The 115,343-nt window shown below is 46.6% G+C and carries 95 protein-coding genes, 8 tRNA genes, 6 rRNA genes, 1 pseudogene and 1 riboswitch; of the genes and pseudogenes, 35 read left to right on the top strand and 75 right to left on the bottom strand.

Annotated elements, in window-relative coordinates; genetic code table 11:
• Window positions 1-169 precede the first annotated feature (169 nt).
• Window positions 170-2,596 (top strand): glycerol-3-phosphate 1-O-acyltransferase PlsB, encoded by a 2,427-nt coding sequence (gene plsB, locus OO778_RS00550; RefSeq protein ID WP_047010238.1) that lies wholly within the window; start codon window positions 170-172, stop codon window positions 2,594-2,596.
• A 67-nt stretch (window positions 2,597-2,663) separates the two neighbouring features.
• On the opposite strand, the gene ubiA is transcribed toward plsB, so the two are convergent.
• Complete coding sequence (gene ubiA / locus OO778_RS00545) at window positions 2,664-3,518, bottom strand: 4-hydroxybenzoate octaprenyltransferase (protein ID WP_005393780.1); 855 nt, start codon at window positions 3,516-3,518, stop codon at window positions 2,664-2,666.
• Window positions 3,519-4,058 (bottom strand): chorismate lyase, encoded by a 540-nt coding sequence (locus tag OO778_RS00540; protein WP_005393781.1) that lies wholly within the window; start codon window positions 4,056-4,058, stop codon window positions 3,519-3,521. It abuts the gene before it with no gap.
• A gap of 161 nt (window positions 4,059-4,219) precedes the next feature.
• Between OO778_RS00540 and OO778_RS00535 the strand changes: the two genes are divergently transcribed.
• Entirely contained in the window at window positions 4,220-4,630 is a 411-nt protein-coding gene (locus OO778_RS00535) for a flagellar basal body-associated protein FliL (protein ID WP_046874381.1), read from the top strand.
• A 58-nt stretch (window positions 4,631-4,688) separates the two neighbouring features.
• Here OO778_RS00535 and glpG read toward each other — a convergent pair whose 3' ends face one another.
• From glpG to ftsY, 6 genes are all read right to left on the bottom strand, one after another.
• Window positions 4,689-5,531 (bottom strand): rhomboid family intramembrane serine protease GlpG, encoded by an 843-nt coding sequence (glpG, locus tag OO778_RS00530; protein ID WP_258615203.1) that lies wholly within the window; start codon window positions 5,529-5,531, stop codon window positions 4,689-4,691.
• Window positions 5,531-5,851 (bottom strand): thiosulfate sulfurtransferase GlpE, encoded by a 321-nt coding sequence (gene glpE / locus OO778_RS00525; RefSeq protein ID WP_005378691.1) that lies wholly within the window; start codon window positions 5,849-5,851, stop codon window positions 5,531-5,533. Before glpE ends, glpG begins: the two co-directional genes overlap by 1 nt.
• A 493-nt stretch (window positions 5,852-6,344) precedes the next feature.
• The gene (gene rpoH / locus OO778_RS00520; protein WP_005378693.1) at window positions 6,345-7,202 is read right to left on the bottom strand and encodes an RNA polymerase sigma factor RpoH; all 858 of its coding nucleotides are present in this window, start codon (window positions 7,200-7,202) and stop codon (window positions 6,345-6,347) included.
• Between the two features lie 177 nt (window positions 7,203-7,379).
• The gene (gene ftsX, locus OO778_RS00515) at window positions 7,380-8,348 is read right to left on the bottom strand and encodes a permease-like cell division protein FtsX (protein WP_005393793.1); all 969 of its coding nucleotides are present in this window, start codon (window positions 8,346-8,348) and stop codon (window positions 7,380-7,382) included.
• Window positions 8,338-9,012 (bottom strand): cell division ATP-binding protein FtsE, encoded by a 675-nt coding sequence (gene ftsE / locus OO778_RS00510; protein ID WP_005393800.1) that lies wholly within the window; start codon window positions 9,010-9,012, stop codon window positions 8,338-8,340. Before ftsE ends, ftsX begins: the two co-directional genes overlap by 11 nt.
• A gap of 22 nt (window positions 9,013-9,034) precedes the next feature.
• Window positions 9,035-10,249, bottom strand: a complete 1,215-nt coding sequence (gene ftsY, locus OO778_RS00505) for a signal recognition particle-docking protein FtsY (RefSeq protein ID WP_264910481.1) — start codon at window positions 10,247-10,249, stop codon at window positions 9,035-9,037.
• Between the two features lie 230 nt (window positions 10,250-10,479).
• Here ftsY and rsmD point away from each other — a divergent pair, with 230 nt between their 5' ends.
• Together rsmD and OO778_RS00495 are read left to right on the top strand one after the other, a co-directional pair.
• Window positions 10,480-11,079 (top strand): 16S rRNA (guanine(966)-N(2))-methyltransferase RsmD, encoded by a 600-nt coding sequence (rsmD, locus tag OO778_RS00500; RefSeq protein WP_104969938.1) that lies wholly within the window; start codon window positions 10,480-10,482, stop codon window positions 11,077-11,079.
• 25 nt (window positions 11,080-11,104) lie between these two features.
• A complete protein-coding gene (locus tag OO778_RS00495) occupies window positions 11,105-11,371 on the top strand; it encodes a DUF1145 domain-containing protein (RefSeq protein WP_005393805.1) in 267 nt (88 codons plus the stop codon).
• Window positions 11,372-11,428: 57 nt separating this feature from the next.
• Here OO778_RS00495 and OO778_RS00490 read toward each other — a convergent pair whose 3' ends face one another.
• The 4 genes from OO778_RS00490 to OO778_RS00475 all read right to left on the bottom strand — a co-directional run bounded on the left by OO778_RS00490 (window position 11,429) and on the right by OO778_RS00475 (window position 14,483).
• Window positions 11,429-12,013 carry a YhgN family NAAT transporter gene (locus OO778_RS00490; RefSeq protein ID WP_005393807.1) on the bottom strand — a complete coding sequence of 195 codons (585 nt, stop codon included), beginning with the start codon at window positions 12,011-12,013 and terminating at the stop codon, window positions 11,429-11,431.
• 107 nt (window positions 12,014-12,120) lie between these two features.
• Entirely contained in the window at window positions 12,121-12,342 is a 222-nt protein-coding gene (locus OO778_RS00485) for a YecH family metal-binding protein (protein ID WP_005393809.1), read from the bottom strand.
• A 69-nt stretch (window positions 12,343-12,411) separates the two neighbouring features.
• Window positions 12,412-13,032, bottom strand: coding sequence for a lysoplasmalogenase (locus OO778_RS00480; RefSeq protein ID WP_005393811.1), 621 nt, complete (start codon window positions 13,030-13,032; stop codon window positions 12,412-12,414).
• Window positions 13,033-14,114: 1,082 nt separating this feature from the next.
• Complete coding sequence (locus tag OO778_RS00475; protein WP_005393815.1) at window positions 14,115-14,483, bottom strand: hypothetical protein; 369 nt, start codon at window positions 14,481-14,483, stop codon at window positions 14,115-14,117.
• Between the two features lie 328 nt (window positions 14,484-14,811).
• Between OO778_RS00475 and OO778_RS00470 the strand changes: the two genes are divergently transcribed.
• Window positions 14,812-15,141 carry a DUF2500 domain-containing protein gene (locus OO778_RS00470; protein ID WP_005393817.1) on the top strand — a complete coding sequence of 110 codons (330 nt, stop codon included), beginning with the start codon at window positions 14,812-14,814 and terminating at the stop codon, window positions 15,139-15,141.
• Here the strand turns inward: OO778_RS00470 and OO778_RS00465 are convergent.
• The 7 genes from OO778_RS00465 to rhtB all read right to left on the bottom strand — a co-directional run bounded on the left by OO778_RS00465 (window position 15,138) and on the right by rhtB (window position 21,824).
• Entirely contained in the window at window positions 15,138-16,151 is a 1,014-nt protein-coding gene (locus tag OO778_RS00465; RefSeq protein ID WP_203343726.1) for an acyltransferase family protein, read from the bottom strand. The genes OO778_RS00470 and OO778_RS00465 overlap by 4 nt on opposite strands.
• A gap of 275 nt (window positions 16,152-16,426) precedes the next feature.
• Window positions 16,427-17,644 (bottom strand): organoarsenical effux MFS transporter ArsJ, encoded by a 1,218-nt coding sequence (arsJ, locus tag OO778_RS00460; protein WP_264910480.1) that lies wholly within the window; start codon window positions 17,642-17,644, stop codon window positions 16,427-16,429.
• A gap of 256 nt (window positions 17,645-17,900) precedes the next feature.
• Window positions 17,901-18,395: a cyclin-dependent kinase inhibitor 3 family protein gene (locus OO778_RS00455; protein ID WP_264910479.1), complete on the bottom strand. Its 495-nt coding sequence runs from the start codon at window positions 18,393-18,395 to the stop codon at window positions 17,901-17,903.
• Window positions 18,396-18,407: 12 nt separating this feature from the next.
• Window positions 18,408-19,409, bottom strand: coding sequence for an ArsJ-associated glyceraldehyde-3-phosphate dehydrogenase (locus OO778_RS00450; protein WP_005393824.1), 1,002 nt, complete (start codon window positions 19,407-19,409; stop codon window positions 18,408-18,410).
• 42 nt (window positions 19,410-19,451) lie between these two features.
• The gene (locus OO778_RS00445; protein WP_005393826.1) at window positions 19,452-19,787 is read right to left on the bottom strand and encodes a metalloregulator ArsR/SmtB family transcription factor; all 336 of its coding nucleotides are present in this window, start codon (window positions 19,785-19,787) and stop codon (window positions 19,452-19,454) included.
• A 171-nt stretch (window positions 19,788-19,958) separates the two neighbouring features.
• Window positions 19,959-21,182 (bottom strand): EAL and HDOD domain-containing protein, encoded by a 1,224-nt coding sequence (locus OO778_RS00440; protein WP_005393827.1) that lies wholly within the window; start codon window positions 21,180-21,182, stop codon window positions 19,959-19,961.
• 24 nt (window positions 21,183-21,206) lie between these two features.
• A complete protein-coding gene (rhtB, locus tag OO778_RS00435; protein ID WP_264910478.1) occupies window positions 21,207-21,824 on the bottom strand; it encodes a homoserine/homoserine lactone efflux protein in 618 nt (205 codons plus the stop codon).
• 65 nt (window positions 21,825-21,889) lie between these two features.
• Between rhtB and OO778_RS00430 the strand changes: the two genes are divergently transcribed.
• Both OO778_RS00430 and OO778_RS00425 read left to right on the top strand, forming a co-directional pair.
• Window positions 21,890-22,897: an alpha/beta fold hydrolase gene (locus OO778_RS00430; RefSeq protein WP_139059602.1), complete on the top strand. Its 1,008-nt coding sequence runs from the start codon at window positions 21,890-21,892 to the stop codon at window positions 22,895-22,897.
• A gap of 236 nt (window positions 22,898-23,133) precedes the next feature.
• Window positions 23,134-23,958: a Cof-type HAD-IIB family hydrolase gene (locus OO778_RS00425; protein ID WP_005393831.1), complete on the top strand. Its 825-nt coding sequence runs from the start codon at window positions 23,134-23,136 to the stop codon at window positions 23,956-23,958.
• A 53-nt stretch (window positions 23,959-24,011) separates the two neighbouring features.
• Here the strand turns inward: OO778_RS00425 and OO778_RS00420 are convergent, their stop codons facing one another.
• A complete protein-coding gene (locus tag OO778_RS00420; RefSeq protein WP_264910477.1) occupies window positions 24,012-24,482 on the bottom strand; it encodes an EVE domain-containing protein in 471 nt (156 codons plus the stop codon).
• Between the two features lie 47 nt (window positions 24,483-24,529).
• Between OO778_RS00420 and OO778_RS00415 the strand changes: the two genes are divergently transcribed.
• Both OO778_RS00415 and OO778_RS00410 read left to right on the top strand, forming a co-directional pair.
• Window positions 24,530-26,080, top strand: coding sequence for a hypothetical protein (locus OO778_RS00415; RefSeq protein WP_264910476.1), 1,551 nt, complete (start codon window positions 24,530-24,532; stop codon window positions 26,078-26,080).
• Window positions 26,080-26,685: a tRNA-uridine aminocarboxypropyltransferase gene (locus OO778_RS00410; protein ID WP_256950159.1), complete on the top strand. Its 606-nt coding sequence runs from the start codon at window positions 26,080-26,082 to the stop codon at window positions 26,683-26,685. The genes OO778_RS00415 and OO778_RS00410 overlap by 1 nt, the downstream gene beginning before the upstream one ends.
• Before the next feature lie 84 nt (window positions 26,686-26,769).
• On the opposite strand, the gene OO778_RS00405 is transcribed toward OO778_RS00410, so the two are convergent.
• From OO778_RS00405 to OO778_RS00375, 7 genes and pseudogenes are all read right to left on the bottom strand, one after another.
• Complete coding sequence (locus OO778_RS00405) at window positions 26,770-29,256, bottom strand: EAL domain-containing protein (protein ID WP_264910475.1); 2,487 nt, start codon at window positions 29,254-29,256, stop codon at window positions 26,770-26,772.
• A gap of 138 nt (window positions 29,257-29,394) precedes the next feature.
• Window positions 29,395-30,111: a 5-amino-6-(5-phospho-D-ribitylamino)uracil phosphatase YigB gene (yigB, locus tag OO778_RS00400; RefSeq protein WP_104971062.1), complete on the bottom strand. Its 717-nt coding sequence runs from the start codon at window positions 30,109-30,111 to the stop codon at window positions 29,395-29,397.
• A gap of 8 nt (window positions 30,112-30,119) precedes the next feature.
• Window positions 30,120-31,052 carry a tyrosine recombinase XerC gene (gene xerC, locus OO778_RS00395; RefSeq protein ID WP_012841287.1) on the bottom strand — a complete coding sequence of 311 codons (933 nt, stop codon included), beginning with the start codon at window positions 31,050-31,052 and terminating at the stop codon, window positions 30,120-30,122.
• A complete protein-coding gene (locus OO778_RS00390) occupies window positions 31,018-31,749 on the bottom strand; it encodes a DUF484 family protein (protein WP_006743009.1) in 732 nt (243 codons plus the stop codon). Before OO778_RS00390 ends, xerC begins: the two co-directional genes overlap by 35 nt.
• Complete coding sequence (gene dapF, locus OO778_RS00385) at window positions 31,743-32,573, bottom strand: diaminopimelate epimerase (RefSeq protein ID WP_264910474.1); 831 nt, start codon at window positions 32,571-32,573, stop codon at window positions 31,743-31,745. The genes OO778_RS00390 and dapF overlap by 7 nt, the downstream gene beginning before the upstream one ends.
• A gap of 10 nt (window positions 32,574-32,583) precedes the next feature.
• Complete coding sequence (gene lysA / locus OO778_RS00380; protein WP_006743007.1) at window positions 32,584-33,837, bottom strand: diaminopimelate decarboxylase; 1,254 nt, start codon at window positions 33,835-33,837, stop codon at window positions 32,584-32,586.
• 61 nt (window positions 33,838-33,898) lie between these two features.
• Window positions 33,899-34,110, bottom strand: a pseudogene (locus OO778_RS00375) (lipoprotein).
• On the opposite strand from OO778_RS00375, the gene cyaY reads away from it, so the two are divergent.
• On the top strand, window positions 34,090-34,404 hold the full coding sequence (gene cyaY, locus OO778_RS00370; RefSeq protein ID WP_012841286.1) for an iron donor protein CyaY: 315 nt from the start codon (window positions 34,090-34,092) through the stop codon (window positions 34,402-34,404). The pseudogene OO778_RS00375 and the gene cyaY sit on opposite strands and share 21 nt — an antisense overlap.
• A gap of 69 nt (window positions 34,405-34,473) precedes the next feature.
• Here cyaY and OO778_RS00365 read toward each other — a convergent pair whose 3' ends face one another.
• A complete protein-coding gene (locus OO778_RS00365; protein WP_006743006.1) occupies window positions 34,474-37,002 on the bottom strand; it encodes a class I adenylate cyclase in 2,529 nt (842 codons plus the stop codon).
• 346 nt (window positions 37,003-37,348) lie between these two features.
• Here OO778_RS00365 and hemC point away from each other — a divergent pair, with 346 nt between their 5' ends.
• The 4 genes from hemC to OO778_RS00345 are packed head-to-tail and all read left to right on the top strand — an operon-like array spanning window position 37,349 to window position 41,428.
• Window positions 37,349-38,287 (top strand): hydroxymethylbilane synthase, encoded by a 939-nt coding sequence (gene hemC / locus OO778_RS00360; protein WP_005393847.1) that lies wholly within the window; start codon window positions 37,349-37,351, stop codon window positions 38,285-38,287.
• A gap of 2 nt (window positions 38,288-38,289) precedes the next feature.
• Complete coding sequence (locus tag OO778_RS00355; protein ID WP_104969952.1) at window positions 38,290-39,018, top strand: uroporphyrinogen-III synthase; 729 nt, start codon at window positions 38,290-38,292, stop codon at window positions 39,016-39,018.
• 17 nt (window positions 39,019-39,035) lie between these two features.
• Entirely contained in the window at window positions 39,036-40,247 is a 1,212-nt protein-coding gene (locus tag OO778_RS00350) for a uroporphyrinogen-III C-methyltransferase (RefSeq protein WP_104969953.1), read from the top strand.
• A complete protein-coding gene (locus OO778_RS00345; RefSeq protein WP_114324073.1) occupies window positions 40,247-41,428 on the top strand; it encodes a heme biosynthesis HemY N-terminal domain-containing protein in 1,182 nt (393 codons plus the stop codon). Before OO778_RS00350 ends, OO778_RS00345 begins: the two co-directional genes overlap by 1 nt.
• A gap of 703 nt (window positions 41,429-42,131) precedes the next feature.
• On the opposite strand, the gene OO778_RS00340 is transcribed toward OO778_RS00345, so the two are convergent.
• The 12 genes from OO778_RS00340 to trxA all read right to left on the bottom strand — a co-directional run bounded on the left by OO778_RS00340 (window position 42,132) and on the right by trxA (window position 53,779).
• Window positions 42,132-42,222, bottom strand: a tRNA-Ser gene (locus tag OO778_RS00340).
• A gap of 70 nt (window positions 42,223-42,292) precedes the next feature.
• Window positions 42,293-42,409: ribosomal RNA gene (gene rrf, locus OO778_RS00335) — 5S ribosomal RNA — on the bottom strand.
• Window positions 42,410-42,502: 93 nt separating this feature from the next.
• Window positions 42,503-45,392, bottom strand: a 23S ribosomal RNA gene (locus OO778_RS00330).
• 263 nt (window positions 45,393-45,655) lie between these two features.
• Window positions 45,656-45,731, bottom strand: a tRNA-Ala gene (locus OO778_RS00325).
• A gap of 45 nt (window positions 45,732-45,776) precedes the next feature.
• Window positions 45,777-45,853 (bottom strand) — tRNA-Ile (locus OO778_RS00320).
• 66 nt (window positions 45,854-45,919) lie between these two features.
• Window positions 45,920-47,472: ribosomal RNA gene (locus tag OO778_RS00315) — 16S ribosomal RNA — on the bottom strand.
• The 16S, 23S and 5S rRNA genes sit together here with 3 tRNA genes alongside, the layout of an rRNA operon.
• Before the next feature lie 486 nt (window positions 47,473-47,958).
• Window positions 47,959-48,672: an NAD(P)H-flavin reductase gene (fre, locus tag OO778_RS00310; RefSeq protein ID WP_005398442.1), complete on the bottom strand. Its 714-nt coding sequence runs from the start codon at window positions 48,670-48,672 to the stop codon at window positions 47,959-47,961.
• Window positions 48,673-48,686: 14 nt separating this feature from the next.
• Window positions 48,687-48,956, bottom strand: a complete 270-nt coding sequence (locus OO778_RS00305) for a 2Fe-2S iron-sulfur cluster-binding protein (RefSeq protein ID WP_012841284.1) — start codon at window positions 48,954-48,956, stop codon at window positions 48,687-48,689.
• On the bottom strand, window positions 48,953-50,806 hold the full coding sequence (gene ubiD / locus OO778_RS00300) for a 4-hydroxy-3-polyprenylbenzoate decarboxylase (protein WP_258614047.1): 1,854 nt from the start codon (window positions 50,804-50,806) through the stop codon (window positions 48,953-48,955). The genes OO778_RS00305 and ubiD overlap by 4 nt, the downstream gene beginning before the upstream one ends.
• Window positions 50,807-50,898: 92 nt before the next feature.
• Entirely contained in the window at window positions 50,899-51,891 is a 993-nt protein-coding gene (locus tag OO778_RS00295) for a hypothetical protein (protein WP_005398448.1), read from the bottom strand.
• Between the two features lie 105 nt (window positions 51,892-51,996).
• Window positions 51,997-53,256, bottom strand: a complete 1,260-nt coding sequence (gene rho / locus OO778_RS00290) for a transcription termination factor Rho (protein ID WP_005378757.1) — start codon at window positions 53,254-53,256, stop codon at window positions 51,997-51,999.
• Window positions 53,257-53,452: 196 nt separating this feature from the next.
• On the bottom strand, window positions 53,453-53,779 hold the full coding sequence (gene trxA / locus OO778_RS00285; RefSeq protein ID WP_004745500.1) for a thioredoxin TrxA: 327 nt from the start codon (window positions 53,777-53,779) through the stop codon (window positions 53,453-53,455).
• A 111-nt stretch (window positions 53,780-53,890) separates the two neighbouring features.
• On the opposite strand from trxA, the gene rhlB reads away from it, so the two are divergent.
• Complete coding sequence (gene rhlB / locus OO778_RS00280; protein WP_005397003.1) at window positions 53,891-55,210, top strand: ATP-dependent RNA helicase RhlB; 1,320 nt, start codon at window positions 53,891-53,893, stop codon at window positions 55,208-55,210.
• Between the two features lie 19 nt (window positions 55,211-55,229).
• Window positions 55,230-56,723: a guanosine-5'-triphosphate,3'-diphosphate diphosphatase gene (gene gppA / locus OO778_RS00275; protein ID WP_074190852.1), complete on the top strand. Its 1,494-nt coding sequence runs from the start codon at window positions 55,230-55,232 to the stop codon at window positions 56,721-56,723.
• Between the two features lie 180 nt (window positions 56,724-56,903).
• On the opposite strand, the gene OO778_RS00270 is transcribed toward gppA, so the two are convergent.
• The 3 genes from OO778_RS00270 to recQ form a co-directional block, all read right to left on the bottom strand.
• Window positions 56,904-57,572 (bottom strand): 7-cyano-7-deazaguanine/7-aminomethyl-7-deazaguanine transporter, encoded by a 669-nt coding sequence (locus tag OO778_RS00270; protein WP_005397008.1) that lies wholly within the window; start codon window positions 57,570-57,572, stop codon window positions 56,904-56,906.
• Between the two features lie 282 nt (window positions 57,573-57,854).
• Entirely contained in the window at window positions 57,855-58,160 is a 306-nt protein-coding gene (locus OO778_RS00265; protein WP_005397009.1) for a DUF3630 family protein, read from the bottom strand.
• 9 nt (window positions 58,161-58,169) lie between these two features.
• Window positions 58,170-60,005, bottom strand: coding sequence for an ATP-dependent DNA helicase RecQ (gene recQ, locus OO778_RS00260; protein WP_074190851.1), 1,836 nt, complete (start codon window positions 60,003-60,005; stop codon window positions 58,170-58,172).
• Window positions 60,006-60,179: 174 nt separating this feature from the next.
• On the opposite strand from recQ, the gene rarD reads away from it, so the two are divergent.
• From rarD to ggt, 4 genes are all read left to right on the top strand, one after another.
• Window positions 60,180-61,097: an EamA family transporter RarD gene (gene rarD / locus OO778_RS00255; protein WP_006743075.1), complete on the top strand. Its 918-nt coding sequence runs from the start codon at window positions 60,180-60,182 to the stop codon at window positions 61,095-61,097.
• 74 nt (window positions 61,098-61,171) lie between these two features.
• Window positions 61,172-61,969, top strand: a complete 798-nt coding sequence (locus OO778_RS00250; protein WP_031780599.1) for an AraC family transcriptional regulator — start codon at window positions 61,172-61,174, stop codon at window positions 61,967-61,969.
• Window positions 61,970-62,070: 101 nt separating this feature from the next.
• Window positions 62,071-62,742 (top strand): LysE family translocator, encoded by a 672-nt coding sequence (locus OO778_RS00245; RefSeq protein WP_264910459.1) that lies wholly within the window; start codon window positions 62,071-62,073, stop codon window positions 62,740-62,742.
• A 98-nt stretch (window positions 62,743-62,840) separates the two neighbouring features.
• The gene (ggt, locus tag OO778_RS00240; RefSeq protein WP_264910457.1) at window positions 62,841-64,607 is read left to right on the top strand and encodes a gamma-glutamyltransferase; all 1,767 of its coding nucleotides are present in this window, start codon (window positions 62,841-62,843) and stop codon (window positions 64,605-64,607) included.
• A gap of 759 nt (window positions 64,608-65,366) precedes the next feature.
• On the opposite strand, the gene uvrD is transcribed toward ggt, so the two are convergent.
• Entirely contained in the window at window positions 65,367-67,541 is a 2,175-nt protein-coding gene (gene uvrD / locus OO778_RS00235; RefSeq protein ID WP_264910455.1) for a DNA helicase II, read from the bottom strand.
• A gap of 280 nt (window positions 67,542-67,821) precedes the next feature.
• Here uvrD and OO778_RS00230 point away from each other — a divergent pair, with 280 nt between their 5' ends.
• The 4 genes from OO778_RS00230 (at window position 67,822) to OO778_RS00215 (ending at window position 70,255) form a co-directional block, all read left to right on the top strand.
• Window positions 67,822-68,082 (top strand): DUF2282 domain-containing protein, encoded by a 261-nt coding sequence (locus tag OO778_RS00230; RefSeq protein ID WP_031780600.1) that lies wholly within the window; start codon window positions 67,822-67,824, stop codon window positions 68,080-68,082.
• Between the two features lie 82 nt (window positions 68,083-68,164).
• The gene (locus tag OO778_RS00225) at window positions 68,165-69,034 is read left to right on the top strand and encodes a DUF692 domain-containing protein (protein ID WP_264910453.1); all 870 of its coding nucleotides are present in this window, start codon (window positions 68,165-68,167) and stop codon (window positions 69,032-69,034) included.
• A complete protein-coding gene (locus OO778_RS00220) occupies window positions 69,031-69,789 on the top strand; it encodes a DNA-binding domain-containing protein (protein WP_074190846.1) in 759 nt (252 codons plus the stop codon). Before OO778_RS00225 ends, OO778_RS00220 begins: the two co-directional genes overlap by 4 nt.
• 10 nt (window positions 69,790-69,799) lie before the next feature.
• Complete coding sequence (locus OO778_RS00215; protein ID WP_012841278.1) at window positions 69,800-70,255, top strand: DoxX family protein; 456 nt, start codon at window positions 69,800-69,802, stop codon at window positions 70,253-70,255.
• A 27-nt stretch (window positions 70,256-70,282) separates the two neighbouring features.
• On the opposite strand, the gene OO778_RS00210 is transcribed toward OO778_RS00215, so the two are convergent.
• Both OO778_RS00210 and OO778_RS00205 read right to left on the bottom strand, forming a co-directional pair.
• Entirely contained in the window at window positions 70,283-70,567 is a 285-nt protein-coding gene (locus tag OO778_RS00210) for a hypothetical protein (RefSeq protein ID WP_005397034.1), read from the bottom strand.
• Window positions 70,568-70,658: 91 nt separating this feature from the next.
• On the bottom strand, window positions 70,659-71,852 hold the full coding sequence (locus OO778_RS00205; protein WP_207545975.1) for a multidrug effflux MFS transporter: 1,194 nt from the start codon (window positions 71,850-71,852) through the stop codon (window positions 70,659-70,661).
• Window positions 71,853-71,959: 107 nt separating this feature from the next.
• On the opposite strand from OO778_RS00205, the gene OO778_RS00200 reads away from it, so the two are divergent.
• Window positions 71,960-72,901, top strand: coding sequence for a LysR family transcriptional regulator (locus tag OO778_RS00200; RefSeq protein ID WP_074190845.1), 942 nt, complete (start codon window positions 71,960-71,962; stop codon window positions 72,899-72,901).
• Between the two features lie 202 nt (window positions 72,902-73,103).
• Window positions 73,104-74,894, top strand: a complete 1,791-nt coding sequence (locus OO778_RS00195) for an aminopeptidase P family protein (protein ID WP_074190844.1) — start codon at window positions 73,104-73,106, stop codon at window positions 74,892-74,894.
• Between the two features lie 113 nt (window positions 74,895-75,007).
• Here OO778_RS00195 and thiH read toward each other — a convergent pair whose 3' ends face one another.
• The 19 genes from thiH to OO778_RS00100 all read right to left on the bottom strand — a co-directional run bounded on the left by thiH (window position 75,008) and on the right by OO778_RS00100 (window position 92,499).
• On the bottom strand, window positions 75,008-76,120 hold the full coding sequence (gene thiH / locus OO778_RS00190; protein ID WP_258614039.1) for a 2-iminoacetate synthase ThiH: 1,113 nt from the start codon (window positions 76,118-76,120) through the stop codon (window positions 75,008-75,010).
• A gap of 34 nt (window positions 76,121-76,154) precedes the next feature.
• The gene (locus OO778_RS00185) at window positions 76,155-76,922 is read right to left on the bottom strand and encodes a thiazole synthase (protein WP_258614038.1); all 768 of its coding nucleotides are present in this window, start codon (window positions 76,920-76,922) and stop codon (window positions 76,155-76,157) included.
• A gap of 5 nt (window positions 76,923-76,927) precedes the next feature.
• A complete protein-coding gene (gene thiS / locus OO778_RS00180; protein ID WP_258614037.1) occupies window positions 76,928-77,182 on the bottom strand; it encodes a sulfur carrier protein ThiS in 255 nt (84 codons plus the stop codon).
• Between the two features lie 38 nt (window positions 77,183-77,220).
• Window positions 77,221-77,994 (bottom strand): HesA/MoeB/ThiF family protein, encoded by a 774-nt coding sequence (locus OO778_RS00175; protein ID WP_258614036.1) that lies wholly within the window; start codon window positions 77,992-77,994, stop codon window positions 77,221-77,223.
• Entirely contained in the window at window positions 77,981-79,396 is a 1,416-nt protein-coding gene (locus tag OO778_RS00170) for a thiamine phosphate synthase (protein WP_258614035.1), read from the bottom strand. The genes OO778_RS00175 and OO778_RS00170 overlap by 14 nt, the downstream gene beginning before the upstream one ends.
• Window positions 79,396-81,336: a phosphomethylpyrimidine synthase ThiC gene (gene thiC, locus OO778_RS00165; protein ID WP_258614033.1), complete on the bottom strand. Its 1,941-nt coding sequence runs from the start codon at window positions 81,334-81,336 to the stop codon at window positions 79,396-79,398. Before thiC ends, OO778_RS00170 begins: the two co-directional genes overlap by 1 nt.
• A gap of 164 nt (window positions 81,337-81,500) precedes the next feature.
• A riboswitch (TPP riboswitch) is annotated at window positions 81,501-81,599 on the bottom strand.
• Window positions 81,600-81,659: 60 nt separating this feature from the next.
• Window positions 81,660-82,043 carry a fluoride efflux transporter CrcB gene (crcB, locus tag OO778_RS00160; RefSeq protein ID WP_012841275.1) on the bottom strand — a complete coding sequence of 128 codons (384 nt, stop codon included), beginning with the start codon at window positions 82,041-82,043 and terminating at the stop codon, window positions 81,660-81,662.
• 123 nt (window positions 82,044-82,166) lie between these two features.
• Window positions 82,167-83,546, bottom strand: a complete 1,380-nt coding sequence (locus OO778_RS00155; RefSeq protein WP_074190837.1) for a multicopper oxidase family protein — start codon at window positions 83,544-83,546, stop codon at window positions 82,167-82,169.
• 248 nt (window positions 83,547-83,794) lie between these two features.
• A tRNA-Trp gene (locus OO778_RS00150) sits at window positions 83,795-83,871 on the bottom strand.
• A 61-nt stretch (window positions 83,872-83,932) separates the two neighbouring features.
• A tRNA-Asp gene (locus OO778_RS00145) sits at window positions 83,933-84,009 on the bottom strand.
• 46 nt (window positions 84,010-84,055) lie between these two features.
• Window positions 84,056-84,172, bottom strand: a 5S ribosomal RNA gene (gene rrf / locus OO778_RS00140).
• Between the two features lie 94 nt (window positions 84,173-84,266).
• Window positions 84,267-87,156, bottom strand: a 23S ribosomal RNA gene (locus tag OO778_RS00135).
• Between the two features lie 323 nt (window positions 87,157-87,479).
• Window positions 87,480-87,555 (bottom strand) — tRNA-Val (locus OO778_RS00130).
• A 28-nt stretch (window positions 87,556-87,583) separates the two neighbouring features.
• Window positions 87,584-87,659 (bottom strand) — tRNA-Lys (locus OO778_RS00125).
• Between the two features lie 2 nt (window positions 87,660-87,661).
• Window positions 87,662-87,737: transfer RNA gene (locus OO778_RS00120), tRNA-Glu, on the bottom strand.
• Window positions 87,738-87,827: 90 nt separating this feature from the next.
• Window positions 87,828-89,380, bottom strand: a 16S ribosomal RNA gene (locus OO778_RS00115).
• A 454-nt stretch (window positions 89,381-89,834) separates the two neighbouring features.
• On the bottom strand, window positions 89,835-90,362 hold the full coding sequence (gene hemG / locus OO778_RS00110) for a menaquinone-dependent protoporphyrinogen IX dehydrogenase (RefSeq protein WP_104974672.1): 528 nt from the start codon (window positions 90,360-90,362) through the stop codon (window positions 89,835-89,837).
• Between the two features lie 9 nt (window positions 90,363-90,371).
• The gene (locus tag OO778_RS00105; RefSeq protein WP_006743175.1) at window positions 90,372-91,829 is read right to left on the bottom strand and encodes a TrkH family potassium uptake protein; all 1,458 of its coding nucleotides are present in this window, start codon (window positions 91,827-91,829) and stop codon (window positions 90,372-90,374) included.
• Window positions 91,830-91,875: 46 nt separating this feature from the next.
• Window positions 91,876-92,499, bottom strand: a complete 624-nt coding sequence (locus OO778_RS00100) for a YigZ family protein (RefSeq protein WP_005378891.1) — start codon at window positions 92,497-92,499, stop codon at window positions 91,876-91,878.
• Window positions 92,500-92,760: 261 nt separating this feature from the next.
• Between OO778_RS00100 and fadB the strand changes: the two genes are divergently transcribed.
• The 3 genes from fadB (at window position 92,761) to OO778_RS00085 (ending at window position 97,384) form a co-directional block, all read left to right on the top strand.
• Entirely contained in the window at window positions 92,761-94,932 is a 2,172-nt protein-coding gene (fadB, locus tag OO778_RS00095; protein ID WP_074190072.1) for a fatty acid oxidation complex subunit alpha FadB, read from the top strand.
• 14 nt (window positions 94,933-94,946) lie between these two features.
• Complete coding sequence (fadA, locus tag OO778_RS00090) at window positions 94,947-96,122, top strand: acetyl-CoA C-acyltransferase FadA (protein WP_074190071.1); 1,176 nt, start codon at window positions 94,947-94,949, stop codon at window positions 96,120-96,122.
• A 281-nt stretch (window positions 96,123-96,403) separates the two neighbouring features.
• A complete protein-coding gene (locus OO778_RS00085) occupies window positions 96,404-97,384 on the top strand; it encodes an MDR family oxidoreductase (RefSeq protein WP_047010269.1) in 981 nt (326 codons plus the stop codon).
• A gap of 51 nt (window positions 97,385-97,435) precedes the next feature.
• On the opposite strand, the gene OO778_RS00080 is transcribed toward OO778_RS00085, so the two are convergent.
• Together OO778_RS00080 and OO778_RS00075 are read right to left on the bottom strand one after the other, a co-directional pair.
• Entirely contained in the window at window positions 97,436-98,380 is a 945-nt protein-coding gene (locus OO778_RS00080; RefSeq protein ID WP_005378881.1) for a LysR substrate-binding domain-containing protein, read from the bottom strand.
• 166 nt (window positions 98,381-98,546) lie between these two features.
• Complete coding sequence (locus tag OO778_RS00075; protein WP_264910441.1) at window positions 98,547-98,729, bottom strand: hypothetical protein; 183 nt, start codon at window positions 98,727-98,729, stop codon at window positions 98,547-98,549.
• A gap of 133 nt (window positions 98,730-98,862) precedes the next feature.
• On the opposite strand from OO778_RS00075, the gene tusA reads away from it, so the two are divergent.
• Window positions 98,863-99,111: a sulfurtransferase TusA gene (tusA, locus tag OO778_RS00070; RefSeq protein WP_104969977.1), complete on the top strand. Its 249-nt coding sequence runs from the start codon at window positions 98,863-98,865 to the stop codon at window positions 99,109-99,111.
• 42 nt (window positions 99,112-99,153) lie between these two features.
• Here the strand turns inward: tusA and OO778_RS00065 are convergent, their stop codons facing one another.
• Together OO778_RS00065 and OO778_RS00060 are read right to left on the bottom strand one after the other, a co-directional pair.
• Window positions 99,154-99,414 (bottom strand): hypothetical protein, encoded by a 261-nt coding sequence (locus OO778_RS00065; protein WP_031780377.1) that lies wholly within the window; start codon window positions 99,412-99,414, stop codon window positions 99,154-99,156.
• A 206-nt stretch (window positions 99,415-99,620) separates the two neighbouring features.
• Complete coding sequence (locus OO778_RS00060) at window positions 99,621-100,175, bottom strand: TMEM165/GDT1 family protein (RefSeq protein ID WP_005394122.1); 555 nt, start codon at window positions 100,173-100,175, stop codon at window positions 99,621-99,623.
• A 162-nt stretch (window positions 100,176-100,337) separates the two neighbouring features.
• On the opposite strand from OO778_RS00060, the gene OO778_RS00055 reads away from it, so the two are divergent.
• The 5 genes from OO778_RS00055 (at window position 100,338) to OO778_RS00035 (ending at window position 107,434) form a co-directional block, all read left to right on the top strand.
• Window positions 100,338-100,481 carry a hypothetical protein gene (locus OO778_RS00055; protein ID WP_012841258.1) on the top strand — a complete coding sequence of 48 codons (144 nt, stop codon included), beginning with the start codon at window positions 100,338-100,340 and terminating at the stop codon, window positions 100,479-100,481.
• 178 nt (window positions 100,482-100,659) lie between these two features.
• Window positions 100,660-101,577 carry a glycine--tRNA ligase subunit alpha gene (gene glyQ / locus OO778_RS00050; RefSeq protein ID WP_048625586.1) on the top strand — a complete coding sequence of 306 codons (918 nt, stop codon included), beginning with the start codon at window positions 100,660-100,662 and terminating at the stop codon, window positions 101,575-101,577.
• Between the two features lie 12 nt (window positions 101,578-101,589).
• Window positions 101,590-103,656, top strand: coding sequence for a glycine--tRNA ligase subunit beta (glyS, locus tag OO778_RS00045; protein WP_182034706.1), 2,067 nt, complete (start codon window positions 101,590-101,592; stop codon window positions 103,654-103,656).
• Between the two features lie 218 nt (window positions 103,657-103,874).
• Entirely contained in the window at window positions 103,875-105,959 is a 2,085-nt protein-coding gene (locus tag OO778_RS00040) for an alpha-amylase (protein WP_264910437.1), read from the top strand.
• 221 nt (window positions 105,960-106,180) lie between these two features.
• The gene (locus OO778_RS00035; protein ID WP_182034702.1) at window positions 106,181-107,434 is read left to right on the top strand and encodes a valine--pyruvate transaminase; all 1,254 of its coding nucleotides are present in this window, start codon (window positions 106,181-106,183) and stop codon (window positions 107,432-107,434) included.
• A gap of 84 nt (window positions 107,435-107,518) precedes the next feature.
• Here the strand turns inward: OO778_RS00035 and OO778_RS00030 are convergent, their stop codons facing one another.
• From OO778_RS00030 to dnaA, 6 genes are all read right to left on the bottom strand, one after another.
• Entirely contained in the window at window positions 107,519-107,956 is a 438-nt protein-coding gene (locus OO778_RS00030) for an Hsp20 family protein (protein ID WP_005394114.1), read from the bottom strand.
• Window positions 107,957-108,488: 532 nt separating this feature from the next.
• Window positions 108,489-108,905 carry a GreA/GreB family elongation factor gene (locus OO778_RS00025; RefSeq protein WP_012841260.1) on the bottom strand — a complete coding sequence of 139 codons (417 nt, stop codon included), beginning with the start codon at window positions 108,903-108,905 and terminating at the stop codon, window positions 108,489-108,491.
• 347 nt (window positions 108,906-109,252) lie between these two features.
• Entirely contained in the window at window positions 109,253-111,670 is a 2,418-nt protein-coding gene (gene gyrB / locus OO778_RS00020; protein ID WP_074190063.1) for a DNA topoisomerase (ATP-hydrolyzing) subunit B, read from the bottom strand.
• A gap of 13 nt (window positions 111,671-111,683) precedes the next feature.
• Window positions 111,684-112,763, bottom strand: coding sequence for a DNA replication/repair protein RecF (recF, locus tag OO778_RS00015; protein WP_005394107.1), 1,080 nt, complete (start codon window positions 112,761-112,763; stop codon window positions 111,684-111,686).
• A gap of 9 nt (window positions 112,764-112,772) precedes the next feature.
• Window positions 112,773-113,873: a DNA polymerase III subunit beta gene (dnaN, locus tag OO778_RS00010; RefSeq protein ID WP_005394106.1), complete on the bottom strand. Its 1,101-nt coding sequence runs from the start codon at window positions 113,871-113,873 to the stop codon at window positions 112,773-112,775.
• Window positions 113,874-113,936: 63 nt separating this feature from the next.
• Window positions 113,937-115,343 carry a chromosomal replication initiator protein DnaA gene (gene dnaA / locus OO778_RS00005; protein ID WP_005378835.1) on the bottom strand — a complete coding sequence of 469 codons (1,407 nt, stop codon included), beginning with the start codon at window positions 115,341-115,343 and terminating at the stop codon, window positions 113,937-113,939.

Genomic DNA, 115,343 nt, shown 5'->3' with positions numbered 1-115,343 from the left:
AATAAAATTAAAAGGTTTGACCAGTTTCTGGTATCCTTGCTGCGCTTAAATTTTATCGCCTAGGCTTATTTCTTTTGCCGTACTCATTTCTTTTTCTATAGAAGACATGCAAAGCGGACACTGAAATAAGGTTAGGCCTGTTTGAATACCTATTGAGGCTGTGAACTTTATGTCTTCTGGACAATCATTTTCACGTTCATTACTAAAACTACCTTTATCGGTACTGGTAAAGGGCACCACAATCCCGTCGAACCCGATTGAAGATCTGAATATCGACCTCGCTAAGCCGATTGTATATGCCCTACCGTTCCGCTCGAACGTGGATTTGCTGACACTGCAAAAACAAGCCATGAGCCTTGGTCTACCCGACCCGCTCAGCCCGCTGGAAATCAATGGCAAAACGCTGAACCGTTTCGTCTTTATCGCTGCGCGTCCAACTGTGATGAACAACGATAATGATGTCCCAACCGATTCTGTCTCTCTGTTCACTGACTTACTGGAACTACATAAACTGGACAGTGAGTTGGATGTTCAAATGATCCCTGCAACCGTGCTTTGGGGTCGTAAGCCAGGTAAAGAAGAGAACCAAAAGCCTTACCTTCAACCGATGAATGGTCCGCAAAAAGCCAAAGCGGTAATGGCGGCAGGACGCGACTGCTTGGTTCGCTTTAGTCCCGTGGTATCTCTGCGTTATATGGCAGACTCTCACGGTACCGACAGCGCAATTGCGCACAAATTGGCTCGCGTGGCGCGTATCCACTTCTCTCGCCAAAAACTTGCTGCTTCAGGACCAAACCTGCCACAACGCCAAGTGTTGTTTGCTCGTTTACTAAAATCTCCAGCTATTGAACTGGCGATCGCTGACGAAGCCAAGAGCAAAAACATCTCGATTGATAAGGCACGTAAAGAAGCACATGACATCATGGATGAAATCGCCGCCGACTTCTCATATGGTCTAGTGAAAAACGGCGACCGCATCCTGAGTTGGCTATGGACAAAGCTATACCAAGGGTTGCACATCAATAACGCCTCGACTGTGCGTCGTTTAGCGCAAGACGGCCACGAAATTGTGTACGTTCCGTGTCACCGTAGTCACATGGACTACCTACTGTTGTCTTACGTTCTATACCATGAAGGCATGGTGCCTCCGCACATTGCGGCAGGCATTAACCTGAACTTCTTCCCGGCCGGTCCTCTTTTCCGTCGCGGTGGGGCGTTCTTTATTCGTCGTAGCTTTAAAGGTAACAAACTGTACTCAACCATTTTCCGCGAGTATCTAGCTGAGCTGTTTGCCAAAGGCTATTCAGTCGAGTACTTCAGTGAGGGTGGTCGTTCACGTACAGGTCGCTTACTGCAAGCGAAAACGGGCATGCTGGCTATGACCATCCAAGCAATGCTACGTGGTCTAAACCGCCCAGTAACACTAGTGCCGGTCTACATCGGTTACGAGCACGTAATGGAAGTAGGCACTTACGCGAAAGAGCTGCGTGGCAAACGCAAAGAGAAAGAAAACGCAGGGCTTGTACTGCGTACTCTGCGTAAACTGCGTAACTTTGGTTTGGGCTATGTGAACTTCGGTGAGCCAATTCAGCTCAACCAATACTTGAACGAGCATGCTCCTGAGTGGACGAAAGACATCGACAGCATGGGTGGTAACAAACCACAATGGATGAATCCTGTGGTCAATGACCTTGCTAATAAGATGATGACGCACATCAACGATGCGGCGGCAGCAAACGCGTTGACCTTGTGTGCAACCGCACTGCTTGCTTCTCGTCAACGTGCACTTTCTCGTGACTCGCTGATCAACCAGATTGAGTGTTACTTAAAGCTACTCAAAAACAACCCGTACTCAAGCACCTCCACTATCCCTACCGAAAGTGCTGAGGAGTTGGTCGATCATGCAATTTCGCTTGATAAGTTCGTGATTGAAACCGATAGCATGGGTGACATCATTTCGCTGGATCGTAGCCAATCGATCCTGATGACCTACTACCGCAACAACATCATCCACTTGTTTGCTCTGCCATCATTAATTGCTCAGATGATCATTCGTCAGCGCAACCTTTCGGTAGAAAAGATTCAAGCGAATGTCGCGCAAATCTACCCATTCTTGAAGAAAGAGTTGTTCTTAAGCTATCAAGAAGACGAGTTGGATGAATTGGTCGTTAAAACACTGCATGAGTTTGCCGATCAGAAAATGATTAGCCTCGATGGTGATAAGCTGGAGATCAATCAGTCGAACAACCAGCCTTTGGTTCTGCTAGGTCGTACAATCACGGAAACACTGCAACGCTACTCTATCGCGATGAACTTGCTTGTTGCTTACCCAGAGCTCGGTAAATCGGACCTAGAACAGAAGAGCCAAGATATTGCTCAACGTTTAGGACGCTTACACGGTATTAATGCGCCAGAATTCTTCGATAAAGGTGTGTTTACCGCTATGTTCAATACGCTCAAACAGCAAAAATACCTCGATAACGATGGTAACTGTGACACGAAGAAAACGCAGCAATTTGCACGATTACTATTCACTCTGCTTTATCCAGAAGTGAAACTGACTATCGAAGAGAGTATTCATCAACTTCAGTCGTAACCGTTTTACCTTCTTCCAAAATAAGAAAAAAGGCATCCAATCGGATGCCTTTTTGCTATTTCTTCGCTTACCAAAATGCGACCAATAACCCTATCGCTATCACCATGCCAACATAGTTGTTGTTGAGGAAAGCCTTAAAGCACAACTCCCGCTCACGGTGACGAATTAAGTGCTGCTGATAAACAAACAACGACGCTGCAATCAAAAGGGTCCAGTAGTAACTTTGTCCCAATTGGTAGAACTGCCCTAACCAAACCAACATCGCGAGCGTAATCAGTTGCAATACCCCAATGATGAGTTTGTCATGACGACCAAACAAAATTGCCGTCGATTTAATACCAATCTTTAAATCATCATCGCGATCGACCATCGCATACTGAGTATCATACGCAATGGTCCATAAAGCGTTAATCAGAAACACAAACCAAACTATCAGTGGTAGCTCCCCGGTTTGTGCAGCCCACGCCATTGGAATTGCCCAGCTAAAAGCTAAGCCTAAAAAGAGTTGTGGAATATGAGTATAACGCTTCATAAATGGATAAATGAACGCCAACACGATGCCAGCGAAGGATAGCTGAATCGTCAACGGGTTCATGGTCAACACTAACAAGAATGAGCTGATACCCAAAACCAAAAATAATCCAATCGCTTCTTTTGCTGTCACTTTCCCTGATGGCAGTGGGCGTTGTTTGGTACGTTTTACATGGCCGTCGACTTTGCGGTCAGCAAAATCATTAATCACACACCCCGCGCTACGCATTAGGAATACACCCAATACAAACACGATAAATACATCCCAACTCGGCATCCCTTGGGCTGAGATAATCAGCGCCCAAATCGTTGGCCACATCAGTAACAGTGAACCAATCGGGCGATCCATGCGCATCAGTTGCCAATATGCTTTGGCTTTTTCTGCGGACATTTACACTGTCTCCTTAGCGTAAACTGGTGAATTAGATAAGAATAACTCGGCGACCAGCATCGGTTTGTGATTCATCCACAACCTTGAGCGTCGCGCTAACAAACGTCCTTCTGGTACGGCTACCCATCCCATTTGCAAAGAGTCTCGCTCAACGTTGTCTGCGCTGAACACTGTTAGTCCTAATGGGATATCCCCTTGTTGAGCCAAATCATACTGCTGATCAACTAAGGTTGAGCGAGGAATTAATGTCCGTCCGATAACCCAGTTATCATTGTCACCACACAAAATTACCTCTCGCAGTAAGCAATCTTGTTCGGACAATAACTGACTTTCGTCCTGTTTTAACGTCGCCGCAGTGACGATCTGATTTTGTAGCAATTCTACCGTTAATGCTTGGCAGTGTTGCTTTAAACGACGTGACAAAGACCCTTGCTCTTCAAGCCAGTGCTTGGCAAATTCATTTGGAAATTCGAATTCTTCGGGGTTTTGCCACTCTACTTCCAATAAAGAAGCAAGATAGAGTGATGTTGGCTGATTCATACTAGTATTCAATTGGAGGCTTTATGCGTACAATAAAGCAACAACTTACCGTCCATAGTAATGTATGTAACCGTAAGTTCCGTTATTTGTTATAGACGGCCCATTGTATCAAGACTGAAGCGATTCGAATATCGCGATCCAGAGAAAGAAAAGTTAGAAATATGTACAAACGTTATATAGCCCAAATTATTTTTGCGTTAACCATACTGTTCGCCGCACCAAGTTGGGCTGAAACGGAAGAAGCTGGACCTAAGTTGGCATACTTTACCCTTGAGCCTGATCTCACTACTAACTTTTACACCAAAGGCAAAAAGTTAGGTTATGTGCAAGTGCGCATCGACATCATGGTAATGAGCCAACAAGATTTATCGATTGTTGAGCATCACCAACCTTTGATTCGCGATGCAGTAATTGAATTACTGGGTAAGCAAACAGAAGATACTATTAAGTCCCTTTCTGGCCGAGAAGATCTGCGCAAAACCTTAGTGACGACCCTCAACGAAACACTTTTGCCCGAAACAGGTAAAACCATCATTGCGGATTTGTTGTTTACAAAATACCTTTACCAATAAACCCAAATCGTTTTGAACATAAAAAAGACCGCTCTTGAGCGGTCTTTTCATTTCAGCTTTAGGCTTGCGGTTGGTATTTCATCTTGCCTGAATCAAACAGCGCAATCGCCATCCCCGACAGTAAACCCACTAAGTGAGCGGTGTTTGCAATCGCCATGAACGGCTGCACAAAACCAAGAACTAACCATACCAACATAAAAACGATGATTGGCTTGGGTAGCGTAAGGCCTAAATGTGGCAAGCGGTAACCCAATATCCACAAATAGCCAAGCAGTGCATAGACCACGCCAGACAAGCCACCGAAGTTTGCCCCTTCAACATAGAATTGGCCAGCCCCAGAAAGCGCTGCTGATACTACAAAGAGTTGCAATAGCTTACCGGAACCGAGACGACGTTCGATGTCGCCCCCCAACTGCCACCACCATAATAAGTTGAACACGATGTGAGTCACTGAAAAGTGCAGTAACGCATGGCTTAGCCATCGCCACACTTGCCATTGTTGCCCCTCAAAAGCCGGGAAGTGCAACAACTTAAACAAGCCATTGCCAAAGCCAAACATTTGTAACAAGTAGATGATGGTACACACCGTCATGACCAGCAAAGTCATTGGGCCTGCTTTTGCTTTGACCATGCTCATGATACTCGGGCTAGAATAATGAAAGGTGCTCTTGCGAGTATCGGCAACGTCCCACGAGGCGGCGCTGTATTTTGAATCAGATGGGTTAGCGAGGAACTGCTTAAGTTCCGCTTCCGCTTCTATTTCATGCTGGCTATCAGTCAGCCACAGCGCAAATTGCCCGTCTCCTTCTGGCATCATTTCGATGTCAATTTGGCGAGAGGCCATATAATCAATAAAGGCTTGCGCCATACGTGGATTATTTAACGTTACCAATCTCTTCATTAACTTCTCACTATCGGTAGTTCTGCTCGGTGCCAGGCTTCAAAGCCACCATCCACACTGTACACCTGTTCAAAGCCTTGGTTAACTAAATATTGTGCGGCACCTTGGCTACTAATGCCGTGGTAACACATCACCAGAATGGGTTGTTCGAACTCCACTTCATCCATAAACGCAACGATCGTATCGTTGGTTAAGTGATACGCGGACTCCGCATGCGCAACGGCAAACGATTGAGGGTCACGGATATCTACAAGCTTCGCATCACCCTGCTCGAGCAGCGCTTGCGCACCTTGTACATCGATATGCTTAAACTGATCCATTTACTTTCTCATTGTCTTATTAATATACCCAAGCAACCTCGAACCTAACGTACTAATCAGCACCCGAGGTACAGCATAAAATCTATATTTGAAGCCGCTTGGGTATACTGCCGCTATTGTAACCTATCCAACGGCAAACTTAGACACATGGATAATCAGGCTTTTAAAAAGTGTACACATTCCAACCATTTGTGGATAAAGCTGTGAATTGCGTTGATAAAGTATATTCGGATCTTTTGATCCACAATATGTAGTGATGATCCTGATCTAACTGTGTGTATATCTATAACTATCCCCAGATGGAAAAGTGCTTGAATCCCTTATTTTGTCCGGGTTTCGAACAGTTGATAAATAATTACTTCACAGAGTTATACACAGGTAGCACATAAAATCCGGATCGCAAACGCTATCGATTTTCGATCGACAATAAAAAAGCCGAGATCACATGATCTCGGCTTTCTATGAAAATCTTACTTTCAATTAGCAGTGGAAATTAAAATTCACCCACGGCCAATTTTAGTTTCTTCATTGCGTTTTTTTCTAGCTGGCGAATACGCTCGGCAGAAACACCGAACTCATCAGCTAAGTCTTGCAATGTTGCTTTCTCATCATCTAACCAACGAGAACGCACGATGCGCTGACTACGCTCATCCAAACTCGCTAATGCATGACCCAAGCGGTTGTTGGTGTGCATTTCCCAGTTTGCAGCTTCGATGTTGTCAGCCACATCAGACGATTTGTCTTCTAGGTACAGCATCGGCGCTGTGTAAGCGTTTGAGCTGTCGTCTTCATCAGTTGGCATATCAAAGGTTGAATCCACCGCCGCTAAGCGTGATTCCATCTCGCGAACTTCAGAAGGCTCAACACCTAACTCACGCGCAACGGTTTCGACTTCACCGTTGTTAAACCAACCCAAGCGCTTTTTCGACTTACGCAAATTGAAGAACAACTTACGTTGCGCTTTAGTGGTCGCAATTTTCACGATACGCCAGTTACGTAGCACGTATTCGTGGATCTCTGCTTTGATCCAGTGGACAGCAAAAGACACCAAGCGAACCCCTACTTCTGGGTTAAAACGCTTAACGGCTTTCATTAGACCGATGTTACCCTCTTGCACAAGGTCCGCCATTGGCAAACCGTAGCCAGAGTAACCACGAGCAACGTGAACAACGAATCGTAGGTGCGAAAGAATTAGACCTTTTGCAGCCTCAATCTCACCTTTGTAGTGTAATCGTTCTGCCAGCTCACGCTCTTCGTCTGCAGTCAGCATTGGGTAGCTGTTTACTGAGCGAATATAGCTATCAAGGCTATCTTGCGTGACTAGAGCCATCGGATACGCTTCTTTTGTCATTCAATTCCTCATCAATCTCTGATCTGGAGCATTACATTGCAAATTTAGCTTCGATATCTTGAACTCAAAATGAACAAGTTTCAAGAAGGGGGAGCAATTATCCATAAACATTCGGTCTAAACAAGGGATCCAGATTAGCTAGTGCTAATAAAATCCAAGTAGTAAGACCTTCATCACTTAAACTGGTTCAATTTCTTTTAAATGTCGTTGCGCAGAAAAGCGCGCCGCAATGCATCCCAAAAGACTACCAATGATGATTAATAACAAAGATTCATCCCAGCTTAGACCAATCAGGCGAAACTGGCTGTCGTACAATGCAGCAAGATCTTCCACCGCACTATTCATAACAATGGTCACTAAAGCCGTTACCAACCACGCGATGGTGGCACCTAATACGCCAAACCACATCCCCGTGTACAAATAAGGGCGCAGAATAAAACTGTCCGTCGCACCGATCAGTTTCATGGTTTGAATCTCTTCTTTATTCGCCAGCACATTAAATCGCAACGTGTTGCCAACGATTAAAAATACCGCACCGAGCATCAACACTGTCAGAGTAATGACAATAATACTCGCGAGAGTTTTGATCGCATCAAGACGCGCCAGCCAGTCTTCGTCAAGTCTCACATCGGTCACGTCTTGTTGCTCTCGAACGTCTTTGGCTAATGACTGAATATCACTTTTTAGCTCCGAGGCTGGCGTAATCACCAACACACCGGGTAGCGCATAGCCACTTAAAAGGCTGATAGCCTGATCGAATCCTGCATATTGGCTCAAATCAGACAGACCTTGCTGTGGAGAAATATATTCTACTTCTTTTACCAAAGGCCAAGTTTCAATTTGATCTTTGAGAACCATCACACGTGCATCCGGCATGCCTTCTACTAAGTAAGCACTAACTTGCGAGGGAGATGCCACATCTTCCGCGGCACCCGCGACGTTTTTGCCCAGTAGATACAAACAAGCTGGCATAGCAAGTGCCATTGAAATCACGGCTAGGGTCAGGATATTACCTAAAGGTCGTTGCCATAAGGCGCTAAAAGAGGATTTTGCTTGTTTTGCGTGGACAGAGAAAAAACCATCGGTATTTGCACGCTTGGCACTGCGGCCTTTCCCCTTCTTTTGGGAGTGCTTGTTACCTGCCATAGTCTTCTACCTCACTTAGGAAGCCTTGGTTCAATTCAAAATGACGATACTGTGGGCGAGTGTTTACTAACCCCACATCGTGCGTGGCAAGTAAGATTGTCACGCCCGCACGGTTAAACTCTTCGAATAGACGCAACACACGGTTGGATAATTCTGGGTCAAGGTTACCTGTCGGCTCATCAGCCACCAGCAACGTTGGTCGATTGACCACAGCACGGGCAATACCGACGCGTTGTTGCTCACCACCAGAGAGTTGACTAGGTAGACAACGAGCTTTATCGAGTAAGCCTGTTTTATCTAACGCCGCAGAAACGCGGCGTTTGATTTCGTTTTCAGAAATCGATTCGATGCGCATTGGCAGAGCGACATTGTCGTATACACTGCGATCCATCAATAGACGATGATCTTGAAAAACAATCCCAATATTGCGGCGCAAAAAAGGGATGTCTTTGCTTGGAATACGCGTGATGTCGTGGCCATTAAAATGGATTTTCCCATCAGTTGGTCGCTCTATCGCGCAGATCAATTTCAGCAAGGTACTTTTACCAGCCCCGGAATGCCCGCCTAAAAACGCCATTTCACCGCGCCTCAGGTGAAAATCGACTTTTTGCAGTGCTTGTCGACCACCTCGGTAAGCTTTGCTTACTTGCTGAAATTTGATCACCGTTGATTTCCTCTAACTCTTTTTATTCTTCACGACTAAACAGTGCGTCAATAAACTCTTGAGTTTCAAATGGACGCAAGTCTTCGATACCTTCACCCACACCAATGTAACGAATTGGAATACCGAACTGATCAGCAATAGCGAAAATTACGCCGCCTTTCGCTGTACCATCCAGCTTAGTCAAGGTAATCCCGGTTAGAGGGGCAACATCACTGAAAAGTTTCGCTTGGCTAATGGCATTTTGCCCTGTACCTGCGTCTAGCGTTAGCATGATCTCGTGTGGTGCTGAGTCATCAATTTTCTTCATCACACGTACAATCTTACGCAGCTCTTCCATTAGGTTCGCTTTGTTCTGTAGACGGCCCGCTGTATCAGCAATCACAACATCCACACCACGTGCTTTTGCCGCTTCAATCGCATCATAGATAACAGAAGCACTGTCTGCGCCAGTATGCTGGGCAATCACAGGAACGTTGTTACGCTCACCCCATACTTGTAGCTGCTCAACCGCTGCGGCACGGAAAGTATCGCCCGCTGCAAGCATCACTTTTTTACCTTGAGTTTGGAACTGCTTGGCAAGCTTACCGATAGTCGTGGTTTTACCCACGCCATTTACACCCACCATTAAGATAACGTAAGGCGTTTTGTTGCTATCGATTTCTAGTGGCTGCTCGACTTTAGAAAGAATCTCAGCCATTTCCTCTTTCAACAAGCCATAAAGGGCTTCACCGTCTTTTAGATCGCCACGTTTGGCTTTTTCTGTCAGGTTGTTGATAATTTTTGTTGTGGTATTCATGCCCACATCAGCAATAAGCAGTTGCTCTTCTAGCTCTTCAAATAAGTCTTCATCGATTTTCTTACCGCTGAACAGACCGAAGAAGCCAGCGCCGATGTTTGCTTTTGTGCGGCTTAGGCTGCGTTTGAGGCGAGCAAAAAAGCTCTCTGTTGGCTTTTCTTGTTCTTGAACGCGAGGTGCAGCAGGCTCTTCTGCTTCTGCTTCTGCTTCTGCTTCTGCTTCTGCTTCTGCTTCTGCTGGGGCAGCCTCCGCTTTTTTCGATTCTTCTTCAAGTTCTGGCGTTGCTTCCGCTTGCTCAGCAGCCGCGTCGGTTTGCTGCTCTTCAGAAGGCGCTTCCACTGCTTCTTCTTTTACTGTTTCTTCAGTTTTTGGTTTTGGGCTTTGTTCTTCGTCACCAAAACCTAGCCACGAAAGTAATCCGCGCTTCTTTTTTTCCGTCATCTGGGGCTATCCTAGATTGTTCTTTTATCTATTAATGACTCTTTTTTGACAAGATTATTATCTGTCTAAAAAAGGCTAATGACAAAGTTGTGAAAACTTTCCGATTAGGTAATTCTAATCTTATTAGTGTTACACTCTGTCATCTTGAATATTCTGGGCTGTATCCAAGCTCCAAGCTCACGGCTTGGGCGATTAGATATAGTATCACTTTATTAGCGGTCAAAAAATCTATGGTAAGACGTCGCCAGCAAAACTCATCACAAAAAAAGCCAACAACGGGCTTTGTTCGCATTATTAGTGGCTTATGGAGAGGCAGAAAACTTCCTGTACACGATGCTGAAGGCTTACGCCCAACGACCGATCGCGTCAAAGAAACGCTATTTAACTGGCTGGCTCAAGATGTGCCGCAAGCAAAATGTCTCGACTTATTTGCCGGCTCCGGCGGCTTAGGCTTTGAGTCGGCTTCGCGCCAAGCAGAGCAAGTGACCATGGTCGAGCTGAACCCACAAGCTTTCCAACAGTTACAGAAGAATGTGGTGTCTCTTAACGCGAACAACATCCAAGTAGTGAATACCGACGCACTGAGCTTTTTAAAACAGCCGGGTACTGCGCATCATGTGGTGTTTATTGACCCACCTTTTCGTAAGGGACTATTGGATGAAACCGTGGCTCTGCTAGAACAAAATGGCTGGCTCGCGGAAGACGCGATGATTTATATTGAAACAGAAAAAGAACTCAATATTGCCGACTTACCAGAAAACTGGCAGTTACATCGAGAAAAAACAGCAGGCCAAGTGAGTTACCGTCTGTATGAACGTACCTCCGCATAACGCCTCGATTTAAAAGGACACTTAAATGAAAGCATTAATTCTGCTGGCCAAAGCGGCTATCGCCTTTGTTTGGTTAGTATTGATCCTCAATATCTTTATGCCGTTTCCCGGTAATGCCGCGATTGCGCTGTACATCATGACCGCTTTTTTGTTCATCATGCACGGTTTACAAATGGCCATCTTCATTGGCGCATTTGGCGACAAAATTAAAATGAGCAGTTGGGAAAAATATTCCATCCTGATCTTTGGTATTTTTGCCCTGCTCGATATTCGTCGTAAACACATGATGTAATCGCCCAAATACTAAAAAGCCACTCTCAAGAGCGGCTTTTTTATTGCGTTTATTCCGTCACCCAAGATAACTCTTAACACCATCCAAAAACATTTGAGTGGAGATCATCACCAGCAACAAGCCCATTAAACGCTCTACCGCTTTTAGACCACGCTCGCCCAACAAACGATTAAAGAAGCCATAAAACATTAGAATAAAAAATGTTGCGCCCCAGGCAATCACAACTGATGCGGACATTTCCAACATTTTTTCTGGATGCTGTGAAGATAGCAAAAGCAATGCTGCAATCACTGAAGGGCCCGCGATCATAGGAATGGCCATCGGAACAATAAAGGGTTCCTCGCCTGCCGCCAGTCCAGTGATACTGCCAGCACTCGGAAAGATCATCTTAATCGCGATAATGAAGAGAATAATGCCACCTGAAATGCTGAGCGTTTCTGGCTGGACATGCAAAAAACTTAAGATGCTTTGTCCTGCAAACAGAAACAACATCAAGATTAGTAAGGCAAACAGTAGTTCACGAATCAATACCTTACGGCGACGCTTAGGATCGATGTGCTTTAGAATAGACAACACAATCGGCAAATTACCGAGAGGGTCCATGATTAGAAACAGCATGGTCGCTGCAGAAAGAATGTCCATATTCTGGCCTCACCTAAAAAATGGCGGCCAGTGTATAGCAAACTGACAACGTGAGTACATGGCTGAGGGCGAAAACAGCATATTCACCCTCGCATCATAGCCGCCGCTTAGTGATTGCAGACACGCGCCATATTGACCACAAACTTACCTTCAAGCTCACGGATTTTGTCGCGCTTGAGCAAAAATGCTAGCAATGCATCTAAGTCTAGATCATTCAGTTTACAGGTGTGAAAGCGAACGGTGTTGCCAAAGTGCTGTGCCAGCGCTTCGCGATCCATTGGCGTTTCTCGAAGTAGGTTTAGCAGCTCGTGGGCATGGATTTCACTCATTATTGACTCCAGTCATCAAGAACAATACGTCCAGTTTACTGAAATCTTCGTGAGCTGCTTTGACTTAAATTAGTAAATGATAGAGGCAACAATGAGGGCGTGGGCAAAGAAGTAGCTGCCACTTACCCACAGATAGGCGTGTTTCATCGGTTTTCGGTAACCGTGTATCGCATACGCCAACGCCGAATAGATCAAAACTAGGGTTCCGCTGAAACCGATAGCATTGGCATAGCTCGGGGCCTGCAACCAAACTTCACCCGCCGCCCAAGCAAGCTGAACCAACATCATCCCCATGATCACAACAGGAAACACCAGAGAGTCGAGTTGAGGTAGCAACAAAAAGAACGCCACGATACTCGCTGCGAGCAGTAGGGCCAACAACCACCAGACAATCTCACCATTAAGCTGCACCCAAAATGACTTGCTGTAGCACACCTGAGCAAGCAAATACGCAGCAAAGTAAATTAGCTTACGAGTTTTAAACGAGTGCAGCGTATCTGCCACCATAGAAACAATAAGCCCACCCGCAATCCAGTAGGTATATGTTGCGGATGCGCCTTGAGTTAACACCAACACAAGAAGAAGTAGCAGAGTAAAGATTTTAAACACGAGGGATTGTGTCGGGTTAGCTTGTTTTGCTCCCAACACGGAATACACACCTGATAGCCCTATCGCCAGCCAACTCCACATGCCGTATACACCTTTTACTTAAACTCGCCGCTAGTCTAGGTAGACCAGTTTTGATGTAAAGACACAATCTGCGAAAGTTGGATCTCGCTAGCGATTCGAAACATTTTGTAACCCTCAGTCTGCACAACAATTAAGTCGATGAGCCTTAATGACGGCCATAAATATGGGGCAGAGCCCTATCCCATGAGCCAAGTTCATCAAATCACACGGCACAATAACCCGCGCTTAGTCAGGCCATTTAACTAAAAAGCAGCCCAATGGCCTTGGTAACCCATCACGTCAAAAACTGATGACTAAACCATCAGACTGTATACATCACAGGCAACAAGAATAAATAACAGACACAAAACAGAAAATCGTCTTGGTAGCGAGCTAAGATAGTAGAAACCACCGATGAACAGATTAGAACAACATGAAAAATCAAACTTAACTCAATAACAAAAACATCAAATAACGAACGTAAGCTAATGATAAATAAAGCCACATTCTCAATAACCATTGAAAACACCGACTTCATAAACCATCAAATCACTAAACACTTTTTAAGCCCATATTTTCTCATTAGATAAGAAAATTCCCCTTCCACACCTCAACTCAATGATGCACCTCCATAGCACATCTTTTTATTTTCTCAATTTTTGAGAAACACAGACAAAATCGGCAATCAACATACCAACCGAAACAAAAAACAATTTCCAAGCCAACAACAAACCAAGATTGATACTTTAAAATCATACACTTAAACAAAATACGAACAACAATCACACAATACGAGCATTTTAAATACAACACAAAAAACACAGTTTCATTAGTCAAAAACACGTAAAAAAAGACAAGTTAAGTGTATTTTTTGAAAAGATTATCGAGCATATGTTGATCAAACCCCAAAAACAGTGCTATATTAAATTCATCGAGTTCATCAAAGATTAAGGGGTAGTGTTATGATTTCATCTTCTCAAAAACAAGGGCTGGTAATGATTGCAGTGGTTGTGGGTTTAATGACACTGCCAATGATGTACTAACCTACTGATTAAAAATAAAAAAGGACGCAAATGCGTCCTTTTTTATTTATCTGTGTTTTTCTACTGTATGTGTTTGGACAAGATATCCCAATGCATATAGTAGAAACCAAGAGCGGCGAGCGTAATCAACGTCATTAGCAAAATTGCTGCACGCCAAATAAAACGAGAGCTTCTTGGCGTTAGCTCTTTTTCACAAGCGTCACATGCCGCCATAAAGCCTTTCCGATCATCCAGCTTATAATCGTCTTCGTGAACCACTTTATTACGCACAGTAGCGATAAAACGAAGTTTCGCTATCACGTCATGTGGTAAACGTTCTTCACAACTATTAATAAGTTGGTGTAACCCTTTCCCTTCTGCATGGTACTGAGTACGCAAAAGTTTTTCGATCGTTCGGGTACGCATGACTACTTTTTCAATATCTGACATCGTAACCCTCCTTACCAGACCCTTCCCGTGTTCGTTATTTTTATTCTTCTATAAATTTAGAGCTTTTTCGAGCCGTTAAGTGCAATTTTACTTTCAATTTGTGCCCTTGAGCGCATATAGCCAGACAAGTGAAAGCTGCTTAGTTCAGCTTTAGTGACGTAGCTTGCAGATGAAGCAACGATTTCATCGCGCGCCCATTGAGGTAAACCGTGAAGTGCGCCGAATAAAATTCATGTCCCTTTCATTAGATTATGAATAAGTTATCTCAACTCATCGTTTCATCAATGAGTTCTGTAGAATAGAGCTCAATGAAACATCGGAGGTTAACATGCCAATCTCACTTATTGTTGCCCTGTTCGCCCTTATTGCTTTGGGCGCATGGGTATTTTTTCGTTTCTATAGCAAGCACTATGTGGGCGAAGACGCTCCAGAACAAAGTGCACAGGTAACTATTTTAGATAAGCAAGCTATCGACATCCCAGATGCACCACCAGGCCAAGACGACCAAGAATATTGGATTTATGTCCAACGCGGTTCTATTGGCCCTAAACGAGAGTTCCAAATTGGAGTGCACTACTACCATGCACTCAACCCTGGAGATAAAGGAACGCTAACCTATCGTGGTAACAAATTCCTTCACTTCGCCATCAAACGTTAAGGCAGTAACCAACGAGTCTTGGCAGAGCGAGAAAAGAGATAGCTCATCGCCAAGGCTCCAGCTCCACTGATAATGATCCAGACTGGAATCACCCATGCGGGATGTCCGGTGTACCAACCAAACGCTTTCATCGGCCATAAGAAAATTGGGTGAAGTAAGTAAATCCCCAAGCTGTGCTGACTGATCACACTCACCACTTTTTGTACTTTTGGTGACAAGCCTTCCCCAAAGTAACGACCGATCATGAAAATCATCGAAGCCGCTAGAATGACATTCAGTGTTTTGTAAGACAGCCAGCGTCCAACCGTGTACTTCTCCGCCTCTAAACTGTTCGTCACGACCATAGTAAATGTCACAGCCAACGCGACGAGGCCAAACCCTGTAAATAAGGCCACCATAGAGCGGTTCAAAGGCACTTTTTGAAATAGAACATAACCCAGAGGAAGGTAACCCATGTAGAGCCACATTTGGTTGCTCCACGGACCATCAATCTTGAACAAAAACAGCGTGCTGGTGAAAAGCCAAAATGCGAGATAGGTATACAACACATTGTCATCAACGTTGCGTACCATCCATTGGAACAACGGAATCACAAAATACAGCGGTATAAAGTAATAGAAAAAACCGAGGTGGTAATACGTTGCGTGGAATGGGCTATTGCTTAACACCTCTTTTACGGTTTCAAAGTCAAACCCTTGAGCCGTCCAGCCAGAGAGGTATGCATAAAACATCGACCAAATAAGAAATGGGACTAAGACTTTGCCTAAACGCCTTTTGATATAATACTTACCGTCAAATGGTCGAGTGTCACTGAGCATCAGCGCTCCGGTGATCAGAATGAAAACTGGCACCGCCCAGCGGGTAACGCTATTAACGCCTACCGCCGTCAACCATTGGTCAAACGGAATCACTCCTAACTCATTTCGATAAGGGGCCAAGACGTGAATGGCGATCACTGCCACCGCAGCAAAGCAGCGCAATAAATCAAAAAACAGAACCCTTTCTCTCATACCTTTCCCTACTTTGAGTCGCTTATCGTTTATAGCATAGGGTAAATCTCAGCCAGTGAAATGGTTAACAATCTGTTTTTGCTTATTTTTAACGCAACAATGACCTACAACGGGGATTTCATCACCACTCTAATCAATTAACGAGAACCAAACATCAGCATTCACTCTCGATGCCAAACCCACACAGTTTGATTACATCAACGGCGCATAAGAAACAAAAATGGCTCCGATTTGGAGCCATTTATACCATCTACAGATAGCAATACTGGGAATAGTTACGCAGTAGCAACGTTAGCTTTTGGCAACTTAATCGAAATCAGCGTCGTCAGCGCCAAGAAAGCAAAGGAGACCCATAAGCACGCCGCAAGGCCAGCCTCTTGATAGATCCAACCCGATAATACCGTGCCAATCAAACGTCCCATCGCATTGGCCATGTAATAGAAGCCAACATCGAGAGACACACCATCGCCTTTGGCATAGCTCACAATCAGATACGAGTGAAGTGAAGAGTTAATGGCAAACACAGCGCCAAAAATCATTAACCCCACAACAATCACCAACTCAGGCTGCCAACCGATTTGCACACCATAAGCAATACCGCCCGTAATTAACGCAAGAATTCCTGCCCATACTAATGCTGCACTACCATCAGGCACGCGACCTTGCGCTTTGCCAGTAATACGCGGCGCAAAGCCTTGCACAAACCCATAAGCAATGACCCATGCGGCTAAAAAGCCACCGACCCACAAGTGATCCCAGCCAAACACACTGCCAAGATAAATAGGTAGAGCGACCACAAACCACACATCACGCGCCCCAAACAAGAACATACGTGCCGCAGATAAAATATTTATAGATTCGGACTTGGAGAAAATTTGGCGAAACTTAGGTTTGCTCTTTGCTTTACCCATGCCTGCTTCTAGCCAGATCATGCTGCAAACAAACACCAATGCCAGCACACTCGACATAATAAACATCGAGTTTTGGAAGCCCACCCAAGACAACAGCAAGCCACCAACAAAAAAGCCCGCCCCTTTGAGTGCATTCTTCGAGCCTGTCAAAATCGCCACCCATTTGTAGAGTGCGCCTTGCTGCTCGTCTGGTACTAATGTTTTAATCACACTCTTGGCACTCATCTTGTTGAGATCTTTGGCAATCCCCGACAAAGCTTGCGCCGCCATCACCCAAGGAATCGTCAGCCATGCGTTGGGTACTGCCAGCATCAACAACGCAAACACTTGCATAGCTAAACCAATGTTCATGGTTTTGTTCAGGCCTAACCTTGCGCCCAACCACCCACCAATCAAATTGGTCACCACACCAAAAAATTCATAGAAAAGGAACAGTGAGGCAATAGCTAACGTGGAATAACCCAAGTCGTGAAAATAGAGCACCACCAGCATACGCAGCGCTCCGTCGGTCACGGTAAAGCTCCAATAGTTAAACGTCACTAACATGTACTGACGAATACTTTTGTTCAATTGAGAAATCATATTGACCTCTTATGTACAGCGATAGAAGCATTTAGATCATCATGTGCCAAATGCTTATTAACCTGTACACCAACCATAAGGCGATACAACCTTAGTTCGAATTCACAAACACACCGAAATTTACAAACGGACAAAGATAACCAATAAAAACAAAATCTTAAATTAAAACCTTTAGTTTTACTGCTGACCTATTTTCCATTATATAAACTGGAACATAGCTTTTGGATCATGATGTTCCAAAAGCTATTTAAGCTGATCAAGCGTCTTGCGCCACGCGTTCGATGTACTCAAGCTGCACCGGTTTTGTAAACGCACCAGGGCGAAGAGCCTGCACTTCTCGCACGATATCTTCTAACGGCCATTTCTTCTCTAGCAGCAAGTGAGCTGCGAACAAACCAGTGCGACCCGAGCCGCCCATACAGTGCATCGCGACTTTGCCATCTTGAGCAAGAATCACATGCAGTTCAGGGCTAGCTTGTTGCCACTTCATCGCGAAATCCTCACTGGGTGCGCAATCATCTTCAATCTCGATCTGGAACCATTTCATGCCCAGTTGTTGGGTAACTTCACCCAAATCCGCGACGTCTTTCGATGCTAGCTCAGCATTGTCCAATGCCGTAACCACGGCTTGAACCCCCTGCTCCTTCAACTGTTCCAACGACGCTTTCAACTCGACGCCTTTCGTACCCGGGCAGGGTGTTAAAACTAATGCACCAGAGTCCAAATCTAATTGCCATGTAGGATGAGACATTGTGAACTCCTATTAAGCCAAACCAACGTTTCGAACCAATTCTGCGGTGCGCGTTGCGTATCCCATTTCATTATCGTACCAGGCGTAAATCTTCACCATTCGTGATCCAACCACCATGGTGGATTGTGCATCAACGATGGTTGAGCGTTGGTCGCCTTTGTAATCGATCGACACTAATGGACGTTCCTCAAAGCCAAGAATGCCTTTTAGCTCCCCTTCCGACGCCTCTTTCAGCAAAGCGTTCACTTCTTCTGCCGTGGTATCGCGTTTTACATCGAAGATGATGTCGGTCAATGACGCATTCGCCAACGGTACACGTACCGCGTGGCCGTTAATCTTGCCTTTTAAATCTGGGAAAATTTCCACAATCGCAGTCGCACTACCGGTAGTGGTCGGGATAAGACTCATGCCGCACGCACGAGCACGACGCAGGTCTTTATGTGGCGCATCCAAAATGGTTTGCGTATTGGTCAAATCGTGAATTGTCGTGAAAGAGGATTGCTCAATGCCCAACTTCTCATGAATAACTTTCACCACAGGCGCTATACAGTTTGTTGTGCACGAAGCGGCTGTCACGATACGATGTTTTTCAGGATCGAAGATGTGGTCATTCACACCAACTACAATGTTCGCAATACCTTCTTCTTTCACTGGCGCACTCACCACCACGCGCTTCACACCTTGATCGAGATATTGGTCTAGGTACGAGGTTTTGCGGTGTACACCTGTCGCTTCAATCACAACATCGCAGCCAGACCAGTTCACGGCGTCAATGTCACGTTGCTGAGTCGTGGCGATGCGCTTGCCATTGATGACGAGCTCATTGCCCTCAACCTGCACTTCATGGTGCCAACGACCTTGCACTGAATCGAACTCTAATAAGTGGCCAAGCGTCGCTGCATCACCTGCGACATCGTTGATTTGCACAAACTCTAACTCTGGCCAGTCGAATGCCGCTCGCAGTGCTAAACGACCAATTCGGCCAAAGCCATTAATGCCTACTTTAATTGTCATAGTTTTACCCTTTAATCTTCTACCTTGAATCTCTGTTTGCTATTAACAGCAAGCCTCACGACTTTTATCGTGCAAGCGTGTGATGTCGTCTTGGTACTCTTGCTTCAAACAGTTTGATGCCACTAAGTCTTCAATCAGCTTACGCATCCAACCTGGTAATTGCTGCGATAACTCGTAGTACACCCATTGCCCTCGGCGTTTATCCACCAAGATGCCACTGGAGCGTAACTGAGCAAGATGACGAGAAACTTTCGGCTGACTCTCTTGCAACGCAAACGCCAAATCACCCACGCAAGTTTCGCCTTCACGGGCCACCAGCATTAAACAACGTACGCGCGTTTCATCGGATAACAGCTTGAAAAACTGATGTGGAAGCATAATAAACACACCTATATATGGATATGCGTATATACTTATTTAACTCTAGGATGTCGTCAAGAGTGATCCCAGAATCGTCATAAAAGTTTCACATCGAAACAGCTAATAAAGATTGAGAGAAGAACGGTTAGAGAGAAGAACGGTTAGAGAGAATAAAGATACGGCAGAAATTTACGCAGTTGCGACGTTTTGACTCCAGCGAACCGCTTCACCTAACGAGAGCTTGACCTCTTCCAAAGACAACCCCAACTGCGTCGTGATTTTTTCGACGCCTGACCAGTCGGCACGCTCGTAACACTCTTCCAGAGAAATCAGCGCACCATAAACCCCCTTGCGATGTAATAAGGCTTGTTGTACAGATTCGCTAAGTGGCAATTGCTTGACTAAAGATTCCACCGACAAATCAAGCATCGCATCTAAAATCGATAATAAGCCGACCATAAACCCTTGTTCGTTGAGGTGGGAAAATGGCTGATAACGCGACATTAATTGGCAGAACTGCGCTCGTTGTAATGAAAGGTGATACAGCTCTCGAGGCTTGTTACTAGAGATATACGACGCCACGACCAAGGAGACAAACTGCTTAAGATTATCCTGACCAAGGTAGATCAAGGCCTGACGAAACGAGCTGATTTCGACAGCGAGGTTTGGCGCTTGCGTATTTACAAAGCGCAATAATTTGTACGACAACGCGACATCTTGCGTAATGATGGTTTCAATACGAGTAAAGTCTGGCTCTGGTGAGCAGACTTCACGAAAAAGCTGTAGCGCTAACACTTGCTCAGGGCTCACGTATTTTGTTTGCGAAACTAATGGCTTACTAAAAAAGTAGCCTTGGAAAAACTTAAAGCCAGCCGCTTTGGCTTGCTCAAACTCTTCTGCGGTTTCAACACGTTCCGCCAAAAAGTGGTATTTGACGCGTTTAGCAAGGTGAGCTTTGACCAACGCACACGCTTTTTCCAGCCCCATTGCCATGATATCGAGTTTAACGATGTGCACGTAAGGTAAGAAGCGACGCCACTCCGGCGTTAAGGTGAAATCATCCAGCGCGATCAAATAACCTTCTCGATACAACTCGCGAATCGCATCGAGAAGATCATCGGTCGGCTGGCAAGTTTCCAGGACTTCGACGACGATTTTGTTTTTTGGCAAGCTGCGCGGTAAGCGGCGCACCAAGCTTTGATGAGGAAAATTGATAAAGCATCGCGAAGAAGCAATCACTGGGTTAGTGCCCAGTGATAGGAAATTCTCGACAATTAATCGGTATGTTGCCCGGTTTGACTCAATATGCGAAGGGTATGCGTTACTCTCCCCATCTCGAAACAACAATTCATAACCCAGCGTCTGTCTTTTGCGGTTAAAGATCGGCTGGCGAGCAACATACGTTGTATTCATGCTAAAGAAGGACCTATAAATGGCTTATGACTTTGCAGCTGCTAATAATGCACCACAACCCATAAACATTGAACCGAAGACTTTGTTTATTTTCCCCATGATTTTATCTGAGCGAATAAAACGTCCCATTTGCGCCGCCAAGGTGGTGTAACCCAACATCACACACGCGTCGATCACAACAGTCGTAACACCAAGCACTAACAGTTGCGTCAGTTGGTCTTGTGCCGGGTCAATAAACTGTGGAAACAACGCCACCAGAAAAACAATCGATTTAGGGTTCGTTAGGTTAATCAAAATAGCTTTGTACAAGAGTGCCATGCCAGACATGTCTTTGTGGCTCTCAGCCGCCACCAAGCTGGAAGTGTCTCGCCATTTCTGGATACCCAACCAAACCAAATAAGCCGCGCCAACCCATTTAATGACAGAAAATGCCGTTGCCGACTGTGCGACCAGCGCACCAATTCCCGCCCCAACTAACGCAATGTGAATGGCCAAACCAATTTGGAGACCGATCACAGCCCCCAAAGATTTGCGAGTACCGTAACTCAAACCATTGCTGATTGAGTTCACCGTGCCAGACCCCGGAGCCAAACTAAAAACGATTGCAGTTACTACATAAGCGAACCAGACGTGTGTATCCATTGCATTTCCTCACTAATTCTTCGATGATACATCGCGTAAACAACGTATCTTCAGGTAATCGACTAATGGCTACTAACCATTCACCTTTGACTTATACTCAAGAGTCATTATTTGAGCAAGCAATTGGTGGTCCGATCGCGGCACTTTGGCAAACTCGCCAAGAAGGCTTTGTTAAAGGAACTGAGAAAAAGAACATCTACTGGTGCAAACTGACCAACCCAGAACATAAAAAAGCCGTGCTCATCGTTAATGGGCGCATTGAATCTTCCTGGAAATACCAAGAACTGTTTTACGATCTCTATCGCCAAGGCTTCGACGTCTATTCCTTTGACCACCGCGGACAAGGTTTATCAGATCGTCTATTGTCTGACTCAGATATGGGTCACGTCTATGACTTTACTGATTATATTGACGATATGGACGTGGTCGTAAACAAACACGACCTTAGCGACTATCAGCAATGTTTCATCATTGCCCACTCCATGGGCGGCGCAATCGCTACACGTTATCTGCAAACTCACCCAGAACATCCCTTTACCGGCTTGATTCTTAGTGCGCCTATGTTTGGTATTAATCTGCCATGGTACTTATCGCCAATAGCGATTCCAGTGACACAAATTATGTCAGCGGTATCGACTTTGCCACGCTATGCACCAGGACATCAGGCCTACTTTCCTAAACCCTTTGAAGATAACCCACTCAGCCAAAGTTACGGCCGCTACCAATGGTTCCGAAATCTCTATACGGAAAAACCGGAACTGCAAGTCGGTGGACCGAGCACTCGATGGGTATGGCAAGGGCTAATGGCAGCAAAACAATGCTTTTTATTGACTCGCCAAGTCAAAGTACCGGTGCTCCTGATTCAAGCTGGGAACGATCGTATTGTCAGCAATCTGGCACAAAAACGTTTTATCGATAAATTGCGTAAAACCAACCCATATGCGGAGCTACTTTCTATCGAAGGCGCACAGCATGAGATCTTATTCGAGACCGACCAGTATCGTAATCAAGCACTCGATGCGATCTTCCGCTTTATGAATGACCCGAAATCATCGCCAAACGAAAAAACATAATAAGAACTCTAGGCGACCATTTCACGGCCATGATTAAAGAGGAAATGTCTGCACATTGATTTACCCTCTTTTTCATCCTCATTTTGACGTACACTGCTTGGGTCTGGCTGCGTTGAACCATGCAGATGCAACCGACCAAAGTTCCCCCGCATTCGGAGCAGCATGATCTAGTCAGTCTGCTGTACTCCGTTTGCAATCACCTGTTCCACACTATCCAAACCGTTTACGAGGACTTCATGAGCACATCGCTACCTTGCAAAGAGATCACTAAAATCGTTGCCTCTGATCTGGATGGCACGTTACTCGCACCAAACCATCAGCTCAGTGCTTACTCAAAAGAGACGCTAAAAGCGCTGCACGAAAAGGGTTACACCTTTGTCTTTGCAACAGGCCGTCACCACGTAGACGTTGCGAGCATCCGTCGTCAGGTCGGTATTCCGGCTTACATGATTACCTCCAACGGTGCCCGTGTGCATGACCAGGAAGACCAGCTGATGTACAGCGAGAATGTCCCTGCAGAGCTGGTTCAAGGCGTGATCGACACGATCAAGCACGATCAAGAAATACTTATCCACATGTATCAAAATGACAGTTGGTTGATGAACAAAGACGACGAAACATTGCGTGATTTCCATGACGAATTCACATACGTCTTATTCGATGAAGACCAAGCGCCAACTGACGGTATTGCGAAAATCTTCTTCACCCATCCAGCACAAGACCACGAACGCTTGGTGGTGTTTGAAAACAAACTACGTGAACAATTTGGCGATAAGCTGAATATTGCGTTTTCAACACCATGGTGCTTGGAAGTAATGAGTGCAGGTGTGTCTAAAGGCCATGCTCTTGAAGCGGTAGCGAAAAAACTCGGCCTCACGTTAGAAAATTGCGTGGCATTTGGTGATGGCATGAATGACGTAGAAATGCTGTCGATGGCAGGTAAAGGATTGGTCATGGGTACATCACACGAGAAAGTGATGAAAGCATTGCCAAATAACGAAGTGATTGGCAGCAATGCAGAAGATGCGGTTGCACACTACCTACAAGATCACTTGCTGTAAGCTGCAATACTCCAAACAATAACAAAGGGCTGCACATTCGCAGCCCTTTTCTTTTATCGCTGACTTGGCAACTTCTCTTTGCCAAGGATCGCTTCCCACTCTTCTTCTATCACTGGCATGATCGACAAGCGATTTCCACGTTTCACCAATGGCATGTTCTCAAGTTCTGGCATCGCTTTCATCACCGATAACGGAATCACTCGCGTCGTTTTACGCACGAATTCGACATCCACCATAATCCAACGCGGGTTGTCTGGGTCTGACTTTGGATCGTAATAATCGCTTTCAGGATCGAACTGGAAATGATCGGGATAGGCTTCTCTCACGACTTTAGCAATACCGGCAACGCCAACATTCTTGCAAGAAGAGTGATAAATCAGGACTAAATCGCCCACCTTTACTTGGTCACGCATCATATTGCGCGCCTGATAATTACGAACTCCCTCCCAACATGAAACCTTTTGGGTTCGAAGCGTGTCAATAGAAAAGGTATCTGGTTCAGTTTTAAATAACCAATATGCCATAATGCCATCCGATGCCGATTGAGTAACAATAATGAGGAAGATATAACATGAAGGCTTTGAAAAACCCAGTGGCGCTTGCCACTCTGCTGGTTCTGCAAGCATGTAGTTCGCAGCCGCCACAATCTGGCGCTGCCGACCCAGCTTCTCCACCAGCCACCTTAGATAAGCCTGACACCATTCAACCTCAAACCTTTATGCTACGTGGAAAAGTGATCGTCGGTCACGAGAGTCAATACATCATGCCTTGTGGCAGCGACAAGCAATATTGGTTACAACTGTCACCACAGCAAATGCAACGAGCAATTCAGTTAAATAACGAGCCTTACCAGACCATGTATGGCGAGGTTATCGGCCATCTCAACCCACCGGGCATCGATGGGTTTTCTGCCGATTTCGATGCTAACTTTGTCGTGGAACAAGTGAACTTCCTCACAACGGAAAATCCAAACCGTTGTCAGCAACCAAACAAACCAACTCGCGTGTTTGGTAATGAGCCTTCTTGGTCGGCAAGCTTTGAGGCTAATGGAGTGACATTCCAACCAATCGGCAAACAAACCACAAAATTAGCGATTAAGAGCAGTCAACTTCAACCTCGCCAGCGCACATATCAACTACAAGATGGTGAACTTCGCCTAACAGAAAACCTCTGCTCAGATACGATGAGTGGTTCTTTGTATGGCTGGAAAGCGACGCTAAAACATGATGGAGACACTTATCAAGGTTGTGGTACGGCTGCAAACGTGGACGCTACGCTTGGCTGGGCCAATACCTATGTCGCGACTTCAACCCAATCACAAGGTTTTGAGGTGCAAATGACCTTAAACCCAGACCACAGCGCCACAACAAAATACAGTTACGCCAATGGGCAAGCACCGTTAATCGAGCGTGGGTACTGGCAACAATTAAGTCCGTCTCAGGTTCAAGTCGTCATGACGCATCATCAACAACAAAGACTGATGTCAGAGCGACTGTTTACGCGAGAAGGCAATCAGCTCAAAGCGACCAAAGAAAAAGTCGGTAACTTGGTATACCCAATCGCCGATGGTGGTTTAGTGCTTTACCCTGCCACCACTCGTGATGAGGGAATGATGCAACCAGCCGAGAAACGCGCCAACAAGCCCATCAGCAGTGCAGACGTACCTTCTAGTGCGGAGTTTGACTCCAAAGTAGATGCCGCCGTGCGCAACTACTTCTTCATTCACCAAACCAACCCCAACAACAACCAGTACCGTTGGCTAACTTACGACCTCAACGGCGATGGTAACGAAGAGCTATTAGTACAGCTGGATTGGTGTGGTTCCGGTGGCTGTACATTGCTGATATTTGAACATCACGAAAAAGAGTGGCGCTTCAATAGCCGTATCACACTGGTACAAAGCCCAATTATGCTCGGCCAACAAACCTCTCATGGCTGGCGAGATCTAATTTTTAATGTCAGCGGTGGCGGAGCTAAGGCAGCCCAACACGTGATGCAATACAGTGGGGTTAGCTACCCACTCAACCCAAGCATGGCACCAACGGCAACGCCAAACCAAATCAGTGGCGTGCGTCTGTTCTCGGATGGGATTAGCCCGGTTCGCGAAGGAGTTCGTCTGTAATGTCGCAACCGTGTCCAAATTGTGGTTTTCAATTCAACTGTATGTGCTCACTGGTGCCGAAACTTACCAGCGAGCACAACATCTTACTGTTGATGCATCCGAATGAACTGACGCGTGATACTAATACTGGCCAGCTACTAGAGCAGTGCCAACTCAATATTGAGCGAGTAATCTGGGACCGAAAACAACCACCAGCAGACTTGCTCGCTCGATTAGCTGATCCATCGCTGTATCCAGTGCTTCTGTTCCCAAGTGAAGAAAGCGTCACACTCGAACATGTGGCGATCCAAAGCCAACAACAAACCAAAACTCCGCTGTTTATTATTTTGGATGCCACCTGGCAAGAGGCGCGCAAGATGATCAACAAGAGCCGTTGGTTAGAAAGTATCCCTACTATGGCGCTGTCTGCCTCGGCGGACTCGCAATATCAGCTGCGACGCAACCAACAACAAGGTAACTTGTGCACGTTTGAAGTCGCCGCATATTTACTCGGACAACTAGGCGAGCAAAATAACCAGCAAAAAATGCTCACATTCTTTGCTCACTACCTTGCACTATTTCAAGCCGAAAAAAGTGGACACGCCCTCAAGCAATCACCGAGCTAACTCAACTAAAACCGAATGGCTCAAAATAAAAAAACGCAGCCAAGGCTGCGTTTTTTTATTGGAATGGTTTCACGTGAAACACAACTAAAACAAACGCGTAGGTTCACCCAAGTAGTAGCCTTGCAGATAGTCGACGCCCATATCCTGCGCGATTTTGCACACCTCTCGATTGTGGACAAACTCCGCCACCGTCTCCGCATTAAACACCTGACATAAACGCACCAACTGGGAAGCTATTTTGCGCTGCTTTAAGTCTTTATCGATATCACGGATCAAGCTGCCATCGAGCTTTATGACTTCCGGCTCCAGCTTTAGGATTTCATCAATATTGGAATAGCCTGAGCCAAAATCATCAACAATGATACGCGCTCCTAAGCTTCTGAAATGACTGCATACTTCGATCATTCGACCGTAGTCTTTGATTTGCTCAGATTCCAACACTTCCAAACCAATTCGCCTAGGGTCATTGAGCTGACAAATTTCATGCTCTAAAAGCATTAAAGTTTTATCACTAAGCAAATCTTGCGGCGATAAGTTAATAGAAAAGTCACCTTGCCTATCTCGCATGTAATGTAACGTAGAATGGATCATGTGCCGACTCAATCGAGTATAAAGATGCGTATCGGAAATAATAGGCAGGAAGCGCCCTGGCGCAATCACCGCTCCATCCTCCTCCAAAATGCGAACCAAACATTCTTGGCTTGCCAATTTATGGCTATCCGCATGCACTATCGGCTGGCTATAGGTAATGATGTTCTGTTTGAGAATGGCTTTACTGACGCAACTCAACCATCCAAGCTGCTCTTTACGCACATCCTCACTGACTTCGATGTCTTTCGCATTGCAGATATGGGTATTACTGCGCACACCGGAGCGCCTCGCTTCAATGCCTTTGAGCAATAGCTCATCCGCAGAAGCTGATGGAAAATCTCGACGACTCACTAAGCCACCGCACAGCGAGATAGAAAGATAATCTATTTCGCGCAGACCAATTGGCTCAAAATTAGTTTGCTCTACCGCGTCGGCAAAACGAGTAAAGTGCTGTTTGATGGTTTCACTGCTTTGGTCAGCTTTAAATATGAACGCCCACTCACCAACCCCAATACTATAAAGCTGCAAAGCCGTTGGCATGCCAAAACGCTTTCGCAGTCGATTCGTAAAATGCATTGAGAGGTCTTTAAGTAGCTGATCCCCTACTCTATAACCATATTTTTCATTGATATGGCTGAAGTTAAGTAGCTTTAGAGTCAGCAAGTGCTCATCCAAATCGATGCTACTCAGCCGCTCTTGCAGCGCGACTCGGTTTTGTAATCCAGTGCGACTATCTCGCCGATAGCTTTCTTGTAACTTGCGCGTTTGGCGATCGAGTTGATACCCCATATGCGCGTTCATATGGTTGAGATCGCCAATCGCATTTCGAATCAAGCTAAACAATGGTGAAATAGAGGAGCTAACGGGCGACTTTGGTAAGTTCAATGCTTGTACTTCGTCTCCCTCTCGCATCGCTAAATACGTCAGACTGTGATGAAGAATTTCTGGCTGTCCAATACCGCCATGCAGTTCCCCCATACAATAACTACCAAACGTCGTCGCGATATCTTTGAAGGCTTGGACTTCGTCGCTGCTGTCAATAAAGTCTAACCGTGACGCGCAGTTAAAAATCATCACGACTTCAGGTTGGTGCATGGCTAACTCAACCACACCATGTCGCACCTGTTCGAGCGTTAATGAGGGGTGGTTATAGCAAAATTGTACTTCGTCACCAAGACACCAAGGCCTGTCGAAACTCATACTACCATCAGCGTGCAGCTCCGTTACCGTGCAAACTTCCTTACGCCCCAAACTTTCTCGATACAAAGGAAAGCTGAGCAGTTGACTCAGCGTCACGTCATGCCCATCCGCCAAGTAACGCTTGTATACGTCCAACGCTTTCTGTTCACCTAAGCAATACAAGCGCGTTCCTTTTGCATGGGTGACTTTATGTGGCATGCCAATCGGGTTCCATTCCGAATACGCATCTGTCCATAGCTTCAAGGTATCGCTGTGCAAAGCTACGGCAACCACAGCGTTATCGTAAACTCGGTTTTGATATAGCACCCAGCATCCATCATCAATACTCTGCGCCAACCCTCCAGAGATCACGACTTCTTCACTAGCGAACGTTTGAAACAAGGGATAGTCACGTCGTTCAATTTGCACAGCAAAGCTGAGGATCACTTGCGAATTATGCTGCAACAGAAGCGAGCGTTTGAGCTCTCCACCATCAATATCGGGGGAGTAAGAGTAGGTTTGGACGGCAGAAGTAAGCGTGGTTTGTTCGAACTCAGTCACACTGATCAGGCAGCCAGAGGTAAATATCTCCCCCTCCAGAATGACATTACGCGTACTATGCCCCATGACATGAGCATTCGGCAGCAACAATAAAACAGCGTCCGCAAGTGTGGTCGTAAAGTCGCGTGATTGAGTCGACAATATTTGCACTAAATATTGTTTACTTGAAGAGAACTGAGAAGTGACTAAAAAGTCATTTAACTGACTGACATCATAAACCAGTTTTGAAAAAGCTCGCATGCACCTACCACTGCCGTAACACTATCTTCACCACGACGTGTGGCGTTACTCTTTTTACTTAATAGTGAATAATTTACGTGGCTTTACGCTGCTTTTCTAGACACAAAATGAGATTAGAATGGATTAATGCGAAAGCAATTAAAAAAGTGTGAGTAACGGCTGCAAACTATTGATTTCAATATCAGGTAAAGTACGTGTTTTTGAATGGTTAATGACATTTTTATTCATATCATTGAACCAACAAGCCGCAAAACCAGCCGACTTGGCACCATGCACATCCGTGGTTAGGTGATCACCGACATGCAGAATATTCTCTGCTGGAATATCCAAGAACCGTTTCGCCTTAGCAAACATATCGGTGGCGGGTTTCGCCAACCCATCAGGCCCTGCTTTGAGTACACATTGAAAATACGGCGTTAAGCCAATTTTATCTAAATCGACGTTTCCGTTTGTGATCGCCACGAGCGGAACTCGCTCTCCCAGTTGTGTTAAAACATCTAAGCTTGATTGGGGCACTTCAAACTGACTGCGCCAATCCAAAGCGAGCTGCACACCCTCTTCAGCTGCGGCTTGAGCTTGCGCTTCATCATAGCCAACTGAAAGAAAACCATGCTTTAGCTGCACTAAACGCCAAAGCGTCACATCGCTTCTGAGATCCGGTCTCTGCTGGAGCACATGTTTTTTTACCTGCATCCAATCAGCCTTATCCATGTGCGCCACGGCTGGATGTGTTTGTTGCAACCAAGCCAGCAACTCACGCTCCATACGGATAATCACCGGGTAATTGTCGTACAGCGTGTCATCAAGATCGAAGGTCATGGCCTTAATAGGCTCGATACGGCGATAAAATTTCATACTTCGGCTCACTCCCCGTTCTTTTTACGTGCGCGTGGGTGGGCTTGGTCGTAGGCTTGCGCTAAATGTTGGAAATCCAAATGCGTGTAGATTTGGGTCGTCGAAATGTTCTCGTGCCCTAAAAGCTCTTGCACCGCACGTAAGTTATTGCTGGATTCGAGCATATGTGTCGCAAACGAGTGACGCAATTTATGCGGACTAATATGGCTCGCCACAGACTGTTTCTGTCCCCATTCTGCCATACGTTTTTGCACGCTACGGTGCGAAATACGCGTTCCGAGTTTAGACACAAACAAGGCGGGTTCACCTGGCGCAGCAAGGTCGCCCCTGACTTTCAGCCACTTGGCAACCCATTCAGTTGCCATGCCAGAGAATGGTACTTTACGTTCTTTATCGCCTTTACCGATAACACGAAGCTCGCCACTGCGCAGTTGTACATCACGTACATCCACACTCACCAACTCAGCCAAACGCAAGCCTGCACCGTACATCAGCTCCATCATGGCGCGATCACGCACAGCCAACGGGTCGTCTTCGTTGACCTCAAGCAGTTGGCTCACTTCATCAACATCGAGGTTTTTCGGCAACGGGCGCTTTTTACGTGGCGCTGAAACCCCTTTGGCAGGGTTAGCTGACATCTCGCCACGCAGAATAAGGAAATCGAAAAAGCTACGCAGCGATGAGAGGCGCGTCGCCAAACTGCTGGCTTTCATGCCTTCCCGCATGCCCTTACCTGCTAATTGGCGCACCCAGCCTGCATCCACTTGAGACCAATCTTTAAGTCCCATTTCAGCCAAGTGCTGCGCCATGGTTTCTAGCTGCTGTTTGTAATTGCGTTGAGTATGTAGGCTGAGCCCCTTTTCGCTTCGTAAGAATTCATAGAAGCGCTCAAGAGGCTTTTGCAGACTATTTGGCAGAGGAGTGTTGGGAGTTGTCGTCATCGTAACTTTGCCATACCAATGTTTGAGCGAGATGTGCCACTACTAATGATAGGTGACGCAAAAACAAGGTATCCATATCTGGTTGAAAATGACCGCCATCCTCACTAGAGAACGCTAGCACGCCCAGTGTTTGCTGTTTCACGAGCGGTAGTACCACATAGGACCCCATTTCCGGCACATCCATATTGCCAAACAAAGCTTCACGATCCACTTTGCGAAGACGTCCTAAGTACGCGTCTTTGCCATTTAAGTGAGTGGTCGCAAAACGTTGATAACTTTCCTTACTCAATTGAATCGATGCGTCGCATTGACTAAACAATCGAACAAACGCACGTAAGCCCAGTGCTTTAGCTTTCTCTTCAATAGAATGAATGACTTGTTTAAAGTCACCACACTTTAGAATCTGCCCCTGCAAATCCATAAATTCGTAAAAGGTGCGATCGTTGTTCGCCGCAAGCGACATCAGTGTGGTGATCTCTTCCTCTAACTCTTCAATGCGCTGACGTTGGCGATTCATTTGTATGTGCACCAAAGACACCGCACCCAAGTCTGAGTGTGGGAAAGATAGACGATCCACAAGCTCCGGACGCTGCACAAAAAAATCGGGATGATCTTTGAGGTACTCGGCCACCACTTCAGCCGTTAAGGCATCTGCTTCTACTTGAGACAAACCGTTTCCTTTTTCTTCTACTAGCAAGACAATTGACCATCAAATACATGCGTTGTAGGTCCGGTCATAAACAACGGCTTACCCGGACCTTGCCACGCAATTCGCAGTTCACCACCTGGTAGAGAAACCTTAACGTTTTCATCCAGCAGACCCTGAAGAATCCCTACCGCTACCGCCGCGCATGCGCCGCTACCACAAGCTTGTGTTTCACCTGCGCCTCGCTCGTAAACTCGAAGACGAATATGGTCACGACTCACCACCTGCATAAAGCCAGCGTTGACGCGCTCTGGGAAACGCTCGTGCGACTCAAGCAGCGGGCCTAATGTATCGACATCAGCAGTATCCACGTCATCGACCACCGTCACCACATGCGGGTTACCCATGCTTACCGCGCCACAGAACAACGTTTTTTCACCAGCGCGCATGATGTAGGTTTTCTCTTTTTGCTTGGCTTTGAAAGGAATTTTGTTCGGCTCAAACTCTGGCACACCCATGTTGACCGTCACTTCTCCATCATCTTCGATGTTGAGAATCATCTTTCCTTTTTTGGTGCTTACGCTGATGCTGTATTTATTGGTCAACCCTTTTAAGCGAACAAAGCGCGCGAAGCAGCGCGCGCCATTCCCGCACTGCTCGACTTCACTACCATCGGCATTGAAAATCCGATAATGGAAATCAGTTTCAGGGTCGTAAGGGGCTTCTACCACGAGCAATTGGTCAAAACCAACGCCGGTATAACGATCCGCCAAACGGCGGATCAGGTCTTGCGAGAAAAACACGTTCTGGGTAATACAGTCGACGACCATGAAGTCGTTGCCCAAACCGTGCATTTTGGAAAAGTGGAAATGCATTTGTTGTGTGTTACTCCGGTAGAATCTGTTCCAGCTGCCACAAACTGGTCAGCTCCTCACGCTGGCGAACTAAGTGGCTTTGTTTACCATCCACCATTACTTCTGCCGCTCGGGTACGAGTATTGTAGTTCGAAGACATAACAAAACCATAGGCACCTGCTGAACGAACCGCGAGTAGATCACCTTCTTGCAAAACGAGTGCGCGATCTTTACCCAAGAAGTCGCCGGTTTCACAAATAGGGCCAACCAAATCGTAAGTCTGAGCTTCACCCGTGCGCGGCGAAACTGGCACGATATCTTGCCATGCTTGGTATAGTGCAGGACGCATCAAGTCGTTCATTGCCGCATCGATGATGGCAAAGTTCTTGTGCTCAGTATGTTTTAAAAACTCAACACGCGTTAGCAAGATACCTGCATTCGCAGCAATTGCTCGGCCCGGCTCAAAAATCAGCTCCAAGTCTTGGTGATTTTCAAGACGACCAAGTAACGCTTTGGCGTAATCTGAAGGCTGTGGTGGTAACTCATCACGATAGACCACACCCAAACCACCGCCGACATCAAGGTGACGAATGTTAATGCCTTGCGCTTTTAAATCATCAATCAGGGCTAATAAACGGTCTGTCGCGTCGATAAATGGGTCGATATTGGTGAGCTGAGAACCAATGTGGCAGTCGATGCCTTGCACATTCAAGTTCGGCAGGCTTTGCGCGAATTTATAAACATCTGGCGCACGATCAAACGCAATGCCGAATTTATTGTCGCGAAGACCAGTCGAAATGTAAGGGTGTGTTTTCGCGTCGACATCTGGATTGATACGCAGAGAAATTGGCGCAATCACACCAAGCTCACCCGCAACCTTATTCAAACGTTCTAGCTCGGGCTCAGATTCAACGTTGAAACATTTGATACCCAGCTCAAGAGCACGCTTCATTTCTGCAGGTGTTTTCCCAACACCAGAGAAAACGACTTTCTTCGGATCACCGCCTGCGGCAATCACACGCTCAAGTTCACCACCTGATACGATATCAAAGCCCGAACCCAAACGCGCCAGTGCGTTCAATACGCCTAGGTTTGAGTTCGCTTTCACCGCGTAGCAAACTAGATGAGGATGTTGACCCACAGCACTATCAAACGCCTTCCAGTGGCGCTCTAGCGTGGCTCGAGAATATACGTAAAGAGGAGTGCCATATTGCTCTGCAAGAGCTTGAAGTGGGACGTCTTCGGCCCAAAGCTGGCCATCATCCTGATAGTTGAAGTAATCCAAAATTCGCTTCCCTTATTTTATTCGACTGCTGAACCCTAATTTCACCCTAAGGCGCGGTTATTTATTGTGATTGCTCATTCTGTTGAGTGTCATCTGGAATGTATAGTGAGCCAGACTGGCCACATCCCGCTAACGTCGCGGCAACCATCACAAACAACACAGTAACTAATTTTTTCATTTCGCATATCGTGATTATTGAATCAATGCCCCCTATAATCGCACCACACTCAGGAAAAGCAATAGGATAGACGGATGAACGATACTGAATTTCATCAACTGGTGGATGCGCAGATGCAAATCATCGAAGAATCCATCGATGATTCAGGCGCAGACATTGATTACGAAGTCACTGGCAACGTAATGACATTGGAATTTGAAGACCGCAGCCAAATCATCATTAACCGCCAAGAGCCGATGCATGAGATCTGGCTAGCGTCCAAATCTGGTGGTTTCCACTTCAAGCTTATTGAAGATAAATGGACCTGCTCAAAAACGGGCATGGAGCTATTTGAAATGGTGAAGCAAGAGTGTGAAAAGCACGCGGGCGAAGCCATTGATTGGGCATAATGTCCGTCAATCGTCACCAAAACAAAAAGAGCACCGAAGTGCTCTTTTTGTTTATTGATACGGGTTTAATTACGCGTTCACCGCTTTCGTCGGACGATGCGGCGAGCAACCATCATTACGATAAGGGATGATATAAGCATTGCCCTCTTCTGGATGGATAATCTGGTAGTACTGCGGCAGGTTAAAGTTGATAAATTTCGACGCAACACGACTGTCGTCTTTTACTGATGTGTAAAAGCTGTTCACGGACGAAATCATCTCGTCTTTGGAGCCACTAAACTGGTGATACACTTCAACTTGGTTTGACTCATCCAACACATAAATATTGAAGCCATCTTCATTATCTTCAAAGAAGAACTGCACCAGACCTTCACTAGCAAAACCATCCACCGCTTCTGGCATTTGATACTCTTGCTCACGATCGAGCATTAATAGCGGCGAGCCTTTAAGTTTGTTAGTAGAAATGCTGCGATAGAAATCAATGGAGTTTTCTAACTTCTGCACCGACACACCACGACGTTCAAAGAACAGCCCGTAAGTTTGGTTACCAAGGCGCATCGCTTTAAAGCGGCGACGTTTTTCTTGCTCTACTGGCTTCAAGCGTAAGTCGATACATTCCGCTAAAAGCTGGTAGACCATATTACGCATCACACCACGCATGTTCTTCGCATAACAGAACACATCCACCGATTCTGGTGGCAACGCGTCTTGGTGCATTTTGCCCAGAATAGTTTTCAGTGCGTCCAGCATCGCCGTTTCCCCTTTGAAATGCAGCGTACGCACTTCATGCCAGGAGTTACGGTAAACCAAGTCGACACTGCCGACTAAGTTTTTATGTTCCGGACCAAAACTGAAGATATCGGTATTTTTCACATCCACTTTCAGTGAACGGCCCGAAAGCTCTGACGTAGGATCATTTTCAAAGTTGATGAACATCGCTAGCTGGCTGATCTCACATGGGCTCGCTAATGCCTGCATCGTCGGACGGCGCTTACGCAGCGCAAAGGTATTTCGTAAGTCGCTCACCATTTGGTAGAACTTATCGATATCCAGTTGCGCTTCACGCACCACCGCGTGCAAACGAGTCGACTCGGTGATTAAACCATTAAAGAATGCCCAAGAGACTAACTTGCTCAAGTATTCATGATGTTCTAAGTATGGCTGCCCCAAAATGCGGTGCGCGATCAGAGGTTGTTTATAGAGATACCAACCAGACTTGTTCACACCACCATCTTTCACTTCGATGAAGCTTAAATCCGGTTCATGCAAATCAGGGGAAATCTGTGGGTTGAGCAACGTCACTTTGCCCGGCAATACTTCAAAAGCGGCGTAAAGCTTACGAGCCAAAATACTGATGTCTTGCGGGCTGATAGCGGAGGTAATGTCGTTGCGACGCGCAAATTGAATCAAATTACGGTAGCTCTGCATCAACGCATCCAGCAACGCATGATGCACCACTTTTACCTGTTCAACTTTCCAGTTGCGGCGATCATCGAGCTCAGCAACAACGCTGGCATCCCAATCCCATTTTGCAATCATGTCGCTCAGCGCTTCACGGCGCCAAGCCACTGAACCGACATCCGGTTCACGCGACAACTTTTCGTGGGTTTTGAGATAGAAGCAACGGCGCACCAAATCCAAACGAGTGTCATCTTGGATTCGCTCTAAGTAGCGGGTCACTTTTTCCAACATTAAGTAGTACGCATCCATGCCGTAAAGGTCTGGCTCATGGGCAAAGAAACGACGTTTGGTGTCGATGCTTAGCAGTTGCGTATGCGGGTATTCCCACGAATAAGCTTCAAGCAGAATGGCTTTTAATACCGATTTGTAGGGAGAATCGATACTTTTGTATAGCTGCCACAAGTTCGAGCCGAAGTACTCTTCAGCAGGAATGCGGTTCAATTTACCAAAGTCGATCCATTCACTACAGTCGATGTAACCATCACTGCACAATTGAGAAACATACTCGTCGTAACACTCTTCCATTTCTGGCGGCACTATTTGCCATAATAAACGCTGTCCAGCAATACGCACCGCGCTGCGATAGAATTCATCAAGCAAAAGTAAGTGCTGAGATGAGCCACAGTTATCACCCGTCATCTCTTCAGAATGGTTGCTTCTAAAGCGTTCTTCATCCATTAAGAAGAAGTTCGCCTCCACCCCTTGGCTTTGTGCCCAGTCGGTGATCAGCAAGCATTTATTGGTCAGCAATTCTCGCTCGTCACAATCCATATCTGGCGAAATACACACCCAAATATCTAAATCACTAGAAGTACTTTGACCAATTGATGAGGTACTGCCCATGGTGTATAAGCCCAAGATAGCCGGCTTCTCTGCCGTCTTAAGTGGCTGACCAATCGCAAGTTGAATGTCATCAATGAATTGCTGTTGAATGCTATTTAGCGCCAGCCCATGTACACCAAACGGGACATCGGCATCGTAATAGCCAGGAATCACAGGGTGGTTGTAGTTCAACAAGGCAGGAATCAAGTGGAAGACTTGCTGGCTTTGCGAATCCATAAGCGCCAGCGCGCGATCAACTCGCTGCTGATTCAAATTATCTAGTCGCTGAATGATTTTTTGGGTGTAAGCCTGCAAGGGGAATTCCTTGGTTGAACAATCACGAAAATCTGCTGACGTTTTAAACCAAAACGGCCTAAAAACGTGATCAATTTAACACTTTTATTGGTGCGGGTAAAGTTTCACGCCCACGCACCACTCAGGATGCAAAACCATACTTTAGTCACAAAATTAATCGCGCGGTAGTGTCGCTCTTATTACCTATTACTAATAATAGTCCTTAGTCTAATTGAGAATCCAGTCACACTATTTTCATAACGTCATGTAATTCCATTCATAGCTCTCAGAGATAACGAACTAACAGTAAGCATTTCTTGATGAGAATGGTAGGATAAACCCAAATCCAAACAGCATTGAGAAGATCATGACACAATCCACACCTATTCGCATTGCAACTCGAAAAAGCCCTCTTGCTTTATGGCAAGCTTACTTTGTCAAAGACGCCCTTCAAGCCGCTCACCCTGGTTTGGAAGTCGAGTTAGTAACCATGGTGACCAAAGGTGACGTGATTTTAGATACACCGCTAGCAAAAGTTGGCGGCAAAGGCTTATTCGTAAAAGAGCTTGAAGTCGCAATGCTAGAAGGCCGTGCAGACCTTGCCGTTCACTCAATGAAGGACGTGCCCGTCGATTTCCCGGAAGGTCTTGGTCTCGTGACCATTTGTGAACGTGAAGACCCTCGTGATGCTTTCGTCTCCAATACCTATAGCAACATTGATGAACTCCCTCAAGGTGCAGTGGTTGGTACTTGCAGTTTGCGCCGTCAATGCCAACTGAAAGAATATCGTCCAGATATCATCATTAAAGAGCTTCGCGGTAATGTGGGCACTCGCCTTGGTAAACTAGATGCGGGTGAATACGATGCGATCATTCTTGCTGCGGCTGGCCTTAAACGATTGAAACTTGAAGAACGCATTCGTAGCTTTATCGAGCCAGAGCAATCATTACCTGCGGTAGGCCAAGGTGCTGTCGGTATTGAGTGCCGCCTTGACGATGAAAGGCTGCTTAAGCTACTTGAGCCGCTTAACCACCAAGACACCGTAGACCGCGTTTTGTGTGAGCGCGCAATGAACCTGACGCTAGAAGGCGGCTGTCAGGTACCTATCGGCAGCTATGCCCTGCTAGATGGCGATAACATTTGGCTACGCGCATTAGTTGGCGAACCAGATGGCAGCGAAATTGTTCGTGGTGAAATCCGTGGCCATCGTAAAGACGGCGAAACGTTAGGAGTGCAGTTAGCCAATGAACTACTGGATAACGGCGCTCGTGAAATCCTAACTAAGCTGTACGCAGATCACGAATAATCATGGCAGTGTTGGTCACTCGGCCGGGAGAGCAAGGCAGCGCGCTTTGCTCTCTGCTCGAAAGGCACGGCATTTCCGCATATCACCATCCTCTGATCGACATTGTCGCCGATCTCACGGACACGCACCTCTCTAAACACCTGCATCAAGCTCAAATTGTTATCGCTGTTAGTCGACATGCCGTGCAATGTGCACAGCAAATCTTAGCCAGCAACGAGAAATCATGGCCGAAACAAGCCATTTACCTTGCCGTTGGTCAAAAAACAGCACACTATTTAAGCAAATGTACCCAACAGAAAGTACACTATCCCCAAGTCAGTGATAGTGAACATTTATTGCGACTGCCAGAGCTCAACAATGTGGCACAACAACAGGTTCTTATCCTTCGTGGGAACGGTGGAAGAGAGCTGATCAAAGATGCATTGGTGAGACGTGGCGCAAAAGTTCACTATAGTGAGACTTACAAGAGAGAATTCATCCCATTCGATCCAGTAAGCTGTGTCTCACTATGGAAAACCCTACAAATTGACCAGATCATCGTCACCAGTGGTGAGCAACTGGATTATTTGTGCAGCCAATTGACGTCAGAGCAATTGACTTGGCTTAATCAACAAGAGTTGTATATCCCCAGTCAGCGTATCGCTGACATCGCACTTCAAAGGGGGTTCACTCGGGTGAGATGCACGGGAAGCGCATCCAACCAAGAATTACTGGCGGCTCTCCAGCCCTAGCTACACAGGATATAGGCATGACAAGTAAAAATAACGACCAAAAAAATAACGATAAAAACCTTTCCGAAGAAACCTCATCGGCACCGCTAGCCGAAAAAAGCACATCGCAGCAGGATGCGGCCCCTAAAAAAGAACAGCCAAAAGTGGCCGAGCACCCAAAAACAACCGAGCCAGCCAAAGTCGAATTTGAAGAAAAACAAGGCAAGCGCGGAGTTAAACTAGGCACAGTCGCTATCATCTTATCGATTATTTTTGGCGGTGGCCTCGCATACAAGCTACATCAGCAGCAAGCCGATTACCAAGCGCAGATCGCCCAACTAAAAAGTCAGCTAGAAAGCACTCAAGCTTCCATGAAGCAAGAGCTCAGCCGGGTACAAGAAGAAACCATCGAGAAAGCAACGACCGTGACACACAAAGCGGAAGTGGTACTTGGACAGCAACAGAAGAGCATTGAAAGCTTACAGCTCGCCGTTGCCGATGTGAAAGGTCGTCGACCAAACGACTGGCTACTTGCTGAAGCCGATTACCTCGTCAAATTAGCAGGTCGTAAACTGTTCTTAGAGCATGACGTAGAAAGCGCCACTCAACTAATGGAAAGTGCTGATCAACGCATTGCAGCACTGAATGACCCTAGCCTCGTCAAACTACGCAAAGCAATGGCGAACGATATCACCAAACTTCGTACTATCCCGCTGATTGACCGTGATGGATTGGTACTACGCTTAACTGCTCTGCAACAGCAAGTAGACAAGCTACCTCTCGCCAATGCACTACTCCCAGAAGCAGAAGCCGTAGAGAACACTGAAGTGTCAGAAGATATTGCAAACTGGCAAGATAACTTAATGACATCTCTGAAAGACTTTTCAGAAAACTTCATTACCTTCCGCACGCGCGATGGTAACGTCATTCCACTGCTTTCTCCTGAGCAACACTTTTACCTAAAAGAAAACATCAAAGCCAAATTGGAGACCGCAATAAAAGCGGTGTACCAAGAGCAAGGTGAAATTTACACCACGTCTCTAAAAACGGCCGACAAATGGGCATTAGCTTTCTTCAACCAAGACGATAATTCCGTTAAAGAGTTCAACAAAACTGTTAACCAGTTAAGCCAGCAAAACATTCAAGTGGAATACCCAACGAAACTGCAAAGTCAGTCTCAACTATCAGATGTCATCCGTGAGCGCCTACGTCGCGAAGTCACAACGATGACAGGTATGGAGGATAAGTAATGTTTCGTCTTATTTTCCTATTTGTTGTACTAGGTGCAGGACTATTTGTTGGCACTCAATTTTCTGGTCAGCAAGGCTATGTACTCATCTCCATCGCTGAGAAAACGATCGAGATGAGCGTAACGACATTGGTCGTATTCGTTATCGCAGCACTCGCAGGTCTTTTTCTACTTGAGTACCTAATTAAAAAGCTAGTTTACGCAAGTTCTACAACATGGAACTACTTCAGCGTGCGCAAAATGCGCCATTCCCGTCGATACACCAATGAAGGCATTATTAAACTCCTTGAAGGAGACTGGAAAGGTGCCGAGAAGAAAGTAACTCGCTGGGCAAATCATCACGATATGCCGCTGCTTTGCTACTTGGTTGCGTCTGAAGCCGCACAAGGCCAAGGTGATAAAGCGAAACGAGATCACTACCTAGAGCTAGCAAGCCAGCAAGAGAATGCTCATCTCGCAGTAGAGCTGACTCGAGCGAAACAATTTATCCGCGACAACGAGTTCGAGGCTGCTTTCGATACTTTGCAATCGTTAAAAGGTCAGTATGCGAGTAATTCGATTGTATTGAACTTGCTGAAAACAACGTACATGCAGCTAAAATTGTGGCAACCTCTTATTGACCTCTTGCCACAATTAACCAAAGCAAAACTCATCACGGATGAAGAACATGCAGAGCTGATTCAAAAGGCGCAGTGCGGCTTACTCCATGAAGTAGCGCAACAACAGGGTAGCGAAGGGCTTATCTCTCATTGGAATGGCCTTGCACGCAAAGTAAAACAAGACACACACCTAGTCGCCTGTTTTGCTCGTGAGTTGATAGCCCGGAAAGCAGATGCTGAAGCCTTTACTGTGCTAAAAGAAGCATTGAAAAAACAACCGGCTCCTGAGCTTTATCAACTACTGCCAGATCTAAACCTGCCAGATATCCACCCTGTCGTGGTTTTCTTAGAGGGAGTAGTAAAGAAAGAGCCAGATAACGCCGCTGCGCATAGCGCATTAGCGCACTTCTATTTCCGTCAAGAGAAGTGGCAAGAAGCCCAAGACCACTTCGAGATCGCCTTAAAGCTTCGCTCTGACGTCTCTGATTATGCATTCCTAGCAGATACACTAGAGAAGCAGAATCTAACTAAAGCCGCTCACGAAGTCTCTCGTAAAGCTCTCACGCTAGTTCAGAACGACTAATTAGCAGTCATCTAACCAAGCCGGCAGTTTACTGTCGGCTTTTTTATTGCCTGTCACTCATCAACACTACACAAACCTGCAATATCCACTAGAGCTAATGCCCTGTAATCGCCTAAACTTCTTTGGGAAGCCCCAGCAAAGCTTCTTTAGTTCGTTCCCAGAAGCACTCCATTAAGCTCACTAAAATCTTCTAAAAAATAGCTTACTCACTTTCTTCAAAATCTAAGCTTCTAGGAAGGAGCTCTACTAACAAAATGCAGATAACTTGGAATAGTGCAGGAAGCAAAAATAGGTACATAAGCTCCGATACTCTCCATTCTCTTCAATGAAGGACTGTCCTATACAATGCTTAGAGCGTATTTATTGTACCAACTAGGGCAAGATAGCGAATAGCCATTAGGTAACACTAAGATCGCTAACGCACGTAACATAGAGTAAAGACAAGTCTCTTGTTAACAGAAACACTTCACCCTTAGAGGTAGGAATGCCAATACTCAGACTTGATGGTTCTCGTTAGAAGATAAAGTTATGAACTTCTGTCGCAGCACAACCCGTGGATAGCGAGAACGCGCTTAAAGCAAGGCTTCTCAAGTGACATAGTGCAGGGATACGTTCGACTAAGGGATTAAGTCCAGTCCCTAACAAATTTCCAAGCGTCAGAAATGAAGAAAGCCTCGCTAGAAATAGCGAGGCTTCTGAATAGTGGCGGAGAGATAGGGATTTGAACCCTAGATACGCTATTAACGTATGCCGGTTTTCAAGACCGGTGCTTTCAACCACTCAGCCATCTCTCCACAAATTGTCATCAACAGATTAGTACACTGATGATGTTGTTACTTGTCTATGCAAATTACGATATTTAAAGCCTGGCGATGTCCTACTCTCACATGGGGAAGCCCCACACTACCATCGGCGCTATTTCGTTTCACTTCTGAGTTCGGCATGGAAGTCAGGTGGGTCCAAAACGCTATGGTCGCCAAGCAAATTCTTTAATTCGGAAAGCTGTTTCTTAATTCTCGTTCTTACACATTCAATGTTCTTTCATTGAGTCCATCAAAACCCCTTGGGTGTTGTATGGTTAAGCCTCACGGGCAATTAGTACAGGTTAGCTCAACGCCTCACAACGCTTACACACCCTGCCTATCAACGTCGTAGTCTACGACAACCCTTTAGGATACTTAAAGTATCAGGGAGAACTCATCTCAAGGCTCGCTTCCCGCTTAGATGCTTTCAGCGGTTATCGATCCCGAACTTAGCTACCGGGCAATGCGTCTGGCGACACAACCCGAACACCAGAGGTTCGTCCACTCCGGTCCTCTCGTACTAGGAGCAGCCCCTTTCAATTCTCCAACGCCCACGGCAGATAGGGACCGAACTGTCTCACGACGTTCTAAACCCAGCTCGCGTACCACTTTAAATGGCGAACAGCCATACCCTTGGGACCGACTTCAGCCCCAGGATGTGATGAGCCGACATCGAGGTGCCAAACACCGCCGTCGATATGAACTCTTGGGCGGTATCAGCCTGTTATCCCCGGAGTACCTTTTATCCGTTGAGCGATGGCCCTTCCATTCAGAACCACCGGATCACTATGACCTGCTTTCGCACCTGCTCGAATTGTCATTCTCGCAGTCAAGCGGGCTTATGCCATTGCACTAACCTCACGATGTCCAACCGTGATTAGCCCACCTTCGTGCTCCTCCGTTACGCTTTGGGAGGAGACCGCCCCAGTCAAACTACCCACCAGGCACTGTCCGCAACCCCGATGAGGGGTCGACGTTAGAACATCAACACTACAAGGGTGGTATTTCAAGGACGGCTCCACGCAATCTAGCGACTGCGCTTCAAAGCCTCCCACCTATCCTACACATGTAGGGTCAATGTTCAGTGCCAAGCTGTAGTAAAGGTTCACGGGGTCTTTCCGTCTAGCCGCGGGTACACTGCATCTTCACAGCGATTTCAATTTCACTGAGTCTCGGGTGGAGACAGCGTGGCCATCATTACGCCATTCGTGCAGGTCGGAACTTACCCGACAAGGAATTTCGCTACCTTAGGACCGTTATAGTTACGGCCGCCGTTTACCGGGGCTTCGATCAAGAGCTTCGACCGAAGTCTAACCCCATCAATTAACCTTCCGGCACCGGGCAGGCGTCACACCGTATACGTCATCTTGCGATTTTGCACAGTGCTGTGTTTTTAATAAACAGTTGCAGCCACCTGGTATCTGCGACTCTCAATAGCTCCATCCGCGAGGGACTTCACCGTCGAGAGCGTACCTTCTCCCGAAGTTACGGTACCATTTTGCCTAGTTCCTTCACCCGAGTTCTCTCAAGCGCCTTGGTATTCTCTACCCGACCACCTGTGTCGGTTTGGGGTACGATTCCTTACAATCTGAAGCTTAGAGGCTTTTCCTGGAAGCATGGCATCAATGACTTCACATCCGTAGATGCTCGACGTCGTGTCTCAGCCTTAAAGAGAGCCGGATTTACCTAACTCTCAAGCCTACGCACTTGAACCTGGACAACCGTCGCCAGGCCCACCTAGCCTTCTCCGTCCCCCCATCGCAATTGTAAGAAGTACGGGAATATTAACCCGTTTCCCATCGACTACGCCTTTCGGCCTCGCCTTAGGGGTCGACTTACCCTGCCCCGATTAACGTTGGACAGGAACCCTTGGTCTTCCGGCGAGGAGGTTTTTCACCCCCTTTATCGTTACTCATGTCAGCATTCGCACTTCTGATACGTCCAGCATGCGTTACCACACACCTTCAACCGCTTACAGAACGCTCCCCTACCCAATACTCAAAGAGTATTGCCGCAGCTTCGGTTTACTACTTAGCCCCGTTACATCTTCCGCGCAGGCCGACTCGACCAGTGAGCTATTACGCTTTCTTTAAATGATGGCTGCTTCTAAGCCAACATCCTGGCTGTCTGAGCCTTCCCACATCGTTTCCCACTTAGTAGTAATTTGGGACCTTAGCTGGCGGTCTGGGTTGTTTCCCTCTCCACGACGGACGTTAGCACCCGCCGTGTGTCTCCCGGATAGTACTTACTGGTATTCGGAGTTTGCAAAGGGTTGGTAAGTCGGGATGACCCCCTAGCCTTAACAGTGCTCTACCCCCAGTAGTATTCGTCCGAGGCGCTACCTAAATAGCTTTCGGGGAGAACCAGCTATCTCCAGGTTTGATTGGCCTTTCACCCCTAGCCACAAGTCATCCGCTAATTTTTCAACATTAGTCGGTTCGGTCCTCCAGTTGATGTTACTCAACCTTCAACCTGCCCATGGCTAGATCACCTGGTTTCGGGTCTATATCCAGAGACTGAACGCCCAGTTAAGACTCGGTTTCCCTACGGCTCCCCTAGATGGTTAACCTTGCCACTGAATATAAGTCGCTGACCCATTATACAAAAGGTACGCAGTCACAGGACAAAGCCTGCTCCTACTGCTTGTACGTACACGGTTTCAGGTTCTATTTCACTCCCCTCACAGGGGTTCTTTTCGCCTTTCCCTCACGGTACTGGTTCACTATCGGTCAGTCAGTAGTATTTAGCCTTGGAGGATGGTCCCCCCATATTCAGACAGGATATCACGTGTCCCGCCCTACTCGATTTCACTGAATATGCGTCGTCAGTTACGGGGCTATCACCCTGTATCGCCAAGCTTTCCAGCTTGTTCACCTAACGCCTATAAAGCTTAAGGGCTAGTCCAATTTCGCTCGCCGCTACTTTCGGAATCTCGGTTGATTTCTTTTCCTCGGGGTACTTAGATGTTTCAGTTCCCCCGGTTCGCCTCGTTATGCTATGTATTCACATAACGATACTTACTTATGTAAGTGGGTTTCCCCATTCGGAAATCCCAGACTCAAGTGGTTTTTACTACCTAATCTGGGCTTATCGCAAGTTAATACGTCCTTCATCGCCTCTGACTGCCAAGGCATCCACCGTGTACGCTTAGTCACTTAACCATACAACCCGAAGGAGTTTCGAGTTGATGAACAAGTCACCAAAGTTGTCTCTCATTATTTGAATGAGCGAGAGACATTCGATTTTGCCGGACTCAAATTCCAAGAACACTTGAATGTGTTTTTAGTTGTATTCCTAATGGAATACTTTGAGAACTTTACAAACAACAATAAATTGTTGTTTTGTCAGCTTTCCAAATTGTTAAAGAGCTAGATTTTCTGATGAAAACCATTTTTAAAGATTCTTTTTCAAGAACACTTAAAGATGGTGGAGCTATGCGGGATCGAACCGCAGACCTCCTGCGTGCAAGGCAGGCGCTCTCCCAGCTGAGCTATAGCCCCATCAAGGTGTGTCGATACTGTATGCCAATTCCTTGGGAAGGAAATTGGTGGGTCTGAGTGGACTCGAACCACCGACCTCTCGCTTATCAGGCGAACGCTCTAACCACCTGAGCTACAGACCCAGTATCGTCTCTTTACTTTATAAACCGTATCAATCTGTGTGAACACTCATCGCAATAATCATCGTTTAAGGAGGTGATCCAGCGCCAGGTTCCCCTAGCGCTACCTTGTTACGACTTCACCCCAGTCATGAACCACAAAGTGGTAAGCGTCCCCCCGAAGGTTAAACTACCTACTTCTTTTGCAGCCCACTCCCATGGTGTGACGGGCGGTGTGTACAAGGCCCGGGAACGTATTCACCGTGGCATTCTGATCCACGATTACTAGCGATTCCGACTTCATGGAGTCGAGTTGCAGACTCCAATCCGGACTACGACGCACTTTTTGGGATTCGCTCACTTTCGCAAGTTGGCCGCCCTCTGTATGCGCCATTGTAGCACGTGTGTAGCCCTACTCGTAAGGGCCATGATGACTTGACGTCGTCCCCACCTTCCTCCGGTTTATCACCGGCAGTCTCCCTGGAGTTCCCGACATTACTCGCTGGCAAACAAGGATAAGGGTTGCGCTCGTTGCGGGACTTAACCCAACATTTCACAACACGAGCTGACGACAGCCATGCAGCACCTGTCTCAGAGTTCCCGAAGGCACCAATCCATCTCTGGAAAGTTCTCTGGATGTCAAGAGTAGGTAAGGTTCTTCGCGTTGCATCGAATTAAACCACATGCTCCACCGCTTGTGCGGGCCCCCGTCAATTCATTTGAGTTTTAATCTTGCGACCGTACTCCCCAGGCGGTCTACTTAACGCGTTAGCTCCGAAAGCCACGGCTCAAGGCCACAACCTCCAAGTAGACATCGTTTACGGCGTGGACTACCAGGGTATCTAATCCTGTTTGCTCCCCACGCTTTCGCATCTGAGTGTCAGTATCTGTCCAGGGGGCCGCCTTCGCCACCGGTATTCCTTCAGATCTCTACGCATTTCACCGCTACACCTGAAATTCTACCCCCCTCTACAGTACTCTAGTCTGCCAGTTTCAAATGCTATTCCGAGGTTGAGCCCCGGGCTTTCACATCTGACTTAACAAACCACCTGCATGCGCTTTACGCCCAGTAATTCCGATTAACGCTCGCACCCTCCGTATTACCGCGGCTGCTGGCACGGAGTTAGCCGGTGCTTCTTCTGTCGCTAACGTCAAACAACGCCGCTATTAACGACGCCGCCTTCCTCACGACTGAAAGTACTTTACAACCCGAAGGCCTTCTTCATACACGCGGCATGGCTGCATCAGGCTTGCGCCCATTGTGCAATATTCCCCACTGCTGCCTCCCGTAGGAGTCTGGACCGTGTCTCAGTTCCAGTGTGGCTGATCATCCTCTCAGACCAGCTAGGGATCGTCGCCTTGGTGAGCCCTTACCTCACCAACTAGCTAATCCCACCTAGGCATATCCTGACGCGAGAGGCCCGAAGGTCCCCCTCTTTGGCCCGTAGGCATCATGCGGTATTAGCCATCGTTTCCAATGGTTATCCCCCACATCAGGGCAATTTCCTAGGCATTACTCACCCGTCCGCCGCTCGACGCCGTTATCGTTCCCCGAAGGTTCAGATAACTCGTTTCCGCTCGACTTGCATGTGTTAGGCCTGCCGCCAGCGTTCAATCTGAGCCATGATCAAACTCTTCAATTTAAGATTTTGTTCGGCTCAATGAATACTGAACATTACATAAAGTAATGTTTGAATTGACTGTGCTGAATCCGAAGATTCAATGGTCACTTCGTTTCATTGAAACCTAATTTGAAACCCCTCTTTATTAAGAGAAATTTCTAATTGGATTATCATCAACGAGTGCCCACACAGATTGATAGGTCTATATTGTTAAAGAGCTTGCTTTGCGAGAAGTTTTTCTCTCAAAGCGGAGGTGCATTCTAGCGATTTAATTGACAGTGTCAAACACTTTTTCAATTTTATTTTCGTAGAAGCTTTTTACCTCTCCGACTCTGCTGAAGCCTTATCGCGTCTGCCGTGTCGGTGGATGCGCATTATAGGGAACTCAGATCCGTTCGCAACCCTTTTTTGGAAAAAAATGGAAAAAACTGACTGTTCGATGACTATTTCATCAAAAAAGCAAAAAAGAGGGTAAAAAACCCTCTTTTTCAGCCTCAAAAGTCGTATTTAAATGAATGCGTACGCGTCTGCGAACATACGTTCGCTCTTCGCTTTCTTGTTCTGAGTGAACTGTTCACGTGCTGCTCCAGCCATTTCGAAACGACCTGCAATATAGATATCGTAGTTTTCTAAGCTTTCGAAATCTTCACTCACCGCTTGTAGCACGTTACCAACCTTACCTTGCCAATCAGCAGGTGCTTCTTCTACTACTGGAACAAAGTGAACGTTAGTAAACTTATCGGCGATCTCGACCAGTTCTTCTTTTGCATAAAGTTGGCAGTTATCGCGCGCACCCCAATATAGATAGATAGGGTTGGTTTTATTCTGCGCGACGCAGTGATCCAGAATCGAGCGCACGTAACTAAAACCTGTACCACCAGCAATTAATAATAGTGGACGTTCACTTTCTTCTTGAACCCAAGCATCACCATGCGGGGCATCAATTTCAATCTGACCATCAGTTTCAAGCGCCGCTTGCATTGCTTCGACAACTTCTTGAGCGTAAGCGTTGTGTTCCGCCGCACCGATATGCAGTTCAAGTTCACCTTCATGACGGCAAGGGCTGCTCGCGATAGAGAAAGGACGTTTGTCTTTTTCACCCATCACTACCATTAGGTACTGACCCGCTTTAAAAGGCACTGGTGATTCTGGGTGAAGAAGGATTTGGTAAGTATTACAAGCTAACGGCTGAATAGACTTTACTTTACATTGGATGGTCATGGTGTTCCTCTCGCTTACTCATCAAAAGTAAGCACTAAATTACTTTCTGTATAGGCTTGGCAAGGGAATATCCAACCTTGCTGTTGCTCTTTTTCGGTTAGCATCGGTTCGAGGTGGTAATTCACCTCGCCCGTTAGCTTTTTACACATGCACATGGCGCAAGCGCCAACTTGGCAACGGTGTGGGAAGCGAATATTGTTGTTGAGCGCAGCTTCCAACACCGTCTCCCCTTCTTTTACTGGAAACGTAACGTCCATTGGTAGAAGGTGGACTTGATGACTCATAGAATACCTAACTGGTCCCAAATCTCATCGACTTTAGCCACAAGTTTAGGATCTTTTTTGATAGGCGTACCCCACTCGCGCGTGACTTCAGATTCGAACTTGTTGGTCGCATCCAGTCCTAATTTGGATGAACTCTCAGTCTTACCAAGCACTTGAATCGTGTCTCTATCTGGGTCCATTCGAGTTGTCACCGCCCAAATGATGTCATTCCAATCTCGTGCATTAACGTCATCGTCGCACAAAATGATGAATTTGTTATCCGTGTACTGAGCAAAGAAGCCCCATAGATATTCCATCAATTCTTGGGATTGACCAGCTTGGTCTTTCTTCATAGTTACGACAGCAAATTGGTTGTTTGCTGTAACTGGAAGATAGACGTCAACAATCTCAGGGCGTTGCTGTTTCAACTCATTCAGTTCTGCTTCGGTAATCGCTTTGCTGTCTCGCTCAGTGATCTCGGTTCGCGTCGCCAGCTCAGCATCCCATTTAATGGTCGCATCCAAGCCCATCTTGGAGCCAAGCCCGACCACAGGTGAAGCAAAGTCGAGCGAGTCGATTGGCGTGTTATCTATCATCAAGGTATCACGTACTGGGTCCATATGCTCTGACATGGCTTTCACGACATCATTCCAATCTCGCGCGTTTACCGATTCATCGCACACAATAACAAACTTGGTGTACATGAATTGACGTAAGAAAGACCACACACCCATCATTACGCGCTTGGCATGTCCTGGGTACTGCTTCTTCATGGTGACGACTGCCATTCGGTACGAACAACCTTCAGGCGGTAGATAGAAGTCTTCAATTTCTGGGAACTGCTTTTGCAGAATCGGCACAAAGACTTCGTTTAATGCCACACCCAATACAGCTGGCTCATCTGGCGGACGGCCTGTGTAGGTACTGTGGTAGATTGGGTCTTTACGCATGGTAATGTGCGTAATGGTAAACACGTGGTGCTTTTCTTTTTCATTATAGTAACCAGTGTGATCACCATATGGGCCTTCATCAGCAAACTCGTTTGGGTCGATATAGCCTTCCATGACGATTTCCGCGCTTGCTGGCACTTCCAAATCATTGCTGACTGACTTAACGACTTCCGTTTTGCTGCCACGCAGCAAACCTGCAAACGCGTATTCCGATAGCGTATCTGGCACTGGCGTTACTGCGCCAAGAATGGTTGCTGGGTCTGCACCAAACGCAACCGAAACTGGGAAAGGTTTACCTGGATTGGTTTCCATCCAATCGCGCAGGTCAAGCGCACCACCTCGGTGGGCTAACCAACGCATGATGATTTTGTTCTTGGCAATTTTCTGCTGACGGTAAATGCCTAGGTTCTGACGTTTCTTATTTGGACCTTTGGTTACGGTTAAGCCCCAAGTAAGCAGCGGCGCTACATCTTCTGCCCAACAGCTCATTACCGGAATTTTATCCAAGTCGACTTCATCACCTTGCCAAACAATGTCTTGGCATGGTGCTTTACGTAAACGCTTAGCCGGCATGTTCAATACTTGTTTGAACACTGGCAGTTTTTCTAAAGCGTCTTTGAAGCCTTTTGGTGGCTCAGGTTCTTTTAAATAAGCCAGCAGTTTACCAACTTCTCTTAATTCTTTAACATCTTCACGTCCCATACCAATCGCGACACGCTCTGGTGTACCAAATAGGTTGGTCAAAACAGGTACGTCGTAGCCAATTGGGTTCTCAAACAACAGCGCAGGTCCACCAGCACGCAAGGTGCGGTCACTGATTTCTGTCATTTCGTAAGCGGGATCGACTGGGTGAGCAATGCGTTTAAGTCGACCTTTCTGTTCTAGGTGGTCGATAAATTCGCGTAAATCCTTAAAACTCATAGGCCTTCATGACTGGCTGATTAAACTGTCCGCAGTATAACAAATAGGAGGACGCTAAGATCCTCCTATTTTGTGTGGGTATGTGAGCCAGATTACTTTAATACTTGCTCTATCTGCCGGGTCTTCACTTGATGGTTGTTAGAGACTAACTCTTCCAACCAGGTTTGATGCCCTTGCTGCGCCAGCTCTCGAGCGACCATTGTAGCTTCTTCCGATAGTGCCATTTTGCTCACTAGAAACTGTTTCACTTGCGGAGATAAAGGGTTGGATTTTGTGAGTAGACTAATGGCTTCTGGTTTGAGTGACGGATTGACGGTGGAGTTCATCAATTGCTGAATTGAAAAAACGTCCCCAACCGTAGCTAAACGCTCGAGTTCGGACTGGCTATTGTAATCCGCTCTCATCCGCCAGAGTAAGTTGTACACTTCCTCATCTTGACTGACTTGCGCTAATCTCACGATCACGGCTGTCGATGGTAGCCAACTGGTCACATTCGCTTTGGTTAACTGAGTGGTTAATGCGGCAAGCGCATGCGGTGATAAGCTGTCCAACTCTCGAATCAAAAGTGCTTCACGCGCCTGAGCTTGTTGAGATTGCCCTGTAAGCCATTGCTTTAAGTCGAGCTCTTTCCGCTCAGCTTGTAGTACAAAGTCCAAGGTACTTTGGTCTTGCTTCCAACGCTTAATCAAGCGGCTCGCAATGGCAGGAAAGTTAAAGGCAGGCACACTAAACTCATACCCGTCCCCTCGCTCTAGAACCTGATAAGTAGGAGTCATACGGATCTGAGACTCAACAAACAGAGCCATTCTAGGCGTGAGAATCACATCTTGCTTCTCAAGCTTTTCCAATAACCGAAAACGCACGACCTCTTGTTGAGGTAAAGCTAGTCGATCAAGGGCAAATTTAAGCGAGTCGACCTCATCCCTGACAACGTAATCAAGCAGTTCAGAGACTTTAGCCTGTATTTGAGTATCCTGAAGCCACTGTTCTACTACAGACTCCTGCATTTCCTTGGCAGATAACGTCGCGGGTAGTGTGATAAGTGACAAGCTCAGGAGTAATGACGACAACATTCCTTGTTGCATGTTAACCTCCCGATAACATTTGTCCTCATTCTGATGCTTCCATCGGGAGAAAGCAACAAAAAAGCCACCGTTAACAGTGGCTTTTTTAGAATAAGGACTCAGCTATTACTGACGACGCATCGCATCGAAGAACTCATCGTTGGTCTTCGTCATCGCTAGCTTATCAATGAGAAACTCCATTGCGTCGATTTCGCCCATTGGGTGAACGATCTTACGCAGAATCCACATTTTCTGTAGTTCATCAGTCTTCGTCAGTAGCTCTTCACGACGTGTACCTGAACGGTTGAAATCAATCGCAGGGAATACACGCTTCTCAGCAATCTTACGGTTCAAGTGCAGTTCCATGTTACCTGTACCCTTGAACTCTTCATAGATAACTTCATCCATCTTAGAACCAGTATCTACTAGTGCCGTTGCGATGATCGTTAGGCTACCGCCCTCTTCAACATTACGTGCTGCACCAAAGAAACGCTTAGGACGGTGTAGTGCGTTTGCATCCACACCACCTGTCAGTACTTTACCTGATGAAGGTACTACGGTGTTGTAAGCACGAGCGAGACGAGTGATAGAGTCAAGCAGGATAACCACGTCTTTCTTGTGTTCAACAAGACGTTTTGCTTTCTCGATTACCATTTCCGCTACTTGTACGTGACGAGATGCTGGCTCATCGAAAGTCGACGCGACTACTTCACCTTTAACTAGACGCTGCATCTCTGTTACTTCTTCTGGACGTTCGTCGATAAGAAGTACCATCAACTCACACTCTGGGTGGTTGTATGCGATGCTTTGAGCAATATTTTGCAGAAGCATTGTCTTACCCGCTTTTGGCGGAGCAACAATCAGACCACGTTGACCTTTACCGATAGGCGATGCCAAATCTAAAACACGTGCTGTGATGTCTTCTGTAGAACCGTTACCACGCTCCATTACCATGCGTTCATTTGCATGTAGAGGGGTAAGGTTTTCAAATAGGATCTTGTTACGAGCGTTGTCTGGTTTGTCGTCGTTAACGGTATTGACTTTTAGAAGGGCAAAGTAGCGTTCACCGTCTTTTGGTGGACGAATTTTACCAGCGATAGAGTCACCAGTACGTAGGTTAAAGCGACGAATCTGACTTGGTGATACGTAGATATCGTCCGGACCCGCAAGGTATGAACTATCTGCACTGCGTAGGAAACCAAAGCCGTCTTGCAGAATTTCCAGAACCCCATCGCCAAAGATGTCTTCGCCGCCTTTAGCGTGCGCTTTTAAAATCGCGAAGATGATGTCTTGTTTTCTTAAGCGAGCTAGGTTCTCTAATCCTAAGCTTTCGCCCAGTTTTACAAGGTCAGACACAGGTCTGTTCTTCAGTTCGGTAAGGTTCATGGTGGTGGATTCTTGTTTAGTCAAAATAAGATCTGTTTTCTAGTTAAGATGGATTTGGTCTCAGGATCGACCAAGAAGAGAAATTTGTTCAATTAACGCGCGATAAGTTAGCACTAATTAGTATTCTAGTCCAGAGTTAGAAAAACAAAACCGTGCGTTGTTACTTTGCACGGTTTTATCTGTAATCACTTGGTGATTATAAGTTTGCGTCCAAAAACTCTTTTAGTTGAGTTTTAGACAGAGCACCAACTTTCGTTGCCGCTACGTTGCCGTCTTTGAATAGCAGTAGCGTTGGAATGCCGCGAATACCAAACTTAGGTGGTGTACCTGCGTTATGGTCGATGTTTAGTTTACCGATAGTGAGTTTGCCTTCGTACTCGTCTGCGATTTCGTCCAGAATAGGAGCGATCATTTTACAAGGACCACACCATTCTGCCCAGAAATCCACTAGAACCGGGCCTGCAGCGTTGATTACATCGTTTTCAAAACCGTCATCAGTTAGCTGCAAAATCTTATCACTCATCTTCCACTCCAATGTGTTTTTCGAAACTGGTTGGATGATAACCAGTAATTAGATGCCCTATTGGAATGTATTTACTTTCGTATTGCAAGCTTTAGCTGATATTCTATAGCCATGAAAAAGACGCATATCACAGAGCAAAAGTTCGCCGATTTGGGCTTAAAGCCCCAAGTTATTGAAGGATTGGACAAAAAAGGGTTCGAATTTTGTACCCCTATCCAAGCCTTGGCGTTGCCGGTCCTGCTCACCGGCCAAGACATCGCAGGCCAGGCCCAAACGGGTACTGGTAAAACGCTCGCGTTTCTTACTGCTACATTCAACCACCTTCTGACGACACCAGAGCATGAAGGTCGTAAGCCTACGCAGCCACGCGCAATCATTATGGCGCCAACACGTGAGCTTGCTATTCAGATTTACAATGATGCAGAAGCATTAACTGAGAGCACTGGTCTAAAAACCGCTTTGGCTTACGGTGGTGAAAGCTACGATAAGCAATTGAATAAGCTGCAAGATGGTGTCGATATTCTGATTGGTACGACAGGTCGTATCATCGATTTCTACAAACAGCGCGTATTCAATCTTAACAACATTCAAGCCGTTGTTCTGGATGAAGCCGACCGCATGTTCGATCTTGGCTTTATTAAAGACATTCGCTTCTTGTTCCGTCGTATGCCTGAACCAAAAGAGCGTTTGAACATGTTGTTCTCAGCGACGCTTTCTTACCGTGTTCAAGAACTGGCATTTGAGCACATGAACACCCCTGAGCATGTTGTGGTAGAGCCAGAACAGAAAACTGGTCACCGCATTCAGGAAGAACTTTTCTACCCTTCTAACGAAGATAAAATGGCCCTCCTTCAAACTTTGATTGAAGAAGAATGGCCAGATCGCGCCATCATTTTTGCGAACACGAAACACAAGTGTGAATCGGTTTGGGGTCACTTGGCTGCCGATGGACACCGTGTCGGTCTTCTTACTGGTGATGTACCGCAGAAGAAACGTGAAAAGATTCTTGAGCAATTCACCAAAGGTGATGTCGACATTCTTGTTGCAACTGACGTTGCTGCGCGTGGTCTGCATATTCCTCAAGTGACGCACGTTTTCAACTACGACCTTCCTGACGACTGTGAAGATTACGTTCACCGTATTGGCCGTACAGGTCGTGCTGGTGCAAGCGGCCACTCGATCAGTTTTGCTTGTGAAGAGTACGCAATTAACCTGCCTGCAATCGAAGAATACATTGAGCACACTATCCCAGTTTCAGAATACGATTCGTCAGCGCTGATCCAAGATCTGCCAGCGCCAATTCGTATGCGTGCGCCACGCAACCAACAGCGTCGTACGAATACTGGCGGTACTCGTTCAGGTTCAGGTAACCGCAAGCCGCAAGGACGTCGTCCGCGCCAACCGCGTCAATCGGCACCAAAACAATCGTAAAAGGAAACTGAGTTCGTTTATGAGTCAAGCAGGATCATCGCCGCTATACGCCGCCATCGACCTCGGGTCGAACAGTTTTCACATGCTCGTTGTGCGTCATATCGATGGCAGCGTTCAAACAATGGCTAAAATTAAGCGCAAGGTTCGTCTAGCAGCGGGCCTAGATGAACATAATTCTCTTAGTATGGAAGCTATGCAGCGAGGATGGGACTGCTTAAGTCTATTTGCGGAACGCTTGCAGGATATTCCTAAACAAAACATTCGTATTGTAGGCACAGCCACTTTACGTACCGCCACGAATGTAGATGTGTTTCTGGAGAAAGCGAACCAGATTCTTGGTCAACCAATCGACGTTATCTCCGGTGAAGAAGAAGCGGCCACTATCTATAAAGGTGTCGCACACACTTCTGGAGGCAGCGGTCGCCGTCTTGTGGTCGATATTGGTGGCGCAAGTACAGAACTCATCATCGGTGAAGGTTTCGAAGCCAAAGCACTGACCAGTTTAAAAATGGGTTGTGTGACTTGGCTGGAAAACTTCTTTAAAGATCGCCAGTTGAATGCGCGTAACTTTGACGCAGCAATTGAAGGCGCGAAGCAGACAATCCAGCCAATTCTAGAGCGCTATACTGAAATCGGTTGGGATGTGTGCGTTGGCGCATCAGGCACCGTTCAGGCATTGCAAGAGATAATGCTAGCGCAAGGTATGGACGAAGTAATCACTCACTCCAAATTGAAACGCCTGCAGAAGCAAGCCATGTTAGCCGATCATTTAGAAGAGCTCGACATTGAAGGCTTAACGCTTGAACGTGCGTTAGTGTTCCCTAGCGGCCTATCTATTTTGATTGCCGTTTTTGAATTACTGGAAATCGACGCGATGACACTCGCTGGCGGCGCACTACGTGAAGGCTTAGTCTACGAGATGGTTGAAGAGCTACGTCAAGAAGACATCCGTGCTCGCACAATTGCCAGCGTACAAAATCGTTATCAGCTCGATCACCAATACGGTGAACAAGTTGCGGCACTGGCAAGCAAACTGTTGGAGCAAGCCGGCGGCGATGAGTGGATTACGGAACCTCAAGGCAAGATATTGCTTGAAACCGCCGCAAAGCTGCATGAAATCGGCTTAACGATCGATTTCAAAAAAGGCGGTGAGCACAGTGCTTACCTACTCCAGAATCTGGATTTACCTGGCTACACTCGCGCGCAGAAGTTCTTTATTGGTGAGATTGCCCGTCGTTATCGAGAACAACTCACCTCGCTGCCTGAGCAACACGCGTTATCAGGCTCAAGTGCCAAGCGCGTACTGCGGTTGTTGCGCTTAGCGGTGTTGTTGACTCACCGTCGCAACCAAAACTTAGAGCCAAACGTCGTATTAACGGCTGAAGGTGACAACCTAACATTAAACATTGATGCGCAGTGGCTAGCGGCCAACCCGTTGACCGCCGCTGAGCTAGAAATCGAATCCAACCGTCAAACTGATATCGGTTGGCCATTAACGATTACCTCTGATTAATGGTTGTTATCTCATGACAAAGGCTCCTTTTGGAGCCTTTTTAATACCCGTTATTATCCTATGTACAACTCATAGAGTTTTGAGACACCAATGATCTAAATACTCATTTCGCTGTACATTTGCTTTAGAAACAACAAAGCCGCTATCAAAAGCGGCTTTGTTGCTATTAACTGATGAAAACTATGCCGTCGTCGTAACTTTAAAGTTAGGGTTCACTGCCGTTAGCTTCTTAATTAAGTAATTCAGTAGTACGCCGTACATAGGCACAAACAGACCAAGACTAATCACTAACTTAAAGCCGTAGTCCACCAGCGCGATTTCCGTCCAATGTTCCGCCATAAATGGATCTGGACTTTGGTAGAACGCAATCGCGAAGAAGGCGATGGTATCCAGTGCATTACCAAAAAGCGTTGAACACGTTGGGGCCACCCACCACTGTTTCATTTGGCGTAGGCGGTTGAACACGTGCACATCCATAATCTGACCAAGTAGATACGCCATGAAGCTAGCAATCGCGATACGAGCAACGAATAAGTTAAATTCCCCTAAGTGACCAAAACCTTGGAACTGCCCCTCGAAGAACACCACCGATAAGAAGTAAGAGACAGCCAAAGCAGGCAACATTACTAAGAAAATGATCTTACGCGCCAACTGAGCACCGAAAATACGTACGGTTAAATCCGTCGCAAGGAAAATAAATGGGAAGGTGAATGCACCCCAGGTGGTATGTAAGCCAAAGATAGTAAACGGTAGCTGAACTAGGTAATTGCTGGATGCAATAATGACTAGATGAAATAAAACCAGATAGATAAGGGCGTTGCGCTGCTGCGCAGGGGTAAAGTTACTCATGCGATACCTTTTTAGTTTGGTTTGGGGGCGAGGGAACCCAAATCGAGCGCTTTCTACAGAGAAAAGCACTCTTACCAACAATGTAAAAAATGACGATTAAACTAACTTAACTCATTCAGAGTAAAGCGGTGGGCGATTATACATTAACCAATTTTACTCACAAGCGGTGTTTTATACGCAAACGTTTCTTCGCGAACATCACGTCAAAACCAAGCTCTTTGATGCAAAAATAAGAAAGGGGGTTTCATGTGAAACACCCTTTAAAGAATAGATAACTTGAATTTAGAAGCCGCGTTGGAACAATCCGGCTAAATAGTCGAGCTCTTCCCTACTCTCTTCTATTGTTAGCGCTTCAAACCAAATCGCTTCGCTGTAGTGCTCCGCTTTCATAAATAAGCGGCAGCCTTCAAAATCGATCAACCAAGAGTGAATATCCGCATCCCACTGTTTTTCTACCACAGACGCAGATAATAATCCCACCAAACGCTCACCCAGTGCCGGAAAAGTATCGAGGTCGAAGCTTGGAGCGGTAATAATAAGACGCCCTTCTTCAACAATGTAATCAGCGAGACCAAATTCCTTGTGCATATGGATTCCTTATCCGTGGTGAGTAATGTGTTCTTGGATCAGATCCAAGAATGGATCGGCGTATTTTTCTAGTTTACGTTGACCAACGCCACTAACCGCTAACATTTCGCCGTATGACGTTGGCAGCATTTCTGCCATATCAATCAAGGTCGCATCACTGAATACCACGTATGGTGGCAAACCGTCTTCATCGGCGATCGACTTACGTAGCTTACGTAATTTGGCAAACAACTTCTTGTCGTATTTTTTGCTGGTCAGTTTATCCGACTTCGCGGCACGTGCTGCGGTATCTAAACGTGGAACTGCAAGTTCTAAAGACACATCACCACGTAGTAAAGGGCGTGCTTCTTCGGTTAATTGCAATGTCGAGTTACGAGTGATGTTTTGAAATAGCAGCCCTTTATGAATTAGCTGGCGGAAGATACTCACCCAGTAATCATGGCTGTGATCACGACCAATGCCGTAAGTCGAAATTTTATCGTGGCCGTGTTCGCGCACACGAATGTTTTGCATCCCACGCAGCACCTCAACCACATACGTCATACCAAAACTTTGGTTAACGCGGTAAACACACGACAACGCTTTGCGCGCTTCTTCGGTCGCATCAAAGTGTTTTGGTGGGTCCAGGCAGATATCGCAGTTACCACACGGCTTTTCGCGATACTCTCCAAAATAGTTGAGCAGTACCTGACGACGACAGGTTTGCGCTTCCGCAAAAGCACTCATCGCATTGAGTTTGTGGCTTTCTACCTGCTTCTGCGGTCCATCATCTTTTTCATCCAACATACGACGCAACCAACTGATGTCTGCTGGGTCGTATAGCATCATCGCTTCGGCAGGCAGGCCATCTCGCCCTGCTCGACCGGTTTCCTGATAATAGGACTCGATGTTACGTGGAATATCAAAATGCACGACAAAGCGCACGTTTGGCTTATTGATCCCCATACCGAATGCAACCGTCGCAACGACGATTTGAATGTCATCACGTTGAAAAGCTTCCTGAACGTAAGCTCGCTCTTCCGTATCCATCCCTGCATGATAACCAGCAGCGCGGATATGGTTGTTGCATAGCTTCTCGGTCACCATTTCAACTTTCTTACGACTGCCGCAGTAAATAATGCCGCAGCTTCCCTTCTGGGTGGCTAGATAGCGAATGATTTGAGAAACCGGTTTGTGCTTTTCCACCAAGGTGTAACGAATGTTGGGACGATCAAAGCTTCCTAGATACACCTGAGGTTCATGTAAGCGTAAGCGTTCTAGAATATCACGACGCGTCGCATCATCGGCGGTGGCTGTGAGTGCCATAAAGGGCACATGCGAAAAGTGTTGCTTTAACTGACCTAACGCCGCGTATTCTGGGCGAAAATCATGTCCCCACTGAGAGATACAATGTGCTTCATCCACGGCGATCATAGATAAGGGTAAGTTTTCTAAGCGCTCAATAAAGTCACGCATTAACACGCGCTCTGGCGAAACATACACTAGCTTAAGCTGACCAGAGTGCATGCGATTATACACACTCAGTAGCTCTTCTCGATTCATGGTCGAGTTCACGCATTCCGCTGCTACACCATTGGCTTTCAGTTGATCAACTTGGTCTTTCATCAATGAAATTAGCGGTGAAATCACCAAAGTAATCCCTGAGCGCACTAACGCCGGAATTTGGTAACAGAGAGATTTACCACCACCCGTCGGCATGATGACTAAGCTGTCTTTGCCTTCGATAGCGGCTTCAATAACTTCTTGCTGACCATCACGAAACGTCTGGTAACCGAAGACTTCCTCCAACACACGTTGAGGCGTTACAGGCGTATCTGATTGTTCGGCTAGCAAGGTTGAGGTCATGAATAATCTCAGATTGAGTGATCGTAGAAATGCTTTTGCATGCCCAGGCACACAAAGTGAGGGCACATTGTAATGGGGTTTCGTGGTGAATAAAACCGCAAATTGCTAGGTGTTTCGCATCACGACTCGTATACTGATTTTCTGCTCTATAAACACACAATTAGGTGACACCTCATGACACCAGAAGACGAACAACAACGCGCTCGGCAAGGTATCTTGCTGGCGATTGGTGCCTATACCATGTGGGGCATTGCGCCGATGTATTTTAAATCCATCGCACAAGTATCCCCTTTGGAGATTCTGAGCCACCGGGTGATTTGGTCTTTCTTTTTGCTTGCCGCACTCCTTCACTTTGGCCGTCACTGGCGCTCGGTTTACTACATCGCGAAAGACAAAACGAAGATCGCTTACCTGATCGCAAGTTCTGTATTAATTGGCGGAAACTGGCTGATTTTTATCTGGGCGGTCAATTCCAATCATATGCTTGACGCGAGCTTAGGCTATTACATCAACCCATTAATCAATGTCTTGCTCGGCATGGTCTTTTTGGGAGAGCGACTTCGTAAGTTGCAATGGTTTGCTGTCGTATTAGCGGGCTGTGGCGTACTGGTCCAATTGATTGTATTCGGCTCCGTGCCCGTTGTTGCGATGGCGTTAGCAATGAGTTTCGGCTTCTATGGCCTCTTAAGGAAGAAAGTCAGTGTCGATGCAAAAACAGGATTGTTTATCGAAACATTACTTCTTCTGCCTGTCGCCGCCGTGTATCTGCTGTTTATTGCAGAAACCCCAACGTCGAATATGCTCACTAACCCGTTAGCATTAAATAGCTTGTTGATTGCAGCAGGGGTGATTACCACACTGCCCCTACTTTGTTTTACGGGTGCGGCAACAAGACTCAAATTATCAACGTTGGGCTTTTTCCAGTACATCGGCCCAAGCTTGATGTTCTTACTGGCAGTACTGATGTATGGCGAACCCTTTACCATGGATAAAGCGATTACCTTTGCCTTTATTTGGGGAGCGCTAGTCGTATTTAGCTTTGATGGACTGCGCAACAACCGTCGCTCACGCCGAATCGTTCAGCCACAGTGATCGTTTTTTACAAGACAAGTTAGAAATTGCCAGATAAGCTTGGTCACAATGTGACCAAGCTTTTTTTGTATGTAATGGAACAGATTCAATACTACGCAACCGACCATGATCAGCTGAGCCTGATCGAGGCGAAATACCAGAAGTTTGCTTTTCAAAGGCACTATCATCTGGATTTTCACCTCGGTCTAATCACGCATGGCACGCAAAAGTTCCAATATCAAGGCTGTAGCCATCAAGTGGGTCATGGGCAAATCGTAATTATGCCGCCAGATGAACTGCACGACGGGCACTCTAAGCTCGAAAGTGGCTATGAAGTGAATGTATTTGCGATCGAGCCGCACCTACTCAGCGATCTTGCCGATCTTAGTCAAAATGGTCAAATAATCCGCTTTAATGAATTGATCATCTCCGATCCACAGATATTTTCACAACTTAGTAACTTACATGCTCTTCTTCGCCGCGATAACCTCAGCCAACTCACCAAAGATTGCCTTCCTTTTGAAGGATTTAATCAACTTTTTGATCGCTACGGATCACTCGCGAGGCAAAAAGTGGTCCCTCTTGGGAAACAGTCTTTACATACCTTAAAAGATTACTTAATGGCGAATCTCGACCAAACGGTTCGCTTAGATGCCCTATCAGAGCTCTGCCAACTGAGCCCCACGCAGTTTCAACGCCATTTCAAAGCGCAAACGGGGATGACTCCCTACGCTTGGTTTGCTCGCTTGCGATTAGAGCAAGGAATGAAACTACTCCAAGCAGGATGGTGTGGTACGGACGTCGCCTATCAAGTGGGCTTTTATGATCAGGCCCACTTTAGTAAAGCGTTTAAACAAACCTATGGCGTCTCGCCTTCACAAGTGGCACGCTAATATCTCATACGCTGTGGTATTCAGTACTGCTAGTTTTTTACAAGCACTACCGAATAAGAATCACGACAATAGCTCATATCCACTATGTTTTGAGATGTGTTATGAATGAATCGACTATCCTTTTAACGCTTGCCAGTATCCACTTCATTGCCTTAATGAGCCCAGGTCCGGATTTTGCGCTTGTGGTACAAAATGCCACCCGTCATGGCCGTCAAACTGGCTTATACATTGCGCTTGGCTTATCAGTCGGTATTTTGCTGCATTCTTTATTAAGCCTAACGGGGGTGAGCTATTTAGTTCACCAGCATCCTCTGCTCTACTCCGTCTTACAATTGCTTGGGGGCAGCTATCTGTTGTATTTGGGTATCGGTGCACTGCGCGGCGTGATCGCGACGATCAAAAACCCACTTTCTGATCAGCCAAGCAAAAACAGTAACCTTGTGATCGGTAATAAACGTCAGGCGTTTACCAAGGGGTTCGCAACCAATATTCTCAACCCCAAAGCCTTAGTATTTTTTGTGAGTTTAATGTCGAGCCTTGTCCCAGTGGGCATGTCGGTGACAGGAAAAGGAATTGCTCTGGTGATTTTGTTTGGTTTGTCGCTACTCTGGTTTTCTAGCCTTGCATGGATGCTGTCAACGCAGCGCTTGCAAACAAGATTGCAGCAAGCCAGCATTTATATAGATGGTTTATGTGGTGTGGTATTTACTCTAGTTGGCAGCAGTATTTTAGTGCAAACCTTCCGCTCCTTTCTCGATAACTCTCTGATTTAAAAGCGTCGCACACTCGACATTTCTTTAATAGGAAACTCGACGACTATCTCCGTGGCTGCCAAGCTGAATGACCTTAGTTGGCAACATGGAGAGTCATCATGCAATGGACATTTAACCGACTCGTACTCTCGGGTCTTTTTCTTACTTCCCCTTTCACCTTCATTGGACAAGCCTTCGCTAACCAAGCTGCAGACTCGGTCGCACCAGAGCACAGCACTGGCATTGAGCAAAAGCAGCTGGTCAAAGCTAAAGATTATATGGTTACCGCTGCTAACCCACTGGCGACCCAGGCGGGTGCAGACGTACTTAAGCAAGGCGGGAATGCGATAGATGCCATGGTCGCGGTGCAATTGATGCTTGGCTTAGTTGAACCCCAGTCATCAGGTATTGGTGGCGGTGCGTTCTTAGTGTATTGGGATAGCGAAAAGCAAAAACTGACCACTTACGACGGGCGTGAAACCGCTCCCCTAGCCGTAACGCCAAAGCTATTTTTAGATGAGAACGGTCAGCCATTGCAATTCTACGATGCCGTGGTTGGTGGACGCTCTGTCGCAACACCAGGCACCGTGAAACTATTGTGGGATACCCACCAGAAATACGGCAAGCTGGAATGGAAAAAGATCATTCAGCCTGTTATCTCGCTTGCGGAGCAAGGATTCAAAGTCAGTCCTCGCCTAGCAAGCTTGATAGAAAAAGACGCCGAGCGTTTATCACGCTTTCCAGTCACAAAAGCCTATTTCTTTAACTCGGATAGCTCGCCAAAAACCGAAGGTACGCTATTAAAAAACCCTGAATACGCACAAACGCTGAGTGCTATTGCTAAGCAAGGTGCTCAAGCCTTCTACCACGGGGATATCGCCAGAGACATTATCAAGACGGTACAAAACGCGCCGGGTAACCCCGGCGTATTAGCCCAACCCGACTTTGATACCTACCAAATCAGACAACGTGAGCCGGTTTGTGCAGCATACCAAAGCTATGACATTTGCGGCATGGGACCACCAAGCTCTGGCGCGCTCACCATTGGTCAGATTTTGGCGATCACTGAACAGTACGATCTCAAAGGCTGGGGGGCCAACAGCATTAAATCTTGGCAAGTACTCGCCGATGCATCGCGTCTAGCGTTTGCTGACCGTGGTAAATACATGGCAGACCAAGATTACGTGCCGATGCCAACTCAAGGCTTGCTCGATAAAAGCTACCTCCAGCAGCGAGCAGAGCTGATCCAAGTCGGCAAAGCACTAAGCAAAGTTGAAGCGGGCAATCCTCCGTGGTCGCACGCAATGAACTTAAGCATGGACGAGTCCATTGAACTCCCTTCCACCAGCCATTTCAATATCGTCGATAAGCAAGGCAATGTGGTTTCAATGACGACCACCATTGAGAATGCGTTTGGCTCGCGCTTAATGGTGCGTGGCTTCTTGCTCAATAATGAACTGACCGATTTCTCTTTCCGTACTCATAACGACGGAATCCCAATCGCCAACCGCATAGAACCAGGCAAGCGTCCACGATCTTCAATGGCCCCGACCATTATGATGAAAGATAACAAACCTTACATGGCGATAGGTTCTCCGGGTGGCAGTCGAATCATCGGTTACGTGGCGCAAACCATCATTGCCCACACGCAATGGGATATGAATATCCAACAAGCTATCAATCAACCACGATTACTCGACCGTTTTGGCACCTTAGATATTGAGCAAGGTACCGCTGCAGAAGGCTTACAGCCAGAGCTGGAGAAGATGGGCTTTAAAACCAATGTTCGTGATTTGAATTCTGGACTGCATGCGATACGCATAACAAAAGATGGACTAGAAGGTGCCGCAGATCCTCGTCGAGAAGGAGCAGCAATCGGAAAATAGGCCTGTTTTGCTCGACTCCTTGTGCGAGATCTCTCACAAGGAGTGGAGCAAACCTCTCTTTTTTAATGGTAAAACAGCCCACAAATAACCATAAGGCATTGAATAATATAAATATGTTTATTTTTCAAACGCTTTTGATTGAGGAAAATGTGGGCTTCGACCATTGTTGAGAATCGAGAAGAGCGTAATATGAACCTTGTCGGAAGGATGCTGACACGGAACAGGAAACACCACGGATTTGGTGAACTTCAGGAAGAAGAAACGGGTATTCAGGATGAATAGTCGGGCATGGATTGCAAAACTGGACATTGAACGGAATCAATAGCAACTAGGACGGTTGCTACTAAGGACGGGAAATGGACACCTCTGGACGAGGAAAGGACTGAACATCAGGATGATGTCATGGACACCGCTCAGGGAACAAGTGATGAGAGCTAACGAGGATGGTTAGCAGGCCAGGATAAGGTCAAGGACACCGCTAGGAAGGCGACGAAAGGATTAAGCTGAAGGAATGCAGCACGCTATCAAGGATTTGATGCATGGAGCACTTTTAGTAGCTGGATTGCTGCGAGTAAGACTATAACCCCGACGGGCGTAAGCCCTCGGGGTTTTTCTTTGTTTAAAGATAAGCGATTTAGACTAAGAGCCTTTTCGAATAGCGTCATTTAGCTCCCTATCTTTCAGCATTTTGTTGATTCAAAACAGCCAAAACAGAAAGAGCCACCGAAGCAGCTCTTATGTTCATTTTTTCACAAAGCCCTACAGCTTCTCCAGTCTCGCGTAAGCGGTGACTAACCATTTAATGCCTTCACCATTGAAAGCAATCTGCACTCGGCTTTGTGGACCACTGCCCTCAAAGTTGATGATCGTTCCTTCACCAAATTTCGGATGCATCACACGAGAACCTAGTGAAAAACCAGTCTCATTGAAGTTTTCTTTTACTGCGGTTTGGCTAAAACGTCCACTACTTGAAGGGCGACTCACTTGCGCCTTCATGCGCACTTCATCCAAACACGTTTCTGGTAATTCACGAATAAAGCGCGATGGTTTGTGGTATTTGTCCTGGCCATATAGGCGACGCATTTCCGCGTAAGTAATGTAGAGCTTTTGCATCGCGCGCGTCATACCCACATAACACAGACGGCGCTCTTCTTCTAAGCGCCCTGCCTCTTCAGCGGACATCTGGCTTGGGAACATACCTTCTTCCACACCGACCATGAATACCAATGGGAATTCCAAACCTTTCGCACTGTGCAGCGTCATCAGCTGGACTGCATCTTCAAATTCGTCCGCCTGACCTTCACCCGCTTCCAGAGCCGCATGCGTTAAAAATGCCGTCAGCAGAGACATTTCTTCCGCTTCTTCTGGTTTTTCGAATTGGCGAGTGGCGGTAACCAGCTCCTCCAAGTTTTCTATGCGAGCTTTAGACTTTTCGCCCTTCTCTTGCTCATACATCGCAAACAAACCCGAGTACTTGATCACGTGGTCCGTTTGCTCGTGCAATGGCATTTCTAATGTGTCATCTTCCAGCGCGGTGATTAATTCGACAAAACGACTTAACGCGCCAGCTGCTCGACCCGTTAATACTTGCTCATCGAGCATTGCCAGACTGGCTTCCCACATAGTGCAACCTCTATCACGAGCAGCACGACGGATAGTCTCTAGCGTCTTATCGCCCAGACCACGTGTTGGGGTATTCACGACACGTTCAAACGCGGCATCATCGTTGCGGTTCGCCATCAAACGCAAGTAGCTCAACGCATCTCTGATTTCTTGACGCTCGAAGAATCGCATGCCTCCGTAAATACGGTACGGTAAGCCTGCCTGAATTAATGCTTCTTCCAAAACACGAGATTGCGCGTTGTTACGATACAGCATCGCAGCATCATTCAATGCGCCGCCATTCTCTTGCCACTCTTTGATTTTATTGACCGCAAAGCGCGCTTCATCAAGCTCGTTATAAGCGCTGTAAACCGAGATCGGCTCTCCCACATTGCCATCCGTCCACAGCTCTTTACCCATGCGTTCAGTATTGTTCGCAATCAAGGTATTGGACGCTTCGAGAATCGTCTTGGTCGAACGATAGTTTTGTTCGAGACGAATGGTGTTCACGCTCGGAAACTCCAGCGTGAACTTCTCAATGTTCTCGACTTTTGCACCGCGCCAACCATAAATTGACTGGTCGTCGTCACCAACAATCATCACGTGACAATCTGGGCCAGCCATCATGCGTAGCCAAGCGTATTGAATGTTGTTGGTGTCTTGGAATTCGTCAACCAAGATATGCTTAAAGCGTGCTTGGTAGTGTTCACGCACAAACTTGTTGTCACGCAGTAGCTCATGCGCGCGCAGCAAAATTTCCGCAAAGTCCACTAAGCCAGCACGATCACACACTTCTTGGTAAGCGGTATACAGCTGCAAATAAGTTTTGGTCACTGGATCGTGATAAGCGTCGATATGCGATGGGCGTAATCCTTCGTCCTTCTTACCATTAATCCACCATGAAACTTGGCGTGCAGGCCACTGCTTTTCATCCAAGTTTTGCGCTTTGATCAAACGCTTTAACAAGCGCTGCTGATCATCGCTGTCTATGATTTGGAAATCTTCCGGTAGCTTGGCATCAAGATAGTGTGCACGCAAAATGCGGTGACAGATACCGTGGAAAGTCCCATTCCACATGCCAGATGCACTGCCCATCATCAACTCTTCAATACGACCACGCATTTCTGCTGCCGCTTTATTGGTGAAGGTGACCGACATGATCGAGAAAGGAGAAGCTTGCTCGACTGACATAAGCCAAGCGATACGGTGAACAAGAACGCGAGTCTTACCACTCCCTGCACCAGCAAGGACAAGTAAGTTTTCTAGAGGAGCTGCAACGGCTTCACGCTGTTTATCGTTTAGACCGTCGAGTAATAGAGATGGATCCATCATGATGAGCTACTGGTTATTTATACATAAAAACCGATTATAACCTAAACAGCTGGGTGCTGTTTAGACAAAACTTGATAAAAAATTCGTTGTTTTTTTAATCTTTCATTCAAAGAGTTAACGAAGGTAATCACCCCAAAACCATTCGCGAGAGTTATTTTTATGAAAGTTTTTCTGCCTCATCTCTATCTTTTAATTTAAGCAAGTGGATAAAGGTTGTACGCCAAACGGCGAATCGACTTGCCGAATGAAAGTAAAAGGAAATCACTCAGAGGAAATTATGATGAAAAAATCGAATCTTGCTGTTACTGCTGCTGTTACTGGACTTCTTGCTCTTGGTGGCACCATGCTCACCGCAGCCCCTGCTGTCGCAGCAGAAAAAGAAAAGTGTTATGGCGTGGCGAAAGCCGGTAAAAATGACTGCGCAACGAAAAACAGCTCTTGCGCGGGCACCTCTAAAGAAGACAACCAAAAAGATGCTTTTGTTGTCGTTCCTAAAGGATTGTGTGACAAATTGGCTGGCGGTAGCACCAGCGGCTCATAACTCAACATCACAAGTTTCTGTGGGGCGCGTTGCACTTTAACCAACGCCCCCAGTTACTCGCTAATCAGAAAAGGAGTTTCACGTGAAACATCACTCTTTCCATCCTCTTGCTGGCGTTGGATTACGTTTCCCTCATCTCGATTATTTTAGCCAACACAAACCTGAGCTGTCGTGGCTAGAAATCCACAGCGAGAACTACTTTCAGCCCAACTCAGTAGAGCGCCATCAACTACAAGCATTACGCGAGCACTACCACATCAGTTGCCACGGTATTGGTTTATCGCTGGGCTCGGTGGAACGTGTGAATACGAAACATTTAGCACAACTAAAAGCATTGATAAATACAGTTGACCCGCTCTTCGTTTCTGACCATTTAAGTTGGAGTGAAAATGGTGGTCACTACTTCAATGATCTACTTCCCTTGCCTTACACGGAAGAAGCGCTGCAAGTCTTCACTCGTAACGTGCTTGAAGTGCAAGAATATCTACAACGTGAAATCTTAATTGAGAACCCATCTAGTTATGTGAAGTTTCACCATTCAACCATCAGTGAATGGGACTTTCTTACCGAAGTGCAAAAGCGCACCGACTGTCGTTTATTACTCGACTTAAATAACGTATATGTTTCCGCCTTCAATCACGGTTTTGATTGCGACACATACCTAGATGCGATTCCAGCCGACAAAGTCGACGAGATTCATTTGGCAGGTTTTACTATTAAGACGTTGGATAAAGGTGAGATTTGGATTGATACTCATAGCCGTCCCGTCAGTGATGAAGTATGGCAGCTGTTCGTTAGTTGGACACAAAAACACGGCCCTCGCCATACGCTGATTGAATGGGATTTAGATATTCCTGCACCAGCAATACTTCTTGGCGAAGCAGAAAAAGCATCCTCACTATTGCAGAAAAATCATTTAATTGACCAAAAGAGCAAAAGGAAAGCGTCATGAATCTTGCGACCTTGCAGAGTCAATTTGCTAAAGCCCTACATTATCAAGCGCTCGGTGAAGAATGCGACATTGTGAGTGACAAGTTTACCGCAGATGAACGCATACAGATTTACCGCAATAACTTTATCATCAGCTTGAGTGAGGTATTGGCAGCGACCTACCCAATGGTTGAAGCCTTAGTTGGAAAAGAGTGCTTCGATCAAATTGCTCGCCAATACGTACTTTCTCACCCCTTAGCAGAAGGTAATGTCGTACATTATGGTGTGGGCTTTCAAGATACGATTATGCAGTTTAGTCAGGTCATGACCCAAGCCCCGTACACTCCTGAAGTCGCAAGGTTTGAATGGCATATAGACTTAGCTCGACAAATACAGAATGAGAAAGTCGAAAAACCAAATCGAATCCCTTTATCTGCACTTGCCCAAGTGACGGAAGAACAACAACCTCAATTGGTGTTTCATTTGCGCACTGGCAGTCGCAGCTTTGACTCAAACTACGCCGTATTTGATCTCTTTCATACGATTCAACACCAAGATTTTGAACAGCTCAATATCAATCAATTACAGCGAGGTGTCATATCGATTCAAGCCAATGGAGAAGCTCAATGTCACGCACTCGATACCGATGTTTTTCAACTGCTGCAATGTTTAGAGCAGAAGCAGAGTTTGAGCGAAATACCCGAAGCTTTGCTCGTTCACCTTAATAGCATCATGGCACTCGATCTCGTTGACGGCTTTACATTGAAATCAATCTAAGGAGCACTCTATGACGAATACGGTTAAAAACTTAGTCAATCGGTACGACGACTTGATCAATACCTTACAAGCTGGCTTTGTCCCTTTACTACTTCTCTTTTGTCGCTTGTGGGTTGCATGGGTGTTCTTCAATTCAGGGTTAATCAAAGTTTCTTCTTGGGATAGCACGCTGTATCTATTCGAATTGGAATACCAAGTACCACTTTTGCCTTGGGAGTTAGCGGCCTACATGGGAACGGCTGCCGAGTTGATTCTGCCAGTATTTTTAGCGTTGGGATTAATTACCCGCCCGATGGCTGCGATTCTGTTTGTGTTCAATATCATCGCGGTCATCTCTTACCCGGTATTGTGGGAAAAAGGGTTCTATGACCATCAATTGTGGGGATTCATGATTTTAGTGGTCATCGTATGGGGACCGGGAGTTATCTCTATTGACCATGTTATAAAGAACAAGTTGACGCGATAAAAAAATCCCCGCAGTGGCGGGGACTTTTTATTGTTTATTTAAGTAAGCAAGAAGCTCATCAGCTGAGATACCCTGTTGAGCAAGATCTTTTGCCAACAGCTCAACTTGTTCACCTTTGCGCGACTCAATCACTTGCTGGAATTGGTACACGATATCACGCAAAATTGGCAGAGGTACTTGTTTAGCCGCACTACGAATACGCTCGGAGCTTTGATTACCCAGCTCATTAAGCAACTTGCCAAACATCACCTTTTCTGGTGAATCTTCCATTTGCTCTAGAATACGAGCCATTTCATACGTGGTTAACGACATTACTTTTTGAGTTCCGTTATGGTGTCAGGAAAAGTCTGAACGACAAATATACACGCCTTACTTACATTGGAAAATACTAAATTACACTGATTTACGCTTTCGCAAAGCTTGAATGCCAGTTCTTACCTGCTTTTGTAAACAGAACCACTAACGCAGGCAATAGAACCCACATATGAATTGCGATCAGTGTTTGAGGTTCCAAAGATAAACGCTGCAACGTACCAACCAACAAACCAGAGCCACTCATTTGGAACAACCCAAGCAGTGCCGCAGCCGTACCCGCCTTATCACCAAACGGTTCTAATGCTTTCCCTGCTGCTGCACCCAGAATGAATGCGAAACCCACTGACGACATGAAAATAGGTAGCATGAAAGAAAGCGCGGTATTCTGACCATTCATCACCAGCATAATCACACCTGCGAGGCCCAGAGTCGAGATCCCCGTAACCAAAGTGTTGTGCGTGCCAACGCGCTCCATAAACTTAGGCGCAAGCATACAAGCCGCAATATTGATCACTGCATTTACACCAAACCAGAATGTGAACTCATTCATCGACAGCCCCATCCCCGTCATCAATACCGATGGCGCCGAGGTGACATACGCGAGAATAACCGCCATTGCCATTAAACACAGTAAAGCATGGAAGACAAAAGATGGCGTACTAAGCACTGCCCAATAACGGCTGAGCTTAAACACGGCTTGCTTTTCCGTTGATGGGTTGGTCTCTTTCATCATGAAAAACATCAATGAACCGGACACAACGGCAAAGCCAGCCATAAAGCTGAAGTTAGCTCGCCAATCAAATTGCTGAGTTAACCAGCTACCTAGAATTGGAGCTAATGCCGGAATAAAACAAATCGCACCGTTAAGGTAGCTGATCATTTTGCCGCTTTTTTCCGGGCCAAAGATATCGCGAACTGTTGCAAAGGCTGCTACCGATGTCGCACACGCACCTAAGCCTTGTAGCAGTCGGGAAACCAACATCCATTCAATATTTTGAGCACTCCACGCCAATAAAGCGCTCATCGCATAGATAGTGATACCGCCCAATGCAACAGTTCGACGTCCGAGTTTATCTGCCAAAGGGCCAGCAAACAGTTGCCCGACACCCATTGCAAATAAGAACCAAGTGATCGTGTCTTGTGCTAGCGCATTATCGACCTGAAAAGTGGAAGCAATAAGAGGTAAAGCAGGTAGATAAATATCAATCGCAAGAGGACTGAAAAGAACCAAAAGGGTCAATAACGCCATCTGTTTTTTACTATTAGAAAACTGGCTAGGCACACAACACTCCAAATTGGATAAAGAACTTTGGATAGAGCTTAATCATCTGATGATATGAATGGAAATGATGTATAATCATGAGCATTATTCCTTAGAGGAAATTCACCGTGAACGTCGAAAAACTGGCTCGTATCGATTTAAATCTATTGGTCTGTTTTAAAGTTTTGATAGAAGAGTTAAATGTCACCCGAGCCGCCCACCGACTGTGCTTGAGTCAGTCTGCCGTGAGCAAATCACTGGCTAAACTGCGCATCCAATTTGATGACCCACTTTTCACCCGAAACTCGCATGGATTGACGCCAACACCACGCGCTTTGTTTCTTAAGCCGAAACTGGATCTGTTGATAAACCAGTTAGAAGTACTGACTCAACCAGAAGAGTTCTCTCCACAAAGTAGCGAATACCGTTTTCAAATAGCAGCGGTTGAAAGTGTTTACCCTCTGATTCTGCCCCATTTCTTACCGGCGATTTTTCAGCAAGCCCCTGGGGTGACGATCAGCACTCACCCTTGGTCCGATAATACTTTTAAAATGCTGCAACGTGGCGAGCTAGACTTAGGCTTAACTGGAAAAGATATCGATATTAATGATGCCAAGCTGACTCTGCTGCCACCCGATGACATATGCGAACTGGAAATTTATCGAGATCACCAGATGTGTATTATTCGCAAAAACCACCCAGCATTAAAACAGCCTTGGAACCTCGAAGCGTATCTCTCGCTGCGTCACGTACAAGTGCGTTGTGACGGCAACGACCGTTGGCTGTTAGATTATCGCCTTGCCGATATTGGAGCCGACCGCGATATTGCCGTCACCGTTCCCGACTTTAATAGTGCCGCAAGTTTATGTTCCTACACTGACTTTATTTTTACCGCCCCAAGCCATTTTGTGCAGCTCGCTGCTAAACAGCTTGATTTGGTCGTGCTGCCACTCCCGCTAGAATTTCCACCTATGGCTTACACTTTATTCTGGCACCGAGACAGAGAAAACGACCCAGCATTGGGTTGGCTACGTACGATGATCACACAAAAAACCGATCACCTTAGATAAAAATACCGCTCTCAATTTGCTCTTAGCGGGTAAAATGAGTAGCTTAACTGTCGTAGTCCTTTTTGGCTCATCTATGGCCTAGTTGTACTCCGACTCAACCTAAGTCATTGCAAACTTGCGTTGATCATAAACTGCATGAAGCAGAAGGAAACAGCTCCCACACCTGAGCATGAAGGAGCGGTAATTTGAAGGAATAAAACAGATGCACAACGAAACTCTCAGCCGCGTGAATGCGATTCGCGAATGGCTTGTACAACATAATATTGATGCCCTACTGGTTCCGCACGAGGACGAGTATTTGGGTGAATACGTCCCAGCGCACAACGAGCGCTTACATTGGTTAACAGGCTTTACAGGCTCTGCTGGTGCTGCGGTAATCACCAAAGAGAAGGCAGCTATGTTTGTTGATGGCCGCTATACCGTTCAAGTCACCAAACAAGTCCCTGGTGACCTATTTGAATATCGTCACCTTATTGAAGAACCAGCTTTAGATTGGGTTCTAGACAACCTGCCAACAAACGCATCTGTCGCAATTGATCCTCGTATGCACAGCTCAGCTTGGCTAGACATGGCACAAGCTAAACTGACTGGAAAGCTTGAGCTAAATATTCTGACCAACAACCCAATTGATGAGTTGTGGCATGACCGCCCAGCGCCTGTTGTCTCTAACGTTCGCCTGATGCCAACAGAAGCCGTCGGTCAATCAAGTGAGAGTAAGCGTCAAGAGATCGCCCAACTGGTAAAAAAAGCGGGTGCAGATAGCGCTGTGATCACAGCATTAGATTCTATTTGTTGGCTGCTGAATGTACGTGGTTTAGATGTATCACGCCTACCAGTTCTGCTTTCTCACGCGATTCTGCACTCAGATTCAAGCGTGGAATACTTCCTCGATCCTGCTCGCCTACCTGCTGATTTTGACGCTCACGTAGGCACCGGTGTGACCGTTCACCACCCAGAAGCACTTCAATCTCGCCTTGAAGCCATGACAGGTAAAAAGGTATTAGTTGACCCTGCAATCAGTAACGCTTGGTTTAAGCTAGTACTACAAAACTCTGGTGCGTCCGTGATTGCAGCAGCAGACCCATGTCTGATGCCAAAAGCGGCGAAGAACTCGGTTGAAATTGCCGGTATGAAGGCCTGTCATATCCGCGATGGCGTGGCAATGAGCAAGTTCCTATGTTGGTTAGATGCGGAAGTTGCTGCTGGTAACCTGCATGATGAAGCGACATTAGCAGACAAACTGGAAGCATTTCGTAGCGAAGACCCTACGCTAATGGATCTCAGCTTCGATACCATTTCAGCGGCAGGCGGCAACGCGGCCATGTGTCACTACAACCACGAGAACCAACCTGAACCTGGTAAGTTAGAACTGAACACGCTTTACCTTGTGGACTCAGGCGGTCAGTACCTCGATGGCACTACCGACATCACGCGTACTATCGCGATTGGTCAACCTTCTGCAGAAATGAAGAAGCAATTTACGTTGGCGCTGAAAGGTCATATTGGCGTTGCTCGAGCTCGTTTCCCGAAAGGTACACGTGGTTACCAAATCGATACACTAGCTCGTCAGCACCTATGGGCGGAAGGCTACGATTACGATCACGGCACTGGCCACGGTGTGGGCCACTTCCTAAGTGTGCATGAAGGCCCAGCAAGCATTTCGAAGAAGCAAATTGATGTGCCTCTATTAGAAGGTATGGTGCTATCAAACGAGCCAGGTTACTACCGTGCAGATGCGTTTGGTATCCGTATTGAGAACCTAGAGCTTGTTGTTGAAGCACCGACTAACGGTGACTTCCCTGTCCTGTCATTTGAGTCACTAACACGCTGCCCAATCGACAAACGCAACATCAATGTTGATATGCTAACTCGTCCAGAACTTGCTTGGCTAAATGATTACCATCAGAAAGTATGGGATGAGATCAGCCCGCTAGTTGAAGGTGATGTGAAAGAGTGGCTTCGTCAAGCAACGCTACCTGTAGCACACAGCTAGAAGCTAGAAGCTAGAAGCTAGAAAAAATAGAGAGTTGATGTTTTGCATCAACCCTCTTTCTTTTCCTATGTTTCACGTGAAACATAACGATGGTCAGTGGCTTTATTTGTTGCTTATCCAGAATACGCCGAATGCCAATCTCGCCATACAGGGTCAAAGCCTTTGGCTCGAATCATATCTTCCACAGAACCAGCACTTCGCTCATCACTGATCTCAAACTGCTCGAGTTCAACATCATCCATCGCATAACCCCCCGGCTGAGTTTTCGATGCAGCAGACATACTGGTGATGCCTAACGGTAATGCATTGTCTCTGAACTTGGGTGATTCACGAGTCGATAATGACAACTCCACCTCTGGATTCAACAAGCGATAAGCGCAAATCAACTGAACAAGCTGCTTATCCGTCATGACTGATTTTGGTTGGAGCGCGCCCTCACAAGGACGCAAACGAGGGAAAGAAATCGAGTAACGAGTCTGCCAATACGTGCGCTCAAGATAGTCCAAGTGTGCTGCCACATAAAAACAGTCGGTACGCCACTCTTCCAACCCTATCAATGCGCCAATACCGATCTTATCGATGCCCGCTTTTGCAAGACGATCGGGTGTATCCAATCGGTATTCGAAATCCATCTTATTACCACGCAAATGGTGCTCGGCGTAAGTCGAAGGATGATACGTTTCTTGATAGACCATCACCGCATCTAAACCCAATGTCTTGAGCTCAGCGTATTCGTCTTGATCTAGTGGCTGTACTTCCATCGCCAAATAGTTAAAACGTTGCTTAATCATCGGTACCATTTCGCGAAAGTATTTCATGCCTACTTTGGTTTCATGCTCGCCAGTCACCAGTAATACGCTATCAAACTTCATGCGTTTAATGGCTTCAACTTCTGCAGCCACTTCGTCCCTATTCAAAGTACGACGCTTGATTCTATTCTCCATCGAGAAGCCACAATAAGTACAAGCATTAGCACACAAGTTAGAGAGGTATAATGGAATGTAAAGCGACATGGTATTACCAAAGCGCTTACGAGTTGCCGAATATGACAGCTGCGCCATTTGCTCTAAGTACCCTTCAGCCGCTGGTGAAATTAGCGCTTTAAAATCTTCCAAATCACGCTTGGGTTTATTCAATGCTCGCTCGACATCTTGTGTTGTTTTCGCATAGATCGACATCGAAATGTCATCCCAATTAAGCTGCTTAAATTGCTCAACAAAGCTCATGTTTTCCTCGCTTAATAGCTAAATCAATCTAGGACTAAAGCTCATCTAGGAATGACGTCAGTGGACTCGACGCAACCGCATGAGAAACCTTACCCGCAAGTCCGGCTTCATAAGCCATACGCCCCGACTCTACCGCCAACTTAAATGCTTTCGCCATCGCAACGGGATCTCTCGAAGCTGCAATCGCAGTATTGACGAGCACGGCATCCGCGCCCATTTCCATCGCACGTGCGGCATGTGAAGGAGCGCCAATACCCGCATCGACAACCACTGGAACATTAGCTTGGTCGATAATGATCTCTAGGAAATCGTGAGAAACTATCCCTTTGTTAGAACCGATCGGCGCACCTAATGGCATGACCGCAGCACAGCCTACCTCTTCCAATCGTTTACACAGAACTGGGTCAGCATGACAGTAAGGAAGCACAATGAAGCCTTCACGAACCAGTTGCTCAGCGGCTGCAAGTGTCTCAATAGGATCGGGCATCAAGTACTTCGGGTCTGGGTGAATTTCTAGTTTTAGCCAGTTAGTACCCAACGCTTCTCGCGCCAGTTGCGCAGCAAACACAGCATCTTTAGCACTCTTTGCACCCGAGGTGTTCGGCAATAAGTTCACCCCCGCTTGTACTAACGGCAACAAAATATCGTCTTGTTGGTCGTTCACATCCACACGCTTCAATGCCATGGTCGCAAGTTGAGATCCCGACACTTGAATCGCTTCTGCCATTAATCGGCTGTTGGCAAACTTCCCTGTTCCTGTGAACAATCTAGATTCGAATTGTTTATCACCAATTTTAAGCATCGACTTTAACCCCCTGCGATCGCTTGAAACAAAGAGATGCTATCTCCCTGTGAAAGAACTGTGCTAGCCCACTCACTGCGAGGCACAACATTGTTATTAATTGCAAAAACACAGCCCATTTCAGGCAGCGCAAATTGACTAATGACTTGCTGTAGATTCGACTTACTAGCGACTTGATGTGACTGGTCATTGATGACAATAGTGATCATATCTAAGTCAGCAGCGGTCATTTGTGTTGCTTGTTGTTCTGATAACGTCATTGCTTCCAACTCTCTTAATTCTGCCCATTATTCGTAAGCTAAACCTGAGCACACACTTGGCACTGTTTGTCTTTGCTTATCGTCATGGTTTGCCATTGCAGTTTCAATCCATCAAACAGGTGCAATTTGGCAGTCTCAACATGAAACTTTCCCGTCGCCAGTTTTTGAATTGCCGCTATCGCTTGGTAGTTACCAAGTGTGCCCACCACCGGACCGACGACACCACTCTCACTGCACTTTTGAGTTTGTGGTAATTCATCGAACGGATACAAACAGCGGTAACACGCTTTACTCTGCGCTTGTTGTCCACTTGGTGTTTGGTAATCAAAGACAGCGAATTGCCCTTGCCAACCAATTGCTGCCGCCGAGATGAGCGGCGTATTTTGTTCGCAACAAACTTGGTTAATTAGCTGGCGTGTTGGCATGTTGTCGGTGCAATCCAACACCACATCCGCCAACATCACCTCAAGCTGCAGCTGTGCTTTGTCTAATCGCTTATTGAGTGCACGAACTTGGACCATAGAGTTAAGTTCAGTGAGTTGCTTTATAGTCGCTTCTGTTTTCGTAACTTGGAGGTCTTGTTCACGATAAATGATCTGACGTTGTAGGTTACTGCTATCAACTTCATCGTCATCAACCACAACCAATTTACCAACGCCCGCTGATGCCAAGTACAAACTCGCTGCGCTTCCTAATCCACCACAACCGATGATCAACACATGCGATTTACTCAAACGCTCTTGCCCAACTTCGGCAATTTCAGGCAGAGCGACTTGGCGTTGATAGCGAAGGAACTGCTTATCCGTGAGCATGCTCGCCTCTCTTGGTATCCACCAATTCACTATTCTGATCAGTAAACGTTAGCTGTCTTTCCTTCATCAGTTGTGCAAAAAACTCGATAACGGACTGAGGTGACTCTGCCAAGGTAATAGCACGCACGACTGCCAAGCTAGAAACGCCCGTTTGCCAAACTTGGTCAGCATTAGATTGGTCGATGCCACCGATCGCGATCGTCGGAAAACCAAGCACGTCGCCACTAACGGCTTTGTCTTTTGAAGGACGGCAAGCCGACTCTTTGTTTCCGTAAGGAATGCTATCAATCAGCTTTTGATACAGTGCCAAGCGCACCAAACCTTGTGGTTTCGATGGCATCTTTTTTGTGGTGGTTGGGAAAATATGCCCTAGAGCGATGTAGCTAGGATGAATTTGTACGATACGCAGTAACTCATAATAACCATGAGTAGAAAGACCAAGACGAATACCCGCTTTAGCTAGCTGAGCCAAATTCGATTCTTCTATGTCTTCTTGTCCTAGGTGAACGCCATAAGCGCCATGCTTGATTGCCAACTGCCAATAGTCATTGATGAACACTTGAGCTTGATACTGACGACCTAACTCAATTGCTCTAATGATCTGTTGTTCCAAATCGGCTTGTTGTGGGTTCTTGATTCGTAGTTGAATAGTGTTGATGCCTAGTGGCAGTAAACGCTCAATCCAAGCAACGTCATCAACGACTGGGTAGAGCCCTAGACTTTGCTTAGTTAGAGTTGGAAAGCTAACGCTCTCACCTTGCGCAGACCAACCAACTTGAATACCGAGTCGGTTATCTTCCAGTACTGGTGTGGGGAAATCATCAAATTGGTTAGCCCACTGAGTTGATTGTTCCTCGTCAAGGTTGTCATTCGATAGTGTTTCACGTGAAACATTCGCTTGTTGGGTTAGCATTCCTCGAGCAAGTGTTAACGCATCTTCGATAGGAAAATCGAGTACTGTCAGCGCTACTATCCAAGCAAGGTGATGTTCGGGATCGAACATTGCGTTGGGTTTGGACTTAACGGAAAGCGCTCTCACTTCGTCGTTAAAGGGGTGACGCCAGATATCAAGCTGATGCACTTTCTCCTTTTTATCGGAAACCTGAGTATCAGCAATACCAATATAAATCGCTTTCGACGGTTGCTTAGCACACGCTTCTACCGACAAAGTAGAGCGGTAATAAAGCACAAATAAACTCTCATGTTCAGAGTCATATCCATCAATGAGCTCAGTCGTTATGTGTGTGGTCTGTTGGTCGCGAACAAGCTGAATAGATTGAGTTGAGCTCACACCCAACTCAATGTCTTCGATTATAAAACCCTGTTCTTTCGCCAACAACAAACATTGCTGAACTAAACCTGTCAGTTCAATCAATGATGACGGAATAAGGATTTTGCTCATTAGTCACTTACCTCGGCATGTGCTGCTGGGTGGTATAACTCAGAACCTGACTCTCTAAATTCTTGCGATTTCTGACGCATCCCCTCAAGAGGATCATCAAGCATTTTGATCGAGATAGCTTGGTCCGCAGCAACTTGCTCAGTGTCTTTCGCGTACTCTCGTACCTCTTGCGAAATCTTCATCGAGCAGAACTTTGGTCCGCACATCGAACAGAAGTGAGCAACTTTTCCCGACTCTTGAGGCAAGGTTTCATCATGGAAAGCGCGAGCAGTTTCTGGGTCGAGTGACAAGTTGAATTGGTCTTCCCAGCGGAATTCAAAACGTGCTTTAGAAAGCGCGTTATCACGAACTTGTGCGCCAGGGTGCCCTTTAGCCAAATCAGCAGCGTGAGCAGCAAGCTTGTAAGTGATCATGCCTACCTTCACGTCTTCTTTGTTTGGTAAGCCAAGATGCTCTTTAGGTGTTACGTAACAAAGCATCGCACAGCCATACCAGCCAATCATGGCAGCGCCAATACCTGACGTAATATGGTCGTAACCAGGAGCGACGTCTGTCGTCAGTGGACCAAGGGTGTAGAACGGAGCTTCATGGCAGTGCTCTAGCTGCTCTTCCATGTTCTCTTTGATCATGTGCATTGGAACATGGCCAGGACCTTCGATAATCACCTGTACGTCGTATTCCCACGCAACCTTAGTCAACTCACCAAGAGTACGAAGCTCCGCAAATTGCGCTTCATCATTAGCATCGGCAACCGAACCAGGGCGCAGACCATCACCGAGAGAAAGTGCCACATCATACTTGGCACAGATTTCACAGATCTCTCGGAAGTGGGTGTATAAGAAGCTTTCTTGGTGATGCGCTAAACACCATTTCGCGATGATAGAACCACCACGAGAGACGATGCCAGTAACACGCTTTGCAGTCATTGGCACATAGCGAAGTAGTAAACCGGCATGGATAGTGAAGTAATCAACGCCCTGTTCTGCTTGCTCAATCAGAGTATCGCGCATCACTTCCCAGTTAAGGTTTTCGGCAACTCCATTCACTTTCTCAAGCGCTTGATACATAGGTACGGTACCGATCGGAACCGGGCTGTTACGCAGAATCCATTCTCGAGTTTCATGAATATTGCGACCTGTGGAGAGATCCATAACAGTATCGCCACCCCAGCGTGTCGCCCACACTAGCTTCTCAACCTCTTCCTCAATCGAAGACGTCACCGATGAGTTACCGATATTAGCGTTCACTTTGACCAAAAAGTTACGTCCAATGATCATTGGTTCGGATTCTGGGTGGTTGATATTAGAAGGGATAATCGCGCGACCTTCGGCAACTTCTTTGCGAACAAACTCGGCGGTAATGTCTTTTGGAAGATTCGCTCCAAAGCTTTGACCAGGATGCTGTTGATTCAGCACATCATCACGGTACTTGGCACGACCCATGTTTTCACGCAGCGCGATGAATTCCATTTCTGGGGTAATAATACCTTTGCGAGCATAGTGCAGTTGAGTCACGCACTGCCCATCTTTGGCACGTCGAATACGTGGTAGATTACCGTAACGAAGATCGTCTAGTGTTTCGTCTTTTAAGCGTTCTTTGGTGTACACCGAGCTTACTTCATCGAGTAACTCTGTGTCACCGCGTTCTTCAATCCAGCTTTCTCTTAGCTTTGGTAGGCCACTATAAAGGTCTATGGTGTGTTCTGGGTCTGTGTATACACCAGAGGTATCGTAAACGCGTACTGGCTCATTAGGCTCGAAGATTGGCGATTCTTTTGTTCCACCAATCAGACTATCTGCTAGCGCTATTTCACGCATAGGTACACGAACATCTGGACGTGAACCTTCTACATATACTTTTGTGGAATTTGGGTACGGCTGTACCGAGAGTGTTTCAATGAACTGTTTTGCTTCCAGTCTCGCTTGTTTGCGACTCGACATAGCATTTTTCCTTGCTTTGTTATACTAGATAAAAAGTAATTGGATAAAAATGCTTGGCGGATAGATGCGACAAGAGGAGTCAAATTAAGGCTAAATAAAGCTTAAGTAATTTGCCTGTAACAACATTCGACTATTCGATAGGTCAACCAGAAAGAACTCCGGTATAAATATCTTCTCTTGTTCCCTTCGCAGATTCTAATCTGATCAGGTTCAACGGATCCCGAATTAACGGTCTCAGCCTTATGGCACTCCGACAAGTGATATCAGTATATAAAAACGGCCTGGTTAAACCAAGCCGACCTGTTTAATTTTTAACTACTTTGCTAGCTGCGCATCAATAATTGGAAACCGATCCACGCAACAGAGATGCTCAGCACCACATTTAATAAAATATTTAACCCCATCTTAAAAAATGCACCTTGCTGCATAAGCAAAACATTATCCATAGAAAAGGTGGAAAACGTCGTCAGTGCCCCTAAAAAGCCTAAACCAATCACTTGTCGCCAAGGTTCTGTTGCCAACAGTTCATTGTCGAACGCAGCAATCAACAAGCCCATGATAAATGAACCAACCACATTAACAGTTAGCGTACCGTATGGAAAACCACGCCCCAATAAAATGACACACAGTTCAGATATCAAGTAACGAGAACACGCACCGAAAGCACCACCTAGTGCAATAAAACCAAGAATGGAAAACTGCCCCATAATTCCCCCAACACTATTGATGACGATATTGTAACCAAAACTAAAGCAATATTGATGGTGAAATTTTAGAATTCGACAACGTATTGCATTTAAAACACGCTGAGATCAAAAAAGTTACAGGAGTCACTTTACTTCAATATACCCCATCAAACCGGTTTTCATGTGCTCAATAACATGGCAGTGATACATCCAACGTCCAGGGTTGTGAGCAACAAAGGCAGCTTTGGCACTGCCATTTTTTCCAAGTAAAACCGTATCGGTATGGAACGGTTCGTCAAGTTTCTTGCCATCTAACTCAAGAACAGTAAATGTATGCCCATGAAGATGAATAGGATGATGATATTGAGTAACGTTCTTCAAATTGAAGATATAGGTTTTTCCAAGTTCCAATGTTGAAAGTGGTGCTGGGATATTATCTTTACTCATTCCCTCCCAAGCTCGTTTGTTCATCAGCCAGAATTTAGGTATCGCTTTGCCCGATTTATCGGCAGGAGTGATCGCCCCCTCCCATTCAAACACATAATCGATTTGCTCCGCATTTTCCAAATCAAGATCAGGCACAGGGTTGAGAGGCAATAAAGGCAGTTTCATGTTGCTTGGCAGGTCAGACTCAACAACTTCAAACTCACACAAAGAGAATGGGAAGCGCCCTTTCATTTGACGCACATAAACACGCTCTCCAGCCTTCGGAGCAATCAATCCGATATCCAATCTCATTCCCGGACCAATTTTGTGTTGAGTGAGCCTATAAGGCGTTTTAACTGGATTGCCATCGATAGCAATAACCCAAGCCTCTGTGCCTTCAATCGCGATCGGATAGGTAATGGTGTTATCGACATTAGCAATTCTTAATCGCGTAGTCGCGTTCTGCTCCAGCGTATAAACAGGCTCATGAATACCATTGACGCTACTCCACTCTCCTGGCGTTCCCATACGTGCACTCAAGCGCGGCACCATTAGGTTCTTCCACTGTCCTTGCTTGTCTAAATGCCAATGCTTGAGGACGACTTCATGCTCTTCATCAAACTGAACAGGCTCAGCCTCTTCAACAATTATTAGCCCAACCAACCCCATACCAAGCTGCTTAACGCTGTTCATGTGTGGGTGATACCAAAACGTACCTGCATCTGGCGGTGTAAATTCATAAACGAATGTTTCACCCGGCATGATAGGCGGCTGACTTAAGAAAGGTACACCATCCATTTCAATGGGGATTCGCAGGCCATGCCAGTGAATTGCAGTTGGCTCTGAAAGCTTGTTGGTAAATCGGATAATAACTTTCTCACCTTGGCGACAGCGAATCGTAGGCGCTGGAATCGAACCATTAAACGCGAGTACGTCTGTGTTAAACCCTGGGACCAATTCTGCAGTAGAAGGCTCTGCAGTGATATCGTATATATGTTGCCCCTTATTAGCACTCCGAGATAGAGAACATGCAGGTAGAACGGTAAGCGCGGAGATTGCTAAGGATGATTGAAGGAAGCGTCGACGAGATATATCCATACATAGTTACCCATTAATCCAGATCGGTTGAGTGTAACTAAATATAAATAATGATTCTCAATTATTACTAACATTTCGGAGCACTTGCTTATAACGAATAGTCTAATTGGTTGGTGAGTCCAAGTAGCTAATAAATACTTATAAAGAACAGCAGGTAGCAGAAAGGCGTATAGGTAGGATGAGAGGACACATGCATAGTGGCAAGCAGATACAAAAAAGGCTCTGACCTAAGTCAGAGCCTTGATATATGGCAGGGGTGGAGAGATTCGAACTCCCAACACGCGGATTTGGAATCCGCTGCTCTGCCAATTGGAGCTACACCCCTGTAGAATTCTTATATTCTAGATTTGACAAAACCTCGCATGGGCGAGGTTGTCGATATTAAGTGGCGGAGTGGACGGGACTCGAACCCGCGACCCCCGGCGTGACAGGCCGGTATTCTAACCAACTGAACTACCACTCCGCAGTGGTATCACTCGCTTGTAATCAGCAAGTGTCCAAAATTTAAAGCCTGGCGATGTCCTACTCTCACATGGGGAAGCCCCACACTACCATCGGCGCTATTTCGTTTCACTTCTGAGTTCGGCATGGAAATCAGGTGGGTCCAAAACGCTATGGTCGCCAAGCAAATTCTTTAATTCGGAAAGCTGTTTTTTTAATTCTCGTTCTTACACATTCAATGTTCTTTCATTGAGTCCATCAAAACCCCTTGGGTGTTGTATGGTTAAGCCTCACGGGCAATTAGTACAGGTTAGCTCAACGCCTCACAACGCTTACACACCCTGCCTATCAACGTCGTAGTCTACGACAACCCTTTAGGATACTTAAAGTATCAGGGAGAACTCATCTCAAGGCTCGCTTCCCGCTTAGATGCTTTCAGCGGTTATCGATCCCGAACTTAGCTACCGGGCAATGCGTCTGGCGACACAACCCGAACACCAGAGGTTCGTCCACTCCGGTCCTCTCGTACTAGGAGCAGCCCCTTTCAATTCTCCAACGCCCACGGCAGATAGGGACCGAACTGTCTCACGACGTTCTAAACCCAGCTCGCGTACCACTTTAAATGGCGAACAGCCATACCCTTGGGACCGACTTCAGCCCCAGGATGTGATGAGCCGACATCGAGGTGCCAAACACCGCCGTCGATATGAACTCTTGGGCGGTATCAGCCTGTTATCCCCGGAGTACCTTTTATCCGTTGAGCGATGGCCCTTCCATTCAGAACCACCGGATCACTATGACCTGCTTTCGCACCTGCTCGAATTGTCATTCTCGCAGTCAAGCGGGCTTATGCCATTGCACTAACCTCACGATGTCCAACCGTGATTAGCCCACCTTCGTGCTCCTCCGTTACGCTTTGGGAGGAGACCGCCCCAGTCAAACTACCCACCAGGCACTGTCCGCAACCCCGATGAGGGGTCGACGTTAGAACATCAACACTACAAGGGTGGTATTTCAAGGACGGCTCCACGCAATCTAGCGACTGCGCTTCAAAGCCTCCCACCTATCCTACACATGTAGGGTCAATGTTCAGTGCCAAGCTGTAGTAAAGGTTCACGGGGTCTTTCCGTCTAGCCGCGGGTACACTGCATCTTCACAGCGATTTCAATTTCACTGAGTCTCGGGTGGAGACAGCGTGGCCATCATTACGCCATTCGTGCAGGTCGGAACTTACCCGACAAGGAATTTCGCTACCTTAGGACCGTTATAGTTACGGCCGCCGTTTACCGGGGCTTCGATCAAGAGCTTCGACCGAAGTCTAACCCCATCAATTAACCTTCCGGCACCGGGCAGGCGTCACACCGTATACGTCATCTTGCGATTTTGCACAGTGCTGTGTTTTTAATAAACAGTTGCAGCCACCTGGTATCTGCGACTCTCAATAGCTCCATCCGCGAGGGACTTCACCGTCGAGAGCGTACCTTCTCCCGAAGTTACGGTACCATTTTGCCTAGTTCCTTCACCCGAGTTCTCTCAAGCGCCTTGGTATTCTCTACCCGACCACCTGTGTCGGTTTGGGGTACGATTCCTTACAATCTGAAGCTTAGAGGCTTTTCCTGGAAGCATGGCATCAATGACTTCACACCCGTAGGTGCTCGACGTCGTGTCTCAGCCTTAAGAAGAGCCGGATTTACCTAACTCTTCAGCCTACGCACTTGAACCTGGACAACCGTCGCCAGGCCCACCTAGCCTTCTCCGTCCCCCCATCGCAATTGTAAGAAGTACGGGAATATTAACCCGTTTCCCATCGACTACGCCTTTCGGCCTCGCCTTAGGGGTCGACTTACCCTGCCCCGATTAACGTTGGACAGGAACCCTTGGTCTTCCGGCGAGGAGGTTTTTCACCCCCTTTATCGTTACTCATGTCAGCATTCGCACTTCTGATACGTCCAGCATGCGTTACCACACACCTTCAACCGCTTACAGAACGCTCCCCTACCCAATACTCAAAGAGTATTGCCGCAGCTTCGGTTTACTACTTAGCCCCGTTACATCTTCCGCGCAGGCCGACTCGACCAGTGAGCTATTACGCTTTCTTTAAATGATGGCTGCTTCTAAGCCAACATCCTGGCTGTCTGAGCCTTCCCACATCGTTTCCCACTTAGTAGTAATTTGGGACCTTAGCTGGCGGTCTGGGTTGTTTCCCTCTCCACGACGGACGTTAGCACCCGCCGTGTGTCTCCCGGATAGTACTTACTGGTATTCGGAGTTTGCAAAGGGTTGGTAAGTCGGGATGACCCCCTAGCCTTAACAGTGCTCTACCCCCAGTAGTATTCGTCCGAGGCGCTACCTAAATAGCTTTCGGGGAGAACCAGCTATCTCCAGGTTTGATTGGCCTTTCACCCCTAGCCACAAGTCATCCGCTAATTTTTCAACATTAGTCGGTTCGGTCCTCCAGTTGATGTTACTCAACCTTCAACCTGCCCATGGCTAGATCACCTGGTTTCGGGTCTATATCCAGAGACTGAACGCCCAGTTAAGACTCGGTTTCCCTACGGCTCCCCTAGATGGTTAACCTTGCCACTGAATATAAGTCGCTGACCCATTATACAAAAGGTACGCAGTCACAGGACAAAGCCTGCTCCTACTGCTTGTACGTACACGGTTTCAGGTTCTATTTCACTCCCCTCACAGGGGTTCTTTTCGCCTTTCCCTCACGGTACTGGTTCACTATCGGTCAGTCAGTAGTATTTAGCCTTGGAGGATGGTCCCCCCATATTCAGACAGGATATCACGTGTCCCGCCCTACTCGATTTCACTGAATATGCGTCGTCAGTTACGGGGCTATCACCCTGTATCGCCAAGCTTTCCAGCTTGTTCACCTAACGCCTATAAAGCTTAAGGGCTAGTCCAATTTCGCTCGCCGCTACTTTCGGAATCTCGGTTGATTTCTTTTCCTCGGGGTACTTAGATGTTTCAGTTCCCCCGGTTCGCCTCGTTATGCTATGTATTCACATAACGATACTTACTTATGTAAGTGGGTTTCCCCATTCGGAAATCCCAGACTCAAGTGGTTTTTACTACCTAATCTGGGCTTATCGCAAGTTAATACGTCCTTCATCGCCTCTGACTGCCAAGGCATCCACCGTGTACGCTTAGTCACTTAACCATACAACCCGAAGGAGTTTCGAGTTGATGAACAAGTCACCAAAGTTGTCTCTCATTATTTGAATGAGCGAGAGACATATCGATTTTGCCGGACTCAAATTCCAAGAACACTTGAATGTGTTTTTAGTTGTATTCATAAATGAATACTTTGAGAACTTTACAAACAACAATAAATTGTTGTTTTGTCAGCTTTCCAAATTGTTAAAGAGCTATGTTTCTTCACAAGGAAGTTACATTTTCTAAAGACTTTCAGAGTCAAAAATGCCAACCAGTATCAATTGCTTGTTCTGGTTTGGACGTTTTATTCCAAAAATACTTAGAGAATGGTGGGCGATACCGGGCTCGAACCAGTGACCCCCTGCTTGTAAGGCAGGTGCTCTCCCAACTGAGCTAATCGCCCACATTATTTTGATTTCCGTGGAAGGAAATGGTGGGTCGTGCAGGATTCGAACCTGCGACCAATTGATTAAAAGTCAACTGCTCTACCAACTGAGCTAACGACCCAATGGTATCCCGTAGGGGAGTCGAACCCCTGTTACCGCCGTGAAAGGGCGGTGTCCTAGGCCTCTAGACGAACGGGACACTAAGTTGAACATCTTGGGGGATGTTCTATCTCTTAAACTTCATAAACCGTATCAATCTGTGTGAACACTCATCGCAATAATCATCGTATAAGGAGGTGATCCAGCGCCAGGTTCCCCTAGCGCTACCTTGTTACGACTTCACCCCAGTCATGAACCACAAAGTGGTAAGCGTCCCCCCGAAGGTTAAACTACCTACTTCTTTTGCAGCCCACTCCCATGGTGTGACGGGCGGTGTGTACAAGGCCCGGGAACGTATTCACCGTGGCATTCTGATCCACGATTACTAGCGATTCCGACTTCATGGAGTCGAGTTGCAGACTCCAATCCGGACTACGACGCACTTTTTGGGATTCGCTCACTTTCGCAAGTTGGCCGCCCTCTGTATGCGCCATTGTAGCACGTGTGTAGCCCTACTCGTAAGGGCCATGATGACTTGACGTCGTCCCCACCTTCCTCCGGTTTATCACCGGCAGTCTCCCTGGAGTTCCCGACATTACTCGCTGGCAAACAAGGATAAGGGTTGCGCTCGTTGCGGGACTTAACCCAACATTTCACAACACGAGCTGACGACAGCCATGCAGCACCTGTCTCAGAGTTCCCGAAGGCACCAATCCATCTCTGGAAAGTTCTCTGGATGTCAAGAGTAGGTAAGGTTCTTCGCGTTGCATCGAATTAAACCACATGCTCCACCGCTTGTGCGGGCCCCCGTCAATTCATTTGAGTTTTAATCTTGCGACCGTACTCCCCAGGCGGTCTACTTAACGCGTTAGCTCCGAAAGCCACGGCTCAAGGCCACAACCTCCAAGTAGACATCGTTTACGGCGTGGACTACCAGGGTATCTAATCCTGTTTGCTCCCCACGCTTTCGCATCTGAGTGTCAGTATCTGTCCAGGGGGCCGCCTTCGCCACCGGTATTCCTTCAGATCTCTACGCATTTCACCGCTACACCTGAAATTCTACCCCCCTCTACAGTACTCTAGTCTGCCAGTTTCAAATGCTATTCCGAGGTTGAGCCCCGGGCTTTCACATCTGACTTAACAAACCACCTGCATGCGCTTTACGCCCAGTAATTCCGATTAACGCTCGCACCCTCCGTATTACCGCGGCTGCTGGCACGGAGTTAGCCGGTGCTTCTTCTGTCGCTAACGTCAAACAACGCCGCTATTAACGACGCCGCCTTCCTCACGACTGAAAGTACTTTACAACCCGAAGGCCTTCTTCATACACGCGGCATGGCTGCATCAGGCTTGCGCCCATTGTGCAATATTCCCCACTGCTGCCTCCCGTAGGAGTCTGGACCGTGTCTCAGTTCCAGTGTGGCTGATCATCCTCTCAGACCAGCTAGGGATCGTCGCCTTGGTGAGCCCTTACCTCACCAACTAGCTAATCCCACCTAGGCATATCCTGACGCGAGAGGCCCGAAGGTCCCCCTCTTTGGCCCGTAGGCATCATGCGGTATTAGCCATCGTTTCCAATGGTTATCCCCCACATCAGGGCAATTTCCTAGGCATTACTCACCCGTCCGCCGCTCGACGCCGTTATCGTTCCCCGAAGGTTCAGATAACTCGTTTCCGCTCGACTTGCATGTGTTAGGCCTGCCGCCAGCGTTCAATCTGAGCCATGATCAAACTCTTCAATTTAAGATTTTGTTCGGCTCAATGAATACTGAACATTACATAAAGTAATGTTTGAATTGACTGTGCTGAATCCGAAGATTCAATGGTCACTTCGTATCATTGAAACCTAATTTGATACCGAAGTATCTAATTGGATTATCATCAACGAGTGCCCACACAGATTGATAGGTCTATATTGTTAAAGAGCTTTCCTGTTGAGCTTTGCTCAAAACAGGACGGCCATTTTAGCGAGTTAAAGTTTAGTGTCAATCACTTTTTTCAAACTTTCTTCAAGCGTTTCCGCTTGGCTAATTTGGCTTGCTAACTTGGCTTTCGTTTCTTTCGAAGCGTTGCCGTGTCAGCGAGGTGGCATTATAGAGATTGCGATCACATTGGCAAGCCCTTTTTCACGTTTTTTTTGATTTTTTTATCGTTCGGATAAATTTGCATCAAAAGCGGTCAAAAGAGCACGTTATTTCTACAGTTCTCTGAATTTATCTGCGAAAAGAGCCACCTTTTCCCAATTGGTGTATTCCACTTCTTTGGTCGTATCGGTTTCGCCACCTGTCATCGACATAATGAACCTAATCATAGTTCTGTCGAACCAGCTGTAACGTGGGTAATAAAGTGCACCAGCAAAAACACCGATTAGCGTTGGTTTCCAAGGCGACTTAATTAGAAACTTGCGAATGTAAGCACTACCTTCAGGTGTATCCTTTCCTTGGTCCTCTTTGCGAGCGGTTAGGTTTACGCAGAAAAATGCCACTTTATTTTGCTCCAATTGATTGAGGTTTCGCTCAATAAACTGGTATAGCTTTTTATTAAGATGGCCATAGCGAATAGAGGCGCCTATCAATACTCTGTCGTATTGGCTGAAATCAATCGTCTCGACATTATGTAAATCCATCAACTCACAATCGAAGTCTGGAAGTTGTTCATCTATATAGTGGAGAATTTTTTTAGTCTGCCCTTCGCGGGAAGAGTATAGAAATAATGCTTTTGCCACGATTTCCCCTTAGCTACGCCAAAACGTCGGCGTAAGTAGAATAAGTAAGGTAAAGATTTCCAAACGACCAAACAGCATAGAAACTATCAATACCCATTTTGCTTTGTCGTTAACATCACCAAAGTGAAGCGCCACTTCTCCCAAGCCAGGACCGAGGTTGTTCAGAGTCGCAGCCACCGCAGAGAATGCACTGAGCTCGTCCATCCCTGTAGCAATCAAGCCCAACATACAAACCACAAATACCAATGCGTACGCGGAGAAGAAACCCCAAACCGCATCGACAACACGTTGCGGTAGGGCACTGCCACCTACTTTGATGGTGTAAACCGCGCGTGGATGGACTAAACGTTTTAGTTCACGCGCACCTTGTAAGGTAAGAAGCAGGATACGGATCACTTTCATGCCGCCGCCTGTTGAACCAGCACAACCACCTATAAAAGAGGAGAACAATAGCAGTACAGGTAAGAAGAGCGGCCAATCCGCAAAACCTGTCGTCGTAAAGCCCGCAGTTGTCGAAATTGACACGGTTTGGAAAAGTGCCTGATCGAAAGCATCGTATGTCGATGTGTAAGAGTGATGTTTCAGTAATAATAGAAAGCAAATGACAAATAGCAGCACTTGAATAAACAAGAAGGCGCGAAACTCAGGATCTTTCCAGTAATACTTGGGATGTACGCCACCTGATGCAAATGCAGCAAAGTGCAGCGTGTAGTTACATGCAGATATAAGCAGAAAAACCACCGTAATCAGGTTAATCGCGTAACTATCAAAGTATCCGATGCTGGCATCGTGGGTAGAAAAGCCACCAATGGCAATGGTGGAAAAGCTGTGACTGATGGCGTCAAATGGCGTCATACCAGCTAACCAAAAAGCCGATGCACAGGCGATAGTCAGGCTCAAATAGATGTACCAAAGCGCCTTAGCAGTTTCTGCTATGCGCGGCGTCACTTTAGTGTCCTTGACTGGACCAGGGATCTCGGCGCGGTAAAGCTGCATACCACCAATGCCAAGTACTGGCAAAATCGCCACCGCTAATACGATGATTCCCATACCGCCGAACCACTGCAGTAACTGTCGATAGAATAGAATCGCTTTAGGTAACTCATCCAAACCAACAATAACGGTCGCCCCGGTCGTAGTGAGAGCAGAAAACGATTCAAAAAACGCATCTGTGACTGAGACGTTCGGGTTGTCAGCAATGAGAAAGGGGATCGAGCCTGCACTGCCAAGTACTGTCCAGAATAAGACGACAATAAGAAAGCCATCTCGAGCTTTAAGCTCGTGCTTATACCTGCGGTTTGGGTACCAACAAACGGCCCCACAAAACAGCAGAACAAAAAATGTCGTGACAAAAGGCACACCTGCACCATCTCGATAGATCAGCGCAACGAGTGCTGGCGCAAGCATAGTGACACTAAAGAGTGCGAGCAGTAGCCCGACGATTCGAATAATTGAACGAAATTGCATGGATAAATTGACTAGCGAAGCTGTCCCTGTTGCTTCCTGTTTTTCATTATTGTCCGTCTAGCGGAGTGACAATTGCCTTTGCCCCGCTTTTATTGATGATTGCTTGGGTAAACGCGCTCACTTCTCGAAGCTCAATTTCCACCACTAATACGACCTGATCGCTGTATTCAGCCTCGACTTCTATCGCACCAAATTGCGGCATGATTGACTGTGCGATCGGCATAAACCCATAGTCTAACGTTAGTCTGAGCTTTGTGGTTATTTTTTTCTCAATAGTTTGAAGCAGCTTGAGCGCTTGTTGTACCCCGCCCCCATACGCTTTAACCAAGCCGCCTGTACCTAACTTGATTCCACCAGAGTATCGCGTGACCACTGCCGTGATCTCCCCCACCCCAGATCCAGACAGCTGCGCCAGGATCGGTTTGCCTGCAGTTCCGGACGGCTCCCCATCATCACTAAAGCCCCATTTCATTGAATCTTCCGGGCGACCAGCAACAAAGCCCCAACAGTTATGTCTAGCATCAGCGTGTTTAGCTTTGATTTGATCAACAAATGCTTTTGCAGCTTCGATACTTGGCGTGTGCGCCAAATAAGTAATGAATACGCTCTTTTTAATTTCTTCTTCAAATTGAGCAGGCTCTGCTGGAATCAGATAAGGCTTGTCATTCATAGGATTATGGATTCAGGTCTATTTGCCTGAAGTCTATCACGAGTGTGATTTACCCGTCGCATAAGATCTGCCACAGCGCACAATGTTAAACACTTGTTTAAAAAATGTATTGAAATTAGACAATCCACGATCCAAACTAACTTTACTGGTCAAACCAGAACAAAAATAAAACGACTTCCTCGATACCTATTTGCCGAGGTACACGGCGTCGTTGAAATAGGTATACAGACAATCCACGATTGTATGTCATGGAGATAGACAATGATTTACCAAGCCGAAACCCTACAGGTAAAGGAAATACAAGATGGTATTGCAGAGCTAAGCTTCTGCTCTCCAAAATCCGTCAACAAACTCGACCTAGCGACATTGGAATCGCTAGATAAAGCTCTTGATGCGCTCATTGCCCATCAAGGCCTCAAGGGGTTGTTGCTCACTTCAGATAAAGACGCATTCATTGTAGGCGCAGACATTACCGAGTTTTTAGGTCTGTTTGCTAAAACGGATGCCGAGCTCGACCAATGGCTGCAATTTGCTAACAGCATCTTTAACAAATTAGAAGACTTACCCGTTCCGACCATCTCGGTGATCAAAGGCCACGCTCTTGGTGGCGGTTGTGAATGTGTGCTAGCAACAGACATGCGTATTGGTGACAAAACCACCAGCATCGGCCTACCAGAAACGAAACTGGGAATCATGCCGGGCTTTGGTGGTTGTGTACGCTTACCTCGCGTTATTGGCGCAGACAGCGCAATGGAAATCATCACCCAAGGTAAAGCATGCCGAGCTGATGAAGCATTGAAAATTGGCTTACTCGATGCTGTTGTAGAGACTGATGCTTTATACGAATCGGCACTACAAACGCTGAACTCTGCAATTAATGAGAAACTTGACTGGCAAGCACGCCGAGCACAGAAAACATCTCCGCTAACGCTGAGTAAGCTTGAATCAATGATGAGCTTCACCATGGCTAAAGGTCTAGTGGCACAGAAAGCCGGTCCTCACTACCCTGCCCCAATGACAGCCGTTATCACGATTGAAGAAGGTGCTCGCTTTGCACGTAATGAAGCGTTAGACATTGAACGTAAGCACTTCGTGAAATTGGCTAAATCGGAAGAAGCAAAATCACTGGTTGGCCTATTCCTTAACGATCAATACATCAAAGGCATTGCGAAAAAAGCAGCGAAGTCAGCAAGTAAAGACACGCAACGTGCAGCCGTATTAGGTGCAGGTATCATGGGTGGCGGCATTGCTTACCAATCAGCGCTAAAAGGTGTGCCTGTCTTAATGAAAGACATCGCACAAGCGTCGCTCGACCTAGGCATGACTGAAGCATCTAAGCTGCTGAATAAACGCTTATCTCGCGGTCGCATTGATGGCTTTAAGATGGCGGGTATTTTAGCGTCAATCACACCGAGCCTACATTACGCAGGTATTGAAAACTCTGATGTGATTGTTGAAGCTGTCGTTGAAAATCCGAAAGTAAAAGCAGCAGTTTTGAGTGAAGTTGAATCCCATGTCGGTGACGACACCGTTATCACCTCAAACACCTCGACGATTCCTATCAACCTATTGGCAAAATCACTAAAACGCCCAGAAAACTTCTGTGGTATGCACTTCTTCAACCCAGTGCATCGTATGCCTCTTGTAGAGATCATCCGTGGTGAGCACACCTCTGATGAAACCATCAATCGTGTTGTGGCGTATGCTGCGAAAATGGGCAAATCACCAATTGTCGTTAATGACTGCCCAGGGTTCTTCGTTAACCGCGTATTGTTCCCATACTTTGGCGGCTTCAGCATGCTACTTCGTGATGGTGCTGACTTTACGAAAATCGACAAAGTCATGGAGCGTAAGTTTGGCTGGCCGATGGGACCGGCGTACTTGCTTGACGTAGTCGGCATTGATACCGCGCACCACGCACAAGCTGTGATGGCTGACGGTTTCCCTGAGCGTATGGGTAAACAAGGTCGTGATGCGATTGATGCACTGTTCGAAGCAGACAAATATGGTCAGAAAAATGGTAATGGCTTCTACAGCTACACCATAGATAAAAAAGGTAAGCCGAAGAAAACCTTCTCTGAAGCGATCTTACCAGTACTTGCTGACGTTTGTGCCGATAAGCAGGACTTTGACGATGAGACCATCATTCAACGTATGATGATTCCAATGATCAACGAAGTGGTGCTGTGCCTTCAAGAAGGCATCATCGCTACTCCGCAGGAAGCAGACATGGCATTGGTTTATGGTCTTGGTTTCCCTCCATTCCGCGGTGGCGTATTCCGCTATCTAGACAGCGTGGGTATTGCTGAATACGTTGAAATGGCAAAACAACATGCCGAGCTAGGTGCGATGTACCAAGTACCGCAAATGCTGATTGATATGGCGGCGAAAGGTGAAAGCTTTTACGGTGCACAACAGCAAGGTTCTATCTAAGGAGGGATTCTAAAATGACTAATCAAACAAGAAATGTTGTCGTAGTCGATTGTCTACGTACTCCAATGGGTCGCTCTAAAGGTGGTGCTTTCCGTCATACACGAGCAGAAGATCTATCTGCGCGTCTAATGAAAGGCATTCTTGCACGTAACCCACAAGTGAACCCAAGCGAGATTGAAGACATCTACTGGGGTTGTGTACAGCAAACACTAGAGCAAGGCTTTAACGTTGCACGTAATGCCGCGCTACTCGCGGGCCTGCCGATTGAAATTGGCGCTGTGACGGTTAACCGTTTGTGTGGCTCATCCATGCAAGCGCTGCATGACGGTACACGTGCGATCATGACTGGCGATGCTGAAATCTGCCTAATTGGTGGCGTTGAGCACATGGGGCATGTGCCGATGAACCACGGGGTAGACTTTCACCCTGGTATGTCAAAGAACGTAGCAAAAGCTGCGGGCATGATGGGCTTAACGGCTGAAATGCTTGGTAAATTACATGGCATTAGCCGTGAGCAACAAGACGAGTTTGCCGCGCGCTCTCACGCTCGTGCGCACGCAGCAACCGTAGAGGGTCGCTTTAAAAACGAAATCCTACCAATTGAAGGCCATGCGGCTGACGGTACACTGTTCACTCTGGATTACGACGAAGTGATTCGCCCTGAAACATCCGTTGAAGGTCTGTCTCAGCTTCGTCCTGTGTTTGACCCAGCAAACGGTACAGTAACAGCCGGTACATCATCGGCGCTATCTGATGGCGCATCAGCGATGCTGATCATGAGTGAAGAGAAAGCCAATGAGCTTGGCTTGAAAATTCGCGCACGTATTAAGGGCATGGCGATCGCAGGTTGCGATCCATCCATCATGGGTTACGGCCCTGTACCTGCGACGCAAAAAGCGCTCAAGCGTGCTGGTCTTTCAATTGAAGACATGGATGTGGTTGAGCTAAACGAAGCATTTGCAGCGCAGTCTCTGCCATGTGCGAAAGACTTAGGTCTGCTTGATGTGATGGATGAGAAGGTCAACCTTAACGGTGGTGCGATAGCATTGGGTCATCCACTAGGCTGTTCTGGTTCACGCATCTCAACAACGTTGATCAACCTAATGGAAGCGAAAGACGCGAAATACGGTCTAGCCACCATGTGTATCGGTTTGGGTCAGGGTATAGCGACCGTATTTGAGAGGCCTTAACGCTTTGAGTGAAGTAGGCTCAAAACGACGATGGTCGTAGTGATCTACTCAACAACCAGCATGAAATGAATAAATACTAAAATAATTTAGTATTACACTTAAGGGCGACATCAGATGTCGCCCTTTGTTTTACGCCAAACACAGTAAATATGCATACAAAGCATACATGAAATGAGTAACTTTCATTTTATTCATAGATAGAGAAGACATAGACTTATAGACAGTTAATATCTTGCTGTATGTGGCAACTGAGTCACGCTAACGCAATTTCGGAGAACCTTATGTTTAATGCTCTAGTTCTAAACCAAGAAGACAAACGCACTATCGCTAGTATCGAGCAAATCGATGAAACACAACTGCCGGAAGGTGACGTTCTGGTTGAAGTCGATTACTCATCGTTGAATTACAAAGATGGTTTGGCGATCACAGGTAAAGGTAAAATCATCCGTAACTTCCCGATGGTACCTGGCATTGATCTAGCGGGTACGGTTGTAAGTTCTGAAGATTCGCGTTACCAAGCTGGTGACAAAGTGGTCTTAACTGGCTGGGGCGTGGGTGAAAACCATTGGGGTGGCATGGCTCAACGTGCTCGTCTAAAAGCGGATTGGCTAGTGCCACTACCAAAAGGTCTAGACAGCAAAAAAGCAATGATGGTTGGTACTGCTGGCTTCACTGGTATGCTATGTGTTCAAGCACTGCTTGATGCAGGCATCAAACCTGAAGCTGGTGAAATCCTAGTAACGGGCGCAAGTGGCGGCGTAGGCTCGGTAGCAGTAACGCTCCTAGCGCAGCTTGGCTACAAAGTTGCAGCAGTGACAGGACGTGTAGAGAAAAACGGTCCGCTACTTGAAAAACTAGGTGCTAGCCGCATCATTGACCGTACTGAATTTGAAGAACCAGCACGTCCACTTGAAAAGCAAGTATGGGCAGGTGCGGTAGACACCGTCGGCAGCAAAGTACTAGCAAAAGTATTGGCGCAAATGGATTACAACAGTGCAGTCGCCGCTTGTGGTCTTGCAGGTGGTTTTGATCTACCAACTACAGTGATGCCGTTCATCCTACGTAACGTTCGTCTACAAGGTGTGGACTCAGTAATGTGTCCAACAGAGAAACGCATCGCAGCATGGGAAAAACTGGTTGAACTACTACCAGACAGCTATTTCGAGCAAGCATGTACTGAAGTAGAACTAGCAGAAGCACCAAAATACGCAGAAGACATCACCAACGGTCAAGTAACAGGTCGTGTGGTTATCAAGCTATAAACACTGACTCAGCATAAACAGACGAAGAGCCGGCATTGCTGGCTCTTTTTGTTAGCAGTTTAGTCCCATATCTTCGATACGCTTAGCTATTAGACGGCTACATTCTTCACGCACAATCGTTCTTAACCATTCTTGAGCAGGAGAATGCTCGCAACGTGCATGCCAAATCATCGAGTATTCAAATGGAGTAAATTGGAATGGTAATGGTTTCACCACCAAGTCATAACGCTCGGCAACCAGATACGCCAAGTCCGCTGGCACTGTGATGATAATTGGCAAGGTATCCATGATCGCCAATGCGGCTTCTAAATGATAAGCCCGCAGAACCATTTTACGCTTAGGTTTCTCCATCAAAGCTTGTTCGATCAGTGCCTTAACACCATCACTGATGGCGATCATGGCATGTGGATGACTCAGATAATCATCCAAGCTCATTTCTTTATCCGCTAATGGATGCTGTTTTGAAAGCATACACAGCACCCCCACTCGCCCCAACACTTCACTGCGTAGCGGCTCCACCGGACCTGTCGGGCGACAAATCGCTAAGTCTGCCCCTTCATAAGTCAACTGATCGGATAAACGGTCATGCTGCAAAGGCAAAAAGTTAAACGACACATTCGGCGCTTCTTGGTAAATTCTCGGCAAAGCGAACGGTAAGATCGTTTGCATGGCATAGTCGGTGGTCACGATGTTGAAAGTCTGTACGCATTGCAATGGGTCAAACTCAACCGGAGATAACAACTGACGTAAAGACTCTAATGGCTCGCCTAATGAGCGATCGATCTCTAACGCTTTCTGAGTTGGGATCAAATGCTGCCCCTGACGAGTAAACAGCGGGTCTCCCAATAAGTCACGCAGACGACCAAGCACACGACTCATTGCCGATTGACTCAAATTCAGACGTGTTGCCGCCTTACTGACACTGTTTTCTTCTATCAGTACTCGCAACGCAACCAGTAAATTTAAATCTCGGCGATAGATGTCTTCCAGTTCCACGAATTAGCCACTTATTTTGTATGTGTTTGGGTAAATTGTACTCTTCAGGCAAAAAAAATCCCGCCTTTCAGCGGGGAAGCCCAAGAAAAATGGGGATAGTGTCGGAATGAAGTGTCGGTAAAAATAGGTGAGCGTTATTAAAGTATTCTGATCGAAGCAAAAAGCGCTAATTTTCTTGCTCAGATGCACCTGACCATTTGCGCATCTCGATCCAAATCCCAATAATAGTGGCAACCATGCCTACAAGAGGCATCAAAGAGGTGTCAGCTGGCATTCTGAGTACCAAAGCACAAAACGAGATAAAACAAAGTACGGAGTAAATCGTAAGTCTGTCTAACGCTGTTAACATTGCCTCTCCCTTGCCAGTTGTTACCAAATTGTTAATTTAAGGTAAAACAAAAAATTCCGTTTGCCAAGTGGTTATTGAATATTTTTTCAACGAACGTAGAATTCACCGCTAAGTTAGTTACGAGAATCACACTATGAGCTTTAATCCTGAACTGGCAACAAAGACATTAGAGGCGGAAGGACTGCGCTGCCCAGAGCCAGTGATGATGGTCAGGAAGACAATTCGCAACATGCAAGATGGTGAGATTTTGCTGGTCAAAGCAGATGACCCATCCACGACTCGAGACATTCCGAGTTTCTGCCGTTTTATGGACCACCAATTAGTCGCGGCACAAACGGAGCAAGTTCCGTATCAGTACCTGATCAAGAAAGGATTGGAATAATCTGGTCGAATTAAAAACGGCAGCCGATTGGCTGCCGTTTGTTTATTCATCGTATTCGAGTGTGCGAACTTCTGATTGGAGCTTGTTGAGTTGTTTTTTCATTGCCCTCATCTCTTCATGCATAGGAATGATGTGGGCTACGCGAATCCACGCCTCTACTGTTAATCCAGTAAGAACGAACGATCCTGCCACAATCGGCAACCACATATCAGTCAGTACCATCGCTAACAAGCACAGCGCCAAACCAAAGGTGAATAAATAACTCTGACTCTTTGGGGTCATCCCCATGTAACGTGTAAGCATAAACTTGCCCTCTCGCTATCATTCACACCATTAAACTACCATGACAAGTATGACACTAATATGTCATCCGTCACGCTACGGAGCGATTTTAAGTCAGAGTTTGAGCTACGCCACTAATTCGCTAGTTATTGATTATTTGCATCATTTTAACGATTGTTCGCGGATAACATTTTTCATTTTCAGGCTGCGTTATCCGCCTAAAAACATTAAAAGAAGGCCGCACCAATCGCCAACAACACGAACAAAATAGCGGTGACTTTACGAATCAAACCCAAGGGCATCTTGTCTGCTGAAAGCTTACCAATTAACACCACAGGCACGTTAGCCAACAGCATACCAATGGTCGTGCCAAGTATGACCCAACTCAGCGCATCCGCGTACTGCGCGCCTAGGATAGAAGTAGCGATCTGAGTTTTATCGCCAATCTCAGCCACAAAGAAAGCAATAAAGCTGGCAATGAAAGGACCTCGGTTTGAAATCTGTTCGTCATCATCCAACTTATCAGGAATCAACACCCAAGCCGCCATCGCGACAAAACTGACCACCAGCACCCACTTTAAAATCTCAGGTGATAAATAGTCAGCGACAACCACACCTAACCATGCAGCCAAAGCGTGGTTGGCAATGGTTGCCAAAAAGATTGCTGCAATAATTGGGATTGGTTTGCGGTAACGACTTGCGAGTAATAGAGATAGCAATTGGGTCTTATCGCCAATTTCTGCTAACGCTACAGTAGTAATTGAAATAGCTAAAACGCTCACGACATGCTCATTGGGGCAGGGATTATTATATTTAACCAAAGACAAACCTCACGCCCCTACCCCGGTTCGTGATGATTTGTCTAAGGTCTTGCTAAACTTGAAAGGCTTCAAGTCTCGAACGCCATGGTGATTTTGCACCAATTATGTTGACGGACGAACCAGATGAAACAGAAACTTCATCAGGTAAGCTACTCCCCAAAGACAGGCGCAATTCTAGCCACCTTTGTTGCGCTTCTCAAGAGCCAAAGCAGGCAAAAACTCCCTTTTAAGAAAAATACAGCAGATAACGCGGTAAAAATTCATTAAAGGAGAAAATCGCCCACGAATTAATCAAGATTAGCTCTACTCCCATGCTCAATATCTGGTTATACTAGATTGTTAATTTATTCAACCGTAATTACTCTTTATCGCCGTTGTTAGAGTTGAAAAACTCGGCATAGATGACGAATTAACGAGTAACAAGAGAATCGCGCGAACCTGACTTATGCAAAAATACGATATCAAAACCTTCCAGGGAATGATCCTCGCGCTGCAGGATTATTGGGCTCAAAATGGTTGTACCATTGTTCAACCGCTAGATATGGAAGTGGGTGCGGGTACCTCTCACCCAATGACCTGTCTACGAGCGCTTGGCCCAGAGCCAATGTCGACAGCTTACGTACAACCTTCACGTCGTCCTACTGATGGCCGTTACGGTGAAAACCCTAACCGTCTTCAGCACTACTACCAATTCCAAGTAGCGCTAAAACCATCGCCTGACAATATTCAAGAGTTGTACCTTGGCTCCCTTGAAGTTCTTGGTATTGACCCTCTTGTACACGACATCCGTTTCGTAGAAGACAACTGGGAAAACCCAACACTAGGCGCATGGGGTCTAGGCTGGGAAGTTTGGCTAAACGGCATGGAAGTGACTCAGTTTACTTACTTCCAACAAGTTGGCGGCCTTGAGTGTAAACCAGTCACTGGCGAAATCACTTACGGTATCGAGCGTCTAGCAATGTACATCCAAGAAGTAGACTCGGTTTACGACCTAGTTTGGAACATCGCACCAGACGGCAGCAAAGTGACTTACGGTGATATCTTCCACCAAAACGAAGTAGAGCAATCGACTTACAACTTCGAGCACGCAGACGTTGAATTCCTATTTGGTTTCTTCGAGCAGTGTGAGAAAGAGTGTAAAGAGTTGCTTGAGCTTGAAAAGCCACTGCCACTACCTGCTTACGAGCGCATTCTAAAAGCTGGTCACGCATTCAACCTACTAGACGCGCGTAAAGCGATCTCAGTAACTGAGCGTCAGCGTTACATCCTGCGCATCCGCGATCTGACTAAGTCAGTAGCAGAAGCATACTACGCATCGCGTGAAGCTCTTGGCTTCCCAATGTGTAAGAAAGAACAAGCGTAAGGGGTAGAGAACATGGCAAAAGAATTTCTAATCGAGCTAGGTACAGAAGAGCTACCACCAACGCAACTTCGTACGCTAGCTGAAGCATTCGCAGCAAACTTCGAAGCAGAACTAAAAGGCGCTGAGCTAGCTCACGAAGGCGTGAAATGGTTTGCGGCTCCTCGTCGTCTTGCACTTAAAGTCGCGGCACTAGCAGAAAGCCAATCAGACAAAATCGTTGAAAAACGTGGCCCTGCGGTTTCTGCAGCGTTTGACGCGGAAGGCAACCCAACCAAAGCGGCTCAAGGCTGGGCACGCGGTTGTGGTATTTCTGTTGACCAAGCAGAGCGCATGGTTACAGATAAAGGCGAATGGCTACTGTTCAAACAAGAAGTGAAAGGTCAGCCAACGTCTGAGATCGTTGTTGAACTTGCAGCGAAAGCACTAGCAAACCTACCTATCGCAAAACCAATGCGCTGGGGTAACAAAACAACTCAGTTCATCCGTCCAGTTAAGACGCTAACCATGCTGATGGGCAGCGACCTAATCGAAGGCGAGATCCTTGGTGTCGCTTCTGACCGCACTATCCGTGGTCACCGCTTCATGGGTGAACAAGAGTTCACTATCGATTCTGCTGAGCAATACCCTGCGATCCTAGAAGAGCGCGGTAAAGTAATGGCAGATTACGAAGCGCGTAAAGCAATCATCCTAGCTGACGCACAAAAAGCGGCAGCAGCGGTTGGCGGTATCGCTGACCTAGAAGATGACCTAGTAGAAGAAGTCACGTCTCTGGTTGAATGGCCAGTGGTACTAACAGCGAAGTTTGAAGAAGAGTTCCTAAAAGTGCCTTCTGAAGCGTTGGTTTACACCATGAAAGGTGACCAGAAGTACTTCCCTGTTTATGACGAAAACAAGAAGCTACTACCTAACTTCATCTTCGTATCGAACATCGAATCAAAAGAGCCTCGTTACGTAATCGAAGGTAACGAGAAAGTGGTTCGTCCTCGTCTTGCTGACGCAGAGTTCTTCTTCAACACAGACCGTAAGCGTCCGCTTATCGACCGTCTTCCTGAACTAGAGCAAGCGATCTTCCAAAAGCAACTGGGTACGATCAAAGACAAAACCGACCGCATCACTGAACTTGCTGGCTACATTGCTGAGCAAATCGGTGCTGACGTTGAAAAGTCAAAGCGTGCTGGTCTACTAGCGAAATGTGACCTAATGACCTCAATGGTATTCGAATTTACGGATACTCAAGGTGTGATGGGTATGCACTATGCTCGTCACGACGGTGAAGCAGAAGAAGTTGCAGTCGCACTGAACGAGCAATACATGCCTCGTTTCGCAGGTGATGAACTGCCATCAAACGGCGTTTCAACCGCAGTTGCAATGGCAGACAAGCTAGACACAATCGTCGGTATCTTCGGTATTGGTCAAGCGCCAAAAGGCAGTGACCCATTCGCACTACGTCGCGCATCTCTAGGTGTACTACGTATCATTGTTGAATACGGTTACAACCTAGATCTTGTTGACCTCGTTGCGAAAGCGAAATCACTGTTTGGTGACCGCTTAACTAACGAAAACGTTGAGCAAGACGTAATTGAATTCATGCTTGGTCGTTTCCGTGCTTGGTACCAAGACGAAGGCTTCAGCGTAGACATCATTCAAGCGGTTCTAGCTCGTCGCCCGACGAAACCTGCTGACTTCGACCAACGAGTTAAAGCGGTTTCTCACTTCCGTGAACTAGAAGCAGCTGAGTCTCTAGCAGCGGCGAACAAGCGTGTAGGTAACATCCTAGCGAAATTCGACGGCGAACTAGCAGAAGAAATTGACCTAGCATTGCTACAAGAAGACGCAGAGAAAGCACTAGCAGAAAGCGTTGAAGTCATGACTGAAGCACTAGAGCCTGCATTTGCGACCGGTAACTACCAAGAAGCCCTAAGCAAGCTAGCAGATCTACGTGAGCCAGTGGATGCGTTCTTCGATAACGTAATGGTAATGGCAGACGACGAAGCACTTAAGAAGAACCGTCTGACATTGCTGAACAACCTGCGTAACCTGTTCTTACAGGTCGCAGATATCTCTGTCCTTCAAAAGTAATTCATTACTGATTCAGAAGTGATTAAGAGATAAGTAAAGGGAAGCGTCGGCTTCCCTTTTTTGTTGTCTTTAAACGGAGATAATCGGTTCTTATTATTCATTTTGTGAACAAGGCAAAAATTTGTAGGGTGAGACACGTTTAACTTGTTGGTGCAGAGCTCGGATTGTAGAGGCTCAGTTTTGCTATAACTGGACTGTTTATTCGGGGGAAGGACACAATGAAAAAAACAATTCTCGCACTCTCTATTGGACTATTGAGCGCCTGCAGCCAGATTCCAGAAAATGCTATCGTACTGAGCGTCGGAGACGATACAGCCGTCTTCGAAGCAAACTCTAACGGCTTACTTGTCGCCGAGCAAAAACTCGAAAAAGGCAGCTATACCTTTACCATTGCCGACAGCAACCAAACCTGCGGCAGCAGCTTTGCTCTAGCAGAAGAAGATCGCATCAAATTCAATCGTCCATTAAAAATGGATAATTGCGCCACAGATGCCCAAATGCCGCTGCGCATCTTCAAAGCCAACACCTATCAGTTTACGCTCAACCCAACTACTAACGAGCTAACTGTTAGGCTCAAACCCAAACAGAACCAATACATCACCTACTCTTGCCCTGTCGCAACCGATACGCCAAAAACCATCAACGTTGCTCAAACCTTTAATGATGGCACTGTCGTTCGCGATGCCTTAACCGGACAAGAAACTATAGTTACAAATGGCAGCGTAACCATGCAGCCGGGCCCAATGAGCCAAGGTCTGCTATTGCTAGAAGAGGTTGAGCAACAAGCAGAAAAACCTTTCAGCTGGGATAACGCTACTGTGTACTTCGTCATGACTGACCGCTTCTATAACGGCAACCCAGACAACGACAACAGCTACGGTCGCAGCAAAGACGGAAAATACGAGATTGGTACCTTCCATGGTGGTGACTTAGCGGGTCTGACGAAAAAACTCGATTACATCGAATCACTTGGTGTGAATGCTATCTGGATAACCTCACCACTGGAACAAATCCATGGCTGGGTTGGCGGCGGTGACAAAGGTGACTTTAAACACTACGGCTACCACGGCTACTACCATCAAGATTGGACCAAGCTTGATGCCAACATGGGTACCGAAGATGAACTCAGAACCTTCGTCGATACTGCCCACAAGAAAGGCATCCGCGTGATTTGGGATGTGGTCATGAACCACACTGGCTACGCAACATTAGCAGACATGCAGGAATTCGGATTTGGTCAGCTTTACCTTGATGACCAAGAAGCCAAAGAAGTCCTTGGTGAAAAATGGACCGACTGGCAGCCAAAATCAGGACAAAGCTGGCACAGCTTCAACGACTACATCAAATACAGTGATAGCGAAGCGTGGGATAAATGGTGGGGCAAAGATTGGATCCGCACCGACATTGGTGACTACGATGCTCCGGGCTACAACGACATCACCATGTCTTTGAACTACCTACCGGATCTAAAAACCGAATCGACTCAGAAAACCGGACTACCAAACTTCTTCCGCAATAAAGACACCAATGCGCAAGATGAGCTACAAACCCCACGTGAACATCTGATTACGTGGTTATCCGACTGGGTACGCGACTACGGCATTGATGGCTTCCGCGTTGACACGGCCAAACACGTTGAAATGGAAGCGTGGGCAGATCTGAAAGCCAGCACCACCCAAGCGCTTGCCCAGTGGAAGCAAAACAACCCAGATAAAGCCTTGGATGACCTACCTTTCTGGATGACGGGTGAAGTATGGGCGCACAGCGTGGTGAAAAGCCCGTATTTCGATAACGGCTTCGATTCCATCATCAACTTCGAGTTCCAATCTGATGTAGCACCAAAAGCGCTGAAATGCTTTGCGCAACTCGATAGCGATTATCGCCGCTACGCGGAACGTATTAACTCCGATCCTGAGTTCAACGTGTTGAGTTACCTGTCTTCGCACGATACTCAACTGTTTTGGTCGGCACGCAGCCGCAGCTTCGATGACCAAGCACGCGCTGCCAATGCACTAATGCTGGCTCCGGGTGCAGTCCAAATCTACTACGGCGATGAGATTGCTCGTGACTTTGGCGTGACTGGCTCCGATCCTACTCAAGGTACTCGCTCTGATATGCCATGGGATAAGATTCATGGCGAACGTGAAGACTTGCTGCAACATTGGCAAAAACTCGGCGAGTTCCGTCAACGCCACCCAGCGGTTGCGCAAGGCAAACACATCACTCGCAATCAAGAAGGGTATTACGCGTTCGAGCGCCAATACCACGACGACAAAGTGCTGATCGTCTACACTGGCGAATAGCCGATTCACTCCACCAGCAAGGGAAGCATTTCGCTTCCCTTTTCTGTTCACTGCTCATATCCCCATCATCTGGTCAGATGACACACTTTTTTCTTCTTCGAGTAAATTCACACTTTGCGTCGTAATAACATTAGGGTAAGGTCAAGTATTACTCTATAAGCTGATGTTTCATCAGCATTCAATACACATAAGCAATCACAATGAATTAGGTATCAGTCAGCATGCAGTTCTCAAAGTTTGGTGAAAAATTTAATCAGTATTCAGGTATCACGCAGTTAATGGACGATTTGAATGATGGTCTACGCACACCAGGTGCCATCATGCTCGGTGGAGGCAACCCAGCCGCCATTCCTGCCATGCTCGATTACTTTCACCAAGCCAGTGAGGAAATGCTCGCCAGTGGCGAACTCGTCGCCGCACTCGCCAACTACGATGGGCCGCAGGGTAAAGACGCGTTCGTGAAAGCGCTGGCTCAGTTATTCCGTGAAACTTACGGTTGGGAGATTTCAGAGAAGAACATCAGCCTAACTAACGGCAGCCAAAGTGGCTTCTTCTACTTGTTCAACTTACTCGCAGGTAAACAGCCTGACGGTTCGCATAAGAAGGTGCTACTGCCTATCGCGCCTGAGTACATCGGCTATGGTGATGCTGGCATTGATGAAGATATTTTTGTCTCTTACCACCCAGAAATCGAGCTGTTAGATAACGGATTGTTTAAATACCACGTCGATTTTGAACAGCTAACCGTCGACGATTCTGTTGCGGCAATCTGCGCATCTCGCCCAACCAACCCAACGGGTAACGTACTGACAGACGAAGAAGTGCGTAAACTGGACAAACTCGCACGTGAAAACAACATCCCACTGATCATCGATAACGCCTACGGCTTGCCGTTCCCGAACATCATCTTTGAAGATGTCGAACCGTTCTGGAATGAAAACACCATCTTGTGCATGAGCCTATCCAAACTTGGCTTGCCTGGCGTGCGTTGCGGGATTGTGATTGCGAGTGAAGAAATCACTCAAGCGTTAACCAATATGAACGGCATCATCAGCCTAGCACCAGGCAGTGTGGGTCCAGCGCTGGCAAACCACATCATCGCTAAAGGCGACCTGCTTAAACTGAGTTCAGAGGTGATTAAGCCGTTTTACAAGCAGAAGTCGCAACGTGCGGTTGAACTGCTGCAAGAAGCGATTACCGATGAGCGCTTCCGTATTCACAAACCTGAAGGGGCGATCTTCTTGTGGTTATGGTTTGATGAGCTGCCAATTACGACAATGGAGTTGTACCAACGCTTGAAAGCGCGTGGCGTATTGATTGTTCCGGGTGAGTACTTCTTTATTGGTCAGAAAGACGAGTGGGACCATGCTCATCAGTGCTTACGCATGAACTACGTTCAAGACGATGAGATGATGCAGAAAGGGATTGCGATTATCGCGGAAGAAGTTGAAAAGGCTTACCAGCAAGGTCTGTAATACGAAGCAATCGCTTCGGCTACTCCAATTAAAAAGAGCGCCAACTGGCGCTCTTTCTCACTCTATAAGCAAATTACTTGCTGATTAGTTATTTTCTAGCAGGTTGTTGCTGCCGATAGCAATTTTACGTGGTTGCATTGCTTCTGGAATTTCACGAACCAAGTCAATGTGTAATAGGCCGTTTTCCATTGAAGCGCCAGTCACTTTGACATAATCCGCTAGCTGGAATTTACGTTCAAAGTCGCGCTCAGCAATGCCTTGGTACACGTAGTTTTTGCCTTCTTCTGCTTTACGCTCGCCCTTCACGATCAACATGTTTTCATTTTGAGTTAGATCGAGTTGGTCTTCAGAGAAACCAGCAACTGCCATAGTAATACGGTAGTTGTGCTCATCTTTTTGCTCGATGTTGTACGGAGGGTAACCGCCAGAAGTATTTTTCGCTGTATTCGCTTCCATCAGGTTTAGCAGACGATCAAAGCCAATTGCATTACGGTATAGTGGTGAGAAATCTACGTTACGCATAAATCTATCCTCTTAATTAAGCAATAGTCTTAGTTCGGATGAACTTCATCCTACTGGCGTGTTTATGCAAAAACCGACGCCGAACTAAGAGATTCTTATCATTCCACTGGCCTTGGTTTGGCTCGGAGACATGATATTGAATCTAAAGGTTTAAGTTGTGTGCTAAAACACCATATCCTCTTTTGAGCGATCTCGTTTTAGCGATTCCAGAGGGCTGTCTTCTAGTCTCTAGCAAGCCAGTCATCCTCTTCACAACTAGATATAAGGTCGTCAAAAATGACTTTCAAGGGAAAAAATAAAAAATTTTAAGTGCGCTCGCTATCTCCCCAGAAAGGTCAGTTTACCCTCGCTTTGCAATCGGTATTAAAAAGCCCACCTTTCTGGTGGGCTCAATCTGCACTCTACTTGCGGGAGGATTTACGCGCTTTTACAACGCTCTTTTCTGCCGCTTTTTCCTGTTTTAACTTACGCTTTTCTTTCAGACTCAACTGTGGTTGTTTCTTGTCTTTCTTACTCATGACTTCACCTCTATTTATTGACACAACAGACAGCCACACAGCATTTTCTGCGCTGGTGGCTGCGATTGATGAACAATTTCAGTAATCACAAAGCAGCGTCGCTGATTAAAAATTTCTATTTCGAACGCATCATTTTTAGCTCGCCCTAATAAACGGGATCCCAAATAAGAATCGACCGCGAGCATACCTGTCATCGGTTGGCTCTTGTGCGAGTTGACTAACGTCATGCGATATTGATAAGCACGCTCAACATCCACTAAGCGAACCGTATCCCCAACCGCAATACGAGCTCGGTTACGGCAATGGGCTTGTTGCTCGTAAGTTTCAAAGAGTGACAACAACCTTAGTGGTGATTGATAGGTTAAAAAGCGACTGGTTAACCACCAAGTTCGCAGCGCCAAACAGTACGCCGAGAACCAGCGTTCAAACATGATTATTTCCTTCTTAATGCCTTGTCTTACAAATAAATTCAGTGCATTGAACCGGAAGTGCATCACCTCCGGCTTAGTTCAGGAAAGTCATCACCATTTTCTCAACCTCCTTATTCATCAGCTCTTCAGCACTATAGCGAGCAGAAAAAAGAAAGCAAAAGCGCCCAAGCGAACAAAATGGCGAGAAAAAAAGAAAACAGAAATAAAATGGCAAGCTTGATCAGGTTATTGGCAGTTAGCACCAGAAAAACCAAAGTCTTGGCAGAAAATGGCGATTTTTCACTGGTGGTTAAAACAAAAAAAAGCAGCGATTTCTCGCTGCTTTTTCCTATTAAGACAAGTTGTCGTTACACGTCTAAGTTCGCTACTTTCAGCGCGTTTTCTTCGATGAAGTTACGACGAGGTTCTACTTGGTCACCCATCAGTGTTGTGAACAATTGGTCTGCGCCTACCGCATCCTCAATCGTTACTTGCATCATGCGACGCGTTTCTGGGTCCATAGTTGTTTCCCAAAGCTGATCTGGGTTCATCTCACCTAGACCTTTGTAACGCTGACGACTCAGACCACGCATTGACTCTTTAACCAACCAATCAAGCGCTTCTGCAAAGCTTGCTACTGACATCGTACGCTCACCACGTTTGATGTACGCGCCTTCTTCCAGAAGCCCATCCAGTGCTTCTGATAGATCAGCCAATTTGCCGTACTCTTTCGAGTTTAGGAAATCGATGCTAATTGCATGTTCGTGCGTCACGCCGTGAGTACGAACCACGATCTTAGGCAAGTTTAAGCCTAGTTCTTCGTGCTGTTCAACTTCGTAGCTGTATTGGCTAGCGCCCACTTCTTTCGCATTCAGCTGCTCAATAAGCTGCTTCGTCCACGCTTCAACAACTGATGCGTCATGGCATTGCTCAGGCGTTAGACGAGGAGTGTAGATCAACTCGTTTACCAAAGCACTTGGGTAACGACGGCTCATACGTTCCGCCAGTTTAATACCCGCATTATACTGTTGAACAAGCTTCTCTAGTGCTTCACCTGCCAATGCTGGTGCTTCTGCGTTTACGTGTAGCGATGCATTATCCAGAGCCAATGATACTTGGTATTGGTTCATCGCTTCTTCGTCTTTGATGTACTGCTCTTGTTTGCCTTTTTTCACTTTGTAAAGTGGTGGCTGAGCGATGTACACGTAACCACGCTCGATAAGCTCTGGCATTTGACGATAGAAGAAGGTCAATAGTAGCGTACGGATGTGCGAACCATCGACATCGGCATCGGTCATGATGATGATGTTGTGGTAACGCAGCTTGTCTGGGTTGTACTCGTCACGACCGATACCACAACCAAGTGCAGTGATCAGAGTGGCCACTTCTTGCGAAGACAGCATCTTGTCGAAACGTGCTTTTTCTACGTTAAGAATCTTACCTTTTAGCGGTAGGATTGCTTGGTTCTTACGGTTACGGCCTTGTTTTGCGGAGCCGCCTGCCGAATCACCCTCCACTATGTATAGTTCAGAGAGTGCCGGATCTTTTTCCTGACAGTCTGCAAGTTTACCTGGAAGGCCAGCTAGGTCTAGTGCACCTTTACGGCGCGTCATTTCACGAGCTTTACGCGCTGCTTCACGTGCACGTGCTGCATCGATGATTTTCGAACAAACCATCTTCGCTTCTGTCGGGTTCTCAATCAGGAACTCAGACAGTTTTTCACCCATTGCAGACTCAACAGCTGATTTCACTTCAGAAGAAACCAGTTTGTCTTTAGTTTGGCTTGAGAACTTAGGATCTGGCACTTTCACCGAAACAACCGCAGTTAGACCTTCACGCGCATCGTCGCCTGAAGTCGCGGTTTTCGCTTTCTTCGAGAAACCTTCTTTATCCATGAAGCTGTTCAATGTACGTGTTAGCGCAGCACGGAAACCAGCAAGGTGAGTACCACCATCACGCTGTGGGATATTGTTGGTAAAGCAGAAGATATTCTCTTGGAAACCATCGTTCCATTGCATCGCCACTTCAACTGAAATGCCGTCTTCACGCTCTGAGTTAAAGTGGAAGATTTTTTCGATGATTGGCGTTTTGTTGGTGTTTAGGTGATCAACGAACGCTTGAATACCACCTTCATACATGAAGTGATCATGTTTGTCCGCTTCACGCTCATCAACCAATTTGATCGATACACCAGAGTTCAGGAATGACAGTTCACGCAGGCGTTTCGCCAGAATGTCATAGTGGAACTCAGTGTTAGAGAAGGTCTCGGCACTTGGCCAGAAACGAATTTGCGTACCGGTTTTATCCGTATCACCCACAACAGCTAGTGGCGCTTGAGGCTCACCATGGCGGTAGGTTTGCGTATGGATATGGCCACCACGATGAATCGTCAGCTCAACTTTCTCAGATAGCGCGTTTACCACTGAAACACCTACCCCGTGAAGACCACCCGATACTTTGTATGAGTTATCGTCGAACTTACCACCCGCGTGAAGAACCGTCATGATTACTTCTGCTGCAGAGACATTTTCCTCTGAGTGGATTTCTGTTGGAATGCCACGACCATCATCGCTAACGGAAACCGAGTTATCCTCATGAATTGTCACAACGATGTCTTTACAGTGACCTGCCAACGCTTCATCAATTGAGTTATCCACCACCTCGAAAACCATGTGGTGAAGGCCGGTGCCGTCGTCCGTATCGCCGATGTACATTCCTGGACGCTTACGTACCGCATCCAGACCCTTCAGTACCTTAATACTCGATGAATCGTAATTTTCAGACATGAGTTTCTCTCTTCTAGTTTGACTCTATCCTGCCATGTTCCACATGAAACAATTTACCGTTATCGTCCAACATATCGGCGATTTGGCTTTCAGTGATAGAGCTTACAAATACTTGTGCGCCCGTCTCTTTTAAGCAGTCAGCAAGACGCTTGCGACGTTGGCTATCTAATTCCGACGCGAAGTCATCAATTAGGTAAATGCATTGTTTACCGGTCATCTCTGTCAGGTGTTGCCCTTGCGCGACACGCAATGCACACACCATGAGTTTTAACTGACCGCGTGACAGAACATCTTCAACGGGCGTTCCGTTCACTTTAATGCGCAAATCAGCTTTGTTTGGGCCACTAAAGGTGTATCCCAATGCCTGATCACGCTCAAAATTCTTTTCTAGTATCTCGTGGTATGGGGTGTCTTTATCCCAGCCACGATAATACTTCAATTGGATCTCAAATTCTGGCAAAAATGTCTGACAGATAGTTTCGGCGACGGTTTTCATCTGCTCGATGTAACTTGCTCGCCATTGGCTGATGTTTTCAGCCAACCCTGCCATTTCCTGATCCCAATAACTGAGTTCACGATAACTATTGGCGGTTTTCAACAACGCGTTGCGCTGCTTGTTCAGGCGCTTGAACCTTCCCCATGCTTGATAAAAAGCGGGCTCGGTATGAAACACGCCCCAATCAATAAACGCGCGACGATGTTTAGGGCCATCTGTCAGTAAATCAAACCCTTCTGGGTGTATCAACTGCAGAGGCAGAACTTGTGCCAACTGCGCTAATTTTTGTCCAGATTGACCGCCTATTTTAACCTCTGTTGAGCCATCACGCTGCTTATTAATGCCGATAGGTAGCTCAAATTGATCCGAGTTCAAAAAACGACCATGAACAAACAGTTCGTCACACTCATTTTGTATCACTCGTCCGGTGAGAGAGCTCTTGAATGAGCGGCCATGCCCGAGCAGGTAAACCGCTTCTAAGACACTGGTTTTACCGCTGCCGTTCGGCCCGATAAGAAAGTTAAAGCCTGCTGATAACTCAATATCACAGGCTTTAATGTTTCGAAACTGCTGAATGATGAGACGAGAAAGAGGCATTCAGTTGGCTTATAGACGAATTGGCATCACCACGTACATGGCACTGTCATCGTCGGCATTTTCAATCAATGCGCTAGCGTTAGCATCCGACATCGACACACGTACATTTTCACAACGCAACGTGTTCAGAACATCAAGCACATAGCTTACGTTAAAGCCGATTTCGATGGCGTCACCTTCAAAGGTCACATCAAGCATCTCTTCCGCTTCTTCTTGTTCTGGGTTATTCGCGGTTATGCGCATTTCAGTATCAGCCAGATTCACACGCACGCCACGGAATTTTTCGTTGGAAAGAATCGCAGCACGAGAAAAGGCTTGGCGCAACTCGTCACAACTTGCTATTAGGGTCTTATTGGTGCTCTGAGGCAATACGCGGCGGTAGTCAGGGAAACGACCATCAACCAACTTAGAGGTAAAAGTAAAGTTATTCACCTCAGCACGAACATTGGAGCTACCGATCTGAAGTACTACGGGCTGCTCTGGTGCATCCATCAACTTCACTAATTCTTGCACACCTTTGCGTGGCACGATGATTTGCTTCTGCGCAAAATCCGCACCTAGCTGAGTTTGCGATACCGCCATACGGTGGCCGTCCGTCGCCACGCTGCGTAGCGTGGTACCGTCAATTTCAAACAACATACCGTTGAGGTAGTAACGAACGTCTTGATTCGCCATCGAGAACTGAGTTTTGTCGATCAGCGTACGTAGATCAGCTTGGCTCAGTGATACTTCCACTTCGCTTTGCCAGTCTTCAATATTAGGGAAATCGTTCGCAGGAAGCGTTGCCAATGAGAAACGGCTGCGACCAGAGCGAACTTGTACGCGATCACCTTCTAAAACAAATGTGATGATCGCATCGTCCGGTAAACCACGGCAGATATCGAGAAACTTACGCGAAGGAACGGTAATGCTGCCCGCTTCAAAATCACCTTCTAGCGTCACTTTGCTTACTAACTCTACTTCAAGATCGGTTGCCGTCATCGACAATACGTTCTCTTCTACTTTAAGAAGTAGGTTACCCAGGATTGGCAGAGTTGGTCGGCCACCTAAAGCGCCCGAAACCTGCTGTAGCGGTTTGATTAAATGACTACGTTCAATGGTAAATTTCATGCTTGGCTCTTTACGCTGTCAGCTCAATAAATGATTTGCTTAGAATACCGTTATTCTAACCGATTACGAGGACAGGGTGCGAATCAAGTTAGAGTAATCTTCTTTAATATCGTGGCTCTCTTCACGCAGCTGCTCAATCTTGCGACACGCATGAAGTACGGTCGTATGATCGCGGCCACCAAACGCATCACCAATTTCAGGCAGGCTGTGGTTGGTTAGCTCTTTTGCTAACGCCATGGCCAGCTGACGAGGACGCGCTACAGAACGAGAGCGACGTTTGGACAGCAAGTCAGCCACTTTTATCTTGTAGTATTCCGCCACCGTCTTTTGAATGTTGTCGATAGTTACCAGCTTCTCTTGCAGAGCAAGCAGATCGCGCAGCGCTTCACGAACAAAATCAATCGTAATTGGACGACCAGTGAAATTCGCATTAGCGATAACACGGTTCAGTGCACCTTCGAGCTCACGAACGTTCGAACGCAGACGCTTGGCAATGAAGAATGCCACTTCATCAGCAAGGTGGATTTGGTGATCTTCGGCTTTTTTCATCAAGATCGCCACACGCGTTTCAAGCTCAGGCGGCTCGATCGCAACAGTAAGACCCCAACCAAAGCGAGATTTAAGACGATCTTCAACGCCATTAATTTCTTTAGGATAACGGTCAGACGTTAAGATGATCTGCTGGTTACCTTCCAATAGTGCGTTGAAGGTATGGAAGAATTCTTCTTGCGAACGTTCTTTATTAGCAAAGAATTGGATGTCATCGATAAGGAGTGCATCCACACTGCGGTAGTAGCGTTTGAATTCTTCAATCGCATTGTTTTGCAGCGCTTTCACCATGTCTTGCACAAAACGTTCTGAGTGCATGTAGACCACTTTCGCGTTCGGGTTGTTATCCACAATCGCGTTACCCACCGCATGCAATAAGTGGGTTTTACCCAAACCCGTGCCGCCGTATAGGAATAGTGGGTTGTAAGCTGCACCTGGGTTATCCGATACCTGACGCGCCGCAGCCAAACCCAGTTGGTTCGACTTACCTTCAACAAAGTTGTCGAACTTGTGTTTTGGGTTCATGTTTGAGCGGTGATTGATCGCCGCAATCGCTTGAGCGTCGTCATCCCAGGTTTTGTGTACTGGCTTACGCGCCTGTAATTGCGCAGGTGCAGATGACTCCGCAGCCACATCTGCAGGCGTACGTGTCGGCGCTGGTTTTGGAGCAGAGACAGGTCGACTCCCCACTTCAAAGCGTAAGTTAGGAATGTCGCCACCACAGTATTCCTGCAGTAAGCGAGTAATATTGTTCAGATACTTATCACGCACCCAGTCCAACACAAAGCGGTTTGGCGCGAATAGAGTGAGAGTATTGTCATTGAGCTCCGCTTGTAGCGGACGAACCCACATGCTGAATTCTGTAGCTGGTAGCTCTTCTTGAAGCTGCTGCAAACATTGCAGCCAAAGCGAAGATGACAC

Source organism: Vibrio sp. STUT-A16, assembly GCF_026000495.1.
Classification (GTDB): Bacteria; Pseudomonadota; Gammaproteobacteria; order Enterobacterales; family Vibrionaceae; genus Vibrio; species Vibrio diabolicus.
This window is presented reverse-complemented; position numbering and strand designations above follow the sequence as displayed.

Coding starts and splice junctions, on each gene's coding strand:
- glpG (WP_258615203.1), bottom strand. CDS start 5,531: ATGAAGAGATTGGTAACGTTAAATAATCCACGTATGGCGCAAGCCTTT.
- OO778_RS00270 (WP_005397008.1), bottom strand. CDS start 57,572: ATGAGTAACTTTACCCCTGCGCAGCAGCGCAACGCCCTTATCTATCTG.
- OO778_RS00425 (WP_005393831.1), top strand. CDS start 23,134: ATGAGCACATCGCTACCTTGCAAAGAGATCACTAAAATCGTTGCCTCT.
- crcB (WP_012841275.1), bottom strand. CDS start 82,043: ATGGGGCAGTTTTCCATTCTTGGTTTTATTGCACTAGGTGGTGCTTTC.
- OO778_RS00540 (WP_005393781.1), bottom strand. CDS start 4,058: ATGAATCAGCCAACATCACTCTATCTTGCTTCTTTATTGGAAGTAGAG.
- OO778_RS00220 (WP_074190846.1), top strand. CDS start 69,031: ATGAATCTTGCGACCTTGCAGAGTCAATTTGCTAAAGCCCTACATTAT.
- OO778_RS00265 (WP_005397009.1), bottom strand. CDS start 58,160: ATGCACAAGGAATTTGGTCTCGCTGATTACATTGTTGAAGAAGGGCGT.
- glyS (WP_182034706.1), top strand. CDS start 101,590: ATGGCAAAAGAATTTCTAATCGAGCTAGGTACAGAAGAGCTACCACCA.
- OO778_RS00030 (WP_005394114.1), bottom strand. CDS start 107,956: ATGCGTAACGTAGATTTCTCACCACTATACCGTAATGCAATTGGCTTT.
- OO778_RS00295 (WP_005398448.1), bottom strand. CDS start 51,891: ATGCAACAAGGAATGTTGTCGTCATTACTCCTGAGCTTGTCACTTATC.
- OO778_RS00065 (WP_031780377.1), bottom strand. CDS start 99,414: ATGCTTACACGTTACATGGGGATGACCCCAAAGAGTCAGAGTTATTTA.
- OO778_RS00025 (WP_012841260.1), bottom strand. CDS start 108,905: ATGTTTGAACGCTGGTTCTCGGCGTACTGTTTGGCGCTGCGAACTTGG.
- OO778_RS00075 (WP_264910441.1), bottom strand. CDS start 98,729: ATGTTAACAGCGTTAGACAGACTTACGATTTACTCCGTACTTTGTTTT.
- OO778_RS00450 (WP_005393824.1), bottom strand. CDS start 19,409: ATGACAATTAAAGTAGGCATTAATGGCTTTGGCCGAATTGGTCGTTTA.
- OO778_RS00210 (WP_005397034.1), bottom strand. CDS start 70,567: ATGTCGTTAACCACGTATGAAATGGCTCGTATTCTAGAGCAAATGGAA.
- OO778_RS00415 (WP_264910476.1), top strand. CDS start 24,530: ATGAAGGCTTTGAAAAACCCAGTGGCGCTTGCCACTCTGCTGGTTCTG.
- dnaN (WP_005394106.1), bottom strand. CDS start 113,873: ATGAAATTTACCATTGAACGTAGTCATTTAATCAAACCGCTACAGCAG.
- glpE (WP_005378691.1), bottom strand. CDS start 5,851: ATGGATCAGTTTAAGCATATCGATGTACAAGGTGCGCAAGCGCTGCTC.
- gyrB (WP_074190063.1), bottom strand. CDS start 111,670: ATGTCTGAAAATTACGATTCATCGAGTATTAAGGTACTGAAGGGTCTG.
- OO778_RS00535 (WP_046874381.1), top strand. CDS start 4,220: ATGTACAAACGTTATATAGCCCAAATTATTTTTGCGTTAACCATACTG.
- OO778_RS00230 (WP_031780600.1), top strand. CDS start 67,822: ATGAAAAAATCGAATCTTGCTGTTACTGCTGCTGTTACTGGACTTCTT.
- OO778_RS00085 (WP_047010269.1), top strand. CDS start 96,404: ATGTTTAATGCTCTAGTTCTAAACCAAGAAGACAAACGCACTATCGCT.
- OO778_RS00490 (WP_005393807.1), bottom strand. CDS start 12,013: ATGGACATTCTTTCTGCAGCGACCATGCTGTTTCTAATCATGGACCCT.
- fre (WP_005398442.1), bottom strand. CDS start 48,672: ATGACCATCCAATGTAAAGTAAAGTCTATTCAGCCGTTAGCTTGTAAT.
- rpoH (WP_005378693.1), bottom strand. CDS start 7,202: ATGACAAAAGAAGCGTATCCGATGGCTCTAGTCACGCAAGATAGCCTT.
- OO778_RS00245 (WP_264910459.1), top strand. CDS start 62,071: ATGAATGAATCGACTATCCTTTTAACGCTTGCCAGTATCCACTTCATT.
- ubiD (WP_258614047.1), bottom strand. CDS start 50,806: ATGAGTTTTAAGGATTTACGCGAATTTATCGACCACCTAGAACAGAAA.
- OO778_RS00040 (WP_264910437.1), top strand. CDS start 103,875: ATGAAAAAAACAATTCTCGCACTCTCTATTGGACTATTGAGCGCCTGC.
- OO778_RS00100 (WP_005378891.1), bottom strand. CDS start 92,499: ATGAATGACAAGCCTTATCTGATTCCAGCAGAGCCTGCTCAATTTGAA.
- rhlB (WP_005397003.1), top strand. CDS start 53,891: ATGAAAAAGACGCATATCACAGAGCAAAAGTTCGCCGATTTGGGCTTA.
- OO778_RS00355 (WP_104969952.1), top strand. CDS start 38,290: ATGGCAGTGTTGGTCACTCGGCCGGGAGAGCAAGGCAGCGCGCTTTGC.
- glyQ (WP_048625586.1), top strand. CDS start 100,660: ATGCAAAAATACGATATCAAAACCTTCCAGGGAATGATCCTCGCGCTG.
- thiS (WP_258614037.1), bottom strand. CDS start 77,182: ATGACGTTATCAGAACAACAAGCAACACAAATGACCGCTGCTGACTTA.
- gppA (WP_074190852.1), top strand. CDS start 55,230: ATGAGTCAAGCAGGATCATCGCCGCTATACGCCGCCATCGACCTCGGG.
- OO778_RS00175 (WP_258614036.1), bottom strand. CDS start 77,994: ATGCTCACGGATAAGCAGTTCCTTCGCTATCAACGCCAAGTCGCTCTG.
- rarD (WP_006743075.1), top strand. CDS start 60,180: ATGACACCAGAAGACGAACAACAACGCGCTCGGCAAGGTATCTTGCTG.
- OO778_RS00420 (WP_264910477.1), bottom strand. CDS start 24,482: ATGGCATATTGGTTATTTAAAACTGAACCAGATACCTTTTCTATTGAC.
- recF (WP_005394107.1), bottom strand. CDS start 112,763: ATGCCTCTTTCTCGTCTCATCATTCAGCAGTTTCGAAACATTAAAGCC.
- OO778_RS00470 (WP_005393817.1), top strand. CDS start 14,812: ATGCCAATCTCACTTATTGTTGCCCTGTTCGCCCTTATTGCTTTGGGC.
- xerC (WP_012841287.1), bottom strand. CDS start 31,052: ATGACGACAACTCCCAACACTCCTCTGCCAAATAGTCTGCAAAAGCCT.
- OO778_RS00485 (WP_005393809.1), bottom strand. CDS start 12,342: ATGAGTGAAATCCATGCCCACGAGCTGCTAAACCTACTTCGAGAAACG.
- OO778_RS00465 (WP_203343726.1), bottom strand. CDS start 16,151: ATGAGAGAAAGGGTTCTGTTTTTTGATTTATTGCGCTGCTTTGCTGCG.
- OO778_RS00410 (WP_256950159.1), top strand. CDS start 26,080: ATGTCGCAACCGTGTCCAAATTGTGGTTTTCAATTCAACTGTATGTGC.
- dapF (WP_264910474.1), bottom strand. CDS start 32,573: ATGCATTTCCACTTTTCCAAAATGCACGGTTTGGGCAACGACTTCATG.
- OO778_RS00430 (WP_139059602.1), top strand. CDS start 21,890: ATGGCTACTAACCATTCACCTTTGACTTATACTCAAGAGTCATTATTT.
- OO778_RS00035 (WP_182034702.1), top strand. CDS start 106,181: ATGCAGTTCTCAAAGTTTGGTGAAAAATTTAATCAGTATTCAGGTATC.
- OO778_RS00250 (WP_031780599.1), top strand. CDS start 61,172: ATGGAACAGATTCAATACTACGCAACCGACCATGATCAGCTGAGCCTG.
- fadB (WP_074190072.1), top strand. CDS start 92,761: ATGATTTACCAAGCCGAAACCCTACAGGTAAAGGAAATACAAGATGGT.
- rsmD (WP_104969938.1), top strand. CDS start 10,480: ATGGTAAGACGTCGCCAGCAAAACTCATCACAAAAAAAGCCAACAACG.
- OO778_RS00105 (WP_006743175.1), bottom strand. CDS start 91,829: ATGCAATTTCGTTCAATTATTCGAATCGTCGGGCTACTGCTCGCACTC.
- OO778_RS00440 (WP_005393827.1), bottom strand. CDS start 21,182: ATGAATACAACGTATGTTGCTCGCCAGCCGATCTTTAACCGCAAAAGA.
- hemC (WP_005393847.1), top strand. CDS start 37,349: ATGACACAATCCACACCTATTCGCATTGCAACTCGAAAAAGCCCTCTT.
- OO778_RS00170 (WP_258614035.1), bottom strand. CDS start 79,396: ATGAGCAAAATCCTTATTCCGTCATCATTGATTGAACTGACAGGTTTA.
- OO778_RS00155 (WP_074190837.1), bottom strand. CDS start 83,546: ATGGATATATCTCGTCGACGCTTCCTTCAATCATCCTTAGCAATCTCC.
- OO778_RS00445 (WP_005393826.1), bottom strand. CDS start 19,787: ATGCTTCCACATCAGTTTTTCAAGCTGTTATCCGATGAAACGCGCGTA.
- OO778_RS00475 (WP_005393815.1), bottom strand. CDS start 14,483: ATGTCAGATATTGAAAAAGTAGTCATGCGTACCCGAACGATCGAAAAA.
- yigB (WP_104971062.1), bottom strand. CDS start 30,111: ATGAAATTTTATCGCCGTATCGAGCCTATTAAGGCCATGACCTTCGAT.
- OO778_RS00215 (WP_012841278.1), top strand. CDS start 69,800: ATGACGAATACGGTTAAAAACTTAGTCAATCGGTACGACGACTTGATC.
- ftsY (WP_264910481.1), bottom strand. CDS start 10,249: ATGACGGAAAAAAAGAAGCGCGGATTACTTTCGTGGCTAGGTTTTGGT.
- fadA (WP_074190071.1), top strand. CDS start 94,947: ATGACTAATCAAACAAGAAATGTTGTCGTAGTCGATTGTCTACGTACT.
- ubiA (WP_005393780.1), bottom strand. CDS start 3,518: ATGTCCGCAGAAAAAGCCAAAGCATATTGGCAACTGATGCGCATGGAT.
- plsB (WP_047010238.1), top strand. CDS start 170: ATGTCTTCTGGACAATCATTTTCACGTTCATTACTAAAACTACCTTTA.
- trxA (WP_004745500.1), bottom strand. CDS start 53,779: ATGAGTGATAAGATTTTGCAGCTAACTGATGACGGTTTTGAAAACGAT.
- cyaY (WP_012841286.1), top strand. CDS start 34,090: ATGAACGATACTGAATTTCATCAACTGGTGGATGCGCAGATGCAAATC.
- OO778_RS00195 (WP_074190844.1), top strand. CDS start 73,104: ATGCACAACGAAACTCTCAGCCGCGTGAATGCGATTCGCGAATGGCTT.
- thiH (WP_258614039.1), bottom strand. CDS start 76,120: ATGAGCTTTGTTGAGCAATTTAAGCAGCTTAATTGGGATGACATTTCG.
- OO778_RS00350 (WP_104969953.1), top strand. CDS start 39,036: ATGACAAGTAAAAATAACGACCAAAAAAATAACGATAAAAACCTTTCC.
- OO778_RS00455 (WP_264910479.1), bottom strand. CDS start 18,395: ATGTCTCATCCTACATGGCAATTAGATTTGGACTCTGGTGCATTAGTT.
- thiC (WP_258614033.1), bottom strand. CDS start 81,336: ATGTCGAGTCGCAAACAAGCGAGACTGGAAGCAAAACAGTTCATTGAA.
- ggt (WP_264910457.1), top strand. CDS start 62,841: ATGCAATGGACATTTAACCGACTCGTACTCTCGGGTCTTTTTCTTACT.
- rho (WP_005378757.1), bottom strand. CDS start 53,256: ATGAACCTTACCGAACTGAAGAACAGACCTGTGTCTGACCTTGTAAAA.
- OO778_RS00305 (WP_012841284.1), bottom strand. CDS start 48,956: ATGAGTCATCAAGTCCACCTTCTACCAATGGACGTTACGTTTCCAGTA.
- recQ (WP_074190851.1), bottom strand. CDS start 60,005: ATGACCTCAACCTTGCTAGCCGAACAATCAGATACGCCTGTAACGCCT.
- uvrD (WP_264910455.1), bottom strand. CDS start 67,541: ATGATGGATCCATCTCTATTACTCGACGGTCTAAACGATAAACAGCGT.
- OO778_RS00185 (WP_258614038.1), bottom strand. CDS start 76,922: ATGCTTAAAATTGGTGATAAACAATTCGAATCTAGATTGTTCACAGGA.
- OO778_RS00055 (WP_012841258.1), top strand. CDS start 100,338: ATGAAACAGAAACTTCATCAGGTAAGCTACTCCCCAAAGACAGGCGCA.
- ftsX (WP_005393793.1), bottom strand. CDS start 8,348: ATGGCAGGTAACAAGCACTCCCAAAAGAAGGGGAAAGGCCGCAGTGCC.
- arsJ (WP_264910480.1), bottom strand. CDS start 17,644: ATGATTTCTCAATTGAACAAAAGTATTCGTCAGTACATGTTAGTGACG.
- rhtB (WP_264910478.1), bottom strand. CDS start 21,824: ATGGATACACACGTCTGGTTCGCTTATGTAGTAACTGCAATCGTTTTT.
- OO778_RS00345 (WP_114324073.1), top strand. CDS start 40,247: ATGTTTCGTCTTATTTTCCTATTTGTTGTACTAGGTGCAGGACTATTT.
- OO778_RS00405 (WP_264910475.1), bottom strand. CDS start 29,256: ATGCGAGCTTTTTCAAAACTGGTTTATGATGTCAGTCAGTTAAATGAC.
- OO778_RS00495 (WP_005393805.1), top strand. CDS start 11,105: ATGAAAGCATTAATTCTGCTGGCCAAAGCGGCTATCGCCTTTGTTTGG.
- OO778_RS00480 (WP_005393811.1), bottom strand. CDS start 13,032: ATGTGGAGTTGGCTGGCGATAGGGCTATCAGGTGTGTATTCCGTGTTG.
- tusA (WP_104969977.1), top strand. CDS start 98,863: ATGAGCTTTAATCCTGAACTGGCAACAAAGACATTAGAGGCGGAAGGA.